Origin of the sequence: Micromonospora sp. RTGN7 (assembly GCF_033804645.1) — a bacterium.
Taxonomy (GTDB): Bacteria; Actinomycetota; Actinomycetes; order Mycobacteriales; family Micromonosporaceae; genus Micromonospora.
The window spans coordinates 57,672-147,445 of sequence record NZ_JAPZLF010000016.1 but is presented as its reverse complement, the minus strand read 5'-3'; the positions used below and the strand labels follow the sequence as shown (position 1 = coordinate 147,445).

General features: G+C 72.4%; 77 protein-coding genes, 2 pseudogenes and 2 riboswitches. Of the genes and pseudogenes, 36 read left to right on the top strand and 43 right to left on the bottom strand.

Features of this window, described 5'->3' with window-relative positions; translation table 11 throughout:
- The coding region (locus tag SNR22_RS22240) for a serine/threonine-protein kinase (protein ID WP_320068566.1) at positions 1-1,240 on the bottom strand (1,240 nt) is incomplete at its 3' end.
- A 326-nt stretch (positions 1,241-1,566) separates the two neighbouring features.
- On the opposite strand from SNR22_RS22240, the gene SNR22_RS22235 reads away from it, so the two are divergent.
- Complete coding sequence (locus SNR22_RS22235) at positions 1,567-2,700, top strand: N-acetylmuramoyl-L-alanine amidase (RefSeq protein WP_320068565.1); 1,134 nt, start codon at positions 1,567-1,569, stop codon at positions 2,698-2,700.
- Between the two features lie 60 nt (positions 2,701-2,760).
- Here SNR22_RS22235 and SNR22_RS22230 read toward each other — a convergent pair.
- Positions 2,761-2,937 (bottom strand): annotated as a pseudogene (locus SNR22_RS22230) (ATP-binding domain-containing protein); the annotation flags it as partial.
- A gap of 2 nt (positions 2,938-2,939) precedes the next feature.
- Here SNR22_RS22230 and SNR22_RS22225 point away from each other — a divergent pair.
- From SNR22_RS22225 to SNR22_RS22210, 4 genes are all read left to right on the top strand, one after another.
- A complete protein-coding gene (locus tag SNR22_RS22225) occupies positions 2,940-3,482 on the top strand; it encodes a hypothetical protein (RefSeq protein WP_320068564.1) in 543 nt (180 codons plus the stop codon).
- Between the two features lie 10 nt (positions 3,483-3,492).
- Positions 3,493-3,604, top strand: a riboswitch (SAM riboswitch).
- Between the two features lie 273 nt (positions 3,605-3,877).
- Entirely contained in the window at positions 3,878-4,768 is an 891-nt protein-coding gene (locus SNR22_RS22220; RefSeq protein ID WP_320068563.1) for an ABC transporter substrate-binding protein, read from the top strand.
- A gap of 80 nt (positions 4,769-4,848) precedes the next feature.
- On the top strand, positions 4,849-5,652 hold the full coding sequence (locus tag SNR22_RS22215; protein WP_320068562.1) for an amino acid ABC transporter permease: 804 nt from the start codon (positions 4,849-4,851) through the stop codon (positions 5,650-5,652).
- Positions 5,649-6,398, top strand: coding sequence for an amino acid ABC transporter ATP-binding protein (locus tag SNR22_RS22210; protein WP_320068561.1), 750 nt, complete (start codon positions 5,649-5,651; stop codon positions 6,396-6,398). Before SNR22_RS22215 ends, SNR22_RS22210 begins: the two co-directional genes overlap by 4 nt.
- Before the next feature lie 54 nt (positions 6,399-6,452).
- Here SNR22_RS22210 and SNR22_RS22205 read toward each other — a convergent pair whose 3' ends face one another.
- Positions 6,453-7,493, bottom strand: coding sequence for an NAD(P)/FAD-dependent oxidoreductase (locus SNR22_RS22205; protein WP_320068560.1), 1,041 nt, complete (start codon positions 7,491-7,493; stop codon positions 6,453-6,455).
- 120 nt (positions 7,494-7,613) lie between these two features.
- Between SNR22_RS22205 and SNR22_RS22200 the strand changes: the two are divergent.
- Positions 7,614-7,957, top strand: a pseudogene (locus tag SNR22_RS22200) (cupin domain-containing protein); the annotation flags it as partial.
- 147 nt (positions 7,958-8,104) lie between these two features.
- Positions 8,105-9,529, top strand: a complete 1,425-nt coding sequence (locus SNR22_RS22195; RefSeq protein WP_320068559.1) for an endo-1,4-beta-xylanase — start codon at positions 8,105-8,107, stop codon at positions 9,527-9,529.
- Between the two features lie 162 nt (positions 9,530-9,691).
- Here the strand turns inward: SNR22_RS22195 and SNR22_RS22190 are convergent, their stop codons facing one another.
- Genes SNR22_RS22190 through SNR22_RS22175 form a run of 4 tightly spaced genes read right to left on the bottom strand, consistent with a single transcriptional unit; the run spans position 9,692 to position 12,838 of the window.
- The gene (locus SNR22_RS22190) at positions 9,692-10,762 is read right to left on the bottom strand and encodes an ABC transporter ATP-binding protein (RefSeq protein WP_320068573.1); all 1,071 of its coding nucleotides are present in this window, start codon (positions 10,760-10,762) and stop codon (positions 9,692-9,694) included.
- 47 nt (positions 10,763-10,809) lie between these two features.
- The gene (locus tag SNR22_RS22185) at positions 10,810-11,640 is read right to left on the bottom strand and encodes an ABC transporter permease (RefSeq protein ID WP_413775686.1); all 831 of its coding nucleotides are present in this window, start codon (positions 11,638-11,640) and stop codon (positions 10,810-10,812) included.
- Positions 11,637-12,419 carry a molybdate ABC transporter substrate-binding protein gene (gene modA, locus SNR22_RS22180; RefSeq protein ID WP_320068557.1) on the bottom strand — a complete coding sequence of 261 codons (783 nt, stop codon included), beginning with the start codon at positions 12,417-12,419 and terminating at the stop codon, positions 11,637-11,639. The genes SNR22_RS22185 and modA overlap by 4 nt, the downstream gene beginning before the upstream one ends.
- Positions 12,416-12,838 carry a TOBE domain-containing protein gene (locus SNR22_RS22175; RefSeq protein ID WP_320068556.1) on the bottom strand — a complete coding sequence of 141 codons (423 nt, stop codon included), beginning with the start codon at positions 12,836-12,838 and terminating at the stop codon, positions 12,416-12,418. The genes modA and SNR22_RS22175 overlap by 4 nt, the downstream gene beginning before the upstream one ends.
- A gap of 154 nt (positions 12,839-12,992) precedes the next feature.
- Between SNR22_RS22175 and SNR22_RS22170 the strand changes: the two genes are divergently transcribed.
- On the top strand, positions 12,993-14,567 hold the full coding sequence (locus tag SNR22_RS22170; RefSeq protein ID WP_320068555.1) for an FMN-binding glutamate synthase family protein: 1,575 nt from the start codon (positions 12,993-12,995) through the stop codon (positions 14,565-14,567).
- Positions 14,568-14,580: 13 nt separating this feature from the next.
- On the opposite strand, the gene SNR22_RS22165 is transcribed toward SNR22_RS22170, so the two are convergent.
- From SNR22_RS22165 to SNR22_RS22155, 3 genes are all read right to left on the bottom strand, one after another.
- Positions 14,581-15,111, bottom strand: a complete 531-nt coding sequence (locus SNR22_RS22165; protein ID WP_320068554.1) for a DinB family protein — start codon at positions 15,109-15,111, stop codon at positions 14,581-14,583.
- 138 nt (positions 15,112-15,249) lie between these two features.
- Complete coding sequence (locus SNR22_RS22160; protein WP_320068553.1) at positions 15,250-16,032, bottom strand: inositol monophosphatase family protein; 783 nt, start codon at positions 16,030-16,032, stop codon at positions 15,250-15,252.
- A gap of 188 nt (positions 16,033-16,220) precedes the next feature.
- Complete coding sequence (locus SNR22_RS22155; protein ID WP_320068552.1) at positions 16,221-16,904, bottom strand: TetR/AcrR family transcriptional regulator; 684 nt, start codon at positions 16,902-16,904, stop codon at positions 16,221-16,223.
- 92 nt (positions 16,905-16,996) lie between these two features.
- Between SNR22_RS22155 and SNR22_RS22150 the strand changes: the two genes are divergently transcribed.
- On the top strand, positions 16,997-18,169 hold the full coding sequence (locus SNR22_RS22150) for an FAD-dependent monooxygenase (protein ID WP_320068551.1): 1,173 nt from the start codon (positions 16,997-16,999) through the stop codon (positions 18,167-18,169).
- 386 nt (positions 18,170-18,555) lie between these two features.
- Positions 18,556-19,206 carry a hypothetical protein gene (locus SNR22_RS22145; RefSeq protein WP_320068550.1) on the top strand — a complete coding sequence of 217 codons (651 nt, stop codon included), beginning with the start codon at positions 18,556-18,558 and terminating at the stop codon, positions 19,204-19,206.
- Here the strand turns inward: SNR22_RS22145 and SNR22_RS22140 are convergent, their stop codons facing one another.
- Entirely contained in the window at positions 19,207-19,788 is a 582-nt protein-coding gene (locus tag SNR22_RS22140; RefSeq protein WP_320068549.1) for a GNAT family N-acetyltransferase, read from the bottom strand. It lies immediately after the preceding gene.
- Positions 19,789-20,428: 640 nt separating this feature from the next.
- Between SNR22_RS22140 and SNR22_RS22135 the strand changes: the two genes are divergently transcribed.
- Both SNR22_RS22135 and SNR22_RS22130 read left to right on the top strand, forming a co-directional pair.
- Positions 20,429-22,543 (top strand): RICIN domain-containing protein, encoded by a 2,115-nt coding sequence (locus SNR22_RS22135; RefSeq protein ID WP_413775685.1) that lies wholly within the window; start codon positions 20,429-20,431, stop codon positions 22,541-22,543.
- 190 nt (positions 22,544-22,733) lie between these two features.
- Entirely contained in the window at positions 22,734-23,966 is a 1,233-nt protein-coding gene (locus SNR22_RS22130; RefSeq protein WP_320068547.1) for a serine protease, read from the top strand.
- 189 nt (positions 23,967-24,155) lie between these two features.
- Here SNR22_RS22130 and SNR22_RS22125 read toward each other — a convergent pair whose 3' ends face one another.
- Positions 24,156-25,493 (bottom strand): C39 family peptidase, encoded by a 1,338-nt coding sequence (locus SNR22_RS22125; RefSeq protein ID WP_320068546.1) that lies wholly within the window; start codon positions 25,491-25,493, stop codon positions 24,156-24,158.
- 68 nt (positions 25,494-25,561) lie between these two features.
- On the bottom strand, positions 25,562-25,864 hold the full coding sequence (locus tag SNR22_RS22120) for a hypothetical protein (protein ID WP_320068545.1): 303 nt from the start codon (positions 25,862-25,864) through the stop codon (positions 25,562-25,564).
- Between SNR22_RS22120 and SNR22_RS22115 the strand changes: the two genes are divergently transcribed.
- The 5 genes from SNR22_RS22115 to SNR22_RS22095 all read left to right on the top strand — a co-directional run bounded on the left by SNR22_RS22115 (position 25,820) and on the right by SNR22_RS22095 (position 28,978).
- Complete coding sequence (locus SNR22_RS22115) at positions 25,820-26,164, top strand: transposase family protein (protein ID WP_413775684.1); 345 nt, start codon at positions 25,820-25,822, stop codon at positions 26,162-26,164. The genes SNR22_RS22120 and SNR22_RS22115 overlap by 45 nt on opposite strands.
- 232 nt (positions 26,165-26,396) lie before the next feature.
- Positions 26,397-26,822 (top strand): nucleoside deaminase, encoded by a 426-nt coding sequence (locus SNR22_RS22110; protein WP_320068544.1) that lies wholly within the window; start codon positions 26,397-26,399, stop codon positions 26,820-26,822.
- 44 nt (positions 26,823-26,866) lie between these two features.
- Positions 26,867-27,826, top strand: a complete 960-nt coding sequence (locus SNR22_RS22105) for a hypothetical protein (RefSeq protein WP_320068543.1) — start codon at positions 26,867-26,869, stop codon at positions 27,824-27,826.
- Positions 27,827-27,905: 79 nt separating this feature from the next.
- Entirely contained in the window at positions 27,906-28,061 is a 156-nt protein-coding gene (locus SNR22_RS22100) for a hypothetical protein (RefSeq protein WP_413775683.1), read from the top strand.
- A gap of 272 nt (positions 28,062-28,333) precedes the next feature.
- Complete coding sequence (locus SNR22_RS22095; RefSeq protein WP_320068542.1) at positions 28,334-28,978, top strand: RICIN domain-containing protein; 645 nt, start codon at positions 28,334-28,336, stop codon at positions 28,976-28,978.
- Between the two features lie 34 nt (positions 28,979-29,012).
- On the opposite strand, the gene SNR22_RS22090 is transcribed toward SNR22_RS22095, so the two are convergent.
- The 3 genes from SNR22_RS22090 to SNR22_RS22080 form a co-directional block, all read right to left on the bottom strand.
- Positions 29,013-29,975: a hypothetical protein gene (locus tag SNR22_RS22090; RefSeq protein WP_320068541.1), complete on the bottom strand. Its 963-nt coding sequence runs from the start codon at positions 29,973-29,975 to the stop codon at positions 29,013-29,015.
- 115 nt (positions 29,976-30,090) lie between these two features.
- Positions 30,091-30,771 (bottom strand): ABC transporter ATP-binding protein, encoded by a 681-nt coding sequence (locus tag SNR22_RS22085; RefSeq protein WP_320068540.1) that lies wholly within the window; start codon positions 30,769-30,771, stop codon positions 30,091-30,093.
- Positions 30,768-31,856 carry an ABC transporter permease gene (locus SNR22_RS22080; RefSeq protein ID WP_320068539.1) on the bottom strand — a complete coding sequence of 363 codons (1,089 nt, stop codon included), beginning with the start codon at positions 31,854-31,856 and terminating at the stop codon, positions 30,768-30,770. The genes SNR22_RS22085 and SNR22_RS22080 overlap by 4 nt, the downstream gene beginning before the upstream one ends.
- 170 nt (positions 31,857-32,026) lie before the next feature.
- Between SNR22_RS22080 and SNR22_RS22075 the strand changes: the two genes are divergently transcribed.
- The 3 genes from SNR22_RS22075 (at position 32,027) to SNR22_RS22065 (ending at position 35,384) form a co-directional block, all read left to right on the top strand.
- Entirely contained in the window at positions 32,027-33,247 is a 1,221-nt protein-coding gene (locus SNR22_RS22075) for a sensor histidine kinase (protein WP_320068538.1), read from the top strand.
- Complete coding sequence (locus SNR22_RS22070; protein WP_320068537.1) at positions 33,244-33,879, top strand: response regulator transcription factor; 636 nt, start codon at positions 33,244-33,246, stop codon at positions 33,877-33,879. The genes SNR22_RS22075 and SNR22_RS22070 overlap by 4 nt, the downstream gene beginning before the upstream one ends.
- A 152-nt stretch (positions 33,880-34,031) precedes the next feature.
- Positions 34,032-35,384: a hypothetical protein gene (locus SNR22_RS22065; RefSeq protein ID WP_320068536.1), complete on the top strand. Its 1,353-nt coding sequence runs from the start codon at positions 34,032-34,034 to the stop codon at positions 35,382-35,384.
- A 75-nt stretch (positions 35,385-35,459) separates the two neighbouring features.
- Here SNR22_RS22065 and SNR22_RS22060 read toward each other — a convergent pair whose 3' ends face one another.
- Positions 35,460-35,978, bottom strand: a complete 519-nt coding sequence (locus SNR22_RS22060) for an RICIN domain-containing protein (RefSeq protein ID WP_320068535.1) — start codon at positions 35,976-35,978, stop codon at positions 35,460-35,462.
- A gap of 396 nt (positions 35,979-36,374) precedes the next feature.
- Here SNR22_RS22060 and SNR22_RS22055 point away from each other — a divergent pair, with 396 nt between their 5' ends.
- Genes SNR22_RS22055 through SNR22_RS22030 form a run of 6 tightly spaced genes read left to right on the top strand, consistent with a single transcriptional unit; the run spans position 36,375 to position 42,427 of the window.
- A complete protein-coding gene (locus SNR22_RS22055) occupies positions 36,375-37,307 on the top strand; it encodes an STM4015 family protein (protein WP_320068534.1) in 933 nt (310 codons plus the stop codon).
- 7 nt (positions 37,308-37,314) lie between these two features.
- Positions 37,315-38,262 carry an STM4015 family protein gene (locus tag SNR22_RS22050; RefSeq protein ID WP_320068533.1) on the top strand — a complete coding sequence of 316 codons (948 nt, stop codon included), beginning with the start codon at positions 37,315-37,317 and terminating at the stop codon, positions 38,260-38,262.
- Position 38,263: 1 nt separating this feature from the next.
- Entirely contained in the window at positions 38,264-39,427 is a 1,164-nt protein-coding gene (locus tag SNR22_RS22045; protein WP_320068532.1) for an STM4014 family protein, read from the top strand.
- A complete protein-coding gene (locus SNR22_RS22040) occupies positions 39,415-40,218 on the top strand; it encodes an STM4013/SEN3800 family hydrolase (RefSeq protein WP_320068531.1) in 804 nt (267 codons plus the stop codon). The genes SNR22_RS22045 and SNR22_RS22040 overlap by 13 nt, the downstream gene beginning before the upstream one ends.
- The gene (locus SNR22_RS22035; RefSeq protein ID WP_320068530.1) at positions 40,215-41,540 is read left to right on the top strand and encodes an STM4012 family radical SAM protein; all 1,326 of its coding nucleotides are present in this window, start codon (positions 40,215-40,217) and stop codon (positions 41,538-41,540) included. The genes SNR22_RS22040 and SNR22_RS22035 overlap by 4 nt, the downstream gene beginning before the upstream one ends.
- A complete protein-coding gene (locus SNR22_RS22030; RefSeq protein WP_320068529.1) occupies positions 41,537-42,427 on the top strand; it encodes an STM4011 family radical SAM protein in 891 nt (296 codons plus the stop codon). The genes SNR22_RS22035 and SNR22_RS22030 overlap by 4 nt, the downstream gene beginning before the upstream one ends.
- Before the next feature lie 32 nt (positions 42,428-42,459).
- On the opposite strand, the gene SNR22_RS22025 is transcribed toward SNR22_RS22030, so the two are convergent.
- From SNR22_RS22025 to SNR22_RS22015, 3 genes are all read right to left on the bottom strand, one after another.
- Positions 42,460-43,326, bottom strand: a complete 867-nt coding sequence (locus tag SNR22_RS22025) for an alpha/beta hydrolase (RefSeq protein ID WP_320068528.1) — start codon at positions 43,324-43,326, stop codon at positions 42,460-42,462.
- 101 nt (positions 43,327-43,427) lie between these two features.
- On the bottom strand, positions 43,428-44,375 hold the full coding sequence (locus SNR22_RS22020; RefSeq protein WP_320068527.1) for a nucleotidyltransferase family protein: 948 nt from the start codon (positions 44,373-44,375) through the stop codon (positions 43,428-43,430).
- 273 nt (positions 44,376-44,648) lie between these two features.
- Positions 44,649-45,242, bottom strand: a complete 594-nt coding sequence (locus tag SNR22_RS22015; RefSeq protein ID WP_320068526.1) for an NAD(P)H-dependent oxidoreductase — start codon at positions 45,240-45,242, stop codon at positions 44,649-44,651.
- A 297-nt stretch (positions 45,243-45,539) separates the two neighbouring features.
- Here SNR22_RS22015 and SNR22_RS22010 point away from each other — a divergent pair, with 297 nt between their 5' ends.
- Positions 45,540-45,671, top strand: coding sequence for a hypothetical protein (locus tag SNR22_RS22010; protein WP_320068525.1), 132 nt, complete (start codon positions 45,540-45,542; stop codon positions 45,669-45,671).
- A gap of 134 nt (positions 45,672-45,805) precedes the next feature.
- On the opposite strand, the gene SNR22_RS22005 is transcribed toward SNR22_RS22010, so the two are convergent.
- From SNR22_RS22005 to SNR22_RS21990, 4 genes are read right to left on the bottom strand one after another with little or no spacing between them, the layout of a single operon-like run.
- Positions 45,806-47,881: a beta-galactosidase gene (locus tag SNR22_RS22005; RefSeq protein WP_320068571.1), complete on the bottom strand. Its 2,076-nt coding sequence runs from the start codon at positions 47,879-47,881 to the stop codon at positions 45,806-45,808.
- Positions 47,882-47,914: 33 nt separating this feature from the next.
- Positions 47,915-48,892 carry a carbohydrate ABC transporter permease gene (locus SNR22_RS22000; protein WP_320068524.1) on the bottom strand — a complete coding sequence of 326 codons (978 nt, stop codon included), beginning with the start codon at positions 48,890-48,892 and terminating at the stop codon, positions 47,915-47,917.
- Positions 48,889-49,923, bottom strand: coding sequence for an ABC transporter permease (locus SNR22_RS21995; RefSeq protein ID WP_320068523.1), 1,035 nt, complete (start codon positions 49,921-49,923; stop codon positions 48,889-48,891). The genes SNR22_RS22000 and SNR22_RS21995 overlap by 4 nt, the downstream gene beginning before the upstream one ends.
- Positions 49,920-51,587, bottom strand: coding sequence for an extracellular solute-binding protein (locus SNR22_RS21990; RefSeq protein ID WP_320068522.1), 1,668 nt, complete (start codon positions 51,585-51,587; stop codon positions 49,920-49,922). The genes SNR22_RS21995 and SNR22_RS21990 overlap by 4 nt, the downstream gene beginning before the upstream one ends.
- Before the next feature lie 220 nt (positions 51,588-51,807).
- On the opposite strand from SNR22_RS21990, the gene SNR22_RS21985 reads away from it, so the two are divergent.
- From SNR22_RS21985 to SNR22_RS21975, 3 genes are all read left to right on the top strand, one after another.
- Positions 51,808-53,019: an ROK family transcriptional regulator gene (locus SNR22_RS21985; protein WP_320068521.1), complete on the top strand. Its 1,212-nt coding sequence runs from the start codon at positions 51,808-51,810 to the stop codon at positions 53,017-53,019.
- 228 nt (positions 53,020-53,247) lie between these two features.
- Entirely contained in the window at positions 53,248-55,746 is a 2,499-nt protein-coding gene (locus SNR22_RS21980) for a beta-glucosidase family protein (protein WP_320068520.1), read from the top strand.
- 37 nt (positions 55,747-55,783) lie between these two features.
- On the top strand, positions 55,784-56,803 hold the full coding sequence (locus SNR22_RS21975) for a LacI family DNA-binding transcriptional regulator (protein ID WP_320068519.1): 1,020 nt from the start codon (positions 55,784-55,786) through the stop codon (positions 56,801-56,803).
- Positions 56,804-56,825: 22 nt separating this feature from the next.
- Here SNR22_RS21975 and SNR22_RS21970 read toward each other — a convergent pair whose 3' ends face one another.
- Genes SNR22_RS21970 through SNR22_RS21960 form a run of 3 tightly spaced genes read right to left on the bottom strand, consistent with a single transcriptional unit; the run spans position 56,826 to position 59,538 of the window.
- Positions 56,826-57,473 carry a GerMN domain-containing protein gene (locus SNR22_RS21970; RefSeq protein WP_320068518.1) on the bottom strand — a complete coding sequence of 216 codons (648 nt, stop codon included), beginning with the start codon at positions 57,471-57,473 and terminating at the stop codon, positions 56,826-56,828.
- On the bottom strand, positions 57,470-58,855 hold the full coding sequence (locus tag SNR22_RS21965; RefSeq protein WP_320068517.1) for a HAMP domain-containing sensor histidine kinase: 1,386 nt from the start codon (positions 58,853-58,855) through the stop codon (positions 57,470-57,472). The genes SNR22_RS21970 and SNR22_RS21965 overlap by 4 nt, the downstream gene beginning before the upstream one ends.
- Positions 58,852-59,538 (bottom strand): response regulator transcription factor, encoded by a 687-nt coding sequence (locus SNR22_RS21960; protein WP_320068516.1) that lies wholly within the window; start codon positions 59,536-59,538, stop codon positions 58,852-58,854. Before SNR22_RS21960 ends, SNR22_RS21965 begins: the two co-directional genes overlap by 4 nt.
- A gap of 152 nt (positions 59,539-59,690) precedes the next feature.
- On the opposite strand from SNR22_RS21960, the gene SNR22_RS21955 reads away from it, so the two are divergent.
- Genes SNR22_RS21955 through SNR22_RS21945 form a run of 3 tightly spaced genes read left to right on the top strand, consistent with a single transcriptional unit; the run spans position 59,691 to position 60,773 of the window.
- Entirely contained in the window at positions 59,691-60,137 is a 447-nt protein-coding gene (locus SNR22_RS21955) for an STAS domain-containing protein (RefSeq protein ID WP_320068515.1), read from the top strand.
- Positions 60,138-60,168: 31 nt separating this feature from the next.
- On the top strand, positions 60,169-60,438 hold the full coding sequence (locus SNR22_RS21950) for a GlsB/YeaQ/YmgE family stress response membrane protein (RefSeq protein ID WP_320068514.1): 270 nt from the start codon (positions 60,169-60,171) through the stop codon (positions 60,436-60,438).
- A gap of 38 nt (positions 60,439-60,476) precedes the next feature.
- Positions 60,477-60,773 (top strand): BON domain-containing protein, encoded by a 297-nt coding sequence (locus SNR22_RS21945; RefSeq protein WP_320068513.1) that lies wholly within the window; start codon positions 60,477-60,479, stop codon positions 60,771-60,773.
- A 121-nt stretch (positions 60,774-60,894) separates the two neighbouring features.
- Here the strand turns inward: SNR22_RS21945 and SNR22_RS21940 are convergent, their stop codons facing one another.
- From SNR22_RS21940 to SNR22_RS21925, 4 genes are all read right to left on the bottom strand, one after another.
- Complete coding sequence (locus SNR22_RS21940; protein ID WP_320068512.1) at positions 60,895-61,266, bottom strand: VOC family protein; 372 nt, start codon at positions 61,264-61,266, stop codon at positions 60,895-60,897.
- A gap of 916 nt (positions 61,267-62,182) precedes the next feature.
- Positions 62,183-62,854 (bottom strand): transglycosylase family protein, encoded by a 672-nt coding sequence (locus SNR22_RS21935; protein ID WP_320068511.1) that lies wholly within the window; start codon positions 62,852-62,854, stop codon positions 62,183-62,185.
- Positions 62,854-63,027, bottom strand: a riboswitch (cyclic di-AMP (ydaO/yuaA leader). Its footprint overlaps the gene before it by 1 nt.
- Positions 63,028-63,529: 502 nt before the next feature.
- A complete protein-coding gene (gene htpG, locus SNR22_RS21930) occupies positions 63,530-65,446 on the bottom strand; it encodes a molecular chaperone HtpG (RefSeq protein WP_320068510.1) in 1,917 nt (638 codons plus the stop codon).
- A 100-nt stretch (positions 65,447-65,546) separates the two neighbouring features.
- Positions 65,547-65,774, bottom strand: coding sequence for a hypothetical protein (locus SNR22_RS21925; RefSeq protein ID WP_320068509.1), 228 nt, complete (start codon positions 65,772-65,774; stop codon positions 65,547-65,549).
- 260 nt (positions 65,775-66,034) lie between these two features.
- Here SNR22_RS21925 and SNR22_RS21920 point away from each other — a divergent pair, with 260 nt between their 5' ends.
- Positions 66,035-66,376 carry a metalloregulator ArsR/SmtB family transcription factor gene (locus SNR22_RS21920; RefSeq protein WP_320068508.1) on the top strand — a complete coding sequence of 114 codons (342 nt, stop codon included), beginning with the start codon at positions 66,035-66,037 and terminating at the stop codon, positions 66,374-66,376.
- Positions 66,377-66,379: 3 nt separating this feature from the next.
- Positions 66,380-66,886: an SRPBCC family protein gene (locus SNR22_RS21915; RefSeq protein WP_320068507.1), complete on the top strand. Its 507-nt coding sequence runs from the start codon at positions 66,380-66,382 to the stop codon at positions 66,884-66,886.
- Positions 66,887-67,160: 274 nt separating this feature from the next.
- Here SNR22_RS21915 and SNR22_RS21910 read toward each other — a convergent pair whose 3' ends face one another.
- Positions 67,161-67,886, bottom strand: coding sequence for a MerR family transcriptional regulator (locus SNR22_RS21910; protein ID WP_320068570.1), 726 nt, complete (start codon positions 67,884-67,886; stop codon positions 67,161-67,163).
- Between the two features lie 84 nt (positions 67,887-67,970).
- Between SNR22_RS21910 and SNR22_RS21905 the strand changes: the two genes are divergently transcribed.
- The gene (locus SNR22_RS21905; RefSeq protein WP_320068506.1) at positions 67,971-69,563 is read left to right on the top strand and encodes a DUF6194 family protein; all 1,593 of its coding nucleotides are present in this window, start codon (positions 67,971-67,973) and stop codon (positions 69,561-69,563) included.
- A 404-nt stretch (positions 69,564-69,967) separates the two neighbouring features.
- Here the strand turns inward: SNR22_RS21905 and SNR22_RS21900 are convergent, their stop codons facing one another.
- The 11 genes from SNR22_RS21900 to SNR22_RS21850 form a co-directional block, all read right to left on the bottom strand.
- Entirely contained in the window at positions 69,968-71,140 is a 1,173-nt protein-coding gene (locus SNR22_RS21900; RefSeq protein ID WP_320068505.1) for an aminotransferase class I/II-fold pyridoxal phosphate-dependent enzyme, read from the bottom strand.
- Positions 71,141-71,172: 32 nt separating this feature from the next.
- Positions 71,173-72,018, bottom strand: coding sequence for a carbon-nitrogen hydrolase family protein (locus tag SNR22_RS21895; protein ID WP_320068504.1), 846 nt, complete (start codon positions 72,016-72,018; stop codon positions 71,173-71,175).
- Positions 72,015-72,287: an AzlD domain-containing protein gene (locus SNR22_RS21890; RefSeq protein WP_320068503.1), complete on the bottom strand. Its 273-nt coding sequence runs from the start codon at positions 72,285-72,287 to the stop codon at positions 72,015-72,017. The genes SNR22_RS21895 and SNR22_RS21890 overlap by 4 nt, the downstream gene beginning before the upstream one ends.
- A gap of 64 nt (positions 72,288-72,351) precedes the next feature.
- Positions 72,352-72,942, bottom strand: a complete 591-nt coding sequence (locus SNR22_RS21885) for a hypothetical protein (RefSeq protein ID WP_320068502.1) — start codon at positions 72,940-72,942, stop codon at positions 72,352-72,354.
- A 227-nt stretch (positions 72,943-73,169) separates the two neighbouring features.
- Positions 73,170-73,742 (bottom strand): GNAT family protein, encoded by a 573-nt coding sequence (locus SNR22_RS21880; RefSeq protein WP_320068501.1) that lies wholly within the window; start codon positions 73,740-73,742, stop codon positions 73,170-73,172.
- 210 nt (positions 73,743-73,952) lie between these two features.
- Positions 73,953-74,366, bottom strand: a complete 414-nt coding sequence (locus SNR22_RS21875) for a type II toxin-antitoxin system Phd/YefM family antitoxin (protein ID WP_320068500.1) — start codon at positions 74,364-74,366, stop codon at positions 73,953-73,955.
- Positions 74,367-74,557: 191 nt separating this feature from the next.
- The gene (locus SNR22_RS21870; protein ID WP_320068499.1) at positions 74,558-75,784 is read right to left on the bottom strand and encodes a cytochrome P450; all 1,227 of its coding nucleotides are present in this window, start codon (positions 75,782-75,784) and stop codon (positions 74,558-74,560) included.
- A complete protein-coding gene (locus tag SNR22_RS21865; RefSeq protein ID WP_320068498.1) occupies positions 75,781-75,972 on the bottom strand; it encodes a hypothetical protein in 192 nt (63 codons plus the stop codon). Before SNR22_RS21865 ends, SNR22_RS21870 begins: the two co-directional genes overlap by 4 nt.
- A gap of 699 nt (positions 75,973-76,671) precedes the next feature.
- Complete coding sequence (locus tag SNR22_RS21860) at positions 76,672-87,783, bottom strand: non-ribosomal peptide synthetase/type I polyketide synthase (protein ID WP_320068497.1); 11,112 nt, start codon at positions 87,781-87,783, stop codon at positions 76,672-76,674.
- Complete coding sequence (locus SNR22_RS21855) at positions 87,780-89,039, bottom strand: MFS transporter (RefSeq protein ID WP_320068496.1); 1,260 nt, start codon at positions 89,037-89,039, stop codon at positions 87,780-87,782. The genes SNR22_RS21860 and SNR22_RS21855 overlap by 4 nt, the downstream gene beginning before the upstream one ends.
- Positions 89,040-89,137: 98 nt before the next feature.
- Positions 89,138-89,683, bottom strand: a complete 546-nt coding sequence (locus tag SNR22_RS21850; RefSeq protein ID WP_320068495.1) for an RNA 2'-phosphotransferase — start codon at positions 89,681-89,683, stop codon at positions 89,138-89,140.
- Between the last annotated feature and the right edge of the window lie 91 nt (positions 89,684-89,774).

The following is an 89,774-nucleotide window of genomic DNA, read 5'->3' as shown; positions in this document are numbered from 1 at the left end:
GCCGGCCCGTAGGCGTCGGCGGCCGGGACGTCGGCGCGGCCGTCGTCGGGCCTGCGGAGGTCGGGGCCACGGGTGAGGGGGTCGGCGTGATCACCGCCGGGGTCGGCGGCGCGGCGGGCCCCGGCAACGAGCCCGCCGCGGGCGCGATCGCGACCGGAGGGCCGGCATCCGTCGGGGCGGAGGCGTACCGGTAACCGACGCCGCCCACCAGCACGGCCGCCACCAGGGCACCGCCGATCAGGGCCGGGCGGGCCCGGCCCGTGCGCATGCGCCGGCCCGTCCGGATCTCCCGGCCGATACCCGGGCGGCCCTCCGGCACGAGCACCGTGCTGGCCAGGCTGGTGCCGCCGCCCGACGAGTCGGAGAACGGGAAGAGCGCGGCCAGTAGGGCGGCCCGACGGGCCAGTTCAGAGAGCCCGCGGTCCTCCCAGTCCGCCCCGTAGGCCAGGGCGGCGACCTCCTCCAGGAGGGCAAGGAGAGCCTGCGCCGGCTGGGGGCGCTCGTCGGGCCGCTTGGCCATTCCCCGGCGCAGCAGATCGTGCACCGGCTGCGGGGCCGGGTCGGTGGGGATCGGCGCGTGCGCGTGCTGGTCGCGCAGGGCCAGCAGACTCCGGCCGTCGTAGGGGGGACGACCGGTGAGGCACTCGAAGAAGGTGGCTGTGGCGGCGTAGATGTCACACGCCGGGGAGGCCGCCGCGCCCGTCCACTGTTCCGGGGCCATGTAGCGGGGCGTGCCGGTGACCGTGGTGGCCGACTCCCGGCCCACCGGCATGGCGATCCCGAAGTCCGCCAGCTTGCTACGCCCCTCCGCGGTGACCAACACGTTCTCGGGCTTGTAGTCGCGGTGCACCACCCCCCGGTCGTGTGCGGCAGCGAGACCGGCGAGGGATCCCTTGAGGACGCTGAGCGCGGCCTCCGGCCCGGTGGGCCCGTTGGCGCGCAGCATCTGCCGCAGTGAGACCCCGTTGACCAACTCCATCACGATCGCCGCGCCCACCGGAGACTCGACGTACTCGTAGAGGCGGGAGACGTGCGGATTGTCGATGTCCGCCAACTGCCGGGCCTCGGCACGGAAGGCGTCGCGGAACGACGGGTCCCCGCCGAGGCCGCCGACGAGGTACTTCACGGCGACCGGGGTGCCGGTCGCCTCGTGGGTGGCGAGCACCACCCGACCGGACGCGCCCGAGCCGAGCTCACGCACCTCGGCGTAGCCGGACACCCGCCAGTTGTTGCCGCTCATGCACGGCCTCCACGGCTCTTCCGGATTTGCGCCCGGCCCACAGGGACGCCGTCCATTGTGGCGGGCGCTGTCCAGTCGACCATCGGCGTGCGGGTCGTACCTCTCGTCGGACGTTCGTTTGTCGACCCCGACCAGCCCACTCCCCCTACGGCATCCTAGGAGGCTAGGTGTACGGGTGGCGGCGGGCCGACCGGGCCGGCACGCACGAGGTGGGCCCGGTCGGGCCTCTGGCGTTCCGTCGGCAGTGGCAATATTCTCCAACTCGCGCCCCGCCCTTGGAGCTCCTTTTCACCCCCCGTGCCGTTGTCGGCCCCCGAGGAGATGCCATGCACTTCGACCACACCGAGCTGGACCGCCGCACCCTCCTGCGGGCCGGACTCGGCGCGGCGGCCGTCGCCGTCGTCGGCGCGGAACTCGCGTTCCCGTCCGCCGCGCACGCCACGTCCGATTCGGACCTCGACTGGATCATCAGTTGTGACGAGTGGGACGCCCGGCCGCCGAGCGGCCCCCTGGCGGTCAGCGCCATCCCCACCAACAAGATCATCGTGCACCACATGGCCTTCCCGAACGTCACCGACTACTCGCGAGACCAGGCCGTGAAGCTGGCCCGGGACTGCCAGGACCTGCACATGGACGGCAACGGCTGGTCCGACACCGGCCAGCACTTCACCGTCAGCCGGGGCGGGCACGTGCTGGAGGGCCGGCGCGGCAGCCTCGAGCGGCTGGCCGCCGGCGACCGGCAGATGATCTCGGCGCACTGCCCCGGAGAGAACGGCCGGGCCATCGGCATCGAGAACGAGGGCACGTACGTCACCGAGACCCCGCCGCAGGCGCTGCTCGACTCGCTGGTCCAGCTCTGCGCCACGGTCGGCCGCCGGTACGGGCTGCACGCCCACGACATCTTCGGCCACTGGGACTTCCGCACCACCGCGTGCCCGGGGGCGGCGTTCTACCGGCAGTTCCCAGAACTACGCCGCCGGGTCTTCCAGGAGCTGGGCACCAGCATCGGCGACGTGCCGGCCCGCCGCTGGCCGGACCTGTGGCGCTTCGTCAGCTCCCCGGCGGTACGGGTGGTGCAGTACCTGCTCACCCATCACGGCTATGTCCTGCCGGTGAACAACGCGTTCGACGCCGCGACCGTCGCCGCCGTGCAGGACTGGCAGGCCCGCAACGGCATCCCGGTCGACGTCGACGCCACCGTCACGGCACCGACCTGGGAGACCCTCGCACCCGAGCTGGACAAGCACGCCACCGGTGCCCCGGTCAGCGCGGTGCAGTTCATCCTGAACGCGAAGGGTTACGCCGACGTGGCGGTGACCGGCGAGTTCGACCACGCCACCAAGAAGGCCGTCCAGGACCTCCAGCGGCTGCACGGCCTGCACCCCAACGGCAAGGTCAGCACGAGCACCTGGTGCGCGCTCGTCGGCGGCGTGGTCCGCCAGTCGTTCCAGGCGGGCTGACCGGCCCACGATCGCGGTGGGGCGGGTCCGGCGGGGTCCCGCCCCACCGTCGGGTTCCGGTCAGTCGGCCAGCACCGCCGGCAGGGGCCGGTGGTGGACGATGTCCAGGCGGGACACCGCCCTGGTCAGGGCAACGTAGAGCCGGTGCGCGCCGCGCGCCTCGGCGGCCAGGATGTCGGCCGGCTCGACCAGCACCACATGGTCGTACTCCAGGCCCTTGGCCAGAGTCACGGGCACCGGTGGCCACCCGGGGCGAGTTGGCCCGGGTGGTGCGCGGCCGACGCCCGGGCGAAGCGCCGCTCGCCGCGCTGCACCGGCACTTCCTCGACGGACTGGACCGCCACGACCCGATCACCGGCCTCAACGACGACCCCCGGGTGCTGGCGTACCACGGGATGGTGTTCTCGACCCCGAGCCTCGCCGCCCGGGTGACCGGCCATGCCGCCGTCGAGGAGGCTGCGCTGGCCGACGCCCTCGACGAGGCCACCGGCGGCACGCGCCGCGACGAGCGGGGACGACCGGCGGTCGGGGCCCGGCCCGACGGACTGACCGGCCGACTCGCGGCGGCGCAGATCGTCGCGGCGCAGCGGGTGCTGGCCCGGGACAACTGGCGCCGCCTCACCTCCGGGCACACCGCGACGCAGGCGCACCCCGAGGCGACAGCCGCCGCCGACCACGCCTTCACGCTGCTCGGCGCCGGCCTGGCTCCTTACCGGGCTGAGCCTCGGCAAGGCGTGAGCGTGGTCATAACGACTGGACGCCCGCCCGGGTGTCGTTGCTAGGCTCCCAGCAGGTCATGAGCGCCAGCGTCAAGCCCCGGCTCGCTGGCCGGCAACCCTCCTCCGCGGTGGGGTGCCCCGGGTGAAGACCAGGCACCGGCATTTCCCCGGTGCAAGCGTGGCCTGGTCCCCAGGTCAACACCGACCTTGGAGAATCATGTCTGTTCGTCCTCGCGCCCGTGGTGCCCACTCGGCCCCGCCGGCGTCGCCGTCCCGCCCCACGCTGATCCGGTGCCGGCACGTGGACCTGATGCGGGTGTGCAGCGACGGCTGTCGCCGTCCCGCGGCGCGCTGAACGCCTCCACCCCTTCCGTAACAGCCCCTTCGCGGCACCGCCACCGGCGTGCCGTGCCCGACGGCGTGCCGTCCGCACGTCGTCCTCATCCCAGGAGACACCTGTGCCATTCCTTGCTGCCCTGACCAGGTTCACCGCGCTGGGCGTCGCGGCCGTCGTCGGCGCCGCCGCCCTCACCGCCTGCGGCGACGACACCTCGGCCGCCGCCGACAACCCCTACGGCCTGGCCTCCCCCGGTGTGCTGCGGGCCGGCACGCTCACCGACGCCCCGCCGAACGTGTACCTCAAGGACGGCACGTTCACCGGCTTCGACAACGACCTGCTCACCGCCGTCGCCGCGAAGATCGACCTCAAGGTGGAATTCGTCGGCACCGACTTCTCCGCGCTGCTCTCGCAGGTCAACAACCGCAAGTTCGACGTGGGCAGCTCCTCGATCACCATCACGGAGGCCCGGAAGAAGACGGTCGACTTCGGAAACGGCTACGACTTCGGCTACTTCGGCCTGGACGTCCCGGCCGGCTCCCCGATCACCGGCTTCGACCAGCTCGCCGGCAAGCGGGTGGTGGTGGTGCAGGGCACCGTGCAGGACGACTACGCCACCGGCCAGAAGCTGGACCCGGTGCGGGTGCCGGACTACAACGGCGCGCTCAACCAGCTCAGGGCCGGCACCGCCGACGCCTGGATCGCTCCGGCCGAGATCGGCGACAAGTCGGCCGCCGACAGCGGCGGCAAGATCAAGGTGGCGGCGAAGCAGCTCAGCTCGACCCCGACCGCGTACGCGGTGGCCAAGGGGAGCGACGCGCTGCGCGAGGCGCTGAACAAGGGCCTCGACGAGGTCATCGCCGACGGTACGTGGAGCCGGTTGCAGGCGCAGTACTACCCCGGCCGACCGGTCCCGGCGGACTTCACGCCGGGCAGCGGATCGGCGCCGGTGCCGAGCGCGTCGGCGGCGCCGTCCGACTCGGCCGCGCCGTCGGCGTCGGCGTCCTCCTGAGGTACGCCCGCGCCTGACAGTACGGATGACGGGCTCACGGTACGGATGACCGGCGAGCGGGGCGGACGGGAGGACGACTGATGGATCCACTGAGCACCCTCTGGGAGACCTTCTTCGACTGGGAGTCGATGCGGGCGGCGCTACCCGAGATGCTGACCGTCGGGTTGCCCAACACGCTGATCCTGGCGATCTCGGCCGCCCTGCTCGGCTCCCTGTTGGGCATGCTGCTGGCGGTCGCGGGCATCTCGCGTACCCGCTGGTTGCGGTGGCCCGCGCGGGTGTACACCGACGTCTTCCGCGGCCTGCCGGCGGCAGCGACGATCCTGCTCATCGGCGTCGGCCTAGCGCCGCTGGGCATGCAGGTCTGGGGCCCGAACCCGTACCCGCTGGGCATCCTGGCGCTGTCGCTGATCGGGTCGGCGTACATCGGGGAGATCTTCCGGGCCGGAATCCAGAGCGTGGAGGCCGCGCAGTTGGAGGGGGCCCGCGCGCTGGGCTTCTCCTGGGGCGAGGCGATGCGCCTGGTGATCATTCCGCAGGGGGTCCGGCGGGTGCTGCCGGCCTGGGTGAACCAGCTCATCGCCCTGATCAAGGACTCCAGCCTGGTGTACTTCCTCGGCCTGGTGGCCAGCCAGCGGGAGCTGTTCCGGATCGGGCAGGACCACGCGGCGACGACGGGCAACGAGTCGGCGCTGCTGCTGGCCGGCCTGCTCTACCTGACGCTGACCGTGCCGCTGACCCACGCCGTGAACTGGATCGACCGGCGGCTGCGCCAGGGCCGACCGGCGACGGCCGAGGACGACGGCGGGCTCGCGCTCGCCGGCCAGACCGCGCTGCCCGGCGAGGCCGGCGCCCGCGCGACGACGGAGAAGGATGCGCGATGAGCATTCCCACCGGCACGACAACCTCGGTCAGCCTGAGTGTGCGCGACGTCCACCTGGCCTTCGGCGCCAACCGGGTGCTGCGCGGCGCGAGCCTGGACGTCGCCCGGGGCGGCACGGCCTGCGTCATCGGGCCGTCCGGGTCGGGCAAGTCCACCCTGCTGCGCACCGTCAACCGGCTCATCGAGCCGGACCGCGGCGACGTGCTGTTGGACGGGCGCAGCGTGCTCGGCGACGACCCGGACGCGCTGCGCCAGCGGATCGGCATGGTGTTCCAGCAGTTCAACCTCTTCCCGCACATGACGGTGCTGCGCAACATCACCCTGGCGCTGCGCCGGCTCAAGCGGCTCGGCGAGGACGAGGCCGTGCAGGTGGCCCGCGCCCAACTGGATCGGGTCGGGCTGGCCGGCAAGGCCGACGCCCGGCCGGCGCACCTCTCCGGCGGGCAGCAGCAGCGGGTGGCGATCGCCCGGGCGCTGGCGTTGCAGCCGCAGGTGATGCTCTTCGACGAGGCGACCTCGGCGCTGGACCCGGAGCTGGTCAAGGGGGTACTGGCCATCATGGCGGAGCTGTCGGCCGGCGGGATGACCATGGTGGTGGTGACCCACGAGATGGGCTTCGCCCGCGAGGTCGCCGACACCGTCGCGTTCATGGACGGCGGGGTGGTGCTGGAGGCCGGCGAACCCGCCGCGATCTTCGAGGCCCCCGAACACCCACGGCTACGCCGCTTCCTGGCCCAGGTGCTCTGAACCCCTTCGCCCGGCGGGGTGCTCGGGCCACCCCGCCGGGACGGAGGATCCGGGTCAGCCGGTGGAGCGGCCCACCGTCGACGCGGCCCGGGCGCGGTGGGCGGCGACGGCGCCGGCGATCTCCTCGGCGATCAGGTCGGCATTGATCGCCGCCGCCGCCCGCATTCCCGCCGCCGCCGCGCCGATGACCTGGGCCTGGATGTCGGCGATGTTGCCGGCCACCCAGACGCCCGGTACGGCGGTGGCGCCCATCGCGTCGGCGGGCACCTGGCGGCCCATGACGTATCCGCCCATCTCCACGTCGACCGGGGAGAGCCCGAGGCCGGCCAGGACGGCGGAGCGGGCGATCATCCGCGGGGCGACGAACAGGGCGGCGCGGGCGACCACCGAGCCGTCGCCCCGGCGTATCCCGGTCAACCGGTCGTCGCGCACCTCCAGGCCGGCGACCTCGCCGGCGGCGACGCCGACGCCCCGGGCCGCGAGTTGCTCGGTCTGCTCGGGAGTCGGGGTCGGCGCGGTGTGCGGGAAGAGCACCACGTCGTCGCACCACTGCCGCACCATCAGCGCCTGGTGGACCGCGAAGGGGCCGGTGCCGAGCACGCCGACGGGCTCGGCACGGACCTCCCAGCCGTGGCAGTACGGGCAGTGCAACACGTCGCGCCCCCACCGTTTCGCCAGGCCCGGCACGTCGGGCAGCTCGTCGACCAGGCCGGTGGTGACCAGCAGCCGCCGGGCCCGCACCGACGCGCCGTCGGCCAACTCGACGGCGAACCGGTCGGCGCTCTCCCCGGCCTCCCCGGTTCCGGTGGGCAACGCGCCGACGGCGGTGACGGTGCCGTCGACGACCCGTCCGCCGTAGCCGATCACGTCGGCGCGGCCGTCGGCGAGCAGTTCGGCCGGCGGGATACCCTCGCGGCCAAGGTAGTTGTGCACGCCCCCGGCGGGGCCGTTGCGCGGCGCGCCAGAGTCGACGACGAGGACCCGACGGCGGGCCCGGGCCAGGGTGAGGGCCCCGCTGAGCCCGGCCGCGCCACCGCCGACGATGACCACGTCGTAGGCCTGGGCGATCGGGGGGTGAGTGTTCGGCTCGGTCATGGCGCAGTCCTCCGGGTTCGGTCTCCCCGCACCGACCGGTCGGTGCGGGGGCGGGCGAGTTCCGATGCTCCGATGATCGGACGGTGCGAGCAAACTTCCTTGCGGTTTCGGCAACAATCGCCGATCCAGCGCGGCGGGATGACGCTGCTGCCGCTGAGCCGCCGGCGTGGCGGGGTGCAGGCGTACCGAGTGAGCTACCCACCGGGCGGGCCGGGCTGCGAGCGGGAGTTGCAGACCCACGAGGGGTACGAGTGGCTCTTCGTGCTCTCAGGACGGCTGCGGCTGCTGACGACCTGGTGCTGGAGCCCGGCGAGGTCGCCGAGTTCGACACCCGCACGCCGCACTGGTTCGGCAACCCGGGCACCGAGCCGCTGGAGGTGCTGATTCTGTTCGGCCCGCAGGGTGAGCGGATGCACGTGCGCTCCCGCCCCTCCCCGGCCAGCAGTCGGCGTACCGAAACCTGACGGCCGAAATTTTCGAAGCGCATCCTCCGTGCATGACGGGCGATGTTCCTCTGGAAGTTTCCGAAACATCTCGATAACATGTATCGAAACTTACTGATGTTGCTGGCCGCGCGGCGACGATCGATCCACATCGGAGGACAGTCAGGTATGAACACCCCAGCAGTCCGCGAACGCGGACGCACCAGGGCCAGCACCGGTCGACGCGCGGCGCTGGCCTCCGCCGCCGTCGCCGCGGTGGCCGTCGGCACGGTGCTGGCCCTGGCCACCGCGGCCAGCGCCGGCACCACCCTGGCCACCGCCGCGGCCGAGAAGGGCCGCTACTTCGGCACCGCGGTGGCGGCGAACAAGCTGTCGGATTCCACGTACGTCGGGATTCTGAACCGCGAGTTCAACATGGTCACCCCCGAGAACGAGATGAAGTGGGACGCCACCGAGCCTTCCCAGAACCAGTTCAACTACGCCAACGCCGACCGCATCGTCAACCACGCCCGGGCCAACGGCATGCAGGTACGGGGCCACGCGCTGGCCTGGCATTCCCAGCAGCCCGGCTGGGCGCAGAACCTCAGCGGCAGCGCGCTGCGCTCGGCGATGGTCAACCACGTCACCCAGGTCGCCACCTACTACCGGGGCAAGATCCATTCCTGGGACGTGGTGAACGAGGCGTTCGCTGACGGCGGCAACGGCGCCCGGCGCGACTCGAACCTCCAGCGCACCGGCAACGACTGGATCGAGGTGGCGTTCCGCACCGCTCGCGCCGCCGACCCGGGCGCGAAGCTCTGCTACAACGACTACAACACCGACGGGCAGAACGCGAAGTCCAACGCCGTGTACGCGATGGTCTCCGACTTCAAGGCGCGGGGCGTGCCGATCGACTGCGTCGGGTTCCAGTCGCACTTCAACAGCGCCTCCCCGGTGCCCGGCGACTACCAGGCGAACCTGCAACGGTTCGCCAACCTCGGCCTCGACGTGCAGATCACCGAGCTGGACATCGAGGGCTCCGGAACGGCGCAGGCCAACTCGTATTCGACCGTCATCAGGGCGTGCCTCGCGGTGTCCCGCTGCACCGGAATCTCGGTGTGGGGCATCCGGGACACCGACTCGTGGCGGGCCAGCGGCACCCCGCTGCTCTTCGACGGCAACGGCAACAAGAAGGCCGCGTACACCGCCACCCTGGACGCACTGAACAGCGGCACCCCCGTGCCGACCACCCCGCCCCCGACCACCACGCCGCCCACCACTCCGCCACCCACCACGCCGCCCCCGACCACCCCGCCGCCGAGCGCGGGCTGCGCGGCGTCGATGACCGTGCAGAGCTGGACCGGCGGCTTCGTGGCGACGGTGCGGGTCACGGCCGGTTCGTCGGGCACCAACGGCTGGGCGGCCACCGTCACGCTGCCGTCGGGCAGCGCCGTCACCAACACGTGGAGCGCCCAGGGCAACGGCACCACCGGCACGGTCCGGTTCGCCAACGTGGCCTACAACGGCAGGCTCACCCCCGGCCAGTCCACCGAGTTCGGCTTCCAGGGCACCGGCGTCCCGCCCGCCGGCACCCCCTCCTGCACCGCGAGCTGACCCGGCTCCGGCCCGGCGTCGAGGCGTACCCCCTCGGCACCGGGCCGGCGCGGTGCCCGACCACGGCCGGGTTCCGGTGCCCCGGCCCGGTCCGACGCCTTCCGCCGTTGAGCCCCACACACCGACACAGCCCGACGACGTCCACCGTCGGGGCCGATGGCGTCACGGTCCGGCGTCACCGGCCCCGGCCGGGTACGCGCGCGTCTCGGCGGCCCCGACCGTCGCCCACACCCGCTGGCCGGGGGTCAGCCGCAGCTGCGCGGCGATAGCCGGAGTGACGTCGGCGGCGACGGAAAGCGGGCCGTCGAGCTGGACGCGCAAGTTGTCCCCGTGGCGTTGCACCCCGGCGACGGTGGCCAACCAGGTGTTGTGAGGGCTGCCGTCGGGCTCGGCGGGGTGCAGCGCCACGGCGGCGGGCGGGAACGCCACGAACGCCTCGCCGGTCACCCTGTCGGCGGCGGTGAGGGTCAGCCCGCCGACCCGGACCCGGTGACCGTCGGCGTGGCCGCGGTGCAGGTTCAGCCCGACCAGGCGGGCGACGTAGTCGGTGCGGGGTCGGGCGGTGACGGTGGCGGCGTCGCCCTCCTGGACCACCCGGCCGCCCTCGACGACCACCAGCCGGTCGGCGAGCACCAGCGCGTCCAGCGGGTCGTGGGTGACCAGTACGGTCGCGCCGGGGTGGGCGCCGAGATGACGGTGCAGGTCGGCGCGGGTGTCCAGCCGGGTGCGGGCGTCAAGGGCGGCGAGCGGCTCGTCGAGCAGCAGCAGGGTGGGGTCGACGGCGAGGGCGCGGGCCAGCGCGACCCGTTGGGCCTGGCCGCCGGAGAGCTGCCGGGGCTTGCGCCGGGCATGCTCGGCAAGGCCGACCCGGGCCAGCCAGGCGTCGGCGAGGGCGTGGGCGGCTCGCCGGTCCGCGCCGCGCCGCCGGGGCCCGAAGGCGACGTTGTCGCGGGCACTCAGATGCGGAAAGAGCAGGTAGTTCTGGAAGACGACGCCGACCGGGCGGCGCTCCGGCGGCGTCCACGCCCGGCGGTCGGGGCGGTCGAGGTCCACCCCGGCGAGGGTGAGGTGACCGGCGGTCAGCGGGTGCAGGCCGGCCAGGACGCGTAGCGCGGTGGTCTTGCCCGCGCCGTTGGGGCCGAGCAGCGCGACCACCTCCCCGGCGCGCACCCGCAGGGCCACGTCCAGGTGCAGGTCGCCCCGGTCGGCGACGAGGTGGGCGTCCAGCAGCAGCGGATCGGTGTCGGCCGCGCCCGGGCCGGGGGCGCGCGATGAGGCGCTCACGGTGCGGCGGTCCAGCGGTCGCGGAGCCCGGCGAGGATCGCCACGGAGACGACGAGCAGGACGAGGCTGAGCACGATCGCGGCCTCCAGGTCGGTCTCCAGCGCCAGGTACACGGCCAGCGGCATGGTCTGGGTGCGGCCCGGGAAGTTCCCGGCGAAGGTGATGGTCGCGCCGAACTCGCCGAGGGCGCGGGCCCAGCAGAGCACCGCGCCGGCCGCCACGCCGGGGGCGACCAGCGGCAGGGTGACGTGGGTGAAGGTGGTCCACCGCCCGGCGCCGAGGGTGGCAGCCGCCTCCTCGTACCGGACGTCGGCACCGCGCAGCGCACCCTCGACGGCGATGACCAGGAAGGGCATGGCCACGAACGCCTCGGCGAGGACAACCCCGGCGGTGGTGAACGGCAGGGTGATCCCGAAGGTGGCGTCCAACCAGCCGCCGAGCAGGCCGCGGCGGCCGAAGACCAGCAGCAGGGCGACGCCGCCGACCACCGGCGGCAGCACCAGCGGCACGGTGACCAGCGCCCGGACCAGCCGCCGACCGGGAAACTCCACCCGGGCCAGCAACCACGCCACGGGTACGCCGAGGACAACGCAGAGCAGGGTGGCGACGGTGGCGGTGACCAGGGACAGCCGCAGCGCGGTGAGCACCCCCGGGGCGGCCAGCCGCTGCGGCAGGCTCCCCCAGGGGGCGCGGGCGAGTAGCCCGACCAGGGGCAGCACGAGGAAGAGCAGCCCGAGCCCGGCCGGGACGAGCAGGGCGACGGGCACCCGCCGGCCGGGGACGCGGCGGCGCGGCGGCACCGGGTGCGGTCGTACCACCGCGGTCAGGCCCGGGGTGGCTGGAACCCGGCGGCGGTCAGCACGGCCCGGCCCCGGTCGGACAGCACGAACCCGACGAACTCCCGGGCGGCGGTCGCGTTCCCGGCGTGCCGCAGCGCGACGATCGGGTAGTCGGTGACGGCCCCGGCGGACTCGGGGAACTCCACGGCGTCCACCTCGCGCGCGGCGGCGATGGCATCAGTGCGGTAGACCAGCGCGGCATCGACCTCGCCGAGCCGCACCTTCGACAGCGCGCCCCGGACGTCCTGTTCGAGGGTGACCGGGGTGAGCGGCACACCGGCGGCGTCGAGGGCGGTGCGGGCCGCCGCGCCGCAGGGCACCTGCTCGGCGCAGAGCGCGACCTTCACGTCGGCCCGGGTGAGGTCGGCCAGCCGGGCGACGCCCTTCGGGTTGCCCTTCGGCACGGCGATGACGAGCTGGTTGCGGGCGAACGTGACCGGGTCGCCGTCGGCGTTGCCGGCCTCGCTGACCGTGCGCATGGTGGCCGCGGACGCGGCGGCGAAGACATCGGCGGGGGCACCCTGGTTGATCTGGGTGGCCAGGGCGGAGCTGCCCGCAAAGCTGAAGGTGACCGTGGTGCCGGGGTGGGCGGCCTCGAACTCTTCGCCGAGCCGGGTGAACGACTCGGTCAGTGACGCCGCCGCGAAGACGGTGAGTGGGCCGCGCACCCCGTCGCCGGGAGCGGACCGCTCGGGCCCACCGGCGCAGCCCGGCAAAGCGAGGGTCAGGGCGAGCACTCCGGCCAGGGCAGTACGGCTGCGGTTCACCCGCCGGTCCTTCCTCGCGGGGGCTGCGGGGCTGGTCGTTCCACCACCACCGTCGTCGATTTGATCACCGCGACGGCGACCGAGCCGACCTGGAGATCGAGGTCGTCGACTGCCTCGCGGCTCATCAGCGACACGATCCGGAAGGGCCCGGCCTGGATGTCGACCTGGGCCATCACCGCGTCCTTGAGCACGGCGGTGACGATGCCACGCAGCCGGTTGCGGGCCGAGGAGAGCTCGGTGTGCTCCTCCGGCGCGGCGGCCGCGGCGCGCACGAACGCGGCCAGGTCCACGCCGTCGACGACCCGGTGGCCGTGCGGGTCGCGGGTCGCGGTGAGGCGGCCCGTGTCGACCCAACGCCGCACCGTGTCGGCGCTGACGCCGAGCAGCTCAGCCGCCGCACCGATCCGGAATACCGCCACGGGAGGACCTTACCGTGCCGCTGATGCGATCCGAAAGTACGCTGTTGCCTCGCATTCGCCGCTCAGACATCGGGAAGTGGCCCGCAACTGCGCCACCTAGGCGCCCCGCCGCGCCAGCCGTGCGAAACGCGGCGACCCCGGGGAGACTGTCGGCATGAACTGGGCCCGTCGAGCCGTACCCGCCGTTGCCGCCGCCGTCGCCGCGCTGGCCGCCCGCGACCTCCTCCAGCGCGAACACACGTTGCTGCGCAACTTCCCGGTGGTCGGTCGGGCCCGGTATCTGCTGGAGGCGATCGGCCCGGAGCTGCGGCAGTACATCGTGGCCGGCAACAACGAGGAACGGCCGTTCACCCGCGACCAACGGCGCTGGGTGTACGCCTCGGCAAAGCAGCAGAACAACTACTTCGGGTTCGGCACCGACAACGACATCGAGTACACCGCCGGTTATCCGATCATCAAGCACCGCACGTTCGGCCGGGCGGTGCCGCCCTCGTCGCCGACGGCCGGGCACGACGTGCGGCTACCCTGCGCCAAGGTGCTCGGGGCGGCGCGGGGGCGGGCGCGGGCCTTCCGGCCGGAGTCGGTGGTGAACATCTCCGGGATGAGCTTCGGTTCGCTCTCCGGCAACGCCGTGTCGGCGCTCAACCGGGGGGCGGCGCTGGCCGGGTGCCTGCAGAACACCGGCGAGGGCGGGCTGTCCCCGTACCACCGGCGCGGCGGGGAGCTGGTGTTCCAGCTCGGCACGGCGTACTTCGGCTGCCGCGACGAGCACGGCCGGTTCGACCTCGCCCGACTCAAGGACCTCATCGCCGGCGCGCCGGTGCGGGCGCTGGAGGTGAAGCTCAGCCAGGGCGCGAAGCCGAGCCTCGGCGGGCTGCTGCCGGGGGCGAAGGTGTCGGCGGAGATCGCCGCCACCCGGGGCATCGCGCAGGGACGGGACTGCGTCAGCCCGTCCCGGCACGCCGAGTTCTCCGACTGCGACAGCCTGCTGGACTGGGTGGAGCTGCTGGCCGCCGAGACCGGGCTGCCGGTGGGGATCAAGTCCGCCGTCGGCGACCTCGGCTTCTGGGAGGAGCTGACCACGCTGATGCGCGACACCGGTCGCGGGGTCGACTTCGTGACGATCGACGGCGGCGAGGGCGGCACCGGCGCCGCCCCGCTGATCTTCACCGACTCGGTGTCGCTGCCGTTCCAGCAGGGCTTTTCCCGGGTGTACAAGATCTTTGCCGAGCGAGGGCTGCACGAGCAGGTGGTCTTCGTCGGCTCCGGGAAGCTGGGCCTGCCCGACAACGCGGTAGTGGCGTTCGCGCTCGGCTGCGACATGGTGAACGTGGGCCGGGAGGCGATGCTGTCGATCGGCTGCATCCAGGCGCAGAAGTGCCACACCGACACCTGCCCCACCGGGGTCGCCACCCAGAACCCGTGGCTGGCCCGGGGCCTGGACCCGGCGCTGAAGTCGGTGCGGGCGGCGAACTACCTGCGGACCCTGCGGCGGGACCTGATCAAGGTGGCCGAGGCGTGCGGGGTGGAGCACCCGGGGCTGATCGACGCCGACGCGGTGGAGATCCTCGGCGGTCGGACCACCTCCACGCCGCTGCGCGAGGTCTACGGTTACCGCCCCGACTGGGGCATGCCGTCGGCGGCCGACCAGGCGGAGATCGTCCGGCTGATGACCCCCGAGGCGCCGCAGGGCGGCACCGCCACCCCCTCCCCCACCGCCGTCGGCTGACACCACCTCCCGCTCAGGCGGGTTCCCCGACGGCGCGCAGCAGCCGGAGCTGGCCGATCTCGGCGGCGTTCTTCATCAGCTCGGCGTTGACCCAGCCGAGCAGGTGGGCGACGGTGTGCCCGGAGTCGGCCGGCCAGGGGAACGACACGGTGGCGTCGAGTTCGGCGTCGGTGAGCCCGTCGAGGTACGCGAGCCACCCCACCCTCAGGTCACGCAGCCACCCGAGCGTCGCCTCGCCGGCGCCGGGCCAGCCGATGTCGGCGCGTTCCCGTGCGGGCCGCCCATGGGCGTGGTCCGACGCCACTGACCACCACCAGCCGATGTGCCAGGTGAGCCAGGCGATCGTCGGTACGGGCACCGGATCGGGCTCGGTGTCCGCCCAGTCCGGCACCCATCCGCCGTCCGGGCCGGGGCGCATCGTCCAGCAGTGCCCCGCCGGCTCCCAGCGGAAGTCCGCCGGCTCCAGGCGTTCCAGGTGGTACTCGAACAGCGCCCACGTCAGGTCGAACTGCCAGCGGACCAGATCACGAAGAGATACCGACACCCGGGCATCCTGGCACCGTCCGTCGGACCGGTCGACCGGAATAACGGTCGGCTGCCCTGGGCGGGGACACCCCTGGCAGCGCCTAGGGCCCCACGCACTACGGGCCGCCCGAGCGGGCGGGGACACAGCCGGTTGACCTCATCCCAGCGCGCCGACCCGGGGCCGGAGCTCGTCGATCAGCTCCGGCGGCGCGGCGAGCACCCGGCTGCCGTGCAGCTCCACCGCCGCGCCGGCCTCGGTGGCGATCACCAGGCCGGCCGCCCAGTCCCAGCGGAAGGCACGATCCTCGACGTACGCGTCGCAGCGCCCGGCGGCCACCCAGGACAGGGCCAGCGCGGTGGACCCGAACATCCGCACGCCCCGTACGTCACCGGCCAGGTCGGTGACCACGGCGGCCTGGACCTTGCGGTGGGCGACGTCGTACGCGTACCCGGTGGCGAGGATGACCTCGTCGAGGGCGGTGCGGGCGGGCCGGGCCAACCGGGTCTCGCCCAGGTACGCGCCCCGGCCCCGGGCGGCCTGGAACAGCTCGTCGTGGACCGGGTCGTGGACCACACCGACGATCGGCTGCCAGCCGTCCGCCGTCTCCTGTTCGCAGGCCACGCTGACGCACCAGAACGGCATCCCGGAGAGGTAGTTCACGGTGCCGTCGAGCGGGTCCAGCACCCAGCGCAGCCCGGAACGGCCGACCCGGTCGCTGCCCTCCTCGGCGAGGATGCCGTCGTCGGGGCGGCGCTCGCACAGCAGCTCCACGATGCAGGCCTCGCTGGCCCGGTCCGCCTCGCTCACCGGATCGGTGGAGGCGCTCTTGTAGTCGACCCGGCCGTGGTCGCCGAAGCGCCGCAGCAGTTCCCGGCCGCCGAGGCGCGCCGCCTCCTCGGCGATCCGCCGGCAGTCGTCCAACTCGGCGTCACTGACCATCACGCTCTCCTCGCCAGGTTCGGGGACGGTGAGGATCGTTGCACCGGGAGGCCCGGGCACCAGCCCCGGGGCCCTACCCGGTCACGGTGATCGGCGGTCGACGGCGACACCGCAGTGGTGACGTTGCCGCAGCAGTTCGCCGACAGCTGGGCGAACGCCTTCACCTGGTGCACGTAGGTACTGATTGCTCAGCTGCCGCGTTGTGTGATCAGGGTGTCGAGGCCGTCGAGGATCCGGTCCAGACCGAACTCGAACGCCTGGTCATGCTCGCCGTCGGTGGCTGCCGCCGCCATCGTCGCGACGAGTGCGGGAAAGCGGTCGCTGTGGCGGCGGAGCTGATCACTGATCTTGGCGGTGATGTCCCCTTCGGGGTGTCGGCTCACCATGGCCTGCTGGGCAATCGCACGGACCTGCCCGGCGAGCACCGCGATCGTGTCGAGGCGCTCGCTTCCGGTCAGGCCGGTCGTGGGCAGGATGCTCAGCGCGTGCTCCATCCATCCCAGTTCGTTGGGGCCGATGGGCCGGGGGCCGAGGGTCGCCTCGAGTGTCCAGGTGTGCCGCAGGTGTGCCGCGAGCAGTTGGTGAGCCCACTCCTTCAGCGCGGTCCGCCAGTCGGTCGTGTCGGTGGCGGACGGTTCGCCGATGGCGCGCTCGACCATGAGGGCCACGAGCTCTGCCTTGCCCGCGACGTATCGGTAGAGGGCCATCTTGGTGAAACCCAGATCGGCGGCGACTCGCTGCATCGCGACCGCATCGAGCCCTTCGGCGTCGGCGATCGCGATGCCGGCGTCGGCGATGCGTTCGAGGCTCAGTGTCGGCTTGGGGCCGCGGGTGGGCCGCGCGCGGCCGTTCCACAGGAAGTCGATCGTCACGTGGCCTCCGCCAGGACTTGTCCAGATACTGCGTCTAGGGTACACAGTAATAACTGTGTCCGATGGATATGGTTTGACTGAAGGAGCTGGTCATGAAGAGTTCGACCGTGCTGATCTCCGGTGCCAGCATCGCGGGGCCGGCACTGGCCTACTGGCTGGCTCGGCACGGCTTCCGGCCGACCGTGGTGGAACTGGCACCCGCACTACGCAGTGGCGGAAACCGCGTCGACTTCCGCGGCCAGACCCACCTGGGCGTGCTGGAACGGATGGGAGTGCTCGACGACCTGCGCAAGGTGCAGACCGGCGGCACCGCCATGCGCTTCGTCGACGCCAAGGGTCGCAAGCTGATGGAAGTGCCCGCCGACTTCGCCGGCGGTGACATCGAGGTGCCGCGCTTCGACCTGTCCCGGGTGCTGTACGAACAGACCCGGAACAGCACCGATTACCTGTTCGGCGACAGCATCGCGGCCATGACCGATACGTCGACAGGCGTGGACGTCACCTTCACCAGCGGGATCCGTCGCACCTTCGATCTGGTGATCGGCGCCGACGGGGTGCACTCGGCGGTCCGCCGGCTGGCCTTCGGGCCGGAGGAAGGGTTCGTCCGCCACCTCGGCTACTACGTGGCGACCTGGGAGATGCCCAACGACCTCGGGCTCAGCCGGCACTCGTTGCTACACAACTCCCCCGGCCGGATGGCCAGCATCGGCGGCGACCACCGCGACCCGTCCAGGGCGGGCGCGTTCGTGGTATTCGCCGCACCACCGTTGGACTACGACCGGCACGAGCCGGACCAGCAGCGCGGCATCATCGGCGAGCGGTTCGCCGACATGGGCTGGGAAGTGCCACGCCTCCTCGCCGGACTGCGGGACACACCCCACTTCTACTTCGACTCGATCTGCCGGGTGGACGTCCCCACCTGGTCGCGCGGCCGGATCGCCCTTGTCGGCGACGCCGCCTGCGGAGCCACGCTCGGCGCAATGGGCACCGGCACCGCGATAGTCGCGGCGTACGCCCTGGCCGGCGAACTGGCCGCCGCCGACGGCGACCACACCGTCGCGTTCCCGCGCTACGAACGGCTGCTAGCCGACTTCGCCCGGCGCTGCCAGAAGGGCGGTGACACCACCGGCAGGTTCTTCGCACCGCGTACCGCTGTGGCGGCGCGATGGCGCAACCGTCTGCTCAACCAGCCGTTCCTCATGGCCATGATGCTCAGAACAGCCGAGGATCGCAGCACCAATATCGAGCTGCCGAGCTACCCATAGCCGGCCCGCCGGGCCCTGGCCCGAGGCACCGCACTGCAAGCCGTCCTTGCCCGCGCGCGGTTCCGGGTGGCCGGCTCGGCGGGATAGGTACGGGAACTCATCCCGCTGCTACTGCCGGCTGGCATGCTCACTGCCATGGCTCTGCTGGGCCGAACGACCGATGAGCATTGAACTGCAGTCGCGAGACGGACGCGTTCTTGGCGACGTGAGCGGGGGTACTGATGCCGACGCATGAATTGCCGGACACGGCGCGACAACTGACGAGAACTCTCGGGGCTCGCCGGCGCCTCGGGGCCCCGCTGTTGACCGCGGCGATGGCGACCTGCCTGGTGCTGAGCGGGTGCTCGGAGCACCGCGACGGAGACTTGCTGGCGCGGGACATCGCGGTGACCGAAGCGGAGCTCCTCGATGACAACCTCGGTCATCGCAACCGGGTTCGCGACGCCGAGTACATCGCCGCGACCGAGATCCCCAAGGCGGTGGAGGGCGGCGTCTCGACCGTCCGACGTGAGCCGTTGGCGTGGTCGGGTCGAACCGCCAGAAGCGAGCAGGCCACCATCGACGTCCGATTCGTGGTGACAGTCGCCGAGCGGCCGGGGACTTCCTTCGGTGACCTCGGCAACGATGCCGGCCAGGCCACCCGATGCTACCGCTACCGGCTCGAACTCTACCGCTACACCTCGCATCAGGAGATCGACTGCCCACCGGTAGCCGCTCCCCCGGCCCCCACCGCCGCGCCGATCCCCAGGCTTCCCGACGACGCAAAGAAACGGCTGACCGCAGCGCTGCGCACCGCTACACCCGACACGCTCGAGGACTCGGTGCGAACAGCTTTTCCCGAGAAGCACATCATCGTCGACACGGTCACGCACGAAGGTGCCCTCGTCGCCGCGGTAGGCGTACCCGCCGAACGGGACTGCCTGCTCATGGTCCGGGCGCCCGGCGGAGCCATCGAGTCACCCGGGTACGACGCCATCTGGCTGGAGCCGGGCGAGATGGGGTGCCGGACCGGGCTGTACGTCTCGCCACCGCGTTGATCAGCGAGGGGATCCCGAATGGGGTTCAGGTTGCCGGGTGAGCATTGTGGGCGATCCGATCGCCGGTGCCGAGGGAAGCGCGGTGTCGGGCACGGTGAGATCCTTGGCCATGATGTGCTCCCGGCGCACGCCGTCGGGCATGAGGTCACCCAGCTCACCCGCATCACGGAAGCCATTGCGCTGGTAGAGCGCCCACGCGTTCTTGTTGCCCTCCACCACGGCGAGGCGCAGGGTCACCGCGCCCCCCTGCCGCGCCCACTGCTCGACCGCCCGTACGAGGCGGTCCCCTACGCCCCGGCCCCGTCCCATCGGCGCCACGTACATGGAGATCAGCTCGACGACGCCATCCTGATCGGTCGGCAGCCCGCTGCTCATTCCCACCGGCTGGCCGTCGAGCATCACCATTACCTGGTACGAGCCGGGAATGGTGAGCCGACCGCGCCAGCGTTCCTCTCGGTCGCCATCACCTTGCCAGTCCGCCAGTTGGGAACCGAAGGCGTATGCCGCCTCTGTCAGCGCGGCGAGCCGCAGGTCTCGCCAGATCTTCCAATCGCCCTCAGCCAGGACACGGGTCTCGATCACACGCGAAGGCTGCCCCAGGTAGGCAGCGCAGGCAACCTGATTCCCGCGGTAAGGGGCGACACGGAGGACATGCTCGGCTCCCACCGCAGCCCTGCATCCGCCGTTCGCCCACCCCGGACGACGATCGGCCCAATCCATGTGCGGCGCTCGCCCCACGGCGGTAGAGAAACGGCTGGTCGAGGTGGTTCGGGGTAGGAGTGACCTGACCGTCGGGGTGCGAGCTGCGCCAAGATGAAGCGATCCAGGGATCCCTCGAGGGCCCGCCGGCGGTGGACGGCAACCTGCTGCCGGCGTACGCGGTGGCCCGCGGGAGGGATGGTCAGCGCCGACGAGTTTCTTAGCGACTTGTATAAAGCCGCTAAGAAAGTTGCCCCGTTGTGTTGACACGCCACGGCGTGGACGTGTTTCCTCGTTGTTACAGGCGTCGATGGATCCGGCGCGCCACCGCACCCCACCTCCACCCCGGCGTCCCGCCAGTCGACGTCGGGCCGGACGGTCATGCCCACCCGGCGCACCACCGGTGACCGACCACCCAGAACAGGAGTCTCAGTTGCCAAGATCGAAAAGCTTCAGGTGGCGCACAACGCTGCTGGCGCTCGGCGTCACCGCCGCATCCGTCGGCACGATCGGCACGGTCACCATGACCGCTGCGTCCGCCGCCAGCAGCGGCCGGCTCACCAGCGCCGCCAACGGCAAGTGCCTCGACGTGACCAACGGCTCCACCGCCGACGGCAACCAGCCCCAGATGTGGAGCTGCGCGAGCGGCCCCAACCAGACCTGGACCCTCGCCGACAACGGCTCCGTACAGGGCCTCGGCAAGTGCCTCGACGTCGCCAACGGCTCCACCGCCGACGGCGCCGTGGTGCACATCTGGACCTGCTACGACAGCGTCGCCAGCCAGAAGTGGCAGCTGACCTCGGCCGGCAACCTGGTCAACACCGCCTCCGGCAAGTGTCTGGACATCAAGGACAACAACCTCGCCGACGGCGCCAAGCTGCAGTTGTGGTCGTGCGCCGGCACCGCCAACCAGAGGTGGACGTTCGGCGGCGGTAGCACCCCGACCCCCACCCCCACCGCGACCGGCGGGCCGAACAACCCCAACAATCCCGACCTCGGCCCCAACGTCTCGGTGTTCGACCCGTCGATGTCGCAGGCCACCATCCAGAACCGGCTCAACACCGTGTTCAACCAGCAGGTCACCAACCAGTTCGGCAACCAGCGCTACGCGTTGCTGTTCAAGCCCGGCACGTACAACGTCAACGCCAACGTCGGGTTCTTCACCCAGGTCGCCGGCCTCGGCATCAGCCCCGACTCGGTCGTCATCAACGGCGCCGTGCACGCTGAGGCGGACTGGTGGCCGGACGGCTCGCAGAACGCGACGCAGAACTTCTGGCGGGCCGCGGAGAACCTGTCCGTGACCCCGACCGGTGGCCTGGACCGCTGGGCGGTGTCGCAGGCCGCCCCGTACCGGCGGATGCACGTCCGCGGCAACCTCGCGCTGTCCGACGGCGGCTGGTCCTCCGGCGGATGGATCTCCGACAGCAAGATCGACGGCCAGATCCAGTCCGGTTCGCAGCAGCAGTGGATCACCCGCAACTCCGCGATCGGCAGCTGGAGCGGCAGCAACTGGAACCAGGTATTCGTCGGCACCAGCGGCGCTCCGGCCAACACTTTCCCGAGCCCGCCGTACACCACCGTCGGCAGCACCCCGGTCGTGCGGGAGAAGCCGTTCCTGTACGTCGACTCCGCCGGCGCCTACCAGGTGTTCGTGCCGGCGCTGCGGGCCAACTCCAGCGGCAACAGCTGGCAGAGCGGCACCACGGCCGGCAGCTCCCTGCCGATCAGCCAGTTCCACATCGTCAAGGCCGGCGCCACCGCCGCGAGCATCAACGCGGCCCTCACCGCCGGGCAGAACCTGCTCTTCACGCCCGGCGTGTACCACGTCAACGACACGATCCGGATCACCCGGGCCAACACGGTCGTGCTCGGCCTCGGCCTGGCCACGATCGTGCCGGACAACGGGGTCACCGCGATGAGCGTCGCCGACGTCGACGGCGTGAAGGTCGGCGGCATCCTCTTCGACGCCGGCACGACCAACTCGCAGGTCCTCATGGAGGTCGGCCCGTCCGGCTCCGCCGCCGACCACGCCGCGAACCCGACGTCGCTGCACGACGTGTTCTTCCGCGTCGGCGGTGCCATCGCCGGCAAGGCGACCGTCAGCCTGCGGGTCAACAGCAACAACGTGATCGGCGACCACATGTGGATCTGGCGGGCCGACCACGGCAACGGTGGCACCGTCGGCTGGAACATCAACACCGGCGCCAACGGCCTCGTCGTCAACGGCAACAACGTCACCATGTACGGCCTGTTCGTCGAGCACTACCAGCAGTACCAGACCATCTGGAACGGCAACGGCGGCCGCACGTACTTCTATCAGAACGAGATCCCGTACGACGTGCCGAACCAGGCCGGTTGGTCCAGCGGCGGCGGTGCGCAGGGCTGGGCCGCGTACAAGGTCGGCGCTTCCGTCACCAGCCACGAGGCATGGGGGCTGGGCAGCTACTGCTACTTCTCCACCAATCCCGGCGTCGTGCTCGGGCACTCGTTCGAGGTCCCGGTGACCCCGAACGTCAAGTTCCACAACATGGTCACCGTCTCCCTCGGCGGGACCGGCACGATCGCCCGCGTCATCAACAACACCGGCGCGACGGTCAACAGCGGCAATCAGGTCGCCTACCTGGTCAACGGCCCGTAACCGCCCCCGGCCGCAGGCGCGGCGCCGTCCCCGATGGCGGTGCCGCACCTGCGGCCGGGCATGGCCCTGCTGGTGCTGGCCGTGGCCGTTTCCCTGGGCCTTCTTTCATAGCGACATTTGCATGCGTCGATCGAGTCGGGTATGAAGGCTGCAAGCACATCTGGGTGCTGGTTCCTGGGGAGGAGCAACGATGAGACACACCCTGCGCCGTCTGCGGACGGCGGCGGTCGCGCTCGGCGCCTGCACACTCGGGCTGAGTGCGCTGTCGGTACCCGCCGCCGAGGCGTACTCGGTTCAACCTCTCGCACCACACTCCGAGCGGGCACCCGAATCGGACCAGTTCTCGACCGAGGGCGTCACCACTGTCGGTGAACTCCGCACCGTCGACGGCTCGCTGTCCTCCGCGGGGAACGGCCGGGAACAGATCATCCAGCACCCCGGCGCCTCGTACGTCAAGGTGCACTTCAGCTCACTGCGACTCGCCGACGGCGACTACGTGACCGTGTCGAGCCCCGACGGCCGGGAGAGCCACCGCTACGACCGCCACCTGAACCGGGCGACCGGCTCGGACTACACCACCGACGGACAGCCGGGCTTCTGGGCGATGTCGGTGGAGGGCGACACCGCAGTGGTGACGCTGCACAGCAGCCGCCCCTCCCGTGACAACGCCGCGACCGTCGACCGGTTCTGGCGCGGCTACGACAGCACGGAGATCTCGCTGCACAACTTCTCCACGCAGTCCGTTTGCAGCACCGACGCCCGCCGCGACGTGGTCTGCTACCAGAGCAGCCACCCCACCGAGTACGCCCGCGGCAGAGCGGTGGCGCGGCTGCTGATCAGCGGCGGCGGGATGTGCACCACCTGGCGGGTCGGCAACACCAACCGCATGCTGACCAACAAGCACTGCTTCTCGACCCAGTCCGCCGTCAGCGGCAGCGAGATGCAGTTCGACTACCAGTGCGCCAGCTGTGGCGGCGCGAACCCCGGCGCCGGCACCAAGGTCAGCGGCGCCACCCTCTACAAGGTCAGCAGCGGCGGTTCCAGCGACCTGGACTACACCCTGTACTCGGTGAACAACTTCGCCAACATCCAGGGATTCGGCACGTTGTACCTGGCGACGGCCGCCACCACCACCGGCACGCGGATCTACATCCCCGGGCACGGCGACGGCAGCCCCAAGCGACTGTCGATCTACGAGGACACCCAGAACGGCACGACGTGCAGCGTGCGGAACGCCAACTACAACACCTCGAACATCAGCTACAGCTGCGACACCTCCGGCGGCAACTCCGGCTCGCCGGTGCTGAACGCCAGCCACCGGGTGATCGCCCTGCACCACCTCGGCGGCTGCCCGTCGAACCAGGGCGCCAAGGCCCACCTGATCTACAACGAGATCGCCAGCATGATCGACAACAACGGCTGACGACCACGGAGCACGGGCCGCCGGGGCGTGAGACGCGCCTCGGCGATGTTACCGGTCCGCCTGGTTCTCTTCCGGGTCGAGCGGGCACCTCATCCGGACGCTTGCTTCGCGTCCGGATGAGTCCCGTCGCCGCTGGGCACGCGCCGCCGATCAGGTGCCGGTGCCCGACGGCGACGGTGCCGACCGTCGCTACCAGTTGGTGGAGTCCGCCACCTGCGGCCAGGCCACCCCGGTCGGCTTGATGAGGTAGACGATGCCGCCGGCGCCGCTGGCCGTGCCGCCGCTGGCCGTGGGCCGCTTGGTCCGCAGCCAGATTTGTTCGAACTGCGTCCGGGGGTAGACGTGCCGCACCGCGCCGTTGCTGGGCGAGGCTGGGTCGTTGGCGATCACGTCACCGGTGGCGGTGAAGCCGACCACCACCATCAGGTGCCCGGCGGTGCCGTAGCCCGCCCCGGTCAGCTCGCTGGCGAGGAAGGACTGAGCGGTCACCACAGGGATGCCGGCGGCGATGAAGTGCTCGATCTCGTCGAGTGAGTGCAGCCGGGTCACCTTCGCCTCCAGCCCGGGAAAGGTGGCCGCGTACGCGGTGTTGAACGGCCAGTTGCCGGTGCCCTTGTACTGGTAGTCGTAGGTCATCCGGGCGGCGTGGTCGACCGTCGGGTCCGCGTAGCTCGGGTCCACCCAGGACGTGTCGGCGGCAGAGGGCTTCCGGCCCCAGTACTCGACCACCATTTCGGTGGAGGTCGGCGAGCACCAGGCCTCACCACCGCCGCCGTACTGCGTGTACTGGCCGGCGTGGACGTTCTGCGAGTAGCGCGGGACCGCCAGCTCGGTGCCCCAGGCGATGTGGCCGGCGCTGGGGGTGACGGTGAACCGGTCCGGCACGTTCGAGGTCATCGCGCCGACCGAGCGGACCAGCGGGGAAGCGGTCTGCGTCGGGTTGCGGTAGAGGGTCAGCCGGAGCTGGTACGCCCGCAGCAGGACCCCGGCGCTCGCGTTGTCGATGGCGAAGGTGTCGGTCCAGACGCTGGACGTCCTGTCGCCCTGCCTGTCGACGCTGGTCCGTTTGATGTCGGCGTCACCGGAGGCCCAGCGCCCCAGCACATACCATGGGGTGCGAATGCCGGTGGTGTAGGTGCCCTGGAGTTCAGCCTGGAGCCAGGTGCCGGCCGGGGTGTCGGCGTTCCAGGAGCCGACCAGCTCGCTGGCGCCGAAGCCGACCTCGGTCAGCGGCGAGGTCCAGGTGCCGTACGCCCAGGTCCGCCTAATGCTGGTGTGCGGGTCCTTGTAGACGGTGGTGCCGACCGGGGTGCCGAGGGTGAGCCCGGCGGCGGTGACGGTAGTGCCGGCGGTGGCACCGGCTGACAGGGTGGCGCCGGACCAGCCCTGCCAGGTGATCTGCTCGTCATGGGTGACCGTGCTGGCTCCAGTGGCCGACCCGGTGGCCCCGGCGGGGGCGGTGGTGCCGAGGAGGACGAGCGCGGTGGCACCCGCGAGGGCGACGGCGCGCAGCGGTGTCATGGCCATAGCAGCTCCACAGGGTGAGGCATCGTTGCCGTCCACTGTCCCGCCTGGAGAGAAGTTTCGCCAGAGGTCTATGCGTGGAAAATTATTGCCGGCTTGAGGATCTGGTCGGAAAGAAGATCAAGGACAACCGACACCCGACCCCAGGTCTGGCCACCCCCCCGCAACGCCGCCATCGGCGCACTACGCCTGACCGGCACCACCAACACCGACGCCGCCAACCGACACCACGCCCGCGACAGCAACCGACCACTGAGCCGTTCTCGGTAGCCGGGCATGATGGTGTGGGACTGGCGGGTGGGGGCGGTGGGTAACACGCCGAAGGTGTCGTGTTGCGCCAGAGAAAGGGTGAAGCCCCTGTAGGAAGTGGTCATCTCACTGATCAACTCCACAGAGGCCTCACGTGTCTGCCAGTGACACATACAGCTGCTTGCTTCCTGCACCGCAGGAGACGACTCCCGGCGTGGGTCTCTGGTGGTCAGGCAATAACCGACGCCCAGAAGCAACTCAACTGGCTACAGGCCCACGCCCGAGCCCGCGCCGAACAAGCCAACGCCCTACTCAAGATGACCTTCAAAGCACTACGCCGCATCAGCCTCGACCCCCGCCAGAGCGGCAAAATCGTCGCCGCCGCACTCGCCCTCCTACACGTCGAACACAACCGCGCCACATGATCATCCAACATCACAAGCCGTTACCGAGAATGGCTCCCTCGCCCTACTCAGCATCACCTGAGGACCTGCCGGGGCCCTGGGCGGTCACTGGTCGGAAACCCGGCTACGGGAAGACGTCGTGTCGATGACACAACTCGTGCACCCGACGGATATATCAGACCTTATGATGCAAATGTTCCGTCTCCGACATCGATGCGGCGATGGCCGCGCACCACAAATCCCAGGAGGACCGATGACCCGCGACGACGAGAAGTTTCTCCGCCGCGCCGTGGAACTCGCCAGCGAGGCCGGCGCGTCCGGCGAACGACCGTTCGCCTCGTTGCTGGCCGGTGCGGACGGCACCGTCCTGATCGAGGACCACAACACCGTGGTGTCCGACTCGGACATCACCGCCCACCCGGAACTGAAGCTCGCCCGCTGGGCCGCCAGGGAACTCGCCCCCGACGTGGCCGCGGGCACCACCATGTTCACCAGTTGCCAGCCCTGCCCGATGTGTGCGACCGCGATCAACCAATCCGGTCTCGGCCGGGTCGTGTACGCGCTGTCCAGCGAACAGTTCCAGGAGGTCAAGCCGGCCACCCCGCCGCTACCCCCGGTATCGTACGAGGGACCGGCGCTATTCGATGAGGCTCGCCAGCCAATCGACAACTATTACTAGAAGAATAGTCCGCATTCTGGTCAGTGGTCATGAGGAGAACTGCGATGCGACGTATCGCCGACCTGCCATCGTGGACGGCCCCGGTAGGCGTGGGCCTGCTCGCGGCCATGGCCGCACTGGCGGGCGGGTGCGCGGCCAGGACCACCGACGCCGGCACGGCCGGGCCTCAGTTGGACGGCATACGGCAGACCCTCGACCGGCTCGCCGTGCAGATCGACGGTGACCTCGACGATCGCCGCGCGGGCCAGTTCCTGACGTACGTGGCGTATCAGCGGCCCATCCGCGACTGTATGGCCGACGCGGGATTCGACTACACGCCACCACGATTCGTCAACCCGTACGAGCATTGGCCGGCGGTGCGTCCGCTGAGCATGCATGACGAGATCGTGCCGGTGGACACCGCCCACGTCACCGCCAACGGCCTGTACGTCGCCGCCGACCTGACCCGAACGCCGACACCCGACAGCGACAACCCCGGCCACGACCGTTTGAACAAGGCGGGCAAGGCCGCGTACGGCGCACAAGTCACCAAGTGTCAGCCGCCAGCAGAGCAGTACCAGAACGTGGGCACTCCGGCGCTGTCCGCCACGTTGTTCGTAGACCTCGACACCCTGGTCGGATCCGTCGTGAGCACCTCGGAGGTCAAGGCGCAGTCCGCAGGCTACGCCACGTGTATGGCCAAACGCGGCATCAAGGCGGCGAACAGAGAGGAATTGGCCGGCGTGGTCCGCAACAGCTACGCCCCGCTCCTCGACACCGATTCCGGCCGACTGGCCGTCGCCACGACCAGCCCGCAGTTCGTTACGGCAAAGGCCGGCGAGCAGACGGCCGCTCAAGCAGACGCAGACTGCCGACGCCCCGCGTACGAGCTGACTCTCACGCTGCTGGAGCCGAAGCTGGCTGCGTTCGAGGCTGACCATGCCACCGAGCTGACGCGACTGGCTACCGACTGGACCGGTGTTCGGACCCGGGCAGCCCAGGGGGAGAAGAACATCGACTGGTAGCCGGTCCATCCTGATCGCGGATGTCGATGCGGGTGCGGCGGTCGCATGGGCGGCGCTGAACCCGGCCGGCGCGATTCGGGTGAGTAAGAGCGACCGGCAAGCGCACTACGCGATCCGGGCGCTGCTGGTCGACGCCGCCGATGAAGCCGGCTACCACCCCGACCGACTCTCCTTCATACGCGGACTACGTCTCGTGCGCCGCCAGGTCACCGACCAGGCGGCCATTTCCCCCTGAGCTGAGCACCTGACCACCGCCATCGCCGACGCCCACACCGAAATCCTGCGCCACCCGCTACCCCCCCCTGAGCTGGCCCGTCGCGAGCCGCACCGCCACCGCCACCGCCCACCTCCGGCGCTGTCCGCCCCAGACGATGCGGGGCGCGTCATCGCGATCAACACCATGACTGTCCACAGTGATCACTTTAATATATAGATCAACGACTATTGCAAACCCTCGTAGCCGCCCGGATACTTGTGCCAGGAATTCACCTCTAGGAACGGACAAGCATGGGTCATCATCGCCTCGACCGTCGTGTCCTGATCGCGGTATCCGCAGCGATCCTCCTCGCACTGAGCCTACTGGCCTTGCCTTCCGCCCAAGCCACGACGCAGCCAGGGAATGCCACCTCGGGCCTACAGGCGCCACCGCTCGTTGGATCGGTGCAGGACGTTCAATCGAGCGGCAGCCCCTCGGCCGAACCAAGCGGACCGGCAGGCAGCCCCTCGGCCGAACCAAGCGGACCGGTAGGCGCTGGTGATAAACAATATCAGAACGGAACAACAGGTCTGTGCCTCTCGATCTACAACAACATGACAGACAGGGGTTCCCCTATTGTCAACTGGACCTGCCAGGCCAAGGGCAAGGGTCAGTACTGGTACTGGCCTGGCGATGGGACACTGAGAAGCACACTCAACGGCTTGTGCCTCGACGTCTACGGGGGCAATACCCATGCCGGAGCTATCGTATACCCCTGGACCTGCACAGAAGGCAACCCTAATCAGCAATGGGAGCCCATAAGCAAAAATAGACTGTATCACCCCCAAAGCGAGCTTTGCCTAAGTGTGATCAACAACAATACGCAACCGGGTTCGCTCGTCGTCATCGAAAACTGCAGCACCAGCGCGAGCGGAGAGGTCTGGATTGCGCAGTAAGCCGACTGTTCCTGACGAACCGAGCTCATACTTCCTACTCTCGCACCGTCGTCGCGTCGATTTGGCCGCTCACCGCAGAGGCGATCAAAGCCAGCCGCCTTTCCTCCAAGAGAGCGACCACCCTGCGGACACGCTCGGAAATTTCGCTTGCCTCCTGCAAGAGGATCGCATAGTTATCGCCGATACACTTTTGCTCCGATGCATCAGACCAAGGAACTCTAATCTGAGCAAGGTGAGTCGGGCCGAAGTGCTGCATGCCCATACCGGCCTTCAGTTGGTCAATTTGACGCACAAACCCGCTAGATGCCAGCAGCGCTTCGACGTACGGCATGTGAATGCCCCGCCTAGCTGGCCGCAACACGATAATTCCCGTATATGGCACCGCGCCGACCACGTGATCACTATTAACGATAGAAACTTGCCCCGTAGACGCGCTGGCGCTCAACAAGTAATCACCCATCCGCAGACGGAATTTTCCCCAGGTTGAGCGAACTTTTGACTCATCCAGAAAGTTGCATCCTTGAAGGCTAACCGAACGCGTCCGCAACCCACTTACGCGCACAAGCGGCACACCCGAGTCATGGAAATCGGCCGCCACAATTCCGGGGCCTTCGCGATACCGGACCACGTATCGCAACGGAACCATATTGCTAACTCCGGCGAGCGCTTGGTCCACATAAGCTTGCACACGACGACGAGCCAAGCGTTCGAGTCTTCGGTGTGCAGCGATAGCTTCGTCGGTCTTACGCAGCCGAAAGTCCAGTAATTCAGCTGGCATCGGCGCGGAGCGGACCGCCGACATCGGCCCCGGGCCGGGGATCACGCTGATCGTGGGGCGGTAGACGGCGATCTCTCCGGTGGCGGGCAGGTGCACCACCCGTACCTGGTGCCAACAGACGTCGATGGCGGGCGGGTTTCGCACTGCGGGAGCGGCAAGTTCTGCCGGGCCCGCCCGCACCTTCTCCCCCACCGCCTGGGCCAACTTCGTCCGGTCCACCAAGTCCGCCCACTGAGCCGTACACCAAACGGGAGCGCACCCTGGCAGACATGCTGGACGCGCTCCCCGTCCCGCACCCGGCCAAGAGTTTTGTCTCCAGCCGCTGAGAAGACCATCAGGTTGGTGTCGAGAGGGTGAGCCGCCCGTCGTGGACCTCGGTGATCTGGTCGACTGCGGTGAGGTTGCTGCGGTCGTGGGTGACCAGGATGGTGGCGGTGGCTTGCTGGTGGGTAAGGCGGGTGATCAGGTCGATGATGGCGGCGCCACGTTCGTGGTCGAGGGCGCTGGTGGGTTCGTCCACCAGGAGGATGCTGGGCTCGTTCATCAGGGCGCGGGCGATGTTGACCCGTTGACGCTGGCCGCCGGAAAGCTGGTGCGGGCGGCGGCCGGCCTGGGCAGCGAGGCCGACTGCGTCGAGCAGTTGCATGGCCCGACCGCGGGCCTTGGCCGGGCTACGACCGTCGATCTGGGCCATGACCTGGAGTTGTTCGGCGGCGGTGAGGGAGGGCAGCAGGTTGGGCTGCTGGAAGACGATGCCGATCTTGTGGCGGCGCAGGTCGGTCAACTCTTTGCGGTTCATGCCGGTGGTGGTGATGCCGTCGAGGGTGACGGTTCCGGCGTCGGGAGTGACGAGGGTGGCCGCGACGGCGAGGAGGCTGGACTTTCCGGAGCCGGAGGGGCCGACCACGGCGCTCAGGACGCCCTTGGGCACGGTCAGGGTGACGTGGTCAAGAGCGGTCAGGCGGGTCTCCCCGTCGGGGTAGGTGAGGGTGATGTCGGTGAGGTTGAGGCTCATCGGGTGCTCCCCAGCGCGGTCAGCGGGTCCACGGAGGTGATGCGGTGGATGGACAGGGCGGCCCCGAACGCACCGAGGAGAATCATCGCGGCGGCGGGGATGAAGACGGTGGCCGGAGTGAGGATGAACGGCACGGCCGAGCCGGCGACGAGGGCGCCCAGAGCGGCGGCGATGCCGGTGCCGAGGAGGGTGCCGCCGACCAGCAGGACGAGTGATTGGCCGAGGGCGTCCTTCAGGAGGTTGGCGGTGGAGGCGCCGAGCGCCTTGAGGACGGCTACGTCGCCGCTACGCTGGATGGTCCATACGGTGAAGAAGGCACCGATGACCAGGGCGGAGATAACGAGCAGGAAGCCACGCATGAGCTGTAGAGAGCCGTTTTCGGAGGTGTAGGAGCCGATCGCGGACAGCGAGTCGTGCTTGGAGACCGTCCTCGTGCCCGCCGCCTCATCCGCCGCGCGAGTGTCCGTGCCGGAGGTGACGTTCAGGGCGATCACGGTCGCGGTCGGGCCGCTGCTGTTGCCGGTGGGGGGTGCGGCCTGCTGCCAGGTGGTGAGGCTGGTCCAGATCACCGGGATGTGGCTGAAGGAAGCATCGCCCTTGACGGCGGCGACAGTCAGCTTCTGTCCGGCCAGGGTAAAGGTGTCGCCGGACGTGAGTCCGAGTTCGTCAGCGGCCGTGGTGGACAGCACCGCCGAGCTGTCATTGATCTTGCCGCTGTCGGGGGCCAGCGCAGAGCCGGGCATCACGCCGAAAGCGGAGACCCCGGCACTCCTATCACCGGCACTGGCCTTGGTGGTGGTGATGCCCAGCGGTTCAGCACTCGTGACGCCGCCGGTCCTGGCCCACTGCTGCCATTGCGTCTGGGTGACGGTGGAGTTGGAGTACGACAGGTCCTGCTCGCCGTTGGGCGCATTGAAGGCGATCTCGTCGACGGGCAGTCCGGTGATCGCGGAGGTGTTCTGCTGCCCCAGCCCGGCGGTCAGTCCAGACAGCAGGCCGACCAGCAGCGTGATCAGCACAATGACGGTTCCCATCAGGGCGAATCGCCCCTTGGCGAACTTTAGGTCTCTGATGGCGACAAACACGGCTTTGGCCCGGCCTTTCCATGGCGGAATCGGTACATCCCACCATCGCCGTTCACCGCTGGCGGGTGCATCTGGCGCAGGACGGCACTTCACGGCTCGAAAGGCGGCACGCTGGTTCTAACTTTCGATGGAGGCTCCGTCCCGGGATGAGCCCTTAGGCTGGAAGGACTGTGAACACCACCGCTCCCACCCTGACCCCGACCACGCGTGCCCTGACTTGGTGCCTGCACCTGCTGATCGTCGGGTTGCTCGTCCTGGCCGCCGGCCGTGCCTGGGCCGACAGCCAGCCGCACACCGGAATGATCATCGGGGTGGCCACGGCGTGCGCTCTGGTATACGCGGCCGGGCCGCTCCTGCCCCACGTCCGCCGATCCCGCAGGGCCGCAGCCGTGTGGTTGGCAGCCGTGGGCGCTGTGTGGCTGATGCTGCTGGCCCTCTCCGCAGACGGGGTGTGGGTCGCCTTCCCGCTGTACTTCCTCCAGCTCCACCTACTGCCGCGCCGCGCCGGCTTGGCCGCAGTCGTGGTGACCGCACTCGCGGTAATCACTGCCTTCGCCGTCCACCGGGGCTCCTTCAGTCCCGTCACGGCGATCGGCCCGGCCCTCGGCGCTGCCGTGGCTGTCGCGGTGGTCTGGGGGTACCAGGCCCTGTACCGGGAGAGCGAAGAGCGCCGCAAACTGATCGAGGAACTCACCGCCACCCGCGCGGATCTGGCCCAGGCACAGCACACCGCCGGGGTCCTCGCCGAGCGGGAGCGGCTGGCCCGCGAGATCCACGACACCCTCGCCCAGGGCTTCTCCAGCATCCAGTTGCTGCTGCGCGCCGCCGAACGTGCCCTGCCCACCGCCCCTCAGACCGCCGCACGCCACGTCGAGCAGGCCCGGCAGGCAGCCGTGGACAACCTCGCCGAGGCCCGCCGCTTTGTCGTCGCCCTCGCTCCACCGGCCCTGGTGGGCAGCACCCTGACCAGCGCGTTGGAACATCTGTGCGCCACCACCTCAACGCGCCACCGGCTTACCGCACGCTTCCACCTCACCGGCGAGCCGCAGCCGCTGCCCACCGCGTACGAGGTCGCTCTGCTGCGCATTACCCAGTCCGCCCTGTCCAACACCGTTCGGCACGCCCACGCCACCATCGCTGAAGTCACCTTGAGCTACCTCGGCGACCACGTTGCCGTGGACATCGTCGACAACGGCACCGGTTTCGACCCCGACCGGCTCCCCGCCCCCCATCCCGAAAACGGTGGCTTCGGGCTCTCCACGATGCGCGCCCGCACGCACGCCCTCGGTGGCACCCTCATCATCGAATCCACCATGGGCCACGGCACCGCTCTGGCCGCTCAACTTCCCCTCACCCCGGCCGCCGACAACAAGCCCGAGGCCCATCCGTGACCGGCACCCCGATCCGACTGCTACTGGCCGACGACCACCCTGTGGTACGGGCGGGGCTGCGCGCCGTACTGGAAACCGAACCCGGCCTCACCGTCGTGGCAGAGGCCGCCACCGCCGAAGACGCTGTCGCTCGCGCCGCAGCGGGCGACATTGACGTCGTCCTGATGGACCTGCAGTTCGGCAAGGGGATGAACGGTGCCGAAGCCACCGCAAGGATCACCGCCCGAACGGGAGCTCCCCGTGTCCTGATCATCACCACGTACGACACCGACGCCGATACTCTGCCCGCCATCGAGGCCGGTGCCACCGGTTACCTCCTCAAGGACGCACCGCCCGACGACCTGGCCACCGCTGTGCGTAACGCCGCCGCCGGCCGTACCGCCTTGGCCCCCACCGTCGCCGATCGGCTCATGAAACGGATGCGCACGCCCGGCACCGCCCTGACGCGGCGCGAGACCGAAGTCCTCGCGCTGGTCGCCGACGGCCTGTCCAACCAGGCCATCGGCACCCAGCTCCACCTCACCGAGGGCACGGTCAAATCCCACCTGGCGCACATCTACACCAAACTCGGAGTCGACTCCCGCACTGCCGCCGTCGCCACCGGCCTCGGCCTCGGCCTCATCCGCCGCTGACCGGACCCACCGCTCCATCAATGCGGGGAGAACTCAGGCTGCGGGGCGGGGTGTCCGCGACGCGGGGACGGCGGTAACGTTGCGCCCCATCACGCCCCGCGCTGCGCTCGTCGGTGGGGCCTGAGGTCGCCGATCGTATGGAGGATGCCGGAATGTCCACCGGGGAACCGTTCGCGGTACGCAACGAGGCGAGCGGGCGGCCGAGCTTCGAGCAGGCGCTGCGCGGCTACGACAAACGGCAGGTCGACCGGTACGTCGAGCAGGTCGAGGGCGGTGCCGCGTCCCTGTCGGCAGAGCGGGACCGGGCCCAGCACCAGCTGCGCCACCTCACCGTCCGGTTCCAGCAGCTCCAGGCGGAGGTGTCCGAGCTGCGTCAGCGCCCGGCGCAGGTCGACCGGGCGTCGTTCCGGGACCTGGGGCCGGTGGTGGACCAGATCCTCGCGCTGGCCGAGAAGCAGGCCGGGCTGATCGCCGAGGCCGCCGCGCAGCAGGCCGGGGAGTTGCAGGGCGAGGCGGAGCGGATCCTGTTGGAGTCGCGGGAGCACGCCGCCCAGGCGCTGCACGACCTGGAGGCGCAGCTATCGGCCCGGCGGGGCGAGCAGGAGAAGGCGTACGAGGAGCGGCGCGCGGCGTCGGAGGCGCAGCTCGCGGACATCCAGGAGCTGGTGGAGCAGCTACGGGTGGACGGCGAGGCGGCACACGAGCACGCCCAGCAGGAGGCGAAGCGGATCAACGAGCTGACCGCCCAACAGGTCGAGCAGGCTCGGGCCGCAGCCGAGGCGTTGACCAAGGCGGCCCGTACGCAGATCCAGCAGGAGGTCCAGGCGGCGCGCGCGCAGAGCCAGCAGGAGCTGACCCAGTGGCGGGTCAACGTGGAGCGTGAGATCAACGAACGGCGGGCGGCGGCCGAGCAGGAGCTGGCCGAGCACCGGGCTGCGGTCGAGCGGGAGGTGGCGGCTCAGCTCACCGCCGCCGAGGAGAAGATCGCGACCCTGATCGCCGAGGCGCAGCAGTACTCGACGGAGGTGCGCAAGCGCGCCGACGAGCAGGCAACCGTGCACCAGGAGCAGCTCACCGCTGTGCAGCAGGAGGTCGGCGGCCAGCGACAGGTGCTGACCCAGCTGTATACCGAGTTGGACACCGCCCAGCAACAGCTCACCCACATCCGCCAGGAGGGCGCCGCGACCGAGCACCAGGTCCACCAGCTGCAGCAGCGCCTGGGCGAGCTCCGGCAGGAGTTGGCGGCCGAGACGACCCGGCTGGAGGAGGCGCGCCGTTCGGCGGAGTCGGTCGAGCGGCACGCCAAGGACGTCCGGGCCCGGGTGCAGCGGGAGGCGAAGCGGGTGGCGAACCTGGCCGCCGCCGCAGTGATGGCCGCGGCGGCCGGGGGCGGCGAGACCGCCGAGTACCCGACGGTGCGGGCCCACCCGGAGTCGGACCGCCCGACCGGCGAGGCGGAGCGGACCCCGGCCGAGACGTCCCCGCAGGTGACCTCGCCGGCCTGACGCGACAGCGCGTCGGGCCGGCGAGACCGCCACGTCCACCCGGCGCGGTGGCCCGGCCGGGCAGTGTGGCGTCGATCAGACGACGGCCCAGCTCTGGTTCGGTTTCCCGGTGCAGTTCGCGGTCACCACGAGCGGCCCGGTGGCGGTATTGGCCGGATAGACCGTCAGGCACCTGTAGGAGAACAGGCTGCGGATCTGGCTGCCGTAGAACTCCCAGTTCTGATTCGGTTTCCCGGTGCACTCCCAGACGAGCACCGGTGCGCCGTCGAAGTTGTTCCAGTTGTAGAGGTCCAGACAGATTCCCTGCACCGCGTTCTGCAACTGGAGGCCATTCTGGGACCAACTCTGACTCGGTGAGCCTGAGCAATCCGTCACGTAGACCGCCGCGCCGGTCCAGACGCCGGCCCAGACTTCGAGGCACTTCCCGGTTTCGAGGTTCTTGAGCTTGAAGGACGCGGGGGCACTCGCGGCTGCCCGCGCCACCCCTTCGGATGCCGCCGCAGCGACGGGTCTCCCCACCGGGTCGGCAAGCGGGGCCGCGCCGACGGGTGCTGCCGTCAGCGCGACGCCGGACAGCAGGAGCACCGCGAACATGACTACGACGAGACGGCGTTTTCCACGGATCATTTCCGGGCAGTCCTCTCCGAGGGGGCGACGACATTCGCAAAACGCGTTACAAAGACTGTTGTAAATATATACGCCAACCTTAACATCGCAAGAGAAATGTGATGGTCTGCTATTTATGTCGCATCTGGCGGGCATTGGGGCAAGGGCGGTCGCGTAGTCGGTGGACGCGGCGGCCCGGACCTGCCCCGGGGCCCCGGCAACGGACTACCCCGGTACGGAACAGGGCCTCCGCAAGGCGGGACAGCACGGGCGGACCACTACGAAACCCGAGGTGTCGCCGGGTCCGACGCCAGCGGCGATCTCCTTGTCGGTACAGGCTGCTACGGTCGCGCCGCCGCTGCACCAGTCGAGTCGGAGGTTGGCGTGATCAGCTCCCATCTGTCGTCGTTCACCGGGCTGCCCGTGCTGCCCTTCACCCCGGGGATGACCCTGCCCGGCGACCCGTCGGCGGTCGCCTGGCGGCTGGAGGTGGAGGACTTCGAGGCCGACCCGGCGGAGTTCGCCGCCCTGGTGGCGGCCCTGCGCGACGAGGTGCCCGCCGACGCGGTCCGGGCCCTGGTCATCGGCGAGTGGGGCTCGGCGTACGAACGGGCGCTGCCGGTCGACCTGCTGGTCGAGGCGGCCGAGAAGTGGACCTCCCTGCGGGCGGTCTTCCTCGCCGACCTGGTCAGCGAGCAGTGCGAGATCTCCTGGCTCGCGCACGGCGACATCACCGGGCTGCTCGCGGCGTACCCGTCGCTGGAGGTGCTGCGGGTGCGCGGGGCCAACGAGCTGCGCCTCGACCCGGTGCGGCACGCCGGGCTGCGGGAGCTGGTCTTCCAGACCGGCGGGTTGCCCGGGTCAATGGTCCGCGCGGTGGGCGACTGCGACCTGCCCGCGCTGGAGCGCCTCGAGCTGTGGCTCGGCCGGCAGGACTACGGCGGCGACACCGGCGTGGACGACCTCGCCGGGGTGCTGGCCGGCACCCGGCTGCCGGCGCTGCGTCACCTCGCGGTCTGCAACGCAGAGTTCGCCAACCACATCGCGGCGGCCGTCGCCGCCGCGCCGGTGGTGCCCCGGTTGGAGGTGCTGGACCTCTCCAAGGGAATTCTCACCGATTCCGGCGCGGCGGCGCTGCTGGCCGGGCAGTCGCTGACCCACCTGCGCCGCCTCGACCTGCACCACCACTTCCTCACCGAGGGCGTGTGTGAGCAGATCGTCGCCGCCCTGCCGGGTGTGCAGGTCGACCTGTCGGAGGCGCAGAAGGTCGAGGTCTACAACGGCCGCGAATACCGCTTCACCGCGGTCGGGGAGTGAGCGAATCATGACCATCGGATCCCACGCCGACTTCTTCGCCGGCCACCCGGTCGTCGAGGTCCCCGCCGACGGCCCGCTGCCCACCGTCGACGAGCCCACCGCCTGGCGGATCGCCGTCACCGACTGGGACCGGGGCGTCGAACACCAGCCCTCCCCCGAGTTCCGCGAGGCGTTCGACCGGTTCCTCGACCGGGCCGGCGAGTCCGTGGAAGCCCTGGTGATCGGCTCCTGGGGGTACGCGGCATTCAACGTCGCGCCGATCGCCCAACTCTGCGAGGCCGCGCCGCGTCTACCCAACCTCAAGGCGCTGTTCCTCGGCGACATCGGCAGCGAGGAGTGCGAGATCTCCTGGATGCGGGTGGGCGACGTCAGCCCGTTGCTGACCGCGTACCCCGGCCTGGAGGTGCTGCGGGTGCGCGGCGGCGAGGACTTCCGGTTCACCCCGGTGCGCCACGAACGGCTGCGCCAGCTGGAGGTGGAGAGCGGCGGCCTGCCCGCCGAGTTCGTCCGGGCGGTGCTCGACTCCGAACTGCCCGCCCTGGACGAGCTGGAGCTGTGGCTCGGCACCCCCGACTACGGCGGCGAGACCACCGTGGCGGACCTGGCCCCGCTGCTGGCCGGGGAGCGGTTCCCCGCGCTGCGGCGGCTCGGGCTGTGCAACTCCGAGATCGCCGACGACATCGCCGAGGCCCTCGCCGCCGCGCCGGTGGTCAAGCGACTGGAGGCGCTGGACCTGTCGCTGGGCACCCTCGGCGACCGGGGAGCGCTCGCCCTAGCCGGCGGGCAGCCGCTGACCCACCTCGCCAAGCTGGACCTGAGCCACCACTACGCCTCCGAGGCGACCGTCGCGGCGGTGAGGGCGGCCCTGCCGGGCGTGTGGGTGGACCTGTCCGACCCGCAGGAGGAGGAAGTGTACGAGGGCGAGACGTACCGGTACACGACGGTGTCGGAGTGACATGCGGCTGACCGTCGTCGGCAACCCCGACAACCGGCGCGTCGGCCTGTTCACCCGGGCCGTGCTGGCCGCCGGCCTGCCCCGGCCGACGGTGCTGCCCTGGGTCGACGTGCTCACCGGCGCGGCACCGCCGCCGGCGGACGCCCTGGTGCGCGTCGACTCCCCCGGCGAGGACCCGGAGGTGGACCGGCTGCTGCGTCGGGCGGCCAGCCCGGCCCGGCACGGCGAGCTGATCGGTCTCGCCGACACGTACGCGGGGCTGGTCGACGGTCTCGGCCGGGTCGCCGCCGGCGGCGCGGAACTGCTCAACGACCCGGCCGACGTGGCGGCGCTCTGCGACAAGCGGCTCTGCCACGCGCTGCTGGCCGCCGCCGGGGTGGCGGTGCCGGGCGCGCTGCCGCCGGTCGACGGGTACGCGGGGCTGCGCGCGGCGATGGCGCAGGCGGGCTGGGCGCGGGTATTCGTCAAGCCCGCGCACGGCTCGTCGGCGGCCGGAGTGATCGCCCTCGCGGTCGGTCCCAGCCGGGTGCGGGCGGTCACCCCGATCGAGGTGGCCCCGGACGGCCTGTTCAACTCCCTGCGGGTGCGCCACTACGACGACGAGGCCACCGTCGCCGCGCTCGTCGACCGGCTCGCCCCGGAAGGGCTGCACGTGGAGCGGTGGCTGCCCAAGGCGGGGCTCGGCGACCGGGTCGTCGACCTGCGGGTGGTGGTGGTCGCCGGCCGGCCCACCCACGCGGTGGTTCGCGCCTCCCGGGGGCCGATGACGAACCTGCACCTGGGTAACGCCCGGGGTGACCTGGCCGCGCTGCGATCGGCGGCCGGGCCGGCGGCGTGGGCGGCGGCGATGGAGACCTGCGAGCGGGCGGCGGCGTGCTTCCCGCGCAGCCTGCACGTCGGCGTCGACCTGATGTTCCTGCTCGGCTGGCGGCGGCACGCGGTGGCGGAGGTCAACGCGTTCGGTGACCTGCTGCCCGGGGTGCTGGTCGACGGCCGGGACAGCTACGCCGAGCAGGTGCAGGCGCTGACCAGCGGCCGGTGGGAGGCGTGGCGCGACGCCGCCACCCGGGGCGGCGGGGCGCAGACCCCGCAGCCCGCGACCGGGCCGGAGGCGGAGACCCCGCAGCCCGCGACCGGGCGGGCGGTGGCGGCGTGCGGAGCCTGATCGGCAGCCACGACATCTGCCTGGTCACCCTGGACACACTGCGCTGGGACGTGGCCGATGCGCTGGCCGCCGCCGGACGCACCCCACGGCTGGCGCGGGCGCTGCCGGGTGGCCGGTGGGAGCGCCGGCACTCCCCCGCCAGCTTCACCTACGCCGCGCACCACGCGTTCTTCGCCGGCTTCCTGCCCACCCCGGTCACCCCGGGCCGGCACGAGCGGCTGTACGCGGCGGCGTTCCCCGGCAGCGAAACCGCGGGCTCCGACACCTGGGTCTTCGACGCGCCTGACCTGCCGACCGCCCTGGCCGGGGAGGGTTACCACACGCTCTGCCTGGGCGGGGTGGGGTTCTTCAACCGGCGCAGCCCGCTCGGGTCGGTGCTGCCCGGCCTGTTCGCCGAGGCGCACTGGGAGCCGGAGTTCGGGGTCACCTCCCCCACCTGCCTGGACGCCCAGCTCGACCGGCTGGCCGAGGTGCTGCCCCGGGTCCCCGCGCGGCAGCCGCTGTTCACGTTCCTCAACGTCGCGGCGCTGCACCAGCCCAACCGGCACTACGTCCCCGGTGCCGCACACGACGACCGGGCCAGCCACGCCGCCGCCCTGGAGTACGTCGACACCCGCATCGGCCGGCTGTTCGACCTGCTCACCGGGCGCGGCCGGCCGGTGTTCACGATCATCTGCTCCGACCACGGCACGGCGTACGGGGAGGACGGCCACACCGGCCACCGGATCGGCCACGACGTGGTGTGGACGGTCCCGTACGCCCACCTCACCCTGCAACCGGGAGAATGGTGACCAGCACCGACACGGGCCTCGACGGCTCGCCGTACCAGCAGTACCTGTACGCGTACCCGCACAAGACCTCGTACCGGGCGCTACGGCCCCGGCCGCTGCTCGCCGACGTGTGGCGGGCGCAGCCGCGCGACGCGCTCTTCCTCTACGTCCACGTGCCGTTCTGCGAGATGCGCTGCGGGTTCTGCAACCTGTTCACCCGCACCGGCGCTCCCGCCGAACAGGTCACCGCGTACCTGCGGCAGCTGCGCCGGCAGGCCGAGCGGGTCGCCGACGCGCTCGGCGGCGACACCGGGTACGCCCGGACGGCGTTCGGCGGGGGCACCCCCACCTACCTGACCGCCGACGAGCTGACCGAGCTGTTCGACATCGCCACGTCCACGCTGGGCGCGCGGCTGCCCGGCGTACCGCTGTCGGTGGAGACCTCGCCGGCCACCGCGACGCCGGACCGGCTCGCGGTGCTCGCCGCGCACGGCACGACCCGGGCGAGCATCGGGGTGCAGAGCTTCCTCGACGTCGAGGCCCGCGCCGCCGGTCGGCCACAGCGCCGCGCGGAGGTGGAAGCGGCCCTCGGCGCGATCCGCGATGCGGCGATCCCGGTGCTCAACGTGGACCTGATCTACGGCATCGACGGGCAGACCGCCGACACCTGGCGGCAGAGCCTGGAGGCGGCATTGGCGTGGCGGCCGGAGGAGCTGTACCTGTACCCGCTCTACGTGCGGCCGCTGACCGGGCTGGGCCGGCGGGCGCACGGCCGGGCCGACTGGGACGCCCAGCGGCTCGCCCTGTACGCGCAGGCGGTGGAGGTCCTGGGCGCGGCCGGGTACCGGCAGGAGTCGATGCGGCAGTTCCGCCGGGCCGACGTGGTGGCGCCGGACGGGCCGGACTACTGCTGCCAGGACGACGGGATGGTGGGTCTGGGCTGCGGTGCCCGCTCGTACACCACGGGCCTGCACTACTCGTTCGATTACGCGGTGAGCGTGACCGAGGTCCGGGCGGTGCTCGATGACTACCTGACCCGCCCGGCCGACGACTTCCGGTTCGCCGAGTTCGGGTTCCCCCTCGACGACGCCGAGCAGCGACGCCGGTGGCTGCTGAAGTCGCTGCTGCGCGCCGAGGGCGTGGACGGCGTCGCGTACACCGCCCGGTTCGGCCGCCCGCCCGCGGAGGACTTCCCGGAGCTGGGGCGGCTGGTCGAGCGGGGCTGGGCCGCCGACGGCGGGCTGCGGCTCACCCCGGCCGGTCTGGGCCGCTCCGACGCGATCGGCCCGTGGCTGACCTCCGCGCAGGTGCGCCGCGCGATGACCGGGTACGTGCCACGGTGAACCACTCCGACCGGTGCGGGGAAGGCGGGGAGGCGGGCCTGGCGATCCTCTACCGGGGGCCCCTGGCGAGCTGCAACTACGACTGCCCGTACTGCCCGTTCGCGAAGCGGCGCGACCCGCCGGAGCTGCTGGCCGCCGACCGGGCGGCCCTCGCCCGGTTCACCGACTGGGTGGCCGCCACCACGGACGCCCGACTGTCGGTGCTGTTCACCCCGTGGGGCGAGGGGCTGACCCGCCGCTGGTACCGGGACGCGCTGGTGTCGCTGTCGCAGCTGCCGCACGTACGGCGGGTGGTCATCCAGACCAACCTGGCCGCCCGGGTGGACTGGCTGGCCGACGCCGATCCGACCCGGGCGGCGCTGTGGACCACGTACCACCCCGGGCAGGTCACCCGGGAGCGCTTCCTGGCCCGCTGCGCGCGGCTGGCGGAGCTGGGGGTGCGGTTCTCGGTGGGAGTGGTCGGCCTGCCGGAGCACCTGGCCGAGGCACAAGCCCTGCGCGCGGCGCTGCCGCCCGAGGTCTACCTCTGGGTCAACGCCGCTGAGGGGCGCCGCTACGACGCCGCCGAAGAGGCCACCTGGACGGCGCTGGACCCGCTCTTCGGCTACAGCGTGCGCCCACACCTGTCGCTGGACCGGCCGTGCCACGCCGGAGAGACGGCGATCTCCGTGCGCGGCGACGGCACGGTGCGCCGCTGCCACTTCATCGACGAGCCGATCGGCAACCTGTACGACGGGTCGTGGCGGGCCGCGCTGCGCCCCCGGAGGTGCGTCAACGCGGTCTGCGACTGCCACATCGGGTACGTCCACCTCAAGCCGCTCGGGCTGCGCGACGTGTTCGCCGGCGGGCTGCTGGAACGAATCCCGGCCGGCTGGCCGCGCGGCTGACGCCGCGGGTCAGGGTCGCGAGGGCCGCTCGTTCAGGTCGGCAGGGGCCGCTCGGCCGGCTCGTGAGACGTCGTGTGGTCGAGAATCACCTCGGCGAGCCGTGGGCCGACCGCCTCCGACAGGGCGTGGCCCAGCCCGGGGACGGTGACGAGCCGGGCGTTGCCCACCAGCGTCGCGAGGTGCCGCGCGGAGGCGCTGCCGGCGATGGGGTCGGCCGGGGAGTCGACCACGAGGACGGGCGTGCTGACCGCCGCCAGCTCCACGGCGCGGTCGAGGCCGTCCTGACTGGCCAGGGCGTGGGCGGCGGGGTTGTCGGGGCGCCCCGCGTGATCGATGATGCGCTCCTCCCGACGCCGGAACTCCTCGGGGTCGAAGGGCAACTCGCCGCCGTTGAGGATGCGCCAGTGCCGGACGCGCCAGGCGATTTCGGCAGCGCGGTCCCGCGGCTCGAACATCGTCTCCCAGAACTCCAGCAGGGTGGGGTCGATCCCCGGCAGGTCGGTGGGAGCACCGTCCATCGGGGTGGTGCCGACGAGGGTCGCCGTCGCCAGCCGCTCGGGGTGCTCCAGCAGCAACAGCTGCGTCAGCATGCCGCCCATGGACATGCCGACCACGTGGGCGCGCGCGATGCCCAGCGCGTCGAGGAGCCGCACGACGTCGGTGGCAAGCTCGGTGAGCGGGTACGGGTGCTCGGCGAAGGGCCAGGTCGAGCGGCCGGTGTCGCGGTGGTCGTAGCGGATGACGCGATGCCGGCGGGCCAAGGCGTCCAGCAGGGAGTCCGGCCAGGTCAGGCCGGAGGCGTTCGCGCCCATGACGAGCAGCAACGTTGAGGCGGCCGGGTCACCGCGCTCCTCGGCCCACAACCGCACCCCGGGGGCGACGTCGATCTGATGTTCCATGCCCCCAGGGTGGCCGATGGGCGTTTCGCCGTCCATCCCTCACCTGCCTGCCCGGCTGACGCGCGCCGAGCCGGCGTTCGGCGGACCTCGGGGGCGGGCGGTCAGTGCCGGTCGGCCCGGCGTGCGCCGCGTACCTCCCCGACGGCGCGCGGCAGCCGGCGCAGGTGCCGGACGATCCGATTGGCGTACGCGAGCAGCAGGCCCGCGGTGCCGCGCCGGGCGAGCGGGTCGGCGTGGCGGAGCTGACCCGGCAGGGGCAGGACCCGGCGGCCGAGGAACCGGGCCCGCGTCCGCCAGGTCGGCAGTCGTGTGACGCGGGCCAGGCCGATCGCCGTGCGGGACGCCTGCCGGGCGACGAGCCGCTGGTCCAGGGGGCAGCTGTCGAGCAGGTTCAGCTCCGCTGCCAACGCCGCCCCGGCGGGAAGGGTTCGCAGCCCGACCGCGAAGGCCGGCGTCGCCGCGCACGCGGCGGCGACCGTCGCCGCCGCCGTCCACACGTCGCGGGACAGCGCCTCCACCGCCAGGGCGAGATCCGCCCGGGGCTTCACGCTCACCCCGGGGGACGCCGCGTGCAGCGCGACGAAGAGCGCGGCGCAGGCCGGGCCGGGCACGCGCACCGCGCCGCCGACGAGCGCCATCGACTCGGCGCCGGCGTCCACCTCCCGCCACAGCACCTCGGGGTCACCGACCCCGGCGAAGCCACGGTGCAGGTCGATGGTGAGCGGGATCGGGTCGGGCGTCCCCCAGGACCGCTCGTGCCAGAGCTCCCAGTCGTCGGCCAGGTGCTCCGCCACCCGGGCCCGGTAACCGGCGGCGGCCAGCGTCGCCTGGGCGGCGGCGAAGGCGGCCGGCGCGACGAGCAGGTCGACGTCGCCGTAGCTGCGGGTGTGCCGCACGCCGAGCCGGTGCGCGAGGCCCGCGCCCTTGAGGAGCACGCTGCCGATCCCGTGTCGCCGGAGCAGGTCGGCCGCGGCCAGCGCGGCGGAGTCCAGTGCCAGGTGACGGACCGCAGCCGGCAGGCCGGAGATGTTCGCCGGCGGGTGGGGCATCCCCGTCATCATGGGCTTCGCCGTCCGCTCGTCGATTCGCCATTCCGCGACATCACCGAAATACAGCTTAATGCGCGACTGATACTAATTTATGGCCACTGTTCGGGCGGCCCCGACGCTCCGGCCCGGGTTGGCCGATTCGTCGGCGGGCGGAACGGGCGAGGAGTGCGTCCCGGGATCGGGTGGCCGGAGCGCGACAGGCGGCGAGGGGAGGAGGCGCGCCGGCACCGTACGCCCCCTCCCCGGCTCCGGTGACCGGCGGCCGCAGTGGACTCAGGCCCCGTACGGCCGGTTCGCCCGGGCGTCGCGCAGCACGCGCGCCCACCAGCCGAGCTGCTCCAGCAGCGCCTTTGCCGCCTGGTTCACCGGCCCGCTCTCCAGCGGCTCGCCGGCCTCGTCGAATTTGCCGTGACACATGGCGAAGCTGACCGTCTCGCGGACGGTCACCGTGTGCAGCTCGGCGAAGACCAGGCGCAGCTGCTCCACCGCCCGCAGGCCGCCGGAGATACCGCCGTAGGACACGAAGCCGACCGGCTTGGCGTGCCACTGCATGTTCACCGAGTCGATGGCGACCTTCAGCTCTCCCGGGTAGCCGTGGTTGTACTCCGGCGTGACGACCACGAAGGCGTCCGCCCTGCCGATCCGCTCGGCGAAGCCGAGCGCCTTCTCGGCGTCGTCCTGTCCGGTGACGACCGGGGTGCTCCCACCGGTCACCGGGCGCGCGGGGTCCGCCAGGTCGATCACGTCGACGGCCACGTCGCCCCGCTGCTCGACCTGCCTGACCAGCCAATTCGCCACCACGGGACCGAACCGTCCCGGGCGGACGCTGCCGAGAATGACCGCAAGCTGGTACGGCGACTCCGACACATCTGCCTCCACAATCACTCGTGTTCCGACGCGCGCACCGGTGTCCCCGGTGCACGGCCGGTCCGGTCGCCTCGACGACGACCACTGCGACCGACGATAGAACCTCAACCAAGGTCAAGGTCAAGGTGACGAAGGGGACGGGCGTCAGCCTCAGCGAGGGTCGCGGGCGACATCGCGCTCCCGGCCGACGGCGACGACGGGGCCGACTTCCTCTTCGGGCTGCTCACCGACGCGACGCCGGAGGCGTACCAGGACTGGGCCCGGGGCTACTACGGGCGACCGGTCGACCTGGACGCCGTGCGGGAGGTCTTCGCGCTGCGGCCGGTGACCCCGGAGCTGCTGCGCCGGCTCGGCGCGCGACACGCTCTCGACGCGCTCGCCGGGGAGCTGGCCCGGATCGGCTACCCGGTGGGTCGGGGACCGGGTTGACCGCACCCTGCGTCGGAGGGCGTCGGCGCGGTGTGAGGGGTGCCTCAGCGGAGCCGCCGCCGCCCGGGGCGGCTCTCCACGATCGTACGGGCGGGCCGCCCCGGGCCTGGGGCTGACGACCGGCCGGGCCGGGGTCAGCGTTCGGAGGCGGCCTCCCGGATGACGGCGGCTCCCCCGGCGGGCACCTCCACGGCGGTGTCGACCGCCGCGCCGGTGAGCAACTCCACCCCGGCGGCCGACACCCGGTGCGCCCGGTCGGTGTGGTTGAACAGGAAGAGCCAACTCCCCCGCGGGCCGCGGCGGCGCACCGCCTCCACCCCGGTCGGGGCGGCCGGGCAGGTCGGGGCCGCGCCGGCGGCGAGGGCCGCCTCGGCGAGCAGCCGGCCGTAGGTCTCGTCGTCGGGGCGGGTGGAGACGTACCAGGCGGTGCCGGCGCCGTACCGGTGGCGGGTCACGGCCGGCTGACCGGCGAGTACCCCGCCGGCGTACGCCAGGATCGTCTCGGCCCCGGCGAGCCGGACGGTCTCGGTCCAGATCCGCCCCGTCCCGCCCCCGGCCAGGGGCACCTCGTCGCCGTCGGCGAGGGGGTGGAACTCCTCCACCCGGACGCCGAGGACGTCGCGGAACGCCCCCGGATATCCGCCGGGCCGGACCCGGGCGTGCTCGTCGGCGACCCCGCTGAGCCAGGTCACCACGAGGTGCCCGCCGCCGTGGACGAAGGCCCGGACCCACTCGGCGGTGGCGTCGGAGGCCAGGTACAGCGCGGGAAGGACGAGCAGCCCGTACCCGTCGAGGGGGTCGCCCGGGGCGACCACGTCGCAGCCGAAGCCGGCCCGCCAGAGCGCCCGGTGCGCCGCCGCGACCTCCCGGTGGTGGTTCAGCCGCTCGGCGGGCAGCCCGGGGTGTTGCAGGGCCCACCCACAGGCGGCGTCCCCGCCGATCGCCACGGACGCCTCGACGGCCGCACCGTCGACCTCGGCGATCCGCTCCAGGGCCGCGCCGAGCGCGACGGTCTCCCGGAACACCCGGCTGTCCGGGCCGGCGTGCGGCACGAGGGCGGAGTGGAAGCGTTCCGCCCCGCCGACCGAGGCCCGCCACTGGAAGTACATCGCGCCCCGGGAGCCCCGGGCGACGTGGGCCAGGCTGTGCCGGGCCATCCGGCCGGGCTCCTTGGTGTGCATCCGCCCGGCCGTGTGGATGAGGTTCGGGGCGGTCTCCATCAGCAGCCACGCCGCGCCCCCGTTGGCGTCGCCGGGCACCCGGGGTAGCCCACCGCGCGGGTCGGCGCGGCCGGGTTCGGCCGCGTTCGGGCGCAGTCGGGCACCGTGCCGGGCCCAGCCGCGGGCCAGGTCCGCGGCGAGCGCGGTCTGCTCCTCGGCGCCGCCGTCGACGGCCGACGGGTAGTGGTCGATCGCCACCAGGTCCACCTCGGACGCCCAGCGGGCGTGGTCCACCGGCACCCAGTCGCCGAGGACGTAGTTGGTGGTCACCGGCATCGCCGGGTTCGCCGCCCGCAGCAGGTCGCGCTGCTCGGCGTACGCGGCGAGCAGGATGTCGGACCAGAACCGGCGGAAGTCGAGCAACTGCCCCGGGTTGGCCAGGTACTGGGTGGCCCGGGGGGTGCTGATCTGCGCCCAGGCGGAGTAGTGCTGGCCCCAGAAGCTGGTGGCCCAGGCGGCGTTCAGGGCGTCGAGGTCGCCGTGTCGGGCGGCCAGCCAGCGCCGGAACTCCCGCGCGGCGTGCTCGCAGTGACACATGGTGCCGTACTCGTTGTGCACGTGCCACAGCGCCAACGCCGGGTGGTGGGCGTACCGGTCGGCGAGGACGCCGGCGATCCGGCGGGCGGCGGCCCGATACGCGGGCGCGGCGGCGCAGTAGGTGTCCCGGCTGCCGTGGTGCAGCCGCACCCCGTCGGCGGTCACCGGCAGCGCGCCGGGGTGGGCCAGCGAGAACCAGGGCGGCGGCGAGGCCGTGGGGGTGGCCAGGGCCACGGCGATGCCGCCGTCGTGCAGCAGGTCCAGCGCCCGGTCGAGCCAGTCGAAGTCGTACCGGCCGGGGGCGGGTTCGAGGCGGGACCAGGAGAAGACGCCGACCGTGACGAGATTGACCCGGGCCTGGCGCATCAGGTCGACGTCCTCGGCCCACACCTCGGCCGGCCACTGCTCCGGATTCCAGTCCCCGCCGTAGCGCAGCCGGCCCTCGTCCCACATCTCGCACCGTCCGTTCACTGGTCGGACAACCCGTCAGCCCTTCACCGCGCCGGTGATGACGCCCTTGGTGAAGTGCCGCTGCACGAACGGGTAGACGATCACCGCCGGTACGACGGTCACCACCACCACGGCCATCTTCACCGCCAGGGTCGGCGGGTACGCCGTGACGCCGGGCAGGCTGATCGAGGCGCCCGAGACGTTCGGTGACTGGCCGGCCAGGATGTAGCTCTGCAGCACCCGCTGGATCGGGAACTTGTCGTTGTCGTCGATGTAGAGCACCGAGTTGAAGTAGGCGTTCCAGTAGCCGACGGCGTAGAAGAGGCCGACCACCGCGATCACCGCCTTCGACAGCGGCAGCATGATCCGGGTGAGGATCCGGAACTCCCCCGCCCCGTCGATGCGGGCGCTGTCCAGCAGTTCCCCGGGCACGTTCATGAAGAACGCCCGGACGACCACCAGGTTGAACACGCTGATCGCGCCGGGCAGGATCAGCGACCAGATGCTGTCCTTGAGCCCGAGGCCGGTTACCACCAGGTAGCTGGGCACCAGGCCGGGGAAGATCAGGAACGTCAGCAGGAAGAAGAACAGCAGCCCCCGGTGCCCCACCGAGCCCGGCCGGGACAGCCCGTACGCGGCGAGGACGGTGAGCACCAGGCTCACCGTCGTGCCGAGCACGGTGACCAGGGTGCTGATCCAGACGGCCCGGGTGATCTGGCCGCCGGTGAAGATGGTGACGTACGCGGACGGGTCGATCTCGCGGGGCACCAGCACCATGCCGCCGGCCGCGTCGATCGTGTCCCGGGAGGCGAGGCTGGTGACCAGCACCGCCCAGAGGGGAACGAGCACGGCCGCGACGAGCAGGGTGAGCACGACGCCCTTGCCGAGGACGCCGGCCGGCGACGGCGGCTCCTCCCATGGGGCCCGCCCGGGGTGACGCCGACGGGCCGGCGGCGCAGCGTTCACCGTCGGCCCCGCCGGCGCCGGTGCGGCGTTACTGAGCTGCGCTGTCATGACGCGGAGTACACCCCCTGTTCACCGAGTCGGTGTGCGATCTTGTTGGCGGCCACGATGAGGATCAGCCCGACCACGGCCTTGAAGAGCCCGGCCGCGGCGCCCAGCCCCCACTGCTGGGTGGCGATCGCCTGGTAGTAGACGAACGTGTCGAGCACCTCGGCGGCGTCCCGGCCGACCGCCTCCCGCTGGAGGATGAACTGCTCGAAGCCGACCGAGAGCGCGTCGCCCAGCCGCATGATGAGCAGCAGCACGATCACCGGGCGCAGGCCGGGCAGGGTGATGTGCCACAGCCGCCGCCACCGGCCCGCCCCGTCGGCCGCCGCCGCCTCGTACAGGTTGGTGTCGATCGCGGCCAGCGCGGCCAGGAAGACGATCGCGCCCCAGCCGACGTCCTTCCACACCGACTCGGCGGTCACCAGCAGGATGAAGGTGTCCGGGTTGGTCATCACGTTCCACGGCTGGAGGCCGGCCTCGCGCATCTCCTGGGCCAGCAGGCCGGCCCCGCCGAGCATCTGCACGAAGAACGTCACCACCAGCACCCAGCTGAAGAAGTGCGGCAGGTAGACGACGCTCTGCACGAACCCGCGCATCCGCCCCGAGACCAGGCTGTTGAGCAGGATCGCCAACAGGATCGGCAGCGGGAAGAAGAACACGATCTGGAAGGTGGTGATGGTGAGGGTGTTGCGGACGGCGTCCCAGAAGAGCGGGTCGGCGAAGAGGGCCTCGAAGTTGCCGAAGCCGATCCACTCGCTGCGCAGGAACGCCTCGACCGGGTCGTCGCCGACGAACGGGTTGTAGTCCTGGAAGGCGATGATGTTGCCCAGCGTGGGCAGGTAGTGGAAGACCAGCAGCAGCGCGGCGGCCGGTGCGGTCATCGCCAGCAACGGCCAGTCCCGGCGCAGCCGGGCCCGCAGGGTGGCCCGGGGGCGGGGCCGGCCGCCCCGCCCCCGGGGCCTGCGCGGCCCCGGGGGCGGTGGCTGGCCGGCCGCCGGCGCGTCGACCACGCCGACGGTGCCCGGGGCGCTCATCGGCCGTTGTCGGCGAGCGCCTTTTCGAAGAACGCGCGCCCCTCCTCGCCGCCGGAGGCGAGGAAGTCCTTCGTCACCCGGTCGAGGTCGCCGATCGGGCGGCGACCGCGCAGGATGTCCCGGATCTTGTCCTCCGTCGGCTGGATGATCTTCGACCAGTTGGCGGGCAGCTCCAGCTTGATCCCGGCGAAGAGGTCCTTCTCCAGCAGGCCGATGTTCTTCTGGTAGTAGTCCAGGTAGTCCCGGACGAAGTTCGGGGTGTCACCGCTGCGGACCTTCACCGGGACCCGGCCGCCGATGTGGGTGTACTGGGCGCCCAGTTCCTTGCGGCCCAGCTCGGTCGGGACCGGGCTGCCGTCGGCCGCCCGGGTGAAGTGCCTGCCGTCCACGCCGTACTCGCGCAGCTCGAACTCGCGGCTGCCGAACGGCGCGGCGCACCAGTTGAGCACGCCCAGCAGCTCGGCTACCCGCTCGGCGCCGAGGCCCTTCTTGAGGAAGGTGAAGAAGACCGGCTTCTCGCTGCCCCAGACAACCGCGGGGCCACCGCCCGTGCCGAACACCGGCAGCGGCTGCATGGCGAAGCTCGGCAGCACCTTGCTCTGCTCGCCCTGCATGCCCTGCCAGGCGCCGAGGCCGTCCTGGAACAGGATGATCTTGCCGGCCTTGAACAGCTGCTTCTCGTCGGCACCCTTGCTGGCCACCGTGTCGGGGTGCACCAGCCCGTCGGAGAACAGCCTCGCGGTGAACTCCAGCGCGGCGCGGTAGGCCGGGTTCTCGAACTTGTGCTCCAGGCCGCCGCCCGGCTTCTTGCGCCAGGTCTGCTGGCAGCCGAAGAACTGCTGGACCATGTCGAAGACGCTGCCGAAGGCCCAGACCCCCTTGCCCGGGTCGGTGAGCTTCTTCCCCAGCTCGTGCAGCTCGTCGGGGGTGGTGGGGGTGGCCAGGCCGGCCTTGTCGACGAGGTCCTTGCGGTGGAACAGCGCCCAGGCGAACGGGCCATCGGTGGGGAACGGCACCGCGGCGAGCCGCCCGCCCCAGACCGAGTACTCCCACGCGCCGGTGGGCAGCGCGGCGAGGTACGGGTATTTCGCGGCGGCGTCGCCCCTGAGGTGGTCGGTCAGGTCCTCGAAGAGCGCCTTGACCGCGTCGGAGAACCGGGCGACCTTGTCGACCTCCCAGTTCGGCACGCTGAGCAGGTCGGGCACGTCCCGGGCGCCGAGCATCGCGTTGAGCTTGTCGGCGTAGGTGGTGCCGTCCTGCAGGCTCGGGTTCACCTCGACGCCCAGCTTGGCGTTGACCGCCGCCAGGTAGGAGTTGTTGCCCAGGGTCGGCGGGGTGGGGCCCCACCAGGGGCTCATGGTGCGGATCGCCCCACCGCCCCGGCCGGGCTGCTCGGTGACCGCGTCGACGAGCTGGCGGGGGTAGTTGAGGTAGCCGTCGGGGATGGGCCCCTCGCCGGGGATGTCCGGCTTCAGCAGCTCGGCGGGCCGGTGGGTGGGCAGCACGGACCGAATGGCGTCGGCCTTGGTGGCGCTGCCCTTGCTGCCGGCCTCCTTGCTGCAGGCGGTGAGGGTGGCGCCGCCCATCGTCGCGGCGGCGCCGAGACCGAGCAGGCGCAGCATGGTCCGGCGATCGGTGGATGCGCCCGGCGGGGACGGCTTCACGGTGCACTCCCTTCATCTGGTGACGGGGCTTGCGGAGCACGAGCGCCCGACTAGAATTAGTTGGGGTCCTAGCCGAACAAACTAATCGACGGTGATCCGACCCACAAGGGAGCGGCGAGGTGCGGGGCAGCCCGGCGGGGCACCCGCGATGCGCGATGATGCACGCGCGGACCGACCGGGATCGCACCGGCAGCCCAGGGAGCGGACAATCTTGATCAGCATGCGGAACGACCCTCGGCCGACCGATCTCGGCGACGTCCGGGTCGCCAACCGGGCCGTGGTGCTGCGCCACGTCCGGGTGCACTCGCCCTGCTCCCGGGCGGACATCGCGGCGCACACCGGACTCAACAAGGCCACCGTCTCCAGCCTCGTCACCGAGCTGATCGACCGGCGGCTGGTGCGCGAGACCGGGCTGACCGAGCACCGGGTCGGCCGGCCGGCCACCATGCTCGTGCTCGACGGCGAGCCGTACGCCGCCCTGGGGTTGGAGATCGGCACCGACGAGGTGGTGGCGGTCGCGGTCGACCTCGGCGGCAACCGGCTGCTCACCTGGCGCCGCGCGTTCGCCGCGCCGTCGGCCGCGCCGGGCGAGACGGTCCACGCCCTCGCCGCGCTGGCCCGCCGGGCCCTCGGCCGGGTCACCGGCCAGGGGCGGGCCGTGCTCGGCCTCACCGTCGGCGTGCCCGGCCTGGTCGACCCGGCCGGCTGCGTGCCGCTCTCCCCCGCGCTCGGCTGGCGCGACGTCCCCCTCGCCGACCTGCTGCGCGCCGCGCTGGGCGACCCGGACTTCGGCGTCACCGTGGACAACGCGGCGAACCTCGCCGCCCTGGCCGAGCAGCGCCACGGCGTCCACGCCGGGGCGTCCGACCTGGTCCATCTCACCGGCGGCGTCGGGATCGGCGCCGGGGTGATCGCCGACGGTCGACTGCTACGCGGCGGGCGGGGCTTCGCCGGCGAGATCGGGCACCTGTCCCTCGACCCGGCCGGCCCCGCCTGCGCCTGCGGGCAGGCCGGCTGCCTGGAGGCGCTGACCGGCCTGCCCGCGGTGGTACGCCGACTGCTGCCCGACACCGCCGAGGGCGGCCCGGTCACCGACTTCCTGCCGGAGCTCGAGCGAATCCGTGCCCTGGCCGGGCAGGACGACCCGACGGTACGCGCCGGGCTGACCGAGATCGGGCATCACCTGGGGCACGGGGTCGCCCTGCTGGCCAACCTGGTCAACCCCGAGGCGGTGCTGGTGGGAGGCCACTTCGCCGCGCTGGGGCCGTGGCTGCTGCCCGCCGCCCGGGCGGAACTCGCCGCCCGGACCCTCGCGCCGGAGGCCGGCGGGTGTCGGTTGGAGGCGTCCACCCTCGGCGGGGCCGCCGCCGCACTCGGCGGCGCGACGGCCGCGCTGGCCGGCGTCGAAAGTGGACAACTGCCCGCCCGCTGACCCCCGTAAGCCCTTGACCGGATCGGCCCGGCGGTGCCAACCTCGGGGCAGCCGTCCCGTCCGGGCAACCGGGGCGGCCTGTTTCTCCGCGGTTGTCGAAGCGCTTCACCGCGTCCGGGCCGACCCCCGCCTCACCGCCACCGCGATGCCACTCGTCACGGCGGTCGTCGAAGCGCTTCGACGGGCCGCCGGAGCGTCGGCCAGCCCAGGGAAGGTAACCGATCCACCATGACCGACAGCAGCACCGGCCGGACGCCCGGCCCGTCCTCCCACGCACGCGTCGACGCCCTCCTGGACCGGCTCAGCCTGCCGGAGAAGATCGGGTTGCTGCACCAGTGGCAGGCCCCCGTCGGTCGGCTCGGCCTGCCGCCGTTCCGCACCGGCACCGAGGCGCTGCACGGGGTGGCGTGGCTCGGAACGGCCACGGTCTTCCCCCAGGCGATCGGGCTGGCCAGCAGCTGGAACGCCGAGCTGGTACGGGCGGTGGGCGCCGCCGTCGGCGACGAGGTGCGCGTCAAGCACCACGCCGAGCCCGAGCGGGTCGGCCTGAACGTCTGGGCGCCCGTGGTCAACCCGCTGCGCGACCCCCGCTGGGGACGCAACGAGGAGGGCTGGTCCGAGGACCCGGGGCTCACCGGGCACCTCGCCACCGCGTACGCCACCGGCCTGCGCGGCGAGCACCCCGACCGACTGCGCACCGCGCCGACACTCAAACACTTCCTGGGCTACAACCACGAGACCGACCGCGCCACCACCTCCAGCGACCTGCCGCCGCGGGTGCTGCACGAGTACGAGCTGCCGGCGTTCCGCGCCCCGCTGGCCGCCGGCGCGGCGGTCGCCGTGATGGCCTCGTACAACCTGGTCGACGGCGTGCCGGCGCACCTCAGCCCGCTGATCGAGACCGAGCTGCGGCGGATGGCCCCCGGCGAGATCATGGTGGTCGGCGACGCGGGGGCGGCCAGCAACATCGCCGGCGTGCAGGCCCACCTGCCCGACCACGTGAGCGGGTTCGCCGCCGCCCTGCGCGCCGGCATCGACAACTTCACCGAGGACGACACCGACCCCCGGCCCACCGTCGAACGGATCACCGAGGCGCTGGAGCGCGGCCTGGTCACCGCCGCCGACGTGGATCGGGCGGTCCGGCGCGTCCTGGCCGTCCGGGCCCGCCTCGGCGACCTGGACCCGCCGGAGACCGACCCGTGGGCCGGGGTGTCCCCGGACGTGGTGGACTGCCCGGCGCACCGGGAACTGGCCCGCGAGGCCGCCCGGCAGTCCGTGGTGCTGCTGCGCAACGACGGGCTGCTCCCGCTCGCCCCGACAGCCGACCTGCGGGTCGCGGTGCTCGGTCCGCTGGCCGACACCGTCCACACCGACTGGTACAGCGGCACCCTGCCGTACGCGGTCACACTCTTCGGGGCCCTGACCGGGCCGGTGGGCCAGGTGAGCACCCACAGCGGAGCGGACCGGATCGCCCTCCGCGTCGGCGGCCGGTACGTGCGCGCGGCGACCGGCGGCCAGGGCGGCCCGCTCACCGCCGACGCGGCCGCCGCCACCGAGGAGACCTGGTTCGACGTCTTCGACTGGGGCGCGGACGCGGTGGCGCTGCGCGCCGCCGGCAACGGCCGGCACGTCGGGGCCGACGATGACGGCGACCTGGTCAACGACCGCCCCGGGCCGGGCGGCTGGGTGGTCCGGGAGACCTTCCGGTTCGCGCCGGGCCCAGACGGGACGGTGCTGCTGCGCCACCTCGCCACCGACCGGTACGTGGCCGTGGGGCCGGACGGGCGGCTGCGCGTCGACGCCGCCGGGCCGCAGACGGCCACCGCGTTCGCCGTGGAGCTGCTCGTCGACGGCGCCGTCCGGGCCGCCGAGCTGGCCGCCGCCGCCGACGTGGCGATCGTGGCGCTGGGCAACCACCCGATGGTCAACGGTCGGGAGACCGAGGACCGGGTCGACCTGGCGCTGCCGGCCGGGCAGGAGGCGCTGCTGCGCGCCGTGCACGCCGCCAATCCACGCACCGTGCTCGCCCTGACCAGCAGCTACCCGTACGCGATCGGCTGGGCCGACGCCCACCTGCCGGCGGTGCTCTGGTCGGCGCACGGCGGCCAGGAGCACGGTGCGGCGCTGGCCGCCGTGCTGCTCGGCGACGCCGAGCCGGGTGGGCGGCTGACCCAGACCTGGTACGCCGACGCCGCCGAGCTGCCCGACCTGCTCGACTACGACATCATCGGCGCCGACGCCACCTACCTCTACCACCGGGGCGAGCCGCTGTACCCCTTCGGCCACGGGCTGAGCTACACCCGGTTCGACTACGCTGACCTCCGGTTCAGCGCGACATCGGTGACCGCCGACGGGGAGGTCGAAGTGAGCGTCGAGGTCACCAACGGCGGCACCCGCACCGGCGAGGAGGTCGTCCAGCTCTACACCCGGCAGCGCCGCTCCCGGGTCAAGCAGCCCCTGCGCCAGCTTCGCGACCACGCCAGGATCACCCTCGCCCCGGGCGGGCGCGCGGTGGTGCGGCTGCGGCTGTGCGCCGCCGACCTGGGCTGGTGGGACGACTCCCTCGGTCGGTACGTGGTGGAGGACGCCCCGCACAGCGTGCTGGTCGGGCGGTCCGTGGGCGACGTCCGCCTGGTCGGCACCCTCGTCGTGCGGGGCTCGGCCGGTGGGAGCACCGGGGTCGACCCGCTGGTCGGGGCGGCCTCCGGCACCGGGCGGCACCGATGAGCGCGGCGCGGGCCGCCCGGCGACGGCGACGCGGCCGGTGAAGTCACCCGACCTGGTCACCATCGCCGATGTCGCCCGGCACGCCGGGGTCGCGGTCAGCACCGTGTCGTACGTGCTCAGCGGCAAGCGGGTTATCTCCGAGGTCACCCGCACCCGGGTGCTGGCCAGCGTCCAAGCCCTCGGCTACCACCCGAACGCCGGCGCGCGGGCCCTGGCCAGCCGGCGGGCCAACGTCATCGCGCTGGTCCTGCCGCTGCGTTCCGGAATGCAGGTGCCGGTGGTGATGCAGTTCGCCATGGCGGTGGTGACCACCGCCCGCACGGTCGACCACGACGTCCTGCTGGTCACCTCCGACGAGGGTCCGGCCGGGCTGCGCCGCATCGCGGCCAGCGCCATGGTGGACGGTCTCCTGCTGATGGACGTGGAGCTGAACGACTCCCGGGTGCCGCTGCTGCGGGAGCTGGGCCGGCCCAGCGTGCTGATCGGCCTCCCCGCCGACGCCGACGGGCTGACCTGCGTGGACCTGGACTTCCACGGGGCCGGCCGGGTCTGCGTCGAGCACCTCGCGGGGTTGGGTCACCGGCGGATCGCCCTGCTCGGCGCCCCGGCCGCCGTCTACGACCGGGGCACCGGCTTCGCGCACCGGACCAGAGCCGGCGTCGTCGACACCGCCGCCCGACTCGGCGTGGACGCCGTGGTCCGCCCCTGCGAGGAGGGCACGGCGGCCGTCCGCCGGGAACTGGTCGAACTGCTGCAGCGGTGGCCCGACCTGTCCGGGCTGGTGGTGCAGAACGAGGCGGCCGTGGGCCCCGTCCTGGCCACGCTGCCCACCCTGGGCCGGCGGGTGCCCGAGGACGTGTCGGTGGTCGGCATCTGCCCCGACCAGTTCGCCGAGCAGGCCAGCCCACGGTTGACCTCGGTGCCCGTGCCGGCCGAGGAGGTCGGCCGGCAGGCCGTGGCGCTGCTCGTGCGCAAGGTGCACGGCGAGCCGGTCCCGGGCTCCACCCTCCTGCAACCCCGGCTGACCATGCGCGACAGCACCGCCCCGCACCGCTGACCCGGCGGCGGGTGCCCGGCGGTCAGCGGGTGGCGGTGAGGGCGGTGTAGTCGGCGGCCGTCAGCGGCGCGGCGGAGAGCGAGCCGTCTGCCCGAGGCACCCCGAGGGGGCGGCCGTCGCGCAGGAACGACACGGTGGTGACGTCGTCCCGGGCGTCGAGGGTGCAGACGATCTGCCCGAACGCCAGGACCTCGTCGCTGCGGCCGGTCTCGTCGCCGGTCTGGCCGACCGTCACCCGCGCCTGGCCGCCCGCGACGTCCGCGACGACGGCACTCATCGCCCCCGGCAACGCGCTGCTCAGCCCGGCGTCCCGCTCGACGGCGGTGGGGCCGGCGAGCAGGTCGCGCAGTTGGGCGTCGACGTCGGGCGCGTGGTTGACGCGGCGCGGCACCGGTACCAGCCGGTCGTCCCGGACGAAACACAGCGTCTCGGTGACCCGGCCGTTCGGGGCGGTGCTGCCGGCCGTCGCCGGGGACGGGAACGGCCCGGGCGGGACCTCGACCACCCGGGGCCGATCCTCGGCCGGCACCCCGCAGCCGGACGCCAGGACGAGCAGGCCGGCCAGGACGGCCGGGGCGACGACGCGCCGGGCGAAGTCCGGCAGGCCGGCGCGATCGGTTCCCCCGGCCCGGCCGCCGCCCATGGCGGGCGCCGCGGCCCGGGCGGTCACGGCAGGCTCCCGGGCAGGGTGACGTGGAACCGAGCGCCCCCGCCCGGACGGTCGACCACGCCGGTCCGGCCGCCGTGCGCGGCGGCGTGCTGGGCGACCAGGGCCAGGCCGAGGCCGGTGCCGTCGCCGGTGCCGGTGCCCCGAGCGTGGGCGGCCCGGCCCCGGACGAAGCGGTCGAAGATGACCTCCCGGTTCTCCACCGGCACCCCGGGGCCGTCGTCGTCGACCTCGATCACGCCGGCATCGCCGTCGCGCGACAGCCGCACCGCGACCGGACCGGCCCCGTAGCGGATTGCGTTGTCGAGCAGGTTCACCAGCACCTGCGCGACGCGCCGCTGCTCCACCCGCCACCTCCGTGGTGTGCCGGCCGTCAGGCGCACCAGCGAGGCCGGCAGGTCCCGCTCGACGCAGGCCCGCCGCGCCAACTCCGCCACGTCGACCGTGGCGCGGTGGGCGGGCTGGTCGCTGCGGGCCAGGTCGATCAGATCATTGACCAGCCGCTGAAAGCGGTCGATCTCGTCGGCGACGAGACCGGCGGCGGTGGCGGTACGGTCGTCGTAGTGCTCCCGCCGCCGTTGCAGGACGCTGACCGCCGCGGCGAGGGTCTGCAACGGCGAGCGCAGCTCGTGGCTGACGTCGGCGGCGAACCGGCGGTCCCGTTCGATTCGGCGGGCCAACTGGTCGACCATGTGGTTGAACGAGGTGGACAGCCGGGTGAGATCGGGGTCGGTGGCCGGGTCGAGGCGGGCGGTCAGCTCACCGGCGGCGATCTTCTCCGCGGCGTCGGCGACCGCGGTCAGCGGACGCAGGCCGTGCCGGGTGGCGTACCAGCCCAGCGCCGCCCCGGAGCCGGCCACCACGATGGCCACGGCGGTCAGCGTCAGGGCCAGCGCCTGGAACGTCCGCTCCAGCTCGCCCAGCGAGTTGACCTCGTAGTACGTCGCCGATCCGGACAGCGGCACCCCCACCAGCAGGGCGGCCTGCCCGTCGACGCGGACCCGCTGCACGGCCGGTTCCCCCGCGCCGACGAGCCGTTGCAGCTCCTCGGGCACGGCGGCGGTGAGCCCGACGTCGGCGGTGCGGGCGTGCCAGTCGCCGTCGATGTTCAGCAGCGCCCGCCGGCTGCCGCCGGTGTCCAGCGAGCGCAGCACCTCCACCACGTCCGGGTCGTCGGTGTCCAGGCCGTTGCGCACCACGGCGGCGTCGAAGTACGCGGCCCGCACCGCGGTACGCTCCCGCTCGTCCATCAGGGACCGGCGGGTCAGCTCGTACGAGACCAGGGCCATGGAGGCGGCCAGCAGCAGCGCCCCGGCGGCGAACGCCGCGGTGACCCGGGCGCGCAGGCCGAGTCGACGCCGCGCGGGCGGGCGGGGACCCGTCATCGTTGCAGCTTGTAGCCGAGCCCGCGCAGGGTCACCAGGTACTCGGGGTTGGCCGGGTCCGGCTCGATCTTCTGCCGCAGCCGGCCGACGTGCACGTCGACCAGCCGCTCGTCGCCGGTGTCGTACCCCCAGACCCGTTGCAGCAGTTGCTGGCGGGACAGCACCCGGCCGGCGTGCTCGGCCAGCTCGCACAGCAGCCGGAACTCGGTGCGGGTCACCGACACGCGATTGCCTGCCCGGCGCACCTCCCCCGCCTCCGGGCTGACCTCCAGGTCACCGAAGGCCAGCACCGGCACCGGCTCGGTCACGGCCGGGACGGCGGCGCGGGCGCGCCGACGCAGGGCGCGCAGCCGGGCAGTCAGCTCCTTGATCGCCACGGGCTTGACGACGTAGTCGTCAGCGCCGGCCTCCAGGGCGGCCACGATGTCGTGGGTGTCGTCGCGGGCGCTGACCACCACGATCGGCACGTCGTCATCGCGGCGGATCTGACGGATGCACTCGAAGCCGTCCAGGCCCGGCAGCATCAGGTCGACCAGGACGTAGTCGGCCGGGTTCCGGCGCTGGGCACGCAGCCCCTCCTCGGCTGTGGCAGCGCCGTGGGCGTCGTAGCCCTCGTCCTCCAGCGCGAGCAGCAGCGCCAGTCGGATGCGGTCGTCGTCCTCGATCACCAGTACGGACGTCACACCGGAATCATCCCCAAGGCCGTCCGCCGATGGCCAACCGTGTCCGACGGATGACGGATTTGTCACGCAACTGTCACACGTCCGCGTGGTGCCCGCCACCCCCGACCGACACGGTGGTGGGCATCCGGGTCCGCGAGGGAAGGGGTACGGCCGTGACAACGCCGCTGGCACACCGGGAGTGCTCGATTCCCCTGGTCGAGGTGACCGTGACCGAGTTCGACCTGGCCTGTCTGTCGACGACCGGTGCCGTGTTCGACCAACTGCTCGCCCTGCGCCCAGCCCAGGTCGTGGTCGACCTGTCCGGCTGCCGGCACGTCGACGCCGCCGCGATCGGGCTGCTGCTCGACGTGCACCGGCGGCTCACCCGCGCCGACGCGGAGCTCACCGTACGCGACCCGAACCCCCGGATCTGGCGCATCCTGCGGTCCGCCCGCCTGGACCAGGTCCTGCCGATCGTCGTCGGCCGGACGCCGGAGGCCGACCGGCCCGACCGGTCCCCCGCGCCGGGCTCCTACCGGGCGGGACAGACGCCCGTCGGCCGGGCGGCCGTGCCGGTGCGGGGACTGCCTGACGGGACGTCGGCCGGCGGGCCGCGGTGAGCCTCCGTATCCTCGTCGCCCAGGAGCTGCCGTGACCGTCCCCGGGCTCGTCAGCGCCCTTCTCATCGGGCTCGTCGTCGGGGCCCTCGGCCGGCTCGTCGTTCCCGGCCGGCAGACCGCGCCGCGCTGGCTCACCCTGGTCGTCGGCGTGGTCGCCGCCCTGCTCGGCACCATCCTCGCCCGCCTCGTCGGCGTGGCCGGGTCCGGCTTCGGGTTCCAGGACGTGCTCGTGCAGGTCGGGCTGGCCGGGGTCGGCGTCGTCCTGGTGGCGGCCACCTCCGGCCGCTCGGACTCCGCCTAGACACGCCGACACCACACCCCGAGAAGGGACCATCCCCCGTGGTCATCCCCTGGCCGTCGCCCGACGACCATTCCTGGCCCGCCGAGCCCGACAGCGGGCCTGCGGATGAGGACGCCCGGCTCGCCGCCGCCGTCGCCCGGCGGCTCGGCGGCGACCCGACCGTCCGCCACGAGCCGGTCAGGGTCAGCGTGCAGAACCGGGTCGTCATCCTCACCGGCATCGTCGCCGACCCGCGGGCCCGGCGGGCCGCCGGGGAGTTGGCCTGGGCGGTCACCGACGTCGCCGACGTCTGCAACGCCCTACGGCTGTCCGAGCCGCGTCGTCCGCGCCGGTGAGCACGAGCCCCCGCGGTGACGTCCCCCCGTCGGCAGGGCGGCGGCGGTCAGCGACTTCAGGCCGGACCGGGGTGACCCGCCATGACGCCGAAGAAGCGGAGCCTGGGGAGATCCGCGCCCGCTACAGCTCGGACCAGACACCCAGTTCGTTGCCGCTCGGGTCGGTGAAGTGGAACCGGCGGCCACCGGGGAACTCGTACGGCCCCACCACCTGGCCGCCGGCGTCCTTCACCGCCTGCACGGACCGGTCCAGGTCTGCCGAGTAGAGCAGCACCAACGGGCCACCCGCCCGGACTTCCTGATCCGCACACAGACCGCCGACTTCGGGCGCGGAGTCACCGTGCGGGCTCCGGATGCCGGCGTACCCCGGCCCGTAGTCGTTGAACTGCCAGGCGAACGCTTCGGCGTAGAAGCGCTTGGCCAGGTCGAGGTCGGTGACCGTGAACTCCATGTAGTCGATGGCGTGGTGTCGATGCGGATATGGCTCAGACATGTTCCGCATCGTGCCCGCCGGGTACGACAACTGATCTCCACGCTGGAGAGTGAGGTCCGCTGGCTGGACCACGTCGAGGCGACTGTGCTGCGGCGGGCGCGACTTCGCCGGGCGCCGTTGAAGACCGTGGCCGGTATGTCTCGCTGTCGCCGAACCGGTCGCGGACCGCGTCGACGATCCGGTCGGCGGGACGCGCGCAGCGACCGGTACACCAGCCGGCGCAGGTCGGCCGGCGCGTCGGTGAGCAGCGGGCGGAGGTCGTCGGCCGTGAGCCAACCGGCGCGCAGCTCCGCGAGCACCGCGGCCAGCCTGCCGGCGGCGGCGAGGGGCCGGGCCCGGGCGGCGAGCGCGTGGTCATCCGCTGCCGGTACGGCAGGTCGTCGAGGTCGTCGAGGTCGTCGAGCAGGGCGGTGGTGGGGCGCGACATCGCGACAGCCTGCCCGTGATCGGCGCCGCCCGCCGACCCGTTTTCTCGTGATCGTGTGCTGATTCGGCGCCAGCGTCGCCGCCGATCCGCCGGTGACACCTGCACTGGCGCCTTTGCTCTGCTGCCCCCTGCGCGACACGCGGGGACCGCGACGGTTCCTGCCGTCCGCTCGTGCTGGCCTGTGAGGCGACTGCGCGGTACTGGTCGTTGCGGTGACGGCAGCAGAGCAAAGGGGACGAGTGGGCATGACCCATCCGGCACCCGGGCCGTCTGGACGCCTGCCCCGCCAGGGTCCGTGTCGAAGTCGGTTACCGCCGCTCGTTGATCGCGGCGACGTGCACGGGGCCTGCCCCACCCCGCGCCCAAGCCCGCCCAGTCGAGGGGCCGGGTTGTCGGTGCCCCGGGGGGACTGCCAAGCGCCCGGCCGGAGGACCGGCCGGGCGCTTGGCCTTGCGGGGTGCCGGGTCGAACCGACCCGCCCCGGGTGGGTCAGAGGCTGAGCCGCTGACCCGGGAAGATCAGGTTCGGGTGCTCGCCCACGACCCGCTCGTTCTTCTCCCACAGCGCGCGCCAGCCGCCCCGCACGCTCTGGGCCCCGGCGATCTCGGACAGGGTGTCGCCCGACCGGACCACGTAGGTCTTTCCGCCACCGGTCGGTGCGCTCTTCGTGGTGCTCTTCGTGGTGCTCTTCGTGGTGTCCCGCTTGCTGCGCGAGGCCGGCTTCTCGGTCCGCGTGGACCGCTCCTTCGGGGCGGCCTTCGACTCCGAGTTCTCCGACCTGGGGCTGGCCTTCGTCGAGCCGCCCTTCTTGCCGCAGGTCGGCCACGCCCCGATGCCCTGCCCGTCGAGCACCTTCTCGGCGATACGAATCTGCTCGCCGCGGGTGGCCAGGTCGGCGCGGGCGGCGTACTTCTTGCCGCCGTAGCCGGCCCACGTGCCCGCCGAGAACTGGAGGCCGCCGTAGTAGCCGTTGCCGGTGTTGATGTGCCAGTTGCCGCTGGACTCGCACTGGGCAATCGCGTCCCAGTTGACCGCGGCCTGGGCCGGCGCGGCCGGGCCGAAGAGGGCGACGGCCCCGGCGACGGCGCCCGCCGCGACGGTACCGACGGCGGCGCGGCGAGCGGTGACCCGACGGTGTCGGGCGGTGTGTTCAGTAGCCATGTGTGATTCCTCCACGCCGACGAGGTGAGCTGTCGGGTTCGGGCCGAGGAGCCCGGCCGCCACAGGCGGCTTCACCCCGAGGTGCGATGCACCGAGGAACGTGTGGTTCCCCCGCTCCTGCCATGGATCAAAGGAAACCGACGGCCGGCGGCAGGATTAGGCGTTACCGACCGTGGTGACCGCGTTGGCGGACTCGATCGACGTTAGGCACCGTCGGTGATGATTGCCCACCTCTTGTGAAGTTCTTCACCCGCTCGAGCGAACGGCCGCACCGTCGACTTGCGAGGCGGTACCAGCCATGCAGGGCGATCAGAGGTCCGAGTTCGATCAGGATGCAAGGCGATCGGGCACCTCGGGACGCTACTCAGCGTTATGTCGGTCCGATAGCGCACATCGGACGCCCGACACCGTCGGTGAACGCCGAAGGCTCAGTGGGACGGGCGTGGACCGAGCCCGGCGACGGCGGTGTCGGTCGCGCAGCTCAACTCCCCGGGTGCCAGTTGCACCCAGGCCGGCCGCCACACCTCGACCGCCCGCCGTCCACGCGGGCTGGCCTCATTTTCCCGTCCGCTCCGCCGCCCGAGGACCCGCACGAGAGGGGTGTGAACGACGCGCGCCGGGCATCCACGGTCGACGGTGTCGACCGGGAGCCCGGCGCGCGGGGCGTTTCGGCGGCTACAGGGTACGGGCCAGCCGGTCGGCGAGGATGCGGGTGAAGCGGGACGGGTCGGCCAACTCGCCGCCCTCGGCGAGCAACGCCATCCCGTACAGCAGCTCAGCGGTGTCGGTGAGCGCATCGGACCCGGCGGCGTCCTGCTCGTGGGCCTTGCGCAGCCCCTCGACCAGCGGGTGCCCCGGGTTGAGCTCCAGGATCCGCTTGACCTGCGGCACCTCGTGGCCCATCGCCCGGTACATCTTCTCCAGCGTCGGCGTGATGTCGTGGGCGTCGCCCACCACGCAGGCCGGCGAACTGGTCAGCCGGGTGGAGAGCCGCACCTCCTTGACGCTGCCGGAGAGCTTCTCGGTCATCCAGGTCAGCAGCTCGGCGTACTCCTGGCGCTGCTGCTCGCGGGCGGCCTCAGTCTCCTGCTTCTCCTCCTCGGTGTCCAGGTCGACCTGGCCCTTGGCGATGGAACGCAGCGGCTTGCCGTCGAACTGCCCGACCCGCTCCACCCAGACCTCGTCCACCGGGTCGGTGAGGATGAGCACCTCGTAGCCCTTGGCCCGGAACGCCTCGATGTGCGGCGAGTTCTCGATCATCGACCGGGAATCCCCGGTCATGTAGTAGATGTCGCCCTGGCCGTCCTTCATCCGCTCCACGTAGTCACGCAGGCCGGTCAGCTCCGCCGGGTCGTGGGTGGAGGCGACGGAGACGACGTCGAGGATCGCCTCGGTGTTGTCCGGGTCGTCGAGCAGGCCCTCCTTGAGCGCCGGGCCGAACTCCGCCCAGAAGGTGTGGTACTTCTCGGCCTCGTTGGCCTTCATCTCCTTGACGGTGGCGAGGATCTTCTTCACCAACCGGCGGCGGACCGCTTGGATCTGGCGGTCCTGCTGGAGGATCTCCCGGGAGATGTTCAACGACAGGTCGTGCGCGTCGACGACACCCTTGACGAAGCGCAGGTAGTTCGGCATCAGCGCGTCGCAGTCATCCATGATGAACACGCGCTTGACGTAGAGCTGCACCCCGCGACGGGCCTGCGGGGCGAACAGGTCGACCGGGGCGTGCGAGGGCAGGAAGAGCAGCGCCTCGTACTCGAAGGTGCCCTCGCCCTTCATGTGGATCGTCTCGAGAGGGTCGGCCCAGTCGTGGCTGACATGCTTGTAGAACTCGTTGTACTCGGCCTCGTCGACCTCGCTGCGCGGGCGGGCCCAGAGCGCCTTCATCGAGTTGAGGGTCTGCACCTCGCTGGTGGTCGCCCCGTCCTCGCCCGGGCGCTGCACCGTCATCCGGATCGGCCAGGCGATGAAGTCGGAGTACCGCTTGACGATCTCGCGGATCTTCCAGTCGGCGGCGTAGTCGTACAGGTGGTCGTCGCTGTCCTCCGGCTTGAGGTGGACGGTGACTGCCGTACCCTGCGGGGCATCGTCGATGGTCTCCACGACGTACGTGCCCTCGCCGGTGGACTCCCAGCGGGTGCCCTCGGCCTCCCCTGCGCGGCGGGACACCAGGGTCACCTTGTCGGCGACCATGAAGGTGGCGTAGAAACCGACCCCGAACTGCCCGATCAGGTCCGCGGACCCGGCCGCGTCCTTCGACTCGCGCAGCTTGGCCAGCAGCTCGGCCGTGCCGGACTTGGCGATGGTGCCGATCAGGCTGACGACGTCGTCGCGGGACATGCCGATGCCGTTGTCCCGGACGGTCAGGGTGCGCGCCTCGCGGTCGACCTCGATCTCGACGTGCAGGTCGGAGACGTCGGCCGTGAGATCCTTGTCGACCAGGGACTCCAGGCGCAGCTTGTCCAGCGCGTCGGAGGCGTTGGAGATGAGTTCGCGCAGGAAGACGTCCTTGTTCGAATAGATCGAATGGACCATCAGCTGGAGCAGCTGGCGCGCCTCCGCCTGGAATTCCAGCGTCTCGATCCGGTTGCTCACACCGACCCCCTTCAGTTATTCCGACCCTTCGCGCACAGGATACGAGTCGTCGCTACCGGTCGCGTCACCCGCCCGGCCCGGACAACCCCTCGATGCCAACTTATCGGTGCGGGTCGCGGGCCACTTGGGCGACGACTTCCCGGACGGCCGGGCGGTGGCGTAGCTCGGCCGGTGCCGTACGGTCGGCCTCGATCACCGTCCGACCGGCGTTGGCCGGATCGTCGGCCTGAAGGTAGGCGCGGGCGGCATCGAGCAGGTACGCGGCGCGGCGCCCAGGCAGCAGCCACCGCCAGGCGTCCCGCTGAGTCGTCTTCTCGTACCAGGCCACAGCGTCACGGGCTTCGCCCAGCTCAACGGCAGCCGCGACCCGGGTCAGGTCGACGCCGTCGCTCCGCCCCCCGGCGGCCGGCCGATCTGGGTCCCCCTACCTCGGCTACGAGTCCCCGAGCTCGTACCCCAGCTCCACGCTGCCCCCTCCCGGGCCTCTGGTGCGGCCCACTGCGAACAGCCTGCAATCGGTATCCGCCAAGACTCGCCCGATTTCCCCACCGGCTTGATATATTCCGTTATCGGAATATGATAGCTGCCGTGGCACGAGCAGCGACGACGTCGGACGCGTTCAACGCAATCGCCGAGCCGCAGCGCCGGGACATCCTGGCGCTGCTGCGGGCAGGTGAGTGGCCGGTGACCGACCTGGCTAAGGAGCTGGGGATGAGCCAGCCGCAGGCGTCCAAGCACCTGCGGGTGCTTCGGGAGGTGGGGCTGGTGCGGGTCCGCGGGGCGGGCAAGCAGCGCCTCTACGGCCTGGACGCCCACGGGCTGCGGCCGATCCACGAGTGGGTCGGCGGATTCGAGCGGTTCTGGAACGAGAGTTTCGACCGGCTGGACACCTATGTGCAGGACCTCAAGCAGACACAGCAGGAGGAATGACCGATGGCAGAGGCAAGGCAAGAAACACGGGCGGAGCCGGCGACGGCCGACCGGGAGATCGCGATCTCCCGGGTCATCGACGCCCCGCGGGAGTTGGTGTTCGAAGCATTCACCGAGGTCCGACACCTGTCGCGGTGGTGGGGTCCGGAGGGGTTCACCACCACCACGCGGTCCTTCGAGTTCCACGAAGACGGAGTCTGGGACTTCGTCATGCACGGACCGGACGGGACCGACTACTCCGAGTGGATCACCTGGACCGAGATCGTCCCACCGGAGCGGATCGCGCTGTTGCACGGTGAGTCCCGCGACGACCCGAACGCCTTCGAGTCGACCCTGACCTTCGCGCCGCACGGCACCGCGACCCGGATCGTGATGCGCACGGTCTTCCCCACCAAAGAACTGCGCGACCAGGCTGCGGAGGATTACCACGCGATCGAGGGCGGCGAGCAGACGCTGGGCAACCTGGCGGCCTACGTCGCCGAGATGACCCAAAAGAAGGATGGCCGCTGATGGCCGGGAAGGTGTTCTTCGGGTGACGCACCTGACCTACACCGTGCACTCACGGTAGCGCGCCACCACTCCACCCATAGCGACCCGAGCGCCCGCTTGAATCAACAGGCCACCACGGCCGACTGCCAATAGCAACCAAAGCTCGGAGAAGTCCCGTTAGGCAAGATTATCTTCTCTGATGGGGTGGAGTGGTGCCGCGTACGGTGATCGCTCGTGTCGGCATCGATGGGGTTTTTGTCGCAGGTGCCGCCCGCGTGGCATGCCGAGAACCCATTCACCCATCGGACGAGACGGGAGCGTCACCGTGAGTCAGCTCAAGAAAGGACAGGTAGTCCGCTAGGCGGGCGGATCCGGTGAGCATCGCTCGGCCGCGGGCCGTGATCCGCTCCCGCCACTGATCGATCGAGGCCGCCAGCGGGCCGGGCCCACCGGCGGAGTGAACCTGCTCGATCACGACCGCGATGCGATCCAGCAGGTAACCGCCGCGGCGCAGCAGATGGGCGAGTTCGGCGTCGCGCACGTCATCGGGTGAGTAGGTCCGCGCGGTCCGTGAACGGGCCGGGGCCAGAATGCCGGCGCGTTCCCATTTGCGCAGTGTGGCCGGGGTGACACCGAGCCGGTGGGCGAGGACACCGACCGAGACAGGCCCCTCCGGACCTGGTGTGGCCGGCGTGGAGGAAGCCAGCACTACAGCCGCCGCAGTGACCCGGTCCAGGGTCTCCCGGTCGCGTTGAAGCTGCACATGGGCGGTGTCGAGCACAGCCAAGGCTGACGGGAGGTCGCCGCAGAGGACCGATCTCATGATCTCACCGGCCGCGCGGTAACCGTATCCCGGAACAAGCGCGACGTACGCGTCCAGCGCGCCCGCATGGTCGTCGGTGTAGACCCGGTAACCGCTCGCCGTCCGCGCGGCCGGCGGGATCACCCCGGCCTGCTCGTAGTTGCGGACCGCCTGCGTGGACAGCCCGTGCGCCCGCGCCAGATCCACCGGCCGGTACACCACGTTTTGAGACTTCAACGGGCTCTTCCCCAGTTCGGCTCGGGACCAAGTTTCAACCGCTGGTTCAACGATACGGTTGAGGTCATGGCTTTCGACACCGAGTTGCAGTCCCTCATCTCCGCACGCCGGCCGCACCTACTCGCGATCGGTGAGCCCTACCACGGCGAGCTGGCGTTCCCTCGCCTGCGCAACCGGATCCTCGAGACACTCGCCGGGTACGGCTTCCGGTCGATCGCGATCGAGTCGGACCGGGCTGCCGGTCTCGCCATCGACGACTACGTGCAGGGCCGGCGCGACGACGTGGACTTGACCACCAGCATCAGTCACGGCTGGGGCACCCACCCCGCCAGCCGCGAACTGATCGACTGGCTGCGCGACCACAATGAAAAGCTGCCGCCCGGCGAGCACATCGCCTTCCACGGCTTCGACGCTCCAACCGAGATCACCGGCGCGCCCAGCCCCGGCCCAATCCTGCGTGAGCTGCGCGAATACCTCGGCGTACCGGCGCCCGACCTGGATCGCCTGGTCGGCGACGAGGGCCGCTGGACCGCGCAGGAAATCATGTTCGACGCGACGCGCTCTCCCGGCCGGTCACCAGATGCGGCCGCGCTGCGCGGCCTCGCCGAAGATTTCCGAACGCAGTTGTACGCCGACGCGCCCCGCCTCATCCGGGACACTTCCACGGAGTCCTGGAACCGAGCCCGGGTACTCGCCACCACGGCCATCGGCCTCCTCACCTACCACACCGCGATGGCCGAACCGGGCACTCAGTCGCAGCGGATCGGCCACCTGCTCGTGGTGCGCGACGCGCTGATGGCGCAGAATCTGCTCGACATCCTCGCGCACGAGCGGGACCGCGGGCCGATCCTGGTTTCCGCCAACAACGCCCACCTGCAACGGCACCCGAGCCGGTGGGCCACCCACTGGGATGGCCAGGACCTGGCAGCACAGTGGAACGGTGCCGGTTCGATCGTGTCGCCGTTGCTCGGGGACAGGTATGTGTACGTGGCCGGCAGCCTCGGGGCGAGCGGGCCGGTCGGCCTCGGGCAACCGGAGCCCGGAACCTACGAGGAGCGGCTCGGCCCGGAGACCGGGATCTTCCCACCTCCGGCCGGCAAAGATCTGCGCGAACGCGTGGTGGACCTGCTCGGGCACTCCCCGCTGGATGCGGGCACGATCGAGACCTGCGACGCGATCCTGCACATCGGCTCCGAGCCGGGAGCGGCCGACGCGGCCCGGATCACCGGCCTTCCCGGGGTGACTGAGACCCGGATCCAGCCGGGCTCCGAGATGCCGCCGTACACCTGGGGCGACCGGTTCTTCTTCGCCTGCGAGGATCGAAAGCTGCCGTTCGCCACAATCGTCCTGCACGACGTCCCGGGCTTCGACGAGCGGTGCCGCCTGTCCGAGCCCGGACGGTACCGGCTCAATATCGAGGTGGGGCGCGCCGAGTTCCGGAACCTGTTCGGCTACGGCCCGGAGGAGTCCGCCGCACACAGCGACGGGCTCGACTTCGCGGAGACGGACCGCTTGATGCCACATCCGGCCTACGCCGCGCAGGGTTGGGCGAGCGTGGTCAACCCGGGCCCAGCCACCGCGGACAAGGTGACGCGACTGGTGGCACAGGCACGTTCCCGCAGCGCCGATCGCGAGCACCGCAGGAGCCGGCGTCCGTAGTCGAGCTGCACCCGTGGGCCTCATGGATCCACATATGCCACGATCCGGGCACCTTCTCCCTGCTGGCGAAGGTTGCCTGCCGGGCGGCGCAGGTCAGCGGAGCGCGGGGACGGCCGGCGAGGCGAGCAGTTGATCAACGCGGTGCCGGCCGGGCCGCGACTGATGCCTTCGCGGTTTGCTACCGGTTCCGAGGGAAGACCGCAGCTCACACACAGCCGTTGGCAGGTGTGTGTGGCGGGGCCCCACCAAGAAGAACTTCTCCAAACGCCAGTCCTCAAAGGGCCAAATACACGGAATGTGTGGCCTTCGACGCACGTAATGGCCACGAATTCCGTGAATTTGCGCGCGGGCGTGGGCGGGTGCGGGCGTGGGCGGGGGGTGGGGGCGGGGGCGGGGGCGGGATGTTAGTGGGCGATGGTGTTCAGGGCGTGGGTGAAGTCGGCTAGTAGGTCCGCTGTGTCCTCGATGCCGGTGGAGACGCGCACCAGGCCCTCGCCGATGCCGGTTTCGGCTAGTTGGGCGGCGTCGACGATGCCGGCCCACATCGAGCGCGGGTGCACCACCAGAGTGCTGACGCTGCCCAGGCTGGCGGCGCGCTTGGCCAGCCGCAGTTCGGCCAGGAGGGTGGCCGCGGCGGGCCGGCCGCCGGCCAGGTCGAGGCTGAACACGCCGCCGTACCCGCTCATCTGCTTGGTGGCCAGGTCGTGCTGGGGGTGGCTGGCCAGACCCGGGTAGCGCACCCGGGCGACAGCCGGGTGTTCCTCCAGCGCCCGGGCCAGCGCGAGGGCGTTGTCGTTGTGCCGGGCCATCCGCAGCGGCAGCGTCCGGATGCCGCGCAGCAGCAGCCAGGCATCGATCGGGCCAAGCGTCGCCCCGGTGACGACGGAGGTCTGCCAGACCCGGTCGATCAGCTCGGCGGGGCCGACCACGACCCCGGCGGTGACGTCGGAGTGGCCGCCGAGGAATTTCGTGGCGCTGTGCCAGACCAGGTCCGCGCCGAAGGCCGCCGGGCGCTGGTTGACCGGGGTGGCGAAGGTGTTGTCCACGACGACGTACGCGCCGTGGGCGTGCGCCAGGTCGACCACGGCGGTCAGGTCGGTCAGCTCCAGCAGCGGGTTGCTGGGGGTCTCGGCCAGCACCAGCTTCGTCTGCGGGGTCAGCGCCCGGGCGAACGCGTCGATGTCGGTCTGGTCGACCTGGGTGCAGGTCACCCCGAAGCGGGTGAGCAGGCCGGTGGTCAGCGAGGTGGTGCCGCCGTACGTGCTGCGCTGCACGATGACGTGGTCCCCGGCGTTCAGCAGAGCCAACGCGATCGTGGTGATCGCCCCCATGCCGGAGGCGGTGACGAGGCCCGCCTCGACGCCCTCCAGCTCGGCCACCACGGCGGCGACCTGGGCGTGGTTGGGGTTGCCGTAGCGGGTGTAGAAGGCGTCCCCGCGGGTCTGCGTGGCGATCTCGGTGAACCGCTCGTCGGTCTCCGCGCTGAAGGTGGTGCTCTGCACGATCGGGGGCGAGACTGCGCCCGTGGGGCTCAGCCCGTCGTCGCCGTGGATCGCGGTCGTGCCGATGCCGGTCACGGGTGCTCCTTCGATTCGTCTGCCAAGGGTGGTCAGGGTACGACGACGACCGGGGCCGGGGCGGGCGCCGGATCGGCCCGGTCGGCGAGCATCCGCTGGGCGTCGCGCTGGTGTCGCAGCCGGGCGTCGTCGAGGTCGGCGACGGCCAGGCCGGCCGGGGTGCCGGCGTCGGCGAGGGGGCGGCCGTCGGGGCCGTACACGGCACTGTGGCCGGCGAACCGCCATCCGCCGTGCGCGCCGGCGAAGTTGGCGAAGACCACGTAGCTGGTGTTCTCCAGGGCGCGGGCCGGGAAGTAGACGCTACGGCGGTGGTCGGAGTCGCCGACGGTGAACGCGCCGGGCACCAGGTAGGCGTCCGCGCCGGCCAGCGCGAGGCCCCTGGCGTGCTCGGGGAAGCTGGCGTCGTAGCAGACGCCGAGGCCGAGCCGCCAGCCGCGCACCCGCACGAGCGTGTCGGTGGTGCCGGGAACGAACACCTGCCGCTCGTCGGCGTCGAGATGGCGCTTGTGGTACGTCGCGGCGACCGTGCCGTCGGGGCCGAGCACATGGGCGGCGACGGCCCAGCCGTCGGCCCGCCGGGCGCAGCCGCCGACCACGGCGGTCACCTGGTGCTCCCGGCAGGCCTGGCCCACCGTACGCAGGACCGGGTCGCCGGGGGCCACCTCGCACCGGGTCACGTCGGCAGTGAGCAACGGGTAGTCGTACCCGCAGAGCGACAGCTCGGGGAAGACGACCAGGCGTGCGCCCAGGTTCGCGGCTGCGGCGATGGCGGCGACGTGTGCGGCGGCGTTGCCGGCCAGGTCACCGCCGACCGCCTCGATCTGCGCCGCCGCGACCCGCAGCGGCTCCCGGAGCGGGGTGTCGCCCGTCGTCGTCACATCGCCTCCAGCCACCAGCGCAGCCCGAAGAAGACCACCAGCCCGGTCGTCCAAACAATCATGAACCGTTCGACGAAGAGGCCGGTCACCAGGGTAACCACCCCGGCCACCAGGTACGGGAGCGTGACGAGGGTGATCTCGACCCGGTTGTCGACCGGGGCGAGTACCGACGGCACCGCGATGGCGGCGAGCAGCGCGGGCGGCAGGTAGCCGAGGAACGTCTTCACGTCGGGGGGCAGTTCCCGGTCGCGGAAGACCAGCAGTGGCACGTACCGGGGGGGGCGAAGGTGGCCAGCCCCATGCCGAGGATGAGTAGCTGCATCGACATCGCGGTCACCTTCCGTCCACGTCGGCGGCGGCGTCGGCCACCCGTTCCCCGGGGCGCACCGGCTCACCGGGCCGCCCGCGCGGCACAGGGGGCGGCTGTGGCCCGGCTACTGGCTCCCCGGCGCCCGCCGTCACCTCCGGCACTGCCGGGTCCGGGTCGTCCGGCGGGTCGGCGGGCTTCGGCGGGAACCAGCGGCGTTCGATCCGCTCGCAGGCCATGCCGACGCAGGCGCCGCCGAGCGCGGCCACGATCAACCCCAGGTTGTACGGCAGCCCGAGGGTCAGCATGGCCAGCGCGCCGGCCGAGACGGCGGCGGACCAGATCTTCCAGCCGGCGAGGGCCCCGGCGAGCACGACCAGGAAGACCGCGGTCATCGGGAAGTCCAGGCCGTCGCGCAGCCACTCCGGCAGCAGGTGCCCGGCTACCATGCCGACGACCGTGGCGACCGCCCAGCTGGCCAGGCCGAGCGTCCCGCCGATCACCCCGAGGGGGAACGCGGAGATCAGGAACGGCACCATCGAGCGGGCCCCGGCGACGAACTCGCCGCGCGGCGTCGCCGGGCGCTCGGGGTCGCTGGTGGGTGTGCGGTCAGACATGGTTCTCCCCGGGGCGGCGGGCGAGCGGCGTGGCCGGGCCGGCGCCGCCGACGAGGGCGGCCACCGCCCCATCGCGGCCGTGGCGCCTTCGGACTCGGGCCGGCGGCTGCGGTGCTGCTCCCTGCCGTGTGGGCAGCGGAAACGGCGCGGCGAAGGGTCGGAAACGCGTCCGGGTCAGCTGCCCGTCAGCCCGTCGCCTGCCAACGGGATGACACCCCGCGCACCCCTCAGGCGGTGGACGCCGACTCGGTCGTGGCGGTGGCCTGCCACTCGTCGGCCAGCACCGACCAGACCTCGATGTCGATGCGCCCGCCACCCCTCGGGTACGACTGTCGCAGCACACCGTCGCGGCGCATGCCCAACCGCCGGGCCACGGCGATGCTGCGGACGTTGTCGGCGTTGGTGCGCCACTCCACCCGGTGGATACCCCGCTCCCCCACCGCCCAGTCGACGAGGACACCGACCGCCCGGGTGACCAGGCCACGCCCCTCAGCGCCCGGCTCCAGCCAGCAGCCCACCTCGCACACCCCGATCGCGGCGTCGAACGTCACGAACATGACCCCGCCGACCAGCACCCCGTCGCGCCAGATCCCCCAGATCCCGCCGGCGTCACGGGCCCACCGATCGGCGTAGCGTTCCAGCACCGCCCGGGCCGACGACAGGTCGGTGGCCACGAAGGACGGTCCCACCCACGGCGCGATGTGCTCCCGGGCTCGGTCCAGGTTGCACAGGAAATCCCCGGCCCGCCACGGCTCCAGCGGGCGCAGCTCGGCGTCGGCAGTCAGGGCACGGACGAACACCGAACCTCCGGGATTTGCGGGCGCGAGTCAGGGACCCGGGTAGCAGACCACACCCCGAGCCACTCCGGCCACCCCGGCCCACACCCCCGGTCCCGGACAGCAGCCCGGCGGGTGACACCCGGGTCAACCGCCGCTGGTGACGTAGGAGTGAACCCGCCGCAGGTGGCGCAGAGACCATTCGCCACGGGTGGCGGAGACCGACGGCAGGGGTCAGTCGCGCAGCAGGTCAGCGTGGGCGGCCCGGAGCCGTGCCAGGGCCGGGTCGCTGCCGGGGACGACCCGTCGATCGAGCTCGGCCCAGACCTCGGCGAGCGCGTCGGTCACCGCCCGCAGTTCGGCGGCGTGCCGCCGGCTGCTCTGCCGGTGCAGCTCGTCGAGGCGCCGAGCCCACCCGGCAGTCACCGTGGCGAGGCGGTCGGCGTCGGCCCGGGCCTGCGCCGCCGTGCGCGCTGCGGAGGCGGGCACGATCGCGGCGATCGGGCGGGGGTAGCCGTCGCGGGTGACCATCGTGACCGTGTCGGTCAGCTCGGCCATCGCGATGAGCTGGGTCAGTCGGGTGCGGGCCTCGCGCAGCGGCAGGGCACGCGGCGGGGTGGGCTCGTGGGCCAGGGCGGGGGCAGCCATGCGACCCATGCTGACGAATGGGTACGACAATAAATGTCCCCGACCATCCACGATGCCCGTCGCCGCAGGTCAGGATCTGGCACGCAGCATCCTGATCGGCGGTGCGGCACGTCGCGGTGACGACGGAGACGGTGCGTCCCGGCGTCCCGGTCGGTGACCGGCGACATCGAGTCCGGCGGTGCGTCCCGGCGTCAGAGTCGGACCGGCAGGGCCTGGAGGCTGCGGTTGAGCAGCGACGGCGCCCAGGTCAGCCGGGCGTCGGCGAGCGACAGGCGCGGCGCGGCGGCCAGCAGGTCGGTGAGCGCGGACCCGGCGACCAGGCGGGCCAGCGGTGCACCCAGGCAGAAGTGCGCACCCTGCCCGAAGCCCAGGTGCGGGTTGGGGTGCCGGCGCAGATCCAGCTCGTCGGGGTGGGGAAACCGGGCCGGGTCGCGGTTGGCGGCGGCGGTGACCAGGTAGAGCCGCTCCCCCGCGCGCAGCCGCTGGCCGCCCAGCTCGAAGTCGGCCTTCACCTGCCGGATGAGCATCTTCGACGGCCCGTCGAAGCGCAGTAGTTCCTCCACAGCGGTGGGCGCGAGCTCCGGCTCGGCGCGCAACAGGTCGAGCTGGTCGGGCCGGCGCAGCAGGTTCCACACCCCGACGGCGATGAGGTTGCTGGTGGTCTCCCCACCGGCGGACGCCAGGTGGGTGAGCATGGCGACGAACTCGTCCTCGCTGACGGAGTCGCCGACCAGGCCGCTGTCCAGCGCCGAGCTGATCAGGTCGGCGCGCGGGTCGTCCCGGCGGGCCCGGACCAGCCCGCGCAGATAGTCGAACAGGTCCAGCAGGGCGCGCTGGGAGCGTTCGTGCTCGTCCGGGGACCGCACCCCGCCCAGGGCAAGGTCGCCGACGTGGACAGCCCAGCGCTGGAACATCGCGGCGTCCTCGGCCGGCACGCCCATCCAGGCCGCCGCCACGGTGGCCGGCAGCGGCCGGGCGAAATCGACAACCAGGTCGGTGACGCCCCCTCCGGCGCCGGCCTGAGCGGTCAGCCGGGCCACCGCGTCGCGTACCATCGGCCGGTTTCGGCGGATCTGACTGGGGCCGAACGCGCCCCGGAACACGCTGCGCAGCCGGCGGTGCTCCGGCGGGTCGACGAAGACCATCCAACCGGCCATGACCTTGAACGCGCGGGCGGCCTCGGGGCTGAGCAGGTGCAGCGGCGTCTGCGCGAGCATGGGGCTGATCCGGTCGGCGGAGACGGCCGGCTCGGTGAGGCAGGCGGCCACCGGGTCGTACCCGGTCACCAGCCAGGCCCGGTGAACGGGGCTCCAGTACACCGGCGCGGCGGCCCGCAGCTCGGCCAGGTACGGGAACGGGTCGGCGAGGATCTCGTCGTCGATCAGGTAGCGGTCGGTGAGGGGTGCGGAGGTGCTCATGCCCTGCGCTCCATCAGCTCGGCGGCGACGGCGGCGACGGCCGCCACGTCCGGATCGGTGGCCATGCTCCGGTGGGTGCCGGGCAGGTGGTGGACGGTGAGCGCGGCCGGGAGCAGCTCCCGGCAGCGCCGTTCGTAGGCGGGCCAACTGTCGACGGTGCCGTCGACCCGCCAGGCCAGGGCGGCCATGCTGTCGCGGTGCCAGGCCCGCCCTCCAGCCGGCCGAGGAACCACACGCGGTGCCGAGTAAATGACGTAGCGTAGTCGGCCTCGACACGCTCATCCAACTTGCACAATATGGATCTCCCCAACGAGAAATGGTGGAAAATCGTCGGCTGAATGCGACATAAATCCCGCTCGGGCTCCGCCAACAACTGCACACTCACCGCCGGCGGAGTTAATCGCAGTCCGATCCGGGCAGGCAGGAAGGCCGACAAAAATCGCATGCGCGACCGATCCGGCAAAGGACGCCCCCTCACGAACAAGGGCCTCACCGGGGCGCGTCAAGGCACCCCAGTAGACGTTTCTGTCCGTGTTGAACGCCGACCAGAGACCTCCCCAAAATTCCCCCACACTTTTACCGGTCCCCAATTGAATGGCCGCTACAGTTCTCCCCGAAACTGTGCCGACCGGAAACCATTCTGCATCGCAGCGAGTGGTTGGTCAATCCACAACCTGTCAGCAACCCGACCGGGAGACGCTGGTTACCCAATGGTCAAAAGCGATGCCGAACACCATCTTGATCAAGGCTTGGAACGTTGCAGCAGCTAACGGCGCGGGCGACCCGGTCCAGCGGGGGGCCGACGTCCGGCCCGCGCTCAGTCCGCTCCGCGCTCAGTCCGACCCGGCGCTCGCGCGGGCGCCGGAGCGGCTCACCACGTCGCGCGGTCACCGCCCCCAGGAGCCCTCGACCGCGCGGGCGAGGATCCCGACATACCGGCGGCACCGGTCGGCGACGGTCGCCTCGTCGAACAGATCGGTGGAGTACTCGACGACACCCCGCAGGCCGGCGCCATCCGGGGTGACCATCACCGTCCAGTCCCGCCGCGCACAGTCCAGCCCCTGGTCGGTGACGTCCGCGACGAGTCCGGGCAGGCGCAGCGAGGGCATCCCCGAGTTCCACGCGAAGAGCGCGGTGGCGAACGGCGGCGGATCCCCCATCCGCCAGTCGGGGTCGACGACGGCGTAGAGGGCCGGCAGCGGGGCGGGCTGGTGCCGCACCGCGTCGAGGAACACCGCGTCGGTCCGCGCCGCGAGGTCGACCAACGGCTCCCCGTCGCGCACCCGCACCCGCAGCGGAAGGGTGCTCGTGAACAGGCCGACGACCGACTCCAGCTCACGACGGTTTCGGTGGGCGTACGGGCAGGCCAGCAGGACGTCCCGGGTCCCGGTCAGCTCACCGACCAGCCGCGCGTACGCGGCGGCGAGCACCGGGAAGAGCGTCAGGCCCGCCTCGGCGGCGAGCCGGGTCAGCCGGGCGGTCAGTTCGGCCGGCACGTCGAAGGCGTACTCCGCGCCGCCGGACGGCGTGGCCGGACGGGGCCGGTCGGTGGGCAGCGGGAACGACCTGGGCGCCTCGGCGAGGCTGTCCCGCCAGTGGTCGAGCACGGCCGGCGGCACCTCGACCGCCCGCTGCCGGCGCGCATGGTCGACGTACCGCAGCGCCGGCGCGCGGTCGGGCACCGTGCCCCGGTAGCCGCGCCCGAGCTCGTCGAGGAGTTGGAGCATCGACCAGCCGTCCCCGCAGAGGTGATGCACGACCATCAGGAGCACCCAGCGGTCGTCGGCCAGCCGGGCGAGGCGGGCCCGCAGCCACGGCCCCTCGGCCGGGAACGGCTCCCGGCCGCCCGCCACGCACCACGCCCGCACCCCGGCGGCATCGGTCTCGCCAAGGTCGAGCACCGGCACCGGCACCGGACGATGGGCCAGCACCTCCTGCACCACCTGGCCGTCGCGCGCCACGACCCGGCTGCGCAGGGCCTCGTGTCGGACGACGAGGGCGTCGACCGCCGCCGTCAGGGCAGGCACGTCCAGCCGGCCGGCGAGGTCGACGCGTACCGCCATGTGTGCGGTCGCCGGGTCGGGGGCCAGCCGCTGCCGGTGCCACATCAGCTCCTGCTGGTACGTCGCCGGCGCCCGATCCCGCACCAGCGGGGCGGCTTCGGCGGCACCGGACGTCGGCCCGACGGGCTCGGCGGCACCGGACGTCGGCCCGACGGACTCGGCGGACTCGGCGGCACCGGACGTCGGGCCGACGGACTCGGCGGCCATCGCCCGGACTCCCGGGCTGCGCAGCACCCGGTCGACTCCGACCTCGACGCCGAGCGCCTCGCGAAGCCGGTTGGCCAGGCGCACCGCGCCCAGGGAGTCGCCACCGGCGGCGAAGAAGGAGACGTCCAGCGGAACATGGGCGACGCCCAACTCCGCGCACCAGGAGTCGTGCACGAGCCGTTCCCGCCCCGGGCGCGGCTCCTCCCCGACGGGTAGCGCGGCGGGCGGTGGGAGCCGGGACACGTCGATCTTGCCGGTGTCCCCGGTGGGCAGGGCGTCCAGCACCAGCCACGCCCGGGGGACGAGGTGGGCCGGCAGCCGTTCCCCCAGCTCGGCGGCGAGGTGGGCGGTCCGGGCAGCGGGCGGTTCGGCGTCGTCGTCGAGGACGACGTACCCGACGAGGTACGGCTCGTCGCGGTCGTGCCGGGCGACGACGGCGGCCTGTCGTACCCCCGGCAGGAGGGCGAGCGCGGCGGCGGCCTCGCCCGGCTCGACCCGGTGCCCGGCGATCTTCACCTGGTCGTCGACCCGGCCGAGGAACTCCACCGTGCCGTCCCCGCGGAGCCGGACCAGGTCCCCGGTTCGGTACATCCGGCACCCGGGCGTCACGGCGAACGGGTCCGGCAGGAACGCCGCCGCGGTCGCGGCGGGCCGGCCGAGGTACCCCCGGGCGAGTCCGGTCCCGCCGACGTACAGCTCGCCGACCGCGCCGGGCGGCACCGGCGCGGCATGCCGGTCCAGCACGTACAGCCGGCGGTGGTCCACCGGCCGGCCGATGTCGATCGGGCCGGGGCCCTCGGGCCCCACCGGGCCGGCGGTGGTGACGATGGCGACCTCGGTCGGGCCGTAGGCGTTGAGCACGGCGGCCGGGTACCCGGCGGGCGGCCGACGACGCAGTTGGCTTCCGCCCACCACCAGGGTACGGACGGTCGGGGCGGGCGGCGTCGGGAGCGCGAGGACCAGCTCGGCGAGGGGCGCCGGCAGGAAGGCGACCGTGACCCCGGCGCGACGCCACTGGTCGACCAGCCGCGCGGGATCGGCGCGCACCTCCGCCGGCACGAGATGCAGCGTCGCGCCGGCCGCGAGCGTCGGGTGGATCTCGGCCAGGTTCGCGTCGAACCCGAGGCCGAGGGCGTGCGCCACGGTGTCCGCGCCGGTGAGGGCCAGGTTTCGCACGTGCCAGTCGACGATGTCCACGGCCGCCCGGTGCGGCACGCCCACCGCCCTGGGGCGGCCGGTCGAGCCGGAGGTGTACACGCACCAGGCGAGGTGGCCGGAACCGACAGCATCGACCGGGTCGGGCAGTCCGGGCTCGGTGGGCGCGTCCACCAGCATCCGGACCACCCCAGCCGGGCCGGGTGGTCCGGCCGACGGCGGGTCGGCCGGCCCATCGGGTCCGCGTGCCGGATCAGCCGGCCGGGTGGGGTCGACGACGTCGGCGGCAGTCAGTAGCAGGCGGGCACCGCTGTCGGCGAGCAGGTCACGCAGCCGGGCCACCGGCAGGCCCGGGTCCAGCGGCAGGAAGGCCGCGCCGGCCAGCAGCACACCGAGCTGCGCGGCGACCAGCTCCGGCCGACGCGGCAGGAGCACCGCCACGAGGTGGTCCGGCCCGACACCGTGCGCCGCGATCCGGCGGGCCAGGTCCCGGGCCCGATCGCGCAGGTCCCGGTACGTCCACCTGTGCTCCCCCGCGACCACCGCGATCGCGTCCGGGGTCCGGTCGGCCTGCCGGGTGAACAGGTCGTGCAGCCGGTCGGCGGTGGGCGCGGGCTTCGGCCCGACCGGCCGGTCGTCGGGGTCTTCGAGGCGGGCGGCCAGCCGGGACAGCGCCACGCCCGGCTCGCGGGTCAGCACGTCGAGCAGCCGGTGGAGGTGGTCGAGCAGCCGGTCCACGGTCGACCGGTCGAGCACCTCCGTGCGGTACTCCACGTGGCAGCGCAGCGTCGGGCCATGCGACAGGTAGACCATCAGGTCGACCGGCGCCTTGTCCAGGCCCACCGGCAGGGGCTCGGCGGTGACGCCCGGCAGGTCGAAGGCGAACGCCTCCGGGCCACTCTCGTACTCAACGACCACGTCGAAGAGGGGATGGCGGCCGGCCTCCCGAGGCGGGGCCACCGCGTGCACGAGGGCATCGAACGGGACGTGGTCGTGCTCGTACCCGTCGGCGGCGGTGGCCCGGACCCGGGCGAGCAGGTCGCGGAAGGTCGGGTCGCCGGTGAGGTCCAGCCGCAGCGGAAGGGTCCTGACGAAGAACCCGATCAGGCCGGCGGCCCGCTCGTCCCGACCGCCCGTGCCGGTGCCGACCACCAGGTCGGCCTGGCCGGTGAACCGGAACAGCAGCACCCCGAACGCGCTCAGCAGGGTGGTGAAGGGGGTGACCCGCTCGTCCCGGCTGAATCGCCGCACCCGCTCCGCCAGCTCGGCGGGCAACTCGCGGAAGACGCTCTTCCCCGCCGTCGACGGCCATGCCGGACGGGCCAGGTCTGACGGGATGACGAGGGGCGGCGGAGGCGGGTCGAGCCGGCCCCGCCAGTAGGCGAGATCCTTCTCGTCGGGCTCGCCGGCGTCGGCCGCCGCCAGCTCCGGGTAGCTGACCGGAAGCGGGGGCAGGTCCGGGGCTATGCCGGCCACCCGGGCCCGGTAGCAGGCCGAGACCTCCCGGGTCAGCACGGCGTACGACTCGCCGTCGGTGGCCAGGTGGTGGAACGCCAGCACCAGCACGTGGTGGGTGGCACAGAAGCGCAGCAGCGTGAAGGCGAACACCGGTCCCCGGGCCAGGTCGAACACCCGTCGACTCTCGACAGCCAGCGCACCCCGGACCGCCGCTTCCTCCGCCTCGCCGGTGTGCTCGTGCACCGGGCAGTCCACCGTCATCCGCGCGTGGACGACCTGTCGGGGCTCCCCGTCGACCTCCGCGTAGCTGGTGCGTAGCGGGGCGTGTCGGTCGACCACGTCCTGCAACGCGCCCCGCAGCGCCGAGTGGTCGAGCGGGCCGACCAGCCGCACGGCTGCCGCCTCGTTGTAGGCCGGGGTGCCCGGGTGCAGCTGTTCCACCAGCCACAGCCGGCGTTGCGCCGCCGACAGCGGCGCGGTCTCACCGCCCCCGCCGGAGCGCACCGGCCGGTCCGGTTCCCGCGCCGGACGGCTACCATCCATCGAGGACCCGGCAGCGGCGGCAGGGCGGCGCGGGGTGGCCCGGCGCAGCGCGTCGAGCGCCGGGAGGCCGGCGCGGACCGCATCCGCCGGCAGTCCGAAGTCGACGAAGCAGGCGATCTCGTCGGCGCCCGCGTCGAGCACCGCCTCGACCACGGACCGGCAGCCTGCCGGGGAGCCGATGAGCGCCCGCTGCGCGCAGTACCGCTCGTACGCCCGGGACAGCACGAACCGGACGTCCTCGTCCGGCGTGTCGGCCAGGTCGATGCTCATGCCGAGGCTGTTGACGACCTGCCCGAGCAGGCCGAACGAGGAGCGCAGGTAGGCGCAGAACGGCTCGAACGCCTCGGCGCGGGCCTGTTCGGCGTCCTCGCCCAGGTAGGTGTGCAGCAGCACCACCACCCGCCCGCCCGCCGGGTCGAGCCCGTGCTCCGCGCGGGTACGCCGGTACAGGGCGATGTTCTCGGCGAGACGCGCCACGTCCTGCGTCATCAGGTTGGTCACCACGCCGACGTCGCGCCGGGCAGCCTCCCGGTAACTGTCGGGGTTGCCGACGATCGCGGTGAACACCGGCGGCTCGGCCTGTACCGGCCGGGGAAAGAGCCGTATCTCGATGTCTTCGCCGCTGCCCGACCGGGCCGACACCGCCTCCCCACGCCACAGCCGCCGGACGGTGTCCAGGTGCTCGTACATCACCTGCTTGCGCCGGCCGAAGTGCTCTGGCCGGAAAACGAAGTCGTTGGCGTGCCAACCGGGGGCGCAGCCCAGCCCGATTCGACCTCCGGAAAGGTTGTCCACCATGGACCACTCCTCCGCGACCCGGACGGGGTGGTGCAGGGGCAGCACCACGGAGCCGGCGTTGAGCCGCACCCGCCGGGTCCGCGCCGCGAGGGCGGCGGCGAGCACCGATGGGTTGGGAAAGAGGCCACCGAAGGAGTGGAAGTGCCGCTCCGGCATCCAGACGGCGTGGAAGCCATGCGTGTCGGCGAACTCCGCCGCGTCGAGGATGACCCCGTACTTGTCCTGCTGGTCCTGGTCCGGGTAGTCGCCGAAGAAGTAGAGGCTGAAGTCGGCGGTGCCCCCCGGCGTGCCGGCGACCTCGGTTGCGGTCGCCGGCACGGCCTGGCCCGGAGCCGAGGCCAGGCTCGGCGGCGCGACGACCGGCGGGGTCACCGGCGACGGCACGATCGACGGGGTCACGGCCGACGGGGCGGTCGCGGTGCCGCCGAGCCTGGGGGCTGCGCCGAGCAGTGCGAGCTGCTTTTCCATCAGGTCGAGCTGGCGGTGGATGATGCCGGCCAGCTCGCCCGGCACCGGTCGGTGCGCGTCGTCGGCCGCGCCCTGGTTCTCCGTCCCGGTGTCAGCCGGCCCGGTCGGGGCGGCGGCCGGCCCCGCGCCGGTCGGCTCGGCCGCGCCCGGCAGCGGTCCGGTCGCGCCGGGGCCCGGCTCGTGGCCGGTTGCGGTCGGCGCGGGTGCAGGCGGGTCCGCCGCCGCCGCAGCAGCAGCGACGGTGATCGCGGTGGCCAGTCGACGGGGGGTGTCGACGGTGGTGAACAGGTCCCGCACCGGCACCCGGACGGCGAAGGCACGGTCGATCTCCCGAGACATGTTGATCAGCAGGAGCGAGTCGGCGCCGAGGGCGAAGAAGCTCTGGTCGGGCTCCACCTCGGCGACGGTCACACCGAGCCGTTCGGCGGTCAGCGCCCGGACCCACTCCAGCACCGGCCCGTCCACCGCCGCCACCCCAGGCGGGACGGCGCCGGACGGAACGGACGCGTCGACACCGGCGGGGCCGATCGACGCGGGCACGCCGGTGGGTGGCGGGGCAGCAGCCGGCCCTGCGGTCGACGTCGGATCGGCCCAGAAGCGGCGGCGCTGGAAGGGATAGGCGGGCAACGAGACCCGCCGTCCGCCGTGGCCGCCCGCGAGCGCCGCCCAGTCCAGCGAGGTGCCCGCGACGTGCAGCTCCGCCGCCGCCCGCCACAGCCCTTCGGCCGCGCCCAGACCACGGCGCTGGGACGGCACCCAGCGCGGCGTCGACCCGGCCGCCCCGGTGATGCCGGTGAGCACGCCGTCCGCGCCCGCCTCGACCACCGTCCGGCAACCCTCGGCGGCCAGGGCGGAGACGGCGTCGTGCCAGCGCACCGGCTCACGCGCGTGGCGGCACAGGTAATCGGCGTCGGGCCGCCAGCCGGGCGGGCGTACCCGGCCGTCGAGGGCGCTCACGACCGGCAGCCGGGTGGGCCGGAACGCGATTCCGTCGGCCAGCGTCCGGAGGCGGTCCAGCACCGGTTCCACGGCAGCCGAGTGGAACGCCCGGTCGACCGAGAGCCGCCGGGTCACCACCCCGAGCCGGGCGGCCCGGGCCACTGCGGCGTCGACCTCGGCCGGCGGCCCGGCAACCACGTGCCGGTCCGGCCCGTTGACCGCCGCCAGTTCCAGCGACGACCCGGCGATCAGGTCGTCCACGACGGGCCGGTCGGCCAGCACCGCCAGCATCCCGCCGGGCGGCAGGTGGTCGGCCATCAACCGGCCCCGGTGGGCGGCGAGCCGGACGGCGTCGGTGAGGGAGAGCGCACCCGCGATGACCAGGGCGGGGTACTCGCCGAGGCTGTGTCCGAGGACGTGGTCCACGGCGAGGCCCCACGACCGCCACAGCTCGGCCAGCGCCACCCCGGCGGCGACCAGCGCCGGCTGACCGATGTCGGTGGGACGGCCGGTGGGCGGTCGTTCCCCGCGCAGCAGGGCGACCAGGTCGCCGCCGACGGCCTCCCGGTACGCGTCGGCGGCCTCGTCGAGCGTCGCGCGGACGACCGGGAACCGCGTCGCCAACGGCAGCAGCCCGTCGCGCACGTCGCCCTGGCCCGGGAACGCGAGGGCCACGGGCCCGGCGGCTTCTCCGCCGGCGTCGCCCGTGACCACGGCGGCCGGGAGGCCGGCGGCGTACCGGTCCAGGGTTTCGGCCAGCGCGGCGGTCGAGTCGCCGAGAGCGACCAGACGGTGACGCAGGTGGCGGCGGCCGGTGGCGGCGGTCAGCACCAGGTCCGCCAACGGCAGCGTCGGCTCGGCGTGGAGCCGGTCCCGGTGGGCCAGGGCGAGCGCGGCCAGCGCGGCGGGGTCGGCGGCGGAGAGCGGGAGCAGGCCGGGGGCCGGTGGCCGGCCGGGAACCGGGACGGGGCGGGGATCGGGACGGGGCGGCGGCTCCTCGACGATCACGTGGGCGTTGGTGCCGCCCACGCCGAGGGCGCTGACCGAGGCCCGCCGGGGCGATCCGGTCGCCGGCCAATCGGTAGCGACGGTGGCGACGGTGAACGGGCCGCCGTCCAGGTGCAGCGCGGGGTTCGGCCGGGCGAAGTTGATCTGCGGTGGGACGCGACCGGAGCGGACGGTGAGCACGACCTTGACCAGCCCGGCCATCCCGGCGCAACTGTCCAGGTGCCCGATGTTGGCCTTGACCGAGCCGAGGAACGCCCGCGCGGGCGCGTACGCCTCGGCGAGGGCGTGGTGTTCGACCGGGTCACCGAGGGCGGTGCCGGTGCCGTGCGCCTCGACGTACCCGACCGAGGCCGCCGGCACCCCCGCGTCACGCAGGGCCCGCCGGACGACGTCCACCTGCCCCGGCACCCCCGGCGCGGTGTAGCCGACCTTGCCGGCCCCGTCGTTGTTGACCGCCGAGCCGAGGAGCACCGCGTGGATGCGGTCGCCGTCGGCGAGCGCCCGGTCGAGCGGCTTCAGCACGACGGCCGCCACCCCGTTGCCGCCGACGGTCCCGTCGGCGTCGGCGTCGAACGGCCGGCACCGGCCGTTCGCGGACAGGATCGACCCGGGGGTGTGCCGGTGCCCGGTGACCTGCGGGACGTGCACCGCCACCGCACCGGCCAGGGCGATGTCGGCGTCGCCGGTGAGCAGGGCGCGCGCGGCCAGGTGCACCGCGACCAGCGAGGTGGAACAGGCGGTCTGCACGGTCACGGCGGGGCCGGTCAGCCCCAGCCGGTACGCGACCCGGGTGGCCAGGAAGTCGGGTTGGTTGCCCAACGCGGCACCGATCGTGGTGGCCGGGTCCGCCGAGTCGACGGCCTGCTGAAGCTGGTGGCGCAGGTAGGTGTGGTGCGGGTACAGGTTCATACCGCCGCCCGCGTATACGCCGATCCGCCGGCCGTCGGTCTCGCCGGGGTATCCGGCGTCCTCGAGGGCGTGGTGGCAGGTCTCCAGGAACAGGCGGTGCTGCGGGTCCAGCAGCTCGGCCTCGCGCGGGCTGATGCCAAAGAAGCCGGCGTCAAAGCCGGTGACGTCGTCCAGGACGCCGCTGGCCGCGACGAGGTCCGGGGCCCGCAGGGTCTCCTCGGGCACCCCGGCCGCGGCCAGTTCCTCGGGGGTGAAGCGGCGGATGCTCTCCACCCCGGCGAGCAGCCGTTCCCAGTACTCGTCGACGTCTGCCGCGCCCGGAAACCGCGCGGCCATCCCGATGATCGCGATCCGCCGATCCGTCACCCGCTCCGATGCCGGCACGGGATCAGACATAGACGCGGGGCCAGACGTCGGGCCGGCGGCGGTGAGGTGCGCGCTGAGCGCGTCGACGGTGGGGTGGGCGAAGAGCGCCGGCTGCGGGACCGGGTGCCCCAGGGCCTGTTCCAGCCGGGCCCGCAGCCGGACGATCTCGACGGAGCCGACGCCCAACTCGTAGAAGGGCCGATCAGTGTCGACGGGCCGGCCGAGGATGTCGGCGAGCGTCTCGCGGACGACCGCCCGTACCGCGGCCCGCCCGGGCCCAGCCGGTGGCCACTGCCCCGCCGGGTCCGTGCCGGGCCCCGCCGGGTCCGGTCGGGCCCGCGTCGCGGCGGCGTCGGGGCCGCCGGGTGGGAAGCCCCCGGCGAGGAGGCGACGCCGCAGCTCCGCCCGCTGGATCTTGCCCCCGGTGGTACGCGGGAACTCCTCCTCGGGGACGGCCACCACCCGCGCCGGAACGACCTGCCAGCGTCGGGCCACCGCCGCGACGACGGCCTCGGCCACCTGGTGTGCCGGCCCGGCCGCGGCGGCATCGGGGACGTGGAAGATCACCAGGGCTTCGGTACCAGTCCGGGGGTCGGGCACGCCGACGGCGGCGACGAGCCCGGCGCGCACCCCGGCGGTCCCGTCGACCGCCCGCTCGATCTCGTGGCAGGGGATGTTCTGCCCGTTGAGGATGAGCAGGTCCTTGGCTCGGCCGGTGACGGTGAGCGAGCCGTCGCGCAGGTAGGCCAGGTCCCCGGTCTCCAACCAGTCGCCGTCGGGGAAGGCCGCCCGGTTGGCCTCGGGGTCGCCGAGGTAGCCGGGAGTGACCCGGGCCGAGCGGACCTGCAACCGGCCGACGCGGCCCTCGGGGAGCACCGCGCCGTCGGCGTCGACGATCCGCAGGGTGGCCCCGGGGGCGGGCCGGCCGACGGACAGCAGTTCGGTGCAGTCGCCGGCCGCGTCGTCGTCGACCCACTCCACGTCGCCGTCGAGGCTGGCCGTACGGACCCGCTGCCGGCAGCCCGGCGCGGTGAACGACGTGAAGGTGATCCCGGTGCTGGTCTCGGACATCCCCCACGCCGGGGTCATGGCCGCCGCCGACACCCCGGTCGCGGCGACGAACGCCTCGAAGGTCTCCGGCAGGCACTGCTCCCCGCCGCTGACCATGCGCCGCACGCCGCCGAGGTCCCACCGCCGGCCGGGGGCGCGCGCCACGGCGTTGGCGACCAGCCGCAGGCCGAAGTTCGGCGCCCAACTGTGCGTGACCCCGTATTGGCGCATCAGGTCCGGCCAGTGCAGCGGGTCCGCGAGCACCCGCGCTGTGGCGACGTGCACGGAGTCGGCGCCGAGGAACACCCCGCCGAGGTGGTACAGGAGCAGACCGGCGACGTGGTCCAGCGGCAGCCAGTTGAGCAGCACGTCGCCCGGGTGCACGTCGAGCATCTCGCGGGCACCGACGGCGTACTCGGAGAGGCCCCGGTGGGTCAGCGGGATGATCTTCGGCGTGCCGGTGCTGCCCGACGACAGTTGCAGGACGGCCACCCCGTCGGGATCGGGTGCGACGTCGGGCGCTGCCCCGGCGGCGTCGGCCGTCGTCAGGTCCGCCACGGCGAGCACCCTTGCGGACGACGGAAGGCCGGCCAGCCCCGCGACGTCCTCGGCGCCGGCGACGACAACCGGAGCGTCGAGGGCCCGCCAGGCGTGCAGCAACGCGGCGAGGGCGGGGCTGTCGGCGTCGTAGCCGGCCGGGGCGCCGACGGTGAGCGGCGCGACGCCGCCGAGCACACAACCCCAGAACGCCGGCCAGTACTGGGCGCCGGAGGTGACCCGCAGGATCACCGACGAGCCGGCGGCGACCCCCCGCGCCCGCAAACCGGCCCGCACGACGCGGGCGCGGGCGAGCAGCGTCGGGTGGTCGAGGAACGCGGTGCGGCCGTCCTCGTCCACGACCCGGATGCCGGCGTCGGGGAACTCCCGCGCCGCCCGCAGCAGCGCCTCACTCAGCGTCCGGGGGTGCTCCTGGTCGTCGGGCAGATCGCCGCCATGACTGACGGCGGGACGGCGAACAGGCTGCGCGGGGATCACGGCGTCACCTCGACGGGTCGCGGGGGCGGCTGGCCATGCCGGTCGGCCAGCCGGAACGTCTGCACGAGCAGGAAGGTGAGGGCTACCGCGAAGGCCGCCCCGTGGGCCACGGCGACGACCGCGAGCGGGGCCGTCCGGTCCAGCGCGACCGCACAGCCGATCATGCCGAGGCCGAAGCCGGCGTTCTGCGCCGCGCTGGCGAAGCCGAACAGCCGGGGGCGGCGGGCCTCGTCGACCGCCTGGAGCCGGGTGGTGTAGCCGATCTCGGCGTAGCCGTCCGCCGCGCCTGCCGCGAGGGTCAGCGGAACCAGCAGCCAGAGCGGAGGATCGGTGAAGGCGAGCACGAAGAAGACCGACATCAGGCAGGTCGCCACGCCGAAGGAACGCGGGGAGCCCACCTGGCTCCCGGGACGGGCGGCCAGCCGGGCGCACCATCGGCCGGCGGCCAGGCTGCCCACCGCCCAGGAGGTCATGAAGATGGCGGCGTACCAGGCGGGTGAGTCGGGGCGGACCAGGGTGGCCTGCACCGGGATGCCGACGTTGTGCGACGCGGACCCGAATGCGTCGGCGGCGCGTACGCCGATCATCGCCACCACCACCGGCGCGACCGCCCGCAGCACCCCGACGCCCGCCAGGGCGCTCGGCCCGGCGGGCGCCGCGGTCGCGGGCGCGGTGCCCGGCCTGCGGGCCGCCACCCGGGCCAGCAACCCGGCGGAGAGCGCGTACGTGCCGGCGTCGAGCAGGAACGCCACCTGGTAGCCGAGTTGGGCGACCAGGATGCCCGCCGAGGCGAACCCGAGCAGCATCGCCACCGACCGGGCCGACACGAGCCGGGCGTTCGCGCGGGCCCGCCGGTCGGGGCCGGCCAGCTCGGGCAGCTCACTACGCAGCGCGACCCCCCAGAGGGTCTGACCGCAACCGAGCACCACGGCGAGCGCGTAGAGCATCGCCGGCCGGGCCCCGGCGGGGGCGACGACCAGCAGCGCCAGGGTCACCGCCGACAGCACGTCGGCGCCGATCATCAGGCGGGTACGCCGGCAGCGACCGGCGAGCAGCCCGCTAACCGGTCCCATGAGGAAGCCGGCGGCCATGCGGACGGCCATGAACAGGCCGGTCTGCACGGCGGAGCCGGTCACCTCCAGCGTGAACAGGCCCAGCGCCACCAGGTTCAGATAGCTGCCGTACGTCGAGGCTGCCTGCGCGGCCAGGACCAGCCGCAGGTCGCGCGCCGGACGCCCCCCGTCGGCCCCATCCACCACTGCAGGTCCCCACCACTGTCGATGCCCTCCGGACCGCCGATCTTGCCTGGCGGTCGGGCGACTTTCAATGGCGCTGTCGGGATTGCAGGGTGCCCCTACCGCCCCTGGGTGAGGTAGCGGGCGGGGACGGCGTCGGTGAGCCACACCCCGTTGGCACTGCGGTGGAAGACATGCCCGTCGCGGGCCATCGTCGCCGCGTCCACGGTGAAGACCACCACGGCCCCGCCCCGCCGCGCGCCGACCCGGCGGGCGGTCTCGACGTCCGACGAGAGGTGGACGTGGTGACGATTGCCCCGGTGCAGCCCGGTGGCCCGGATCGGGTCGAGGGCGGCGGTGCCGGTGCCGTGGTACAGCCGGTCGGGCGGGACCGCCGGTGGCAACCCCAGCTCGACCGGGATGGAGTGGCCCTGGTTGGCCCGGATCCGTTCGGCCCCGTCGGGGCCGCGTTCCACCGCGAAGCGCTGCTTGTCGCTCTCGGCGACCACCATGTCGAGCACGTCCCGCCCCACCCGCAGGGCGGCCAGCAGGTCGTCGACCAGGACCCACCCGGCCTGGTCCGGTGTGAGGCCCAGGCGGTGCGGCTCGTGTCGCAGCGCCCGGGACATCCGCTTGCTCAACTTGACCTTGGCGCGGTGATCCATCCCGGAATTGTGGCCGAGGCCGCCGCGCCGTTCCACGCATTTTCCACGCGCCGACCGGGGTCCGCCCGGGCGCCACCGTCGCCGGGGCACC

Coding starts and splice junctions, on each gene's coding strand:
- SNR22_RS22110 (WP_320068544.1), top strand. CDS start 26,397: ATGACCCGCGACGACGAGAAGTTTCTCCGCCGCGCCGTGGAACTCGCC.
- SNR22_RS21905 (WP_320068506.1), top strand. CDS start 67,971: ATGGCTTTCGACACCGAGTTGCAGTCCCTCATCTCCGCACGCCGGCCG.
- SNR22_RS22045 (WP_320068532.1), top strand. CDS start 38,264: ATGCGGCTGACCGTCGTCGGCAACCCCGACAACCGGCGCGTCGGCCTG.
- SNR22_RS21850 (WP_320068495.1), bottom strand. CDS start 89,683: ATGGATCACCGCGCCAAGGTCAAGTTGAGCAAGCGGATGTCCCGGGCG.
- SNR22_RS21940 (WP_320068512.1), bottom strand. CDS start 61,266: ATGTCTGAGCCATATCCGCATCGACACCACGCCATCGACTACATGGAG.
- SNR22_RS21935 (WP_320068511.1), bottom strand. CDS start 62,854: ATGGCTACTGAACACACCGCCCGACACCGTCGGGTCACCGCTCGCCGC.
- SNR22_RS22160 (WP_320068553.1), bottom strand. CDS start 16,032: ATGGTCAGTGACGCCGAGTTGGACGACTGCCGGCGGATCGCCGAGGAG.
- SNR22_RS21875 (WP_320068500.1), bottom strand. CDS start 74,366: ATGGCTGCCCCCGCCCTGGCCCACGAGCCCACCCCGCCGCGTGCCCTG.
- SNR22_RS22130 (WP_320068547.1), top strand. CDS start 22,734: ATGAGACACACCCTGCGCCGTCTGCGGACGGCGGCGGTCGCGCTCGGC.
- SNR22_RS22095 (WP_320068542.1), top strand. CDS start 28,334: ATGGGTCATCATCGCCTCGACCGTCGTGTCCTGATCGCGGTATCCGCA.
- SNR22_RS22195 (WP_320068559.1), top strand. CDS start 8,105: ATGAACACCCCAGCAGTCCGCGAACGCGGACGCACCAGGGCCAGCACC.
- SNR22_RS21965 (WP_320068517.1), bottom strand. CDS start 58,855: ATGACGGGTCCCCGCCCGCCCGCGCGGCGTCGACTCGGCCTGCGCGCC.
- SNR22_RS21885 (WP_320068502.1), bottom strand. CDS start 72,942: ATGTCTGACCGCACACCCACCAGCGACCCCGAGCGCCCGGCGACGCCG.
- SNR22_RS22005 (WP_320068571.1), bottom strand. CDS start 47,881: ATGTGGGACGAGGGCCGGCTGCGCTACGGCGGGGACTGGAATCCGGAG.
- SNR22_RS22135 (WP_413775685.1), top strand. CDS start 20,429: ATGACCGCTGCGTCCGCCGCCAGCAGCGGCCGGCTCACCAGCGCCGCC.
- SNR22_RS22060 (WP_320068535.1), bottom strand. CDS start 35,978: ATGTTCGCGGTGCTCCTGCTGTCCGGCGTCGCGCTGACGGCAGCACCC.
- SNR22_RS22085 (WP_320068540.1), bottom strand. CDS start 30,771: ATGAGCCTCAACCTCACCGACATCACCCTCACCTACCCCGACGGGGAG.
- SNR22_RS22125 (WP_320068546.1), bottom strand. CDS start 25,493: ATGGCCATGACACCGCTGCGCGCCGTCGCCCTCGCGGGTGCCACCGCG.
- SNR22_RS22065 (WP_320068536.1), top strand. CDS start 34,032: ATGTCCACCGGGGAACCGTTCGCGGTACGCAACGAGGCGAGCGGGCGG.
- SNR22_RS22205 (WP_320068560.1), bottom strand. CDS start 7,493: ATGACCGAGCCGAACACTCACCCCCCGATCGCCCAGGCCTACGACGTG.
- SNR22_RS22170 (WP_320068555.1), top strand. CDS start 12,993: ATGAACTGGGCCCGTCGAGCCGTACCCGCCGTTGCCGCCGCCGTCGCC.
- SNR22_RS22020 (WP_320068527.1), bottom strand. CDS start 44,375: ATGCCCCACCCGCCGGCGAACATCTCCGGCCTGCCGGCTGCGGTCCGT.
- SNR22_RS21915 (WP_320068507.1), top strand. CDS start 66,380: ATGGCAGAGGCAAGGCAAGAAACACGGGCGGAGCCGGCGACGGCCGAC.
- SNR22_RS21865 (WP_320068498.1), bottom strand. CDS start 75,972: ATGGCCGCCCTGGCCTGGCGGGTCGACGGCACCGTCGACAGTTGGCCC.
- SNR22_RS21980 (WP_320068520.1), top strand. CDS start 53,248: ATGACCGACAGCAGCACCGGCCGGACGCCCGGCCCGTCCTCCCACGCA.
- SNR22_RS21870 (WP_320068499.1), bottom strand. CDS start 75,784: ATGAGCACCTCCGCACCCCTCACCGACCGCTACCTGATCGACGACGAG.
- SNR22_RS22210 (WP_320068561.1), top strand. CDS start 5,649: ATGAGCATTCCCACCGGCACGACAACCTCGGTCAGCCTGAGTGTGCGC.
- SNR22_RS22025 (WP_320068528.1), bottom strand. CDS start 43,326: ATGGAACATCAGATCGACGTCGCCCCCGGGGTGCGGTTGTGGGCCGAG.
- SNR22_RS22120 (WP_320068545.1), bottom strand. CDS start 25,864: ATGACCACTTCCTACAGGGGCTTCACCCTTTCTCTGGCGCAACACGAC.
- SNR22_RS21995 (WP_320068523.1), bottom strand. CDS start 49,923: ATGAGCGCCCCGGGCACCGTCGGCGTGGTCGACGCGCCGGCGGCCGGC.
- SNR22_RS22150 (WP_320068551.1), top strand. CDS start 16,997: ATGAAGAGTTCGACCGTGCTGATCTCCGGTGCCAGCATCGCGGGGCCG.
- SNR22_RS22235 (WP_320068565.1), top strand. CDS start 1,567: ATGCACTTCGACCACACCGAGCTGGACCGCCGCACCCTCCTGCGGGCC.
- SNR22_RS22050 (WP_320068533.1), top strand. CDS start 37,315: ATGACCATCGGATCCCACGCCGACTTCTTCGCCGGCCACCCGGTCGTC.
- SNR22_RS22105 (WP_320068543.1), top strand. CDS start 26,867: ATGCGACGTATCGCCGACCTGCCATCGTGGACGGCCCCGGTAGGCGTG.
- SNR22_RS22215 (WP_320068562.1), top strand. CDS start 4,849: ATGGATCCACTGAGCACCCTCTGGGAGACCTTCTTCGACTGGGAGTCG.
- SNR22_RS21985 (WP_320068521.1), top strand. CDS start 51,808: ATGCGGAACGACCCTCGGCCGACCGATCTCGGCGACGTCCGGGTCGCC.
- SNR22_RS22000 (WP_320068524.1), bottom strand. CDS start 48,892: ATGACAGCGCAGCTCAGTAACGCCGCACCGGCGCCGGCGGGGCCGACG.